The following is a 110,200-nucleotide window of genomic DNA, read 5'->3' as shown; positions in this document are numbered from 1 at the left end:
CCCGCGTCCGTCCCCGCCGCCGCCGCGCTCCCCGTGATCGCGAAGCCGCCGATCCGCAAGCTCGCCAAGGACCTCGACGTGAACCTCCTCGAGGTGCAGGCGACCGGCCTCGCCGGCGAGGTCACCCGCGACGACGTCATCCGGCACGCCTCGCAGGCCAGCGTCTTCCGCAACATCCAGACCCCGGAGTGGGGAGACTCGCGCGAGGAGCGCATCCCCGTCCGCGGCGTCCGCAAGGCCATCGCCGCGGCGATGTCGCACAGCGCGTTCACGGCCCCCCACGTCAGCGTCTTCGTCGACGTCGACGCGACCCGCACGATGGAGTTCGTCAAGCGCCTGAAGAACTCGCCCGACTTCGCCGGCGTCAAGGTGTCGCCGCTGCTGATCATGGCGAAGGCGATCATCTGGGCGGTGCGGAGGAACCCCACCGTCAACTCCGCGTGGACCGATTCCGAGATCATCGTCCGCCACTACGTGAACCTCGGGATCGCCGCCGCCACCCCGCGCGGCCTCATCGTGCCGAACGTCAAGGACGCCCAGTCGATGAGCCTCCTCGAGCTCGCCGGCGCCCTCGAGCAGCTCACGCTCGCCGCCCGTGACGGCAAGACCCAGCCCGCCGACATGCAGAACGGCACCATCACGATCTCGAACATCGGCGTCTTCGGCATGGACACCGGCACCCCGATCCTCAACCCCGGCGAGGTCGCGATCATCGCCCTCGGCACGATCAAGCAGAAGCCGTGGGTCGTCGACGGCGAGGTCCGCCCCCGCTTCGTCACCACCGTCGGCGGATCCTTCGACCACCGCGTCGTCGACGGCGACGTCGTCAGCCGCTTCGTCGCCGACGTCGCCAGCGTGCTGGAGGAGCCGGCGCTGCTGCTCGATTGAGCGCATTCCTCCTGCGTCGTCATCCGCTCCGCGGTCGGCTCTCGCAGGTGGGTGCGTATCGCAGAGCGGGTCGCGTACCGGTACGACGAATCGCTGGGACGCGATTCGCCGGTGACCTCGGCCGCGCTCGATCGAGCGGATTCCTCCTGCGTCGTCATCCGCTCCGCGGTCGGCTCTTCGGGGTGATTGCGTTCGGCAGAGCGGGTCGCGTCCCGGTACGACGAATCGCTGACACGCGATTCGCCGGTGACCTCGGCCTTGGGCGGTAGGCGCGGAGTCGGGGTGAGGCAGGCAGTCGCTGCGAGCGGGGTGCTCGGCCCCAGCATGCTGGTCGAGTAGCCCCGCAGGGGCGTATCGAGACCCGCCAGCTTCAGAAGATCAGGCTGCTGACCAGGCCTTCTGACGCTGGTGGATCTCGATACGCCCGCTTCGCGGGCTACTCGAACAGCAGGGAGGCAGGCAGGAAGGCGGGCCGGCTCATCGCGCGACGCGCGGGCAGTCAGGCGAGCGGTGGATCCGGCCGACGGTCAGTGTGCGCCGGGGCCGAACGAGTGCAGGGTGAGGTCTGTGCTCAGCAGCTCGCTCGCGAGGGCGCCGCGGACGCTCGTGCCCTGGGCGTCGAGCGGCGGGCTGATCACGGCCGCGCCGAGGCGGCCGGGGGCCGAGAGGACGACGGCTCCCGAGACGCTCGATTTCGCGGGGACGCCGACGGCGCGCATCCACCGGCCGGAGCCGTCGTAGACCCCGCAGGTCGCCATCACCGAGACGACGTCACGGGCGACTCCCGCGGGCACCACGCGCTCGCCCGTCAGCGGGTTCACGCCGCCGAGAGCGAGCGTCGCTCCCATCACCGCGAGCGCCTCCGCGTCGACCAGCACCGCGCACGCTCGGGCGTAGGCGGCGACCGCGTCGTCCGCGCCGAGGTGCAGGGTCCCCTCCGCCCGCATGAGGTGAGCCAGGGCGTGGTTGCGGTCGCCGAGCAGGTGCTCGTTGCAGGCGACGCTCTCGTCGACCTCGAGCGGCCGGCCGGCGAAAGCCGACAGTCCGTCGAGGATGCGGGCGCTGCGGCCGCGCTCGTCGCCTCCGTCGACCAGGGAGGCCGTCAGCAGGGCGCCCGCGTTGACCATCGGGTTCGGCGGGCGGCCGGTTCCGGTCTCGAGCTTCAGGGCGTCGAACGCCTCACCGGTCGGCTCGATGCCGACGCGGTCGAGCGCCTCGCCGTCGGTGTCGAGCAGGGCCAGGGCGAAGAGGAACGGCTTGACGGCCGACTGGATGCTGAAGGCGACGTCGGACCGAGCGGTCGTGCGCACCGTGCCGTCGGGGAGGGCCAGGGCGAGGGCGCAGAGATCCGGGTCGGCGGCGGCGAGCTCGGGGATGCTGTCGTCGACGACGCCACCGCTCTCCTCGAGCACCCGGCTCCGCAGCTCGTCGAGGTCGTAGGCGAGTGGGTCGGGGAGTGCGCTCATCACTCCACTCTGACAGGGGCGGCTGGGTACGGTTCAGCCGATGATCCGGCGCACCGCCTCCTCGACGACGGCGTCGTCGGCCGGCTGGTCGTCGAGCGCGCGGTGGATCGTCAGCCCCTCGGTCAGCGCGTCGATCATCCTCGCCGTCAGCGGATCGAAGTGCTGCTCGAGAGCGGCGCGGGAGCGCGCCATCCAGGTGTGTGTGATGACCCGGTACTCCGGCCGCCGTGCGGCGAGCGTGTAGAGCTCGTGGGTGAGCACGAGCTCGCGCCGGCTGCCGAAGATGTCGTGCACGACGACGTCGATCACGGCCTGGCGCGCCTCGGCGGGGGTGCCCGCGGCGTCCATCCGGCGTTTCGTCTGCGCAGCGACCGTGTCGGCGAAGCGCGTGAACGCCTCGTGCAGCAGATCGTCCATGCCGGCGAAGTGGTAGCTCATCGACCCGAGCGGCACGTCGGCCGCGGCGGCGACGCGACGGTGCGAGGTCCCGGCGACACCCTCCTCCGCGATCACGTCGAGGCAGGCGTCGATGATCCGGTCGCGCCGGTGCGGGTCGGTGCGCCGCGGTGCCCGGTCTGCGCTCACTCGGCGATGCTCCGCAGGACGCGGGCGGGGTTGCCCACGGCGACGACTCCGGCGGGGATGTCGCGCGTGACGACCGACCCCGCTCCGATGACGCTGTCGTCGCCGATGCTGACTCCGGGGCAGACGATGACCCCGCCGCCCAGCCAGACGTTGTCGCCGATCGTGATCGGCAGCGCCGCCTCGAGCTTGTCGCGGCGCGGGCCGGGTGCGACCGGGTGCGTCGGGGTCAGCAGCTGCACGTTCGGGCCGATCTGGCAGTCCTCGCCGATCGTGATCGCTGCGACGTCGAGGGCGGTGAGGTGGTAGTTGACGAAGGTGCGCGCGCCGATCGTGATGTTCTCGCCGTAGTCGACGAACAGCGGAGGCTTCACGAACGCGCCGTCGCCCAGCGACCCGATCAGCTCGTCGAGCAGCGGGCGGGCCGCGGCCTCGTCGTCGACGGCCGCGCGGTGGTAGGCATCGGCGAGCCGGACGGCGCGCTGGGCGAGGCGGGCGCTCTCGGGATCGTCGGCGATGTAGAGGTCACCGGCGAGCATGCGCTCGCGGTTGGTGCGGTCGTCTCCGGCGAAGTAGTCCATGCGCACGATCGTACACATCGCGTGTACGTTCGTACACATGACTGACCTCACGCCTCCGTCCCGCGAGGCCCGCCGCGCCCGCGGCGCCGTGGCCGCGCTGTTCCTCACGAACGGCGCGCTGTTCGCCAACCTCATCCCGCGCTTCCCCGAGATCAAAGCCGACCTCGGGCTCGACAACGCGGCGTACGGAGTCGCGATCGCGGCGTTCCCGGCCGGTGCGATCCTCGCGGGGCTCGCTGCCGCATCGCTGATCCGGCGGTTCGGGAGTGGGCGCACCACGGTCGCGGGCACGATCCTCACAGCGGCCGGGACCGTCGTCGCCGGGTTCTCGCCCACGCTCCTCGCCTTCGCGGCGGCCCTCCTCGTCGCCGGTGCCACCGACGCGATCGCCGATGTGGCGCAGAACACGCACGGGCTGCGGGTGCAGCGGCGCTTCGGCCGCTCGATCATCAACTCCTTCCACGCGATCTGGTCGATCGGCGCGGTGCTCGGCGGCTCGATGGCGGCGGGCGCCATCGCGCTGGGCGTCCCCCGCTCGACCCACCTCCTGATCTCGGGGGCGCTCTTCTCGGTGGTGTCGCTCGTGGCGCTGCGCTTCTGCCTCCCCGGGAAGGACGACGAGTCCGAGCCCGGCGCGGCGCCGGCCGTTCGCGGACGCGTCACGGCGCGGGTCGGCTTCGTGCTCGCGGCGCTCGTCGCCGTCGCCATCGCGGGCACGCTCGTCGAGGACGCGGCCTCGACCTGGGCGGCCGTCTACCTGAACGGCGACCTCGGCGCCACGGCGGCGGTCGCAGCCTACGGATTCGTCGCTCTCGTCGGTGCCCAGTTCGTCGGCCGGATCTTCGGCGACCGGCTGGTCGACCGCTTCGGGCAGCGCACGGTCGTGCGGGTCGGCGGCGCGATCACGGCGGTCGGGATGGGCGCGGCGCTGCTGTTCCCGTCCGTTCCCGGCACGATCCTCGGATTCGCAGCGGCCGGGTTCGGGCTCGCGACCACGGTGCCCGCCGCGATGCACGAGGCCGACGAGATCCCGGGACTGCGCGCGGGGACCGGGGTGACCCTGGTCTCGTGGCTGATGCGGCTCGGCTTCCTGCTGTCGCCTCCGATCGTGGGCCTGGTGGCCGACGGAGCGGGACTGCGGGTGGGGCTGCTGGTGGTGCCGATCGCGGGAGTCGTGGCCGTCGTGCTCGCGGGAGTGCTCAGTGCCCGTCGCCACGAGGGGAGCGCCTCGTGATCGCCGCGGTGCTCTGGGACATGGACGGGACGATCGTCGACTCGGAGCCCGCGTGGGTGCGGGCGCAGGGCCTGCTCGCAGCGCGGTTCGGCTGCACCTGGACGCCGGCCGATGCGCTCGCGCTGATCGGCAGCACGATGGAGCAGACCGTCAGCGCGCTGCAGGCGGCGGGCGTCGAGCTCGATGACGACGCGCTGACCGCGGTGCTCGAGGACGATGTCCTCGCAGACATGCGCAGCGGCCTCGTCTGGCGGCCGGGTGCGCGCGAGCTGATGCGCGAGGTCGACCGCGCGGGCATCCGTCAGGCGATCGTCACGACGTCGTCACGCCCGGTCGCGCAGGTCGTCGTCGAGGCGCTCGCCCCGGACGTGGTCCTCGCGACGGTCGTCACCGGGGACGATGTGACGCGGGGCAAACCCGACCCGGAGCCGTACCTCCTGGCGGCTGCGCGGCTCGGGGTCGACATCGCGCAGTGCGTGGCGATCGAGGACTCGCCGACGGGACTGGCCGCGGCCGTCGCCTCCGGAGCCGTCGCGATCGGGGTGCCGCACGACGCGCAGCTCGAGGAGGGCGGCGACCGGGCGATATGGCCGACTCTGGCGGGGCGCGGTATCGGAGATCTGCAGGAACTGGTGGCGTCGCGTCGCTGACGGCCGCGCAAGTAAGGCTGGATCCCTCGAATCGCCCGCGATCGGGAGGAATCGGCCACTCGGCCTTACTCATGAGGGAGGTGCCGGGCGCACGTCCTTCTCCGACGGAACTTCGGCTCGCAGAATCACGTTCGGCTCGCAGGAATCGAGGATTCTCACGAGCCGAACGTGATTCGACGAGCCGGAGGTGCGGCTAGGCCGTCAGCGCGACCGCCGTCCACGACACCGGGGGCAGGGCCAGCGTCAGCACGCCGTCGGTCAGCTCCGCGGAGGCGGGGCGCAGGCCGACGCGCTCCTGGTCGTCCTTCGTGTTCTTCGCGTAGGGGTCCTCGTCGAAGAGGGCCACCGCCTCCGCGACCGTCGAGACGCCGAGGCCGCTCACGTCGACCGAGACCTCGAGCGCCTCCGTGGTCGAGCGGTTGACCAGGAACACGGCGGCGCGGTCGTCGTCGAGCGTCGCGACGGCGTCGACCAGCGGCGCTTCGCCGTGCCGGGCGGTCGGGTAGGTGCCGACCTCGATGCGGGGCTCGAGCACGGCTCCGGAGGCGAGGCGCGCGGTCGTCGAGAACGGGAAGAACGTGGTCTGGCGCCACGCGGCGCCTCCGGGCTCGGTCATGATCGGCGCGATCACGTTGACGAGCTGCGCGAGCGATGCCGAGGTGACGCGGTCGGAGTTCTTCAGCAGGGTGATCATCAGGCTGCCCACGACGACCGCGTCCGCGACCGAGTAGACGTCCTCGAGCAGGCGCGGTGCGTACTCCCACTCGCGTGCGGTCTGGTCGCCCTCGGCGTCGGCCGTCTCCTTGGCCTGCCACTCCTCGAGGTACCAGACGTTCCACTCGTCGAACGAGAGCTTGATGTCCTTCGTCTTGCGCAGCTTGTGCTTCACGTGGTCGACGGTCGCGGCGACCGTGGTGATGAAGTACTCCATCTCGAGCGAGGAGGCGAGGAACGAGCCGAGGTCTCCGCCGTACTCCTGGTAGTAGGCGTGGCACGAGACGTACTCGACGTCGTCGTAGGTGTGCTCGAGGACGACGCGCTCCCACTCGCCGAAGGTCGGCATGCTCGACCCGGACGAGCCGCAGACGACCAGCTCGAGCGACGGATCGGCGATCTTCAGGGCCTTGGCCGTGCGGGAGGCGAGCTTGCCGTAGTCGTCGGCGTTCATGTGGCCGACCTGCCAGGGGCCGTCCATCTCGTTGCCGAGGCACCACATGCGGATGTCGTGCGGCTCCGCCGTGCCGTTGGCGATGCGCTGGTCCGCGAGGGCGGTGCCGGCGGACCCGTTCGCGTACTCGAGGACGTCGAGCGCCTCCATCACCCCGCGGGTGCCGAGGTTGACGGCGTACATGATCTCGCTGCCGGTCAGCTTCGCCCACTTGGCGAAGTCGTCGAGGCCGACCTCGTTGGTCTCGAGCGAGTGCCAGGCCAGGTCGCGGCGGCGGGGGCGCTCGGCGCGCGGGCCGACCCCGTCCTCCCAGCGGTAGCCCGAGACGAAGTTGCCGCCGGGGTAGCGGATCGTCGTCGAGCCGAGCTCCTTGACGAGGTCGACGACGTCGAGGCGGAAGCCGTCCTCGTTCGCGGTCGGGTGCCCGGGCTCGTAGATGCCGTCGTAGACGCAGCGGCCGAGGTGCTCGACGAACGAGCCGAAGAGGCGCGGGTTCACGGGAGCGACCACCGCGGCCGGGTCGAGGGTGATGCGCGCCGAGGCGGCGGCGCGGGGGGCGTCGGTCATGGGGAGCCTTCCGGAGCGTCTCTACAACGATGGAGACAACGTTGTAGAAACGATGATGGGGAGTCGCCCGGGGCGGTGTCAAGAGCGCCGAGGTGCTGTACTGGACGGCGTGGGATCGATCGACGCGTGCGCACTCCTCGCCGACCGGGTCGACGCGATCGCGTCGCGCGAGGCGCGGCCCCGGGCCTTCCTCCACGCGGTCGCGCTCGAGATCGCGGGCATCAGGGGCGGGCTGCTCGGCCCCGTCGACCTGGCCACCGGCGGTCGCAACCGGATCCGCGGCCGCGGGTTCGCCCCCGCCTACGACGACGACACCCGCGGCCAGGCGAGGCACTTCGCCGGAGTCGCCGGCGCGACGCTCTTCCTCGGCGGCGGGCTCGCGCACGTGTTCCTCCGCACGCTCGGCGGCGATCGCCCGGGCAGCGCCGACGACCGGCTGACGCGCCGCGCGATCGAGTGGAGCCGCCTCGTGCGCCGCGGCGAACTGCCGGTCGCGGACGCCGGCGACTGGATCCGCCGCGAGATCTGCGCCTGCGACTGACGTGCCGCCGGTCGACTCTTCGCCCTGGCCTCCGTGTCGCGACCGTCCTCCGGGGTCGGCGTCCCTCACGCTGGGGCGGACGAGAGGGGGCGCGATGGACGCGCGCGAGCACGAGGTCCGCCGGCGGATGGACCACCACGAGCTGTACACCGACTCCGGCGAGGGTCTCGAGGCGCTCGAGGAGGAGCGGCTCCGCGGCAAGGAGCTGGCCCACGCGTACAACGCGACCGGCCCCCGCGACGCCGAGGAGCGCCGGCGCCTGCTGCACGAGCTGTTCGAGGCGGTCGGCGAGGGCGCCTGGATCGAGCCTCCGCTGCACGTCGCCTACGGCAACCGCGTGCGCCTGGGCGATCACGTCTACGTGAACTTCGGCCTCACCCTGGTCGACGACGTCGAGGTCGTGATCGGCGATCGCGTGATGATCGCCCCGAACGTCACGATCAGCACGACGGGCCACCCCGTGCACCCGGAGCTCCGCGCGGACGGCACCCAGTTCTCGGCCCCGGTGATGATCGAGGACGACGTGTGGATCGGCGCGGGCGCGATCCTCCTGCCGGGCGTCGTGATCGGCGCGGGATCGGTCGTTGCCGCGGGGGCGGTCGTGACGGCGAGCGTGCCTCCGATGGTCGTCGTCGGCGGAGTGCCCGCGCGCGTGCTGCGCCCGATCGGCGAGGCGGACCGAGGCGCGTGGGAGTACCGGGTGCCGCGGACGCTCGCCTGAGCGGCGGTCAGCTCGAGGCCGTCGACTCGCGCTCCTGCACGGTGAACGCGGCCTCGTGCCGTCGGGGCGGAGCCGTCGCCGTGCCGTCGATGCGCGCCTGCAGCACGTCGACGGCGGTCTGCGCGATCTCGTCGCGACCGGGGGCGATGCTCGAGAGGCTGGGCACCGAGTAGGCCGACTCGTCGATGTCGTCGAAGCCCATCACGGCCACGTCGGCGGGCACGCGGAGGCCGGCGTCCTGCAGGGCGCGGATCGCGCCGAGGGCGAGTGTGTCGTTGAAGGCGAAGACGGCGTCGAACGCGACTCCGGAGGCGATGATCCGGCGCATCGCCGCCGCTCCGTTCGCGCGGTGCCACGGTCCGGAGGCGCCCACCAGCCGCTCGTCGAAGCCCACGCCGGCCGCCTCCAGGGCCTCGCGGTAGCCCTGCGTGCGCAGCGGGGCGGAGCCGACCTGCTCGCCCTCGTGAGCCCCCAGGGCGAGGATCCGCCGGCGCCCGGAGGCGAGGAGGTGCGCCGTCGCGGCGCGGGCCGCGGCCACGTTCTGCATCGTGACGTGATCGACGCGGTCGGTGAAGATGCGCTCGCCGAGCAGCACGAGCGGATAGTCGACGGCCAGCTCCGGCTCGTCGGCGCTGCCGAGGCCGAGCGGGCTGAAGAGCAGCCCGTCCGTCAGCTGACGGCGGGCGCTCGTGAGGACGCTGCGCTCGCGCGCGGGGTCGCCCTCGGTCTGCTCGATCAGGACGGTGAGCCCGCGCCGGTCGGCGGCGCGCATCACGCTGTCGGCCAGCTCGGCGAAGTAGGGGAGGCTCAGCTCGGGCAGGGCGAGCCCGATCACTCCTGTGCGCCCCCGACGGAGGCTGCGCGCCGAGAGATTGGGGCGGTAGCCCAGCTCGGCGATCGCCGCCTCGACGCGCGCCCGCGTCTCGGGGCGGATGTGCGGGTAGTCGTTGATGACGTTGGAGACCGTCTTGATCGACACCTCCGCCATGCGGGCGACGTCGCGCAGGGTGACCGCCACGTTCCTCCTCGGCCGGCTCGGATCGCCCCAACCTACAACGTTGTATCGCAGACAGCACATACCGTCACGACCGGGCGCTGCTCGCGATTTTGACAATCGTTATCAATAGCCGCTACCGTGTGGGCACCCCGACCGTCCGGCCTCGGACCTAGATTGGCTCCCCACCGTGAAGACCCGCACCCTCCCGCTCGCCGCCCTGCTCGGCGCCTCCGTCCTCGCCCTGACCGCGTGCTCCGGCACCGGTGCCGCGTCCGACGCCGCGACCGACGGGCTCGTGCAGATCGTCGCCTCGACCGACGTCTACGGCGACCTCGCCGCGAGCGTCGGCGGCGACCTCGTCGAGGTCACCAGCATCATCGACAGCCCCGACAAGGATCCGCACGAGTACGAGGCCACTGCGCGCGACCAGCTCGCGCTCTCCGGCGCCGCGCTCGTGATCGAGAACGGCGGCGGCTACGACCCGTTCATCGAGACCATGCTCGACGCCTCCTCCTCCGACGCGCCCGTGATCACCGCCACCGTCTCGGCCGGCCTCGAGGACGAGCACGACCACGAGCACGAGGGCGAGGAGGCCGATGCCGCCGACGACGGCCACGAGCACGCCGCGTTCAACGAGCACGTCTGGTACGACCTCGACGCGGTCCGCGACGTCGTCACCGTGATCGGCGACCAGCTCTCGAGCATCGACCCCGGCAACACCTCGACCTACACCGCGAATGTCGCGACCCTGAACGAGCAGATCGACGCCCTCGTCGAGCGGGAGGCGTCGCTGAAGGGCGCTCTCGGCGGCCGCTCGATCGCGATCACGGAGCCCGTCCCGCTCTACATGACCGACGCGCTGGGTCTCGTGAACGCGACTCCGGAGGCGTTCAGCGAGGCGGTCGAGGAGGGCACCGACGTGCCCGCGACCACGCTCCAGGACACCCTCGCCCTCTTCCCGGGCAGGGCCGTCGACGCCCTGGTCTACAACGAGCAGACCGAGAGCGCCCAGACCGACGCGCTGCTCGACGCCGCCGAGGCGGCCGGCGTCCCGGCCGTCGGCGTCACCGAGACGCTGCCCGACGACGCCGGCGGGTACGTCGGCTGGATGACCGCGAACCTCGACGCCATCGAGGGAGCCGTCTCGTCGTGACACAGGACGACCCGACCTCGGGGCCCGTCTCCTCGGAGGCGGGCCCTTCGGTGCTGCAGCTGCGCGGCGCCGGGCTCCGCTTCGGCGACCGCGAGCTGTGGAGCGGCGTCGACCTCGACGTGCAGGCGGGCGAGTTCGTCGCGGTGCTCGGGGCGAACGGCTCGGGCAAGACGAGCCTCCTGAAGGCGGTCCTCGGTCAGCAGGCCCTGAGCGAGGGTGAGCTGCGCGTCCTCGGTGCGCCCGTGCACCGCGGCAACCGCCGCATCGGATACATCCCCCAGCAGAAGCTCGCCGACGACGGCACGCCCCTGCGGGCCCGCGACCTCATCGGCCTCGGGATCGACGGCCACCGCTTCGGCCTGCCACTGCCCTCGCGCTTGCGGCGCGCCCGGGTCGACGCGCTGCTCGAGGCGGTCGGCGCGACCGGCTTCGGCGACGCCCCCATCGGCAGCCTGTCCGGAGGCGAGCAGCAGCGCGTCCGCGTCGGCCAGGCCCTCGCGGGCGATCCCGCGCTCCTGCTCTGCGACGAGCCGCTGATCGCGCTCGACCTCGCGCACCAGCGCGCGGTGAGCGAGCTGATCGACCGGCACCGCCGCGAGCGCGAGCTCGGCGTCCTCTTCGTCACGCACGACGTGAATCCGGTGCTCGGGATGGTCGACCGCGTGCTGTACCTCGCCGGCGGCAGGTTCCGCGTCGGGACCCCCGACGAAGTGCTGCGGTCGGAGGTGCTCAGCGAGCTCTACGACGCGCCCGTCGACGTCATCCGCGCCCGCGGCCGCGTGATCGTGGTCGGCGCCCCCGACCACAGCCACGCCCACGAGCACGAGCACGAGCAGAGGGAGGAGCGCGCATGACCGACGACGTCTGGTCGCAGATCTTCGACTTCTCGGACTACGGCGCGCTGCTCGCGCTGCTGATGAACTCGGTGATCGCCGGGGCCGTCCTCGGTGTCGTCGGCGGGCTCATCGGCGTCTTCGTGATGTCGCGCGACATGGCCTTCGCGGTGCACGGGATCAGCGAGCTGTCGTTCGCGGGTGCCTCCGCGGGGCTCCTGCTCGGCGTCGGAGTCGTGCAGGGCTCGATCATCGGCTCGCTCGTGGCGGCCCTGCTGATCGGGCTGCTCGGCGCGCGGGCGCGCGACCGCAATTCGATCATCGCCGTGCTGATGCCTTTCGGCCTGGGCCTCGGCATCCTCTGCCTCGCGCTCTACCCGGGCCGCAGCGCCAACAAGTTCGGCCTGCTGACCGGGCAGATCGTCGCCGTCGACGACCCGCAGCTCGGCTGGCTGATCGCGATCTCGATCGTGGTCGTCATCGGGCTCGCGCTGATCTGGCGCCCGCTGACCTTCGCGAGCGTCGACGCCGACGTCGCCGCGGCGCGCGGGATCCCGACGCGCGCGCTGTCGATCGCCTTCATGCTGCTGCTGGGCCTCGCGGTCGCCGTCTCGGTGCAGATCGTCGGCTCGCTGCTCGTGCTCGCGATCCTGGTCACTCCTGCCGCCGCGGCGCTGCGCCTCTCGGCGTCGCCGGTCGTGGTGCCGCTGCTCAGCGTCCTCTTCGCCGTCGGCGCGCTCGTCGGCGGCATCCTGCTGGCGCTCGGCGGCTCCGTGCCGATCAGCCCCTACGTGACGACGATCTCGTTCACGATCTACGTGGTCTGCCGGATCGTCGGACGCAAGGGCGTCCGACGATCCGCGCGTCTCAGGGTCGGCGCGTAGCGTGGGGCGGGTGGAGAAGAAGGACGGAACGCCGGTGGTCAAGCGCAACACGTGGCAGCGCGAGGCCGTGCGCGAGGCGCTGACCGGGCGCGACGACTTCGTGAGCGCGCAGGGGCTGCACAGCGCGCTGCACGCCTCCGGATCGCCGATCGGGCTCGCCACGGTCTACCGGGCGCTGTCGGACCTGGCCGGCGAGGGCGAGGCCGACTCGCTGCAGTCGCCCGAGGGCGAGAGCCTCTACCGGGCCTGCACGCCGGGCACGCACCACCACCACCTGATCTGCCGGCGCTGCGGGCTGACGGTCGAGATCGCGGCCGACGAGGTCGAGACGTGGGCCCGCTCCGTCGCGGCGCAGCACGGCTTCACCGAGGCGCACCACGTCGTCGACGTGTTCGGCTTGTGCGCCGACTGCACGCGCGCCCTGGCCTGACCGCCCTCTAGCCGACCGTCACGATCGGCGGGACGGAGCGGCGCGCCTGGCGGAGCCAGACGAAGAAGCCGGTCAGCGTGAACGCGCCGTAGAACACGTACATCAGCCCGGAGGCGTAGTAGCCGGCCGAGAACAGCAGCGGCACGCCGACCAGGTCGACCGCGACCCAGATCAGCCAGAACTCGACCCAGCCCTTCGCCATCCCGTAGGTGGCGAGCAGCGAGCCGACGAAGATCCACGCGTCGCTCCACACCGGCTCGTACGAGCCGAGGGCGCGGAACACCGGAGTGAGCACTGCCGTGCCGCCGATCATGCCCAGCACGAGCAGGCCCCGCGTGCGCCAGGAGGCCCACCGCGGCTCGATCGCGGCCGTCGCCGCCTCGGGTCGGTGGGTCCAGCGGTACCAGCCGTAGACGCTGACGATGATGAACATCACCTGCCGCCCGGCCTGGCCGAGCAGGTTCACGGGGTTCGGAGTGTCGAACAGTGCGCCCATGAACACGGTGAAGAGCAGCACGTTGCCGATCAGCCCGACCGGCCACGCCCAGACCTTCCGGCGCATACCGCCGAGCGCGCTGAGCAGGCCGAAGACGTTGCCGATCACCTCGCGCCAGAGGATCGTCTGGTCGCCGATGACGAGCTGCGCGTCGAACAGCCAGCGCACGATGTCCATGTGATCCCTTCGGGACGGTGTCGGTTGCCCCAACGATGGCGGAGTGCCGGGCATTCCGTGATCAGGCGCGGCCCTTGTTCACTTTTAGCGCGGAAAGGCAAACAAGGACTACCGTTGTTCACATGTCCGCCTGGCCCGCTCTCGACCACGAGTCGGTGCCGTGGACCTCGCAGCTCCGGCGCGACGATCTGACGCGACGGCAGTGGGACGCCAGCCGAGGCCCGTACACCGCCTCGATCCCGCCGCGGATCGCGGACGTGCCGGTGCAGATCAGCCCTGCCGTCGCGGCGGAGGCGGCCGACGCCTCCGCGCTGCTGACCCGCTTCGACGCAGAGCTCGGCGCGTCCGTCCTGCCGTTCGCCTCGATACTCCTGCGCAGCGAGTCGGCGTCCTCCTCGCAGATCGAGAACCTGACGAGCGGCGCACGGGCGATCGCCGAGACCGAGCTCGGTGAACGCGACACCGGCAACGCCGCCCTGATCGTCCGCAACGTGCGGGCGATGACGGCGGCGCTCGCGCTCACCGACGGCATCGACTCCGACGGCATCATCGCGATGCACGCGGCGCTGCTCTCGGGTCACGCCCCCGAGCTGACCGGCGCCTACCGCTCCCAGCAGGTGTGGATCGGCGGATCGAGCGTGAGCCCGCACCAGGCGGGTTTCGTCCCGCCGATCCCCGAGCGTGTCCCGGCGGCCATGGACGACCTGATCGAGTTCATCGCACGATCCGATGTGCCCGCGCTCGCTCACTCCGCGATCGCGCACGCGCAGTTCGAGACGATCCATCCGTTCCCCGACGGCAACGGACGCACCGGTCGAGCGCTCGTCCAGGCGATGCTCCGGACAGCCCGGCTCACGCGAACCGTCACCGTGCCGGTGTCGGCCGGGCTGCTCCATGACGTCGACGCCTACTACGCGGCGCTCGGTCGGTATCGAGAGGGCGACGTCGACGCGATGGTGCTGGCGTTCAGCGATGCCTCGGTCTTCGCGGTCCGCAGCGGACGGGAGCTCGCCGAGGACATCGAGGGGATCCGAGGCACCTGGCGGGACGCGCTCGCGGGGCTCCGGTCGGATCACTCGGCCAGGCGCGTCGCCGATCTCGCGCTCGAGCAGCCCGTCCTCTCGGGTCCCGTGGTCGGCTCGCGACTGGGCATCTCTGCTCCGGCTGCGTACCGAGCGCTGGATGCGCTCGTCGAGTGCGGGGTCCTGCGTCCGGCCGACTCGCACCGGCGCAATCGCATCTGGATCGCCGACCGGATGATCGCGGCGCTCGACGCCTTCGCCGAGCGGGCTGCGCGCAGGCGCATCGCCGGCGGAGAGCCGCGCCCGTAGGCTGGCCCGATGACCTCTCGGGTGCGCCTGCTGCTGGCGTCGTCGCATCCCGGGCCGACCGTCACCGTGACCGTGCTGGCGACCGTGATCGCCGTCGCCTCCGGCCACGCTCCCGGGATCGTGCTCCTCGTCGCGCTCGCCGTCGTCGCCGGGCAGCTGTCGATCGGCCTCGCGAACGACTGGATCGACGCCGACCGCGACCGGGCCGTGGGCCGCACCGACAAGCCGGTCGCGCTCGGGCGCATCAGCGTGGGCGAGGTGCGGGCGGCCGCCGTCGGCACCGCGGCGATCGCCGTCGTGCTCTCCCTCTTCCTCGGGCCGATCGCCGCTGCGGCGCACCTGGTGCTCGTCGGCGCGGGATGGGCCTACGACGCCGGGCTCAAGCGCACGGCCTTCTCGGTGGTGCCGTTCGTCGTCGCGTTCGGCCTGCTGCCGGTCGTCGCGGTCTCGGCGGGCGGCGACCAGCTGCCGGCCGCGTGGGCGATCGCGACCGGAGCGGTCTTCGGCGTCGCGATCCACTGCACGAACGTCCTGCCCGACCTCGTCGACGACGCGGCGACCGGCATCCGCGGGTTCCCGCACCGCCTCGGGCTCCGGCTGTCGGGCATCGTCGCGTTCGGCTCGCTCGTCATCGCGGCGGTGCTCGTGCTCGTCGGCCAGGTCGTCGGCGACGAGCCGGTGCGCGGCGGCGGAGTCGCCCTCGCGGTCGCCGGGACCGTGGTCGTGATCGTCCTCGCGGCCGTGGGCATCCGCCTGGTGCTGACGGGGCCGCCGAGCAGGACGCTGTTCCGGCTGGTGATCATCGCGTCGCTCGTGCTGGTGGTCGAGCTCGGCCTCTCGGGCGCACGCCTGGTGGCCTGAGAGCTCAGGACCAGCGCATCGCGTAGACGCGGGCGAGCAGATCCGCGGAGGGGAGCGCCAGCGCCGCCCGGAGCCCCGCCTCGCGACTCACGCGGGCGACGCCGCGAACCGGGCGCCCCAGCGCCATGTTCGCCTCCGCCTGGCGCGCCGCCCGGCGCGCGACGACCGTGCGGCGGCGGGCGAAGTCGGGCCACGGCCCGGCGGCACCACCGCGGACGGCGTCGGTGAGCAGGGGAGCGAGCTCGGCCGCGTCGAGCCAGCCGAGGTTCATGCCCTGGCCGCCGATCGGGCTGATCTCGTGGGCGGCGTCGCCGATCAGCACCACACGGCCGATCCCGATGCGGTCGGCGGTGCGGCGCCGGACGCCGAAGCCGCTGGTCATGGTGCAGGTCGCCGGATCCGGCTCGGCGCCGGTCCGCGAGCGCACGACGGCCGCGAGGGCCGCCGCTACCTGCGGATCCGCGCCCCCCGACGGATCCTCGAGCGGCTCGGCGCCCCGGAGCGCCACGTACCGGCGGCGCGCGCCCGGCAGCGGGAACGACTCCACGACGCCGTCGGGGCCGACGTCGACCAGGGCCGACGACTCCCGCGACGCCGGCTCCGGATCGGCGAAGTCGCCCATCACGTAGCGGTCGGCGTAGTCGCGGCCGCTGGTGCCGATCCCGAGCAGCTCCCGCACGGTGCTGCGCGCCCCGTCGGCGCCGACGACGAACGACGCGCGGATCGACACCGTCCCGCCGCCCTCCGAGGCGCCCGTGACGTCGACGTGGTCGCCGGAGCGCTGCAGGCCGGTGATCGCGACGCCGGTGCGCAGGGCGCCGGGGGAGGAGGCCCGCAGCCGGTCGCGCAGGATCGCCTCCGAGCGCGACTGGTCGAGCGTGACGACGTAGGGATGCGTGCTCGAGGCCCGCGCGAACGACAGCGTGCCGAGGGTGCGACCGCGGCTCCGGGCGACGCCCTCGCGCACGCGCACGCCCTCGGCGAGGATCGGATCCGCGGCACCCACGGCGGCCAGGGCGTCGAGCGACGGCGGGTGGATGCCGATCGCGCGCGACCCCGACGGCACGGCGGTCCGCTGCTCCCAGACCGTCACGTCGACGCCGTTCGCCGCGAGCAGGGCGCCGAGGAAGACCCCGACCGGTCCGCCGCCGACCACGAGCACGTCCGTCCGTGATGCCGTCATGGTCCCGAGCCTACGGAGCGGAGGCGGATCAGGACTCGGGTTGCGCTCGGCGCCACCAGCGTCGTCGAGTCGGCGGCGGAGGCGGGGCCGGGAGCGAGCGCGCCGCCCGCCGCTCGGACCATGCGGCCACCTCCGCCTCGACGTCGCGGAGCGCGGTCACGACGGGCGGTCCGCCGAGGAGCTGCCGACGCGCCTCGACGACGCGGCGGTTGAAGTCGACGAGCGCCGCGCGCACCTCGGACTCGCGGACGAGGCGGTCGAGCTCGCCGTCCAGCCGGCGGTCCTCGGCGCGGAGGAGGAACGCCGCGGGTCCGAGACCGGTGAGGTTCTCACGCTCGATCTTGCGGCGGATCCACCAGTCGGGATCGTGGCTCTCGCCGAGACCCTCGAGCGGCTTCCCCGCGCCGGGCAGCCCGTCGAACTCGCCGCGCCGGATCGCCTGCTGGATCGCGGTCTCGATGAAGGCCGCTCGTTCCTGGGCGTCCTCGGGGATCGACGGCGGGCGCTCCTCCTGCTCGGCCACCGCTGTCAGGCCTCCGCCGGGAAGCCCGGGAGCCCGTCGATGCTCCGCGCGTTGCGGGTCGCGCGGTACTCGGCCATGCCGTCCGGGCCCTTCTTCTCGGCCTGCAGGCGGAGGAGGTCGCGCTCGGCGGTCAGCTCCATCACCGGGACGCCCCAGCCGCACGCGTCGCTGATGCGGGTGAGTGCGACCGTGATGACGGCGCGGGTGCTGGGGTTCTCGGGGTGTTGCGCCACGACCTCGTCGAACTCGGGCGAGCCGGGCAGGTGGACGGAGCCGAGCCCGTGCAGCCGCACGATCCGCGGGCGGCTCCCGAAGGACGAGAACATCAGGCACACGCGCCCGTTCTCGCGGAGGTGCGCGATCGTCTCGACTCCGCTGCCGGTGTAGTCGACCCAGCCGACCCGGTGAGGCCCGAGGACCGAGAACGAGTCGAGGCCGCGCGGCGAGATGTTGACGTGACCCTCGGCTCCGAGCGGCGCGGTCGCGACGAACCACATCGGCTGCTCACGGATCCAGCTCGTCAGGTTCTCGTCGAGGGAGTCGAAGATCGCAGCCACCTCTCGAGGGTAGGACGTCGGAGTCGGCGAGCGGCAGTGTCAGGCCTGCGGCGGTGACTCGTCCCGCCGGCGGCCGAGCAGCAGGCCGGCGGAGAAGGCCAGCACGAGCGCTCCGAGCACCACGAGTGCTCCGGCGGTCGCGAGGCCGCGGGTGACGACGAAGGCGTCGGAGGGCGAGAACGTCGTCTCCGAGAGCGGCGCGTACGCGAACCAGCCGAAGCTGACGGCGCTCGGCGTCGTGACGCCGACGACCGCGCCGATCACGATGAGGGCGACGCCCGCCATCGGGAGGATCCAGTGCAGGAGCCGTCTCACGCGACGGCCTCGGGGACGGCGACTCGGCGCGCGCTGGTGAGCGGAGGGCGCCGGGAGCTCTGCACTCCGGCGATGAGGACGACTCCGAGGATCGCGATCATGAGCGGTTCGCCGAGCGAGAGCGCGGCCGTCGCGAGCGCGATGCCGGGAGTCGGCTCGTCGCGGGGCATCGTCTGCATCAGAGCGGAGCTCAGCGCGCCGAGGAGTAGGGCGCTGCCCGCGACGCGACGCCAGGTGCCGACGACGAGGCCGCTCGCGAGAGCGCCGATCGAGAGGGCGGCGATGCCGAGTGCCAGGAGCGCGGCGTCGGCCGCGACGGACGGGTCGAGGGCGAAGGGCAGCAGGCCGGAGTCGTGCGGCTGCCAGAGCCTCGCCGCCACCGCGAGCAGGATCCCGGACGGCACGCCCAGCCACCGCCAGACGCCTCCGCGACGGCTGACCGCGATGCCGACGAGGAGCCAGCCGAGCCCGGCGAGGGCGGTCAGAGCCAGAAGATCGAAGGCGGACGAGTCGGTGCGGAAGACGAGGGCGCCCCCCGCCGCCTGCACACGGTCGCCGCCGAACTCGACGGCGATCGCGAGCCCCCGGACGCCGCAGACGACGAGGATCAGCCCCGCGGCGGTCGTCAGCCGGTAGCCGCGACTCATGCGGGGAGGAACACCCCGGCCGCGCGGTCCTTCACCACCGAGCCGGCCGGCAGCACTCGGCCGCTCATCGCGATGTAGACCCCCGGCGGCAGCAGCTGGACGGCGGCGACGGCGGCGCCGAGGTTGAAGGCGGCGTCGCTGTCGCGCATCCGCGCGGGCTGCATCGCCCCGGTGAGGACGACCACGCGGTCGCGCACGGTCCCGATCGCCTCGGCCGACGCCGTCATGGTGTCGGTGCCGTGGGTGATCACGATGCGGTCCTCCTCAGCGCCGAGCACCCGCTCGCGCAGCAGCGCGCGGTCGGCGTCGTCGAGGTCGAGGCTGTCCTTCGCGAGGACCCGCTCGACGCGGAACTCGAGCGTCGACAGGACGGGCTCGAGCAGGCGCGGCGCGGTCGGCTCGCCGATCTCGAGCTCGCCCGCGAGCGAGTACTCCTTGTCGATCGTGCCGCCGGTGGTGAGGAGGAGGATGCGGTCTGTCACGCGCTCAGACTAGGACGAGCCTCGGACACCGGCGCGGGATCGCGCCTGCGGGCCGGCTGCCCGCTCCGAGCACGTTCGTGCGAAAACGCCCGGACGCCCGGGGCGCCTCCGCCGGGACCGCCACGATGGAAGCCATGTCGACTTCCGCGATCCCCGTCCTCCGCACCGGCGCCAAGGTGCTCCTCGGCTCCGCTCTCCTCTTCGCCGGGGTGAGCCACCTGACCCGGGCGAGGGAGGAGTTCCAGGCGCAGGTGCCCGAGTGGGTGCCGCTCGACAAGGACACCGTGGTGCTCGCCTCCGGAGTCGTCGAGATCGGCCTGGGCGCGTCGCTCGTGCTCGCGCGCCGCCGCGCCCCGCTGGCGGGAGCGGCCGCGGCGGCCTTCTTCACGGCGATCTTCCCGGGCAACATCTCGCAGTGGCTGACCCGCACGAGCGCCTTCGGCCTCGACACCGACCGCAAGCGCGCGGTCCGACTGCTGTTCCAGCCCGTGCTCGTGGCGTGGGCGCTGTGGTCGACGCGGCGGCCCCAGCGCTGATCCGCCGGGCGGGCGCTCAGGAGGCGGGGACGAGGTTCCAGCGGGCGGTCAGCAGCTCGAGCCCCCTGTCGAAGACCGCCGACCACGCCGTCTTGTCGTGGGCGCTGTCCGGGACCTCCATGTAGGTCGCGTCGATGCCCGCGGCCTTCGCGTCGGCGTAGAGCGTCTTGACGCCCGCGACGAACGAGGTGTCGTCCGCTCCCACTCCGAACAGGGCGAAGCTGTCGGCGTAGGGCGCGTTCTCCGCGAGGATGCTCGCAGGCTTGGCCGCCTCGTAGGCCGCCGCGCTGCCGCCGAAGCCCTCCTCGACGGTGGTCGCGTCGTCGCCGAGGGTCGGCGCGAGCTCTCCCGAGGCGACGATGATGTTGCCGAACAGCTGCGGGTAGCCCGCGCCGAGCTGGATCGCGCAGGTGCCGCCCTGCGAGAGGCCGCCGATCGCCCAGTCGCTCGCGTCGCTCTCGACCGGCAGGTGGCTGCGGATCCAGTTCGGCACGTCGACGGTGAGGTACGTCGCCGAGTTCCCCAGCGGGGAGTCGACGCACATCGGGTTCGCCGACGGGTCGCCGAGCTGATCGGGCGAGACCACGATCGGCGCGAGTCCGGCGTGCGCGGCGGCGTAGTCGTCGAGCGACTTCTGCAGGTTCTCGGTCGAGAGCGGATCGGAGGGGGAGCCCGGCTGCCCCGAGAGCATCACCATCACGGGCAGGAGCGGCGGGTCGTCGACGAGCGCGGCAGGGGGCAGGTAGACCACGGCGTCCCGGGCGGCGAACGTCGAGGTGGTGCCCGGGATGCTCACGGTCGAGACGGCGCCGACGGACGGCATCCCGGCGGGGGCGGTCCACTCCGCGAGACTGGGGTGGTCGCCGCTGGGGACGGCGATCGGATCGCTGATCGTCGGGTAGGGGCTGATGCCGAGCGCGCTGCGCACGGTCGGGTACTGCCCGAAGTCGATGTTCACGGTCATCGCCGCCGTCGCGATCACGAGCACGCCGACCCCGAGAGCGGCGACAGCCCGGCGCAGCCGCCGGGTGCCCAGCGCATGGAGCAGCACGACGGCGACCAGCAGCAGCCCGCCGAGACCGAGGCCGACCCAGACGCGGGTCACCGGGGTGAAGTCCACGCCGAACGGGCCGTCGGTGCCGTCGAGCAGGGCGGCGAGGGCGGCTCCGGCGAGGGTGCCGGTGACGAGGGCGGCGGCGGCGAGCACGAGGCGCCGGCGCCGGCCGTGGCGGTGGGCCCTGGCGAACGCGGTCGTCAGCAGGAGGAGGGAGAGCCCGGCGACCGCGTACACGCCGATCACGAGGGGGCCCGACACGAGGCTGAGCCCGAGGAGTGCGTTCATGCGTCGGTCCGGTCGTCGAGTCGTCGGAGCGCCGCGACCCGCGGCGACGGTCAGTCTCGTCCCGCTCTCTGGAGGAGATCTGGACGTTTCCTGGGGAGGATGCGGCGCACACTCCGCCGCTCAGCGCCATCCTCCTCCCCAGGCGCCGATTCTCCGACAGGCCCACAGACCCGGCGCAACCCCGCGCGCGGCCGCACCGGCCCGCCTAGCGTGGAAGAAGAAGACGCACCCTCACGAAGGAGCTCGACCCATGACGCAGAACCGCCGCCCCGCACCCCTTGGAGAGTCCGCATGAGCCGCGGTGTCGCGGTCGTCACCGGAGGCACGGCCGGTCTCGGCCGGGCGACGGTGCGCGAGCTCGCGTCGCGCGGGTGGGACGTCGCCGTGCTCGCACGCGGCGAGGACGGCCTCGCCGCCACGCTCGCCGAGATCGAGCAGGCCGGGCGGCGCGGGCTGGCGATCCCGACCGACGTCGCCGACCGCGAGGCCGTCGAGAGCGCGGCCGACCGCGTCGAGTCCGAGCTGGGCCCGATCGACCTGTGGGTGAACGACGCCATGGTCGGCGTCTTCGGCGAGTTCCTCTCGACCGAGCCCGCCGATTTCGAGCGCGCGGTGGCCGTCAACTTCTTCGGCTTCGTCAACGGCACGCGCGCCGCCCTGTCCCGGATGACGCCGCGCGACCGCGGCCACGTCATCCAGGTCGGCTCCGCGCTCGCGCACCGGGGCATCCCGCTCCAGGCCGCCTACTGCGCCTCCAAGTTCGGGGCACGCGGCTTCACCGAGTCGGTCACGGCCGAGCTCCTGCACTCCAAGAGCGCGGTCAGGCTGTCCGAGGTCGACATGCCGGCGCTCAACACGATCCAGTTCAACTGGGTCAAGTCGCAGCTGCCGCACCACCCGCAGCCGGTGCCGCCGATCTACGAGCCGGAGGTGGGGGCGATCGCGATCGCCGACGTCGCCGACAAGCCGCGCCGCCGCACCTGGGTCGGCGAGCCGACGGCCGGGACGATCCTCGGCGATCGCTTCGCCGGCGCGTTCATGGACTGGTTCCTCGCCCGCAGCGCCTTCGACGGCCAGCAGGCTCCCGACAAGAAGGAGCCGATGCTGCCCAACAACGTCTACGAGCCGGTCCCGGGCGACCACGGGGCGCGCGGGCTGTTCAGCGATCGCGCGCACACCATGACTCCGCAGATCTGGATGATCAGGCACCGCGCGATCAGCTACGCGGGCGCGGCCGTCGCCGTCGCCGCGGGCGCCGTCGGGGCCGTCGCGGCGCTGCGGAGGAAGTGAGCATGGTCGACGCCGTCGTGGTCGGAGCGGGGCCGAACGGGCTCGCCGCCGCCGTCACCCTCGCCAGGGCCGGGCTCTCGGTCACCGTGCTCGAGCGCAACGACACCATCGGCGGCGGTGCGCGCACGTCCGAGCTGACGCTGCCCGGGTTCCACCACGACGTCTGCTCGGCGGTGCACCCGATGGCGCTCGCCTCCGAGTTCTTCCGCCGCTTCGCGCTCGATCAGCGGATCGACCTCCGCGTCCCCGAGATCTCCTACGCGCACCCGCTCGACGACGGTCGGGCGGGCATCGCCTACCGCGACATCGAGCGGACGGCCGGGCGGCTCGGTCGCGACGGAGCGGCCTGGCGCTCGCTGATGGCTCCGCTCGCCGAGCGCGCCGATCGCGTCGCCGGCTTCACCAACGACGCACTGCTGCGCGTGCCGACCGACCCGGCGGTGATCCTCCGCTTCGGCCTGCGCGTGCTCGAGCAGGGGTCGCCGCTGTGGAACCTGCGCTTCAGCGAGGACGTGGCGCCGGCGATGCTCGCGGGCGTCGCGGCGCACGCGATCCGCCCGATGCCGAGCCTCTCGACGGCGGCGGCGGCCCTCGCGCTCGGCTCCTACGCGCACGCCCGCGGCTGGCCCGTGCCGATCGGAGGCAGCCAGGCCATCGTCGACGCGATGGCCGACGACCTCCGCGCCCACGGCGGCACGATCGAGACCGGGGTCGAGGTCACCTCGCTCGCGCAGCTGCCCTCGGCGAAGGCGGTGCTGCTCGATCTCACTCCCGACGCGCTGCTCGGCCTCGCGAGCGACCGGCTGCCGAGCGCCTACGCGAAGGCCCTCCGGCTGTTCCGCTACGGCAACGGAGTCGCGAAGGTCGACTTCGCGCTCGACGGACCGGTCCCGTGGACGAACCCCGAGGCCGCCCGGGCGGGCACGCTGCACGTCGGAGGCACGCGCGCCGAGATCGCCGCCGCCGAGCGCGACGTCGCCCAGGGCCGGCACAGCGAGAACCCCTACGTGCTCGTCGCGCAGCCCTCGCTCGCCGATCCGGGCCGGGCGCCCGCGGGCAAGCACGTCCTCTGGGCGTACACCCACGTGCCGCGGGACTCGCCGGCGCACCAGCGCGAGGCGATCACCGCGCAGATCGAGCGCTTCGCCCCCGGCTTCCGCGACCGGATCCTCGCCGCCTCCTCGATGACGGCGCGCGACATGCAGGCCTACAACCCCAACTACCTCGGGGGCGACATCGCCGCCGGGGCGGCCGGGGTCGCCCAGCTGATCTCGCGGCCCGTGCCCTCACCCGATCCGTGGCGCACCCCCGCGAAGGGCCTCTACCTCTGCTCGTCCTCGACCCCGCCCGGGCCGGGCGTGCACGGGATGGGCGGCTGGCACGCCGCCCGGAGCGCACTGCGTCACGAGTTCGGCATCCGGACGACGCCCGATCTGGCACCCTGAGGGAGGAGCACCCGCTCGCCGAGCGCAGTCGTCACGACCGTCTGCGCCGGGATCCTCACGACAAGGAGCCCGCGATGTCCCGCAACACCCGCGTCTTCCACTGCCCACCCGAGTACGTCTTCGCGGTCTTCGCGAACGGATGGCTCTTCCCCGGCTGGGTGGTGGGGTCGTCCAGGATGCGCGAGGTCGGCCGCGACTGGCCGCACGTCGGCTCGAAGCTGCACCACTCGTTCGGAGTCTGGCCGCTCGTCATCGACGACGAGACCACCGTGCTCGAGTGGGACCCGTCGCGCCGCTTCCTGATCCAGGCGGCCGGCTGGCCGATGGGCGAGGCGCGGGTGCTGCTCGAGGTCGAGGAGCACGCCCGCGGCTGCCGGGTGCGCATCCACGAGACCGCGGTGAAGGGGCCGGGGACGCTGATCCCCAAGCCGCTCCTGCACTCGTTCCTCTGGATCCGCAACATCGAGACCCTGAGGAGGCTCGCGCACATGGCCGAGGCGGGCGCCAACGGGCGCACCCTCGAGCCGGCCGCACTCGCCTCGCCGCGCGACCGCGAGGGAGTGCCGACGAAGAAGCGCGTCCTGCCCCGCCTGCTCGGCACGATCGCCTCGGTGGCGATCGGATCGCTCGCGTTCCGCGCGGCGATCGCCGCGGTCAGGCGCGCGCGCGACTAGCGCTCAGACGATCCGCTCGATGAGCCGCACGTGGTGCACCGCCACCCGGGTCGGCTCACCCGCGAAGGCGGCCTCGCGCTCGGGGGAGACCAGGTACACCGACTCGATCTCGGCGAACGCCGCGGCGTCGCCCGGGGCGCTGACGGCCCAGACGAACTCGTTCACCTCGCGGTCGGCGTAGGCGAACTCGATCCGGAATCCGTTCGCCTCCCGGGCCGGGACGATCTTCGCGCGGTACCAGGCGAGGAAGTCGTCCATCACCCCGTCCACCAGCTCGTAGCGGCGGAGTTGAATGGTCCGGGACTCGTCGTTGTCGCTCATGCGGTCGACGCTACCCGAGGCCCCCGCACACCCACCCACCAACGCCCGAGGAGGCACTCCCTGGATCCCCGCCGTCAACGCGCGATCGCCTTCCTCGTCGCGGGCTGCTTCTTCATGGAGAACCTCGACGCCACGATCGTCACCACCGCGGCCCCCGCGATCGGCGCCGACCTGGGCGTCGACTCCGCGGCCGTCGCCATCACCGTCACCGCGTTCCTCCTGACCGTCGCCGTCCTCATCCCCGCCTCGGGCTGGCTCAGCGAGCGCTTCGGGGTGCGCCGCGTCTTCACCCTCGCGATCGCGATCTTCACCGTCGCGTCGCTGCTCTGCGCGCTCAGCCCGACCCTGCCGCTGCTGGTGGCCGCGCGCGTGCTCCAGGGCGTCGGCGGGGCGCTGATGGTGCCGGTCGGCCGACTCGCGGTCCTGCGCGTGACTCCTCGGGAGGGGATCATCCGCGCCATCGCGATCCTCGTCTGGCCCGGTCTCGTCGCGCCGATCCTCGCGCCGTTCATCGGCGGTCTGCTGACCACCTACGCCTCCTGGCACTGGATCTTCCTGATCAACCTGCCGCTCGGCGTGGTCGCGTTCGTGATCGCGCGACGGATCATCCCGGCGACCGCCGAGGAGGCGCCGCCGCCGCTCGACGTCGTCGGCCTCGTGCTCGTCGCGATCGGCCTGGGCGCGCTGGTCGGCGCCTCCGGACTCGTCTCGGCCGACTCGATCGACCCGCTGGCGCTCGCCCTCGCGGTCGGAGGCGCAGCCGTCACCCTGGTCGCGGTCCGGCACCTGCTGCGCACGCCGCACCCGCTCGTGCGCCTCGACGCGTTCCGCTTCTCGACCTTCCGCGTCGCCAACGCCAGCGGATCGCTCTACCGCGCGACCATCAGCGCCGTGCCGTTCCTGCTGCCGCTGCTGTTCCAGGACGCCTTCGGCTGGGACGCGGTGCAGGCCGGGTCGGTGGTGCTGGCGCTGTTCGTCGGCAACCTCGCGATCAAGCCCGCGACGACGTGGCTGCTGCGCACCGCCGGGTTCCGCGCGGTGCTGGTCGTCTCGAACGTGGTCGGGGTCGCCTGCATGGCGGCGATGGCGTTCCTCACCACGGACGTCCCGATCGCGGCGATCGTCGCGCTTCTGGTGCTCAGCGGCGTCGCGCGGTCGGCGGGCTTCACCGCCTACAACACCGTCACCTTCGCCGAGGTCCCGCCCGAGGGGATGTCGGGCGCGAACACGCTGAGCGCGACGACGCAGCAGGTCGCCGCCGGCTTCGGAGTCGCCGCGGGCGGCATCGCGCTGGCCGTCGGGTCGGCCTTCGGCCCCGGCCTCGTGCCCTACCGGTTCGCGTTCCTGGCGATGGCCGCGCTCACCCTCGTGCCGCTGGTCGCCGCCGCCCGGCTGCCCCGTGACTCCGGGAGCGCTCTGACCGGGTGACCTGAGCGGATCAGAGGGCGCCCTGCGAAGGGGTGCCGGCGGGGATGGGGGCCAGTCGGACGATGCGCGGGGGCTCGGCCAGCAGGCCCTCGAGCGCCGCGTTCATCCGGGCGACGGGCTCGCCCGCGCCGTGGGTGTCGAGATCCTCGGCGGTGGTCCACTTCTCGATCATCACGACGGTGCCGTCGGGCGCGTGGTGGATCGAGTACAGCTCGCAGCCGGGCTCGGTGTGCACCTCGGCGATGCCGGCGCGGAGGGCGTCGACCATCCGGTCGAGGGCTCCCTCGGCGGGGGTGAAGACGACGTGGACGACGACGGGCTCGGTCATGGAGCTTCCTTCCAGAGGCGGTCCGCCCACCGTACCTCGAGGGGGTCAGCCCAGGCCCAGCGCTATCCCGTCGAGGATGTCGTGCGCGGTCGTCGTGACCGTGTCGAGCCCCGGAGACGCCGCCTGCGCCGCGCGCAGCACCTCGCCCCAGATCAGCGCCCCGGCCGCCAGCACGTCCTCGCGACCGCTCCGGACGTACGGCAGCGCCGCCGCCTCGGCGGGGGAGAGCGCGGCGAGCTCGTCGCAGGCGGCGAGCACCTCGGCGATCGGCAGGGTGGCCTCGAGCGCCGCACGGTCGTAGACCTCGAGACGGAGCACGTGCGCCGTGATCGTCAGCACGGTCGCCGCGACTCCGACGACGCTGCGGGCGGCAGCCAGGTCGACGGAGGAGGCGGCCAGCGCGGCCCGCACATCGCCGCGGATCGCCTCCCGCTCGGCCGCCGTCGGCGCGGCGGCCCGCCGGTGCCGCTCGGTCAGCCGGACGCTGCCGACGTCCATCGAGTGCGCCTGCTCGGGCGCTGCGCCGCCGAGGACCAGCTCGGTCGATCCGCCGCCGAGGTCGACGACGAGGACGGGCCGGGCGGAGTCGACGGCCGAGACGGCGCCGCGGAACGAGAGGGCCGCCTCCTCCTCGCCGCTGATCGTCTCGGGGCGGACCCCGATGATCTGCTCGACCTCGTCGAGGAACACGCCGCGGTCGGCGGCGTCGCGGGTCGCCGAGGTCGCGACGAAGCGGAGTCGCTCGGCGCCGGCCTCGCGCGCCAGCCCGGCGTACTCGCGGGTGACGGCGAGGGTGCGCTCGAGCGCCGCCGGGTCGAAGCGGCCGGTGCGGTCGACGCCGTGCCCGAGCCGCACGATCTCGGTGCGCCGCAGCACGTCGACGAGCGCACCGCCCTCGACGTCGGCGATCAGCAGGCGGAGGGAGTTCGTGCCGCAGTCGAACGCGGCGACGCGGGCGGGAGTGGGCATGAGCCCATTCAAGCGCCTGGCGACGGCGACGATAGATTGGCGGGACCGTCGTCGAAGGAGCACCCGTGCACGATCACCACGTCCGCGTCCACCGCAGCGACGAGGAGCTCCCGCGTCACGGGCAGCTCGCCCACGCGCTCGCCGAGGTCGCCGCCGATCCCGTCGAGGTCGATGCCGACGTCGCCGAGATGGTGGTCAACCGCGTCATCGACAACGCCGCCGTGGCCGTCGCCTCCCTGCTCCGCCGCCCCGTCGTGGCCGCCCGGTCGCAGGCCCTCGCGCACCCCGCCTCGATCGGCGGCGACGGCGCGAACGTGGTCGGAGTCGACCCCGCCCGCCGCGTCTCGCCCGAGTGGGCGGCGTGGGCCAACGGAGTCGCGGTGCGCGAGCTCGACTACCACGACACGTTCCTCGCGGCCGAGTACTCGCACCCCGGCGACAACATCCCGCCGCTGATCGCGGTCGCCCAGCACGCCGGAATCGGAGGCGCGCAGCTGCTGCGCGGCATCGTGACCGGCTACGAGGTCCAGGTCGACCTCGTCCGCGCGATCAGCCTGCACCGGCACAAGATCGACCACGTCGCGCACCTCGGCCCCTCGGCCGCCGCGGGCATCGGCACGATGCTGGGCCTCGACGTCGGGACGATCGAGCAGGCGATCGCCCAGGCGCTGCACACCACGACGGCGACGAGGCAGTCGCGCAAGGGCGAGATCTCGAGCTGGAAGGCGTACGCCCCCGCCTTCGCAGGCAAGGCGGCGATCGAGGCCGTCGACCGGGCGATGCGCGGCGAGACCAGCCCCTCGCCGATCTACGAGGGCGAGGACGGCGTGATCGCCTGGCTGCTCGACGGGCCAGAGGGCTCGTACGACGTGCCGCTGCCCGATGCGGGCGAGTCGAAGCGCGCGATCCTCGACACGTACACGAAGGAGCACTCGGCCGAGTACCAGGCGCAGGCGCTGATCGACCTCGCCCGCCGCCTGCACCACGCGCACCCCGAGGCGGCCGACCCCGAGCGCGTCGAGCGGATCGTCATCCACACGTCGCACCACACGCACTACGTGATCGGCTCGGGCGCGAACGACCCGCAGAAGTACGACCCCACCGCCTCGCGTGAGACGCTCGACCACTCGGTGCCCTACATCTTCACCGTGGCGCTGCAGGACGGCGCCTGGCACCACGAGCGCAGCTACGCGCCCGAGCGCGCCGCCCGCCCCGACACGGTCGCGCTCTGGCAGCGCACCACGACCGAGGAGGATGCGGAGTGGACGCGCCGCTACCACTCCGTCGACCCCGCCGAGAAGGCGTTCGGCGCGCGCGTCGAGATCGTGCTCACCGACGGCACGACGATCGTCGACGAGATCGCGGTGGCGGATGCGCACCCGCTGGGCGCCCACCCGTTCACGCGAGAGCAGTACATCGCGAAGTTCCGCACCCTCGCCGAGGGCGTCGTCGAGAGCGACGAGATCGAGCGCTTCCTCGCCCTCGCGCAGCGCCTGCCCGAGCTGACCGCGGAGGAGGTCGGGCGCCTCACGGTCGTCGCGGCCCCCGGCGTGCTCGCCTCGGTGGAGTCGCCGCGCGGGCTGTTCTAGCGGACGGCCCGCTCAGAGCAGCGCGTCGGTCAGGTGGTCGGGCGTGCCGAAGCGGTGCGCGGTGATCGAGACGGCCTGCTCGCGGACGAACGGGAGCAGCTCCAGGCGCCCGGACTCGGTCGCGGGACCGGCGTAGACCGCGAGGTCGGGGCGTCCCTCGGTGACCGCGGTGACGGAGGAGGCGGGAGCGCCGAGCAGGCGGACCCGGCCGGAGCCGTGGGCGCGCACCCGCGCCTCCCACGCGGCGGAGTCCTCGACGACGATGCTCTCCGCGACACCGCCGAGCGCCGCCGCGAGCTGCGGTGGCAGTGCCACCGATGTCGAGATCGCCACCCGTGCCGAGGCCGTCGCCGCCGCGGACGCGACCATGGCGAGCGATCCGAGCGAGCCCGGTGAGGCCAGCCGCACCAGCACCGCGGAGTCGTAAGGCCGGTGCCGGAAGACGTTGCGCTCGGCCGAGAGGCCGGTGACGTCGCTGCTCCTCGAGAAGTGCGCGTCCCACGCCGCCGCGATGCTGCTCGCGGCCCGTTCGACCGACCCCGCCTCCGCGACCGGCAGCTCGGCGCGAGCCGCCATGACGAGAGCGGCGGCGCGGGGGCTCGCGGGCGTCGTCGCCGCCGATGCCGCGGGAACCCACGAGCCCAGGGCGAGCAGGTAGTCGGGGCCGCCCGCCTTGGTGCCCGGGCCGACCGCCGACTTCTTCCAGCCGCCGAACGGCTGGCGCTCGACGATCGCGCCGGTGATGCCGCGGTTGACGTAGAGGTTGCCCGCCTCGGTCGTCTCGAGCCAGGTGCCGATCTCGGCCGGGTCGAGCGCGTGGAGACCGGAGGTGAGGCCGTAGTCGACGTCGTTCACGACCGCGATGGCGTCCTCCAGCGAGTCCGCGGTCATGATCCCGAGCACCGGTCCGAAGTACTCGGTGCGGTGGAACTCGGAGCCGCGGCGCACGCCGTCGCGGACGCCCGGGCTCCACAGCATCCCCGAGGCGTCGAGCCGGCGCGGCTCGAGCAGCCAGGTCTCGCCCGCGCCGAGCGTGGTCAGCCCGCGCAGCAGCTTGCCCGCGGCCGGCTCGATCACCGGACCCATCCGGGTGGCGGGGTCGGTCGGGGAGCCGACCGTGAGGGAGGCGACCGCGTCGAGCAGCTGCGCGCGGAACCGCTTCGAGCGAGCGACCGAGCCGACGAGCACGACGAGCGAGGCGGCCGAGCACTTCTGGCCGGCGTGGCCGAAGGCGCTCGAGACGACGTCCTTCACCGCGAGGTCGAGATCGGCCGACGGAGTGACGATGATCGCGTTCTTGCCGCTCGTCTCGGCGAGCAGCGGCAGATCGTGGCGGAAGGAGCGGAAGAGCTCTGCCGTCTCGTACGCGCCGGTGAGGATCACGCGATCGACGGAGGGGTGCGCGACCAGGTCGCGGCCGAGCTCCTCCTCGGGAAGGCGGAGCAGCAGCAGCGCCTCGCGCGGGACTCCGGCGGCCCACAGCGCCTCGGCGACGACCGCACCGCAGCGCGCGGTCGGCCCGGCGGGCTTGAGTACCACGGCCGAGCCGGCGGCCAGTGCGGCGAGCACGCCTCCGGCCGGGATCGCGACGGGGAAGTTCCACGGCGGAGCGACGAGCGTGAGCTCGGCGGGAGCGAACCGGGCGCCGTCGAGGTCCTCGAGCTCGCGGGCGCGCTCGGCGTAGTAGTGCGCGAAGTCGATCGCCTCCGACACCTCCGGGTCGCCCTGGTCGATCGTCTTGCCGGCCTCGGCCGCCATCACCTCGAGCAGGTCGGCGCGGCGCGCCTCGAGCTCGTCGCCGGCGCGGTGCAGGATGCGGGCGCGCTCGTCGGCGGGCACGGAGCCCCAGCCGGAGGCGCGGGTCGCGGCGATCCCCGCCTCCAGCTCGTCGCGGGTCGAGATCGTGGCCGCGGTGATCGCGTCGGCCCCGAGCCGCGACGACGGCACGCGCGCCAGGATCTGCGTCGCCCACTCCCGGTTCGCCGCGACGGACGGGTCGGTGTCGGGCGTGCTGCGGAAGTCCCCGAATCCCGGGCGCCCCGACGCGGCGAACCGGTCGGCGACCCGGTGCGCGGGTGGCACCGCCCCGTCGAGCGCGGTGACGGAGGCGCGGAACCGCGACTCCTCCCGCGCGAAGAGCGCCTCGTTCGACTCGAGCTCGAAGACGGCCGACATGAAGTTCTCGCTCGACGCCCCCTCCTCGAGCCGGCGGATGAGGTACGCGATCGCGACGTCGAACTCGGCCGGCGCGACCACCGGCGTGTAGAGCAGGAGCGACCCGACCGTGCGGCGCACCGCCTCCGCCTGGCCCTGCGCCATGCCGAGGAGCATCTCGTACTCGATGCCGTCGCGGACCCCGCGCTCGCCGGCGAGCAGCCACGAGTAGGCGACGTCGAAGAGGTTGTGCCCGGCGACGCCGAGGCGGACGTTGCGGATCCGCTCGGGGTGCAGCGCGTAGTCGACGACGCGCTTGTAGTGGGTGTCCGAGTCCTGCTTCGTGCTCCAGGTGGCGAGCGGCCAGCCGTGCACCGAGGCCTCGACCTGCTCCATCGGCAGGTTCGCGCCCTTGACCAGGCGCACCTTGATGCCGGCGCCGCCGCGGGCGCGACGGGCGGCGCTCCACTCCTGCAGGCGGATCATCGCCGCCAGCGCGTCGGGCAGGTAGGCCTGCAGCACGATGCCGGCCTCGAGGCTCGAGAACTCGGGGCGGTCGAGCAGGCGGGTGAAGACCGCGATCGTGAGGTCGAGGTCCTTGTACTCCTCCATGTCGAGGTTCACGAACTTCTGCGGCGACGCGGCCGCGGCCCGCGCGAACAGCGGAGCGAGCTCGTCGACGATGTCGTCGACCGCCGCGTCGAACGCCCACGGGTTGTGCGGGGCGACTGTCGAGGAGACCTTGATCGAGACGTAGTCGACATCGTCACGGGCGAGGAGGCGGTGGGTGCCCTCGAGGCGGCGCTGCGCCTCCGCCCGGCCGAGCACGGCCTCGCCGAGCAGGTTCATGTTGAGCCGCACGCCCTCGCGGCGGATCTTCGCGATCGCCGGGCCGAGCCGCGAGTCGGTCGCGTCGATGATGAGGTGGCCGACCATCCGCCGCAGCACGCGCCGCGCGATCGGCACGACCACGTCGGGCAGCAGCGGAGCCATCACGCCGCCGAGCGCGACGGCCCCGCGCATCGGGGCGGGGAGGAACGCGGGGACCCCGCCCGCGATCGAGCGGAGCGCCGCGGCGGCGACCCGCGTGTCCTCGGGCCGCACGACTCCGTCGACGAAGCCGACCGTGAAGTCGAGGCCGGACGGGTCCTTCAGCACTCCCGCGAGCTGCGTCCCGGAGGCGTCCACCGGGATCTGCGCGGCCTCGCGCAGCCAGCGGCGCACCAGGGCGACGCTCTCGTCGACCAGTCGCGGGTCGACGGAGTCGGGGGAGGGTCCGGTCGGGCGGGCGGGGGCGGCGAGGTCGGTCACGGGGATCTCCTTCAGGGGCGGTGACCTCAGTATTCGTCCGCTGTACCGTTGAGCAGAAGCGATCGTTCCTTACCGGTACCGGTCAGCTGAAGTGATCGATGGGAGTCTCCGATGCTCGACGTCCGCCGCCTCGTGCTGCTGCGCGAGGTCGCCATCCGCGGCACGCTCGCCGCCGCCGCCGAGGCCCTCGCCTACAGTCCCTCCGCGGTGTCGCAGCAGCTGAGCGTGCTCGAGCGCGAGACCGGCGTCGAGCTGCTGCGCAAGGTCGGGCGGCGGGTGCAGCTCACCCCGCAGGCCGAGATCCTGGTCGAGGCGGCGGGCGAGGTGCTGGCGCTGCTCGAGCGGGCGGAGGCGGCGCTCGCCGCGTCGGGCGAGTCGGTCACGGGCCGCGTCCGGGTCGCGGTCTTCCAGTCGGCCGCGCTCGCGCTGATGCCGGGCGCGCTGCGGGCGATCGCCGAGCGCGCGCCCGAGGTCCGGGTCGAGATGGTGCAGCGCGAACCGGAGGGGGCGCTGCACGAGACGTCGTGGGCGCGCGAGTTCGACCTCGTCGTCGCCGAGCAGTACCCCGGCCACTCGGTGTCGTGGCTGCCGGGCCTGGTGCGCGCCGACCTCACGACCGACGCGATCCGCCTCGCGGTGCGCCGCGACTCCGCAGCGCTCTCGTTGGGCGACGTGCGCGACGCCGCCTGGGTGATGGAGCCGCGCGGCACCGCCAGCCGCCACTTCGCCGAGCAGCTCTGCCGCGTCGCCGGCTTCGAGCCCGACGTGCGCTTCGAGACCGCCGACCTGCAGGCGCAGATCCGCCTCGTCGCCTCCGGCAACGCCGTCGCGCTGATGCCCGACCTGGTCTGGGCCGGCGAGACCCCCGACTGCCGCCTGCTCGACCTGCCGGGCCTGCCCCGCCGCACGATCTTCACCGCGCAGCGGGAGGCGGGACTGGCGTCGCCGGCGGTGCGGACGTTCCGCGAGTGCCTGGCCGATGTCGCCGACGCGCACGCCTCGGCCTGACCAGTCAGGCGCTCGCCGCCTCCGGCGCCGGGATCGCCGCGAGCAGCGCCCGCGTGTACGGGTGCTGCGGGTCGTCGAAGATCTGCGCCGGGGTCCCCGACTCGACGATGCGGCCCTTCTGCATGACGTGCACGGTGTGCGAGATCATCCGCACCACCGCGAGGTCGTGGCTGATGAAGAGGTAGCTCACCCCGAGCTCGCGCTGCAGGTCGGCGAGCAGCGCGAGGATCTGCTCCTGCACGAGGACGTCGAGGGCCGAGACCGCCTCGTCGAGCACGACCAGCTCGGGCGAGAGCGCGAGGGCGCGGGCGATCGCGACGCGCTGCAGCTGCCCGCCCGAGAGCTGGCGGGGCAGCTTCGCGGCGGTCTCGGGAGGCAGTGCGACCTGCTCGAGGAGCTCCTCCACGCGCGCCCGCCTCGTCGACGGGTCTCCGATGCGGTGCAGGAGGAGCGGCTCCTCGATGGAGCGGAAGACCGTGTACCGCGCGTCGAACGAGCTGTACGGGTTCTGGAAGACCGGCTGCACGTGGCGCCGGAAGTCGGTCAGGTCGGCGCCGCGGAGGTGCGCGACGTTCCGCCCGCGGAACTCGATCGCGCCGGTCGTCGGCTCCTCGAGCCGCAGCACCAGCTTCGCGGTCGTCGACTTGCCCGACCCCGACTCGCCGACGACGGCCACCGTCCGCCCGCGCGGGATGTCGAACGACGACGACTCGACGGCGGTGAAGGGCTTCGCGCGGCCGAGGCCCGAGCGCACCGGGTACTGCTTGCCGACCTCGCGGAGGGTGACGAGGGGCGCCTCCGTCTCCCGAGGAGCCTCCGCCACGAGCCGCTCCGAGGTCAGGTTCGGCGCCGCGGCCAGCAGCCGCTGCGTGTACTCGTGTGCCGGGTGGCGGAGGATCTGCGCCGCGTCGCCCTGCTCGACGACCTCGCCGCGGAACAGCACGAGCACGCGGTCGGCGCGCTCGGCCGCGAGCGCGAGGTCGTGGGTGATCAGGATGACGGCCGTCCCCATCCCGGCGGTCAGCTGCTCGAGCTGATCGAGGATGCCGCGCTGCACGGTGACGTCGAGCGCGCTGGTCGGCTCGTCGGCGATGAGCAGGCGCGGCCGGCAGGCGAGGCCGATCGCGATGAGCACGCGCTGGCGCATGCCGCCCGAGAGCTCGTGCGGGTACTGGCGCGCCCGCCGCTCGGGCTCGGGGATGCCGACCATCTCGAGCAGCTCGATCACGCGGGCCCGCGTCTCGGCGCGACCCGCCCGGCCGTGCACGAGCAGTGCCTCGCCGATCTGCGCCCCGATCCGCTGGAGGGGGTTCAGGTTCGACATCGGATCCTGCGGGACGAGACCGATGCCCGCCCCGCGCAGGGCGGTCATCCGCTTCTCGGTCGCCTGCGCCAGATCCTCGCCCTCGAACAGGATCGAGCCCGAGGCGATCCGGCCGTTCTCGGGGAGGAGGCGGTTGATGCTCGCTGCCGTCGTCGACTTGCCCGAGCCCGACTCGCCCACGATCGCGATCGTCTCGCCGGCGTGCAGATCGAGGTCGAGGTGGCGCACGGCCTCGATCTCGCCCGCCGGCGTGCCGAAGGCGATCGTCACATCCCGCAGCGAGAGGAGCGGCTCGGCCACTACAGGGCCTCGGCGGTCTCGAGCTCCCACGACGACTCGATCTCGGCGAGGTCGACGACCTCGCCGAACGACCAGGCGATGCCGAACAGGGCGTAGTGGTTGCGCTCGGCCGTGAACTCGGCGACCGCGTCGCGCACCACGTAGGTGCCGTAGTCGCGCTGGCCGGCGTCGCGGGCGGTCGACTCGACGCAGATGTTGGTCGTCACTCCGCAGATCACGACGTTGCGGATGCCCATGCCGTTCAGCACGGGCTCGAGGCGGGTGCCGTAGAAGGCGCTCGGGCGCGACTTGTCGATCACGATCTCGTCGGGCCGGGCCTCGAGCTCGGGGATCAGCTCGATCTCGTCTGTGCCGGCGCCGAGCGAGTTCGACGCGATCCGCTCGGCCGCCTTCGCTCCCCGGACGGGGCCGAAGTCGACCATGCCGGGCATGTAGACGTAGCGGGTGAAGATCACCGGCACTCCCGCGGCGCGGGCGGCCTTGACCAGGCGCACGGTGCCGGGGATGGCGTCGCGCAGTGGCGTGACGTCGATGCCCGAGCGGCCGAGCGAGTCGTCGTTGTCGAAGAAGGCGCGCTGCATGTCGACGACGATGAGGGCGGTGCTCTCGCGGGGGATGGTGGTCATGTGATTACTCCTGATCAGACGTGGTTTCTCAGTTGAAGACGATCATGCCGTCGGGTCGCGGGGTCCAGTCCAGGCCCTGCGCGACTCCGTACGTGTAGGTGTCGGTGAACAGCGGCGCGTAGTAGGTGTTCTCGTCGACCAGCGCCGAGATCTGCGCGAAGTCGTCGGCGCGGGCGGTCTCGTCGGCCTCACCGGTCTCGTCGGCGAGCAGCTGGTCGATCGCCGGGTCGGAGCTGTAGCCCTGGCCGCCGGTCTTCAGCAGCATCGTGAGCGGCAGGTCCGCGTCCATCACCGACGGCGCGAACGCGTAGAGGTAGAGGCCGGGCAGCGCGGCCGAGAACCAGTTGCCGCTGAAGGTGTTCGCCTCCTGGCCGTCGAGCTCGATCGTCAGGCCGACGTCCTCGAGCTGGCTCGCGATCGCCTGCGCGATCTGGTCGATCTGCGGGAGCCCCGCGGTCGGGTACGAGAGCGTGATCGGGCTGCCGTCGTAGCCGGAGGCGGCGATGAGCTCGCGGGCGGCGTCGGCGTCGGTCTCGGTCGCGGGCAGCGACTCGTCGTAGCCGAACGAGACGGGGGCGATGAGCTGCGCGGTCGGAGTGACGGACCCGTTGAGCAGGTCGTCGCTGATCGCGTCGCGGTCGATCGCCAGGTCGACGGCCTCGCGGACCTCGGGGTCCGAGAGCCACGGCGCGGTCGCGTTGAAGCCGGTGTAGAGCACCCGGTTCGACTCCTGCTCGACGACGTCGACGGTGCCGGAGCCCTCGACCGCGGCGACGTTCGAGGGGCCGAGGAGGGCCAGGTCGAGATCGCCCGACTGCACCGAGTTGGCGCGGGTCGTCTCGTCGGGGACGGGCTGGAAGACGACCTCCTGGTACGCGCCCGCCTCACCCCAGTAGTCGTCGTTGCGCTCGAGGGTGATCGAGTCGCCGTTCACCCACGAGGCCACGGAGTAGGGGCCCGAGCCGACCGGCGCCTTCGCGAACGCGTCGGCGCCCTCGGCCTCGTAGACGGCCTTCGGCACGATCGGCACCAGGGTCACCTGGCGGTCGAAGGGCGCGAACGGTGTGTTGAGGGTGAAGGTGACCTCGTTCTCGCCGGTCACGGCGACTGTGTCGATGGCGGTCATGTAGCCACCGAGGTTCGAGGCGGGGTCGGCCATCGCGGTCTCGTAGGTGAAGACGACGTCCTCCGGGGTGACGGGGCTGCCGTCCTGCCAGGTCGCGTCGTCGCGCAGGGTGAAGACCCAGCTCGTGAGGGAGTCGTCGTGGGTCCACTCCGTCGCCAGGCGCGGCGAGACGGTGCCGTCGGCGTCGACCTGGGCGAGCTGGTCGAACACGTTGTAGAAGATGTTCAGAGCCGGCAGCTGGGTGTCGTAGAGCGGATCGAGCGACGACGGCTCACCGGTGAGGGCGACGGTGATCGACTCGGTGTCGGTGGCCGAGGCGGAGCCGTCGTCGAAGCTCGCGCAGCCGCCGAGGGCGAGGGCGGCGGCGCCGACGAGAGCGACGGCGGCGAGCGTGCGTCGGGGGTGTGCAGGGGTCACGGGAGGGGCCTTTCGGGTGGGGGAGGGGGTCACGGGCGCGGGCGGGCGCCCTGCGAGGCGAACTGGACGCCTCCGATGACGAACAGGATCATCAGGGCGGGCAGGAGGGTGAGCGCGGGATCGGTCTGGAGGTACTTCTGGCCCTCGTTGATCATCAGACCGAGGCTCGGAGTGGGCGGCTGGATGCCGAGGCCGAGGAAGCTCAGCGACGACTCGATGGTGATGACCACTCCGATCTCGAACGCGGCGAGGATCAGCACCTGGGGGAGGACGTTGGGCAGCAGGTGCTTGCGGACGATCCACCAGCCCCCGCCCCCCGCGGCCGTGACGGCGCTGACGAAGTCGCGCTCGCGCAGCGACACCGCGAGCGAGCGGGTGACCCGGCCGTAGCCGACCCAGTTGGTGAGACCGAGCAGGGTCACGAGCAGCAGCGGGCTCGAGCCGAGCGCCGCGACGAGCACGATCAGCAGGAGCACGACCGGGATGGCGAGCTGCACGTCACCGACGGCCATCAGGACGCTGTCGAGGCGGCCGCGCCGCCAGCCCGCCACGAGTCCGATGCTCAGCCCGACCAGTGCGCTGATCGCGACCGCGCCGAACGCGACGAGCAGCGACACCCGAGTGGCGACGGCGAGGCGGCTGAGGGTGTCGCGCCCGAGCGCGTCCGTGCCGAGCAGGTGCGCGGGGTCGGTGAACGCCGGGGCGCGACTGCCCGCCAGATCCTGGGAGTAGGGGTCGAAGCCCGGGAGGAACGGCACGACGACCACGACCAGCGCGACGATCGAGAGCATCACGACGGCGATCGCCACCGAGGGCCCCGGGAGCCGAGCGGCCGCGAGCTGCCAGCGCGTGCGCGTCCGGATCGTCTCGGTGGTCACGACAGTCTCACTCTCGGGTCGAGGACCGCGTAGAGCAGATCCACGACCAGGTTGATGACGATGAACAGCAGGGCGATGACGACGACTCCGGCCTGCACGATCGGGTAGTCGCGCTGGGTCACGCCCTGCACGATCAGGCGCCCGAGGCCGGGCCAGTTGAAGACGGTCTCGAGCACCACGAGCCCACCGACGAGGACGCCGAGGTTGATGCCCGCGACGGTGATGATCGGCAGCAGCGCGTTCGGCAGCAGATGCCGGATCACGATCCGCCCGTTCGAGACGCCCTTGGCGCGGGCCGTGCGCACGAAGTCGAGCGAGCGCGTCTCGTCGAAGGAGGCGTTGAAGAGGCGGAGGTAGAGCGCCACCTCGAACGTCGCGATCGTGATCACCGGGATCACGTAGCTCGCGTAGGAGGTGCGGCCGAGCGCGGGCAGGAGGCCGAGGCCGACCGAGAAGACCAGGATCATCAGGATCCCGAACAGGTACGGCGGGACGGCCTGCCGGAGGGTGGCGGCCCAGAGCATCACGGTGCGGAGGCGGCGGTCGCCGGTCACCTCGGCCAGGACGGCGAGGCTCGTGGCGAGGACGAAGCCGATCACGAACGAGGTGATCGCGAGCTCGAGGGTCGCGGGCAGCCGGTCGAGCACGAGGGCGAGCGCGGGCTGCCCCTGCCGGATCGACTCTCCGAGATCGCCGCGGAGGATGTCGGCGAGGAACGCGCCGTACTGCACGATCAGCGGGCGGTCGAGCCCGAGGGCCTGGCGGACGTCGGCGACGTCCTGCGCGGTGGCCTGGTCGGGGAGCATCAGGCGGACGGGATCGCCGGTCATCCGGGCGAGCACGAACGCGAAGGTGAGCACGGCGAGCAGCGTCAGGACCGCCCTGACGGCGCGCCGGCCGAGGAATCGCAGCACGGCCGTCACCTCCTCTCGTGGGCCGGGACGGGTGCCCGGTCGATGAGTCAGGAGCGTAGGAGCCGCGGTGACGCCCGCTGATTGCGGCGGCGTGAAGCTTGGATTGCGCAGCCCTCGATCGCCGCCGTGGCGCGGATCGGGGCGGTGTCCGCCACTCGGCGCGCGTGTCGGCGGAGATCCAGATGCGGCCGCTCCCCCCCTGCTGGTCGAGTACGCCCGCTGCGCGGGCTGCGGGCTCGATCAGCGAGGATGGGCGGAGGCGGCGGAATCGGGAGGCGGATTCGTGAGTGGGGGTCGCGCAGGAGGCGAATCCGGGGCGGGAAGCGCGTGATCACGCGGATCCGCGGCCCTCGCGAACGGCGCGAGAGCGCCTCCGCCCGACCGTCGTGGATCCCGCCACCGGCGCAATCCGGATTCAACATTCGACTGTCAGGATCGTGCCCGACCCCGCCGTGCTCTTCTGACCGAAAGGACTTCTGCGCCATGAGTCTCGAGACCTACTCGCCCGATCCGCAGCTGCTCCGCCAGGCCTTCTCGCACTTCCCGTCCGGAGTCGCCGCCTTCGCCGCGGAGGTCGACGGGAACCTCGAGGGGATGGTCGCCTCCTCCTTCTCGGTCGGCGTCTCGATGGACCCGCCGCTGGTGATGTTCGCCATCCAGAACTCGTCGACCACGTGGCCGGTGCTGCGCGCGGCGGGTCGTCTCGGCGTCTCGGTGATGGGAGCCGGCCACGACGGCGCGGCGCGGCAGCTCGCCTCCCGCAACAAGGCCGGCCGCTTCGAGGGCCTCGAGATCGAGAAGAGCGAGGCGGGCGCCGTCTTCGTGCACGGGTCGCCGCTCTGGCTCGAGTGCTCGATCTTCCAGGAGATCCCGGCGGGCGACCACCACGTGGTGCTGCTGCAGGTCACGGCCCTGCACAACGACGAGACGATCGAGCCGCTCGTGTTCCACGGCTCGGCGTTCCGCCACCTCCGCTCGGTCGCCTGAGCCCGAGGGCCGGCGGTCAGCCGGTGCTCACGTGCACCGTCTCGCCCTCGAGGACGAACCGGAGCGCGCTGCCCTCCGAGAAGGCGTCGCGCAGCTCGTCGGGCTGCGCGGCGGTGACGATCAGCTGCGCCACTGCGGGGAACGGGCCGGCGGTGCAGCCGCTGTACGACACTCCGCTGTAGGCGAGCCCGCCGTACGCGTCGCCGTCCGACGTGGCCGACTGCAGGACGTAGATGCACGAGCCGCCGTCCTCGCCGCTCGGCTGCTTCAGGACCCTGAGCCCGTGGAAGTCCTCGGAGACCAGGGAGTCGGCCAGGCCGCTGTTCACCCAGCCCGGGACGTCGCCGCTGTTCGTCAGCGTCAGGGTCGCCACCTCCCGCCCCGGCGGGCCCGAGCGATCGGCCACCCAGGCGGTGACGCCGGCGGTCGCTCCGGCGGCGAGCAGCGCGCTGGCGAGGATCGAGGCGGTCCAGAGCAGGGCGATCCGCCGGCGGGGTGCAGGAGGGGGAGCGGAGTCGGCCTCCGGTACTCCGCTCTCCTCCGGCGGTGATGCAGCGGGCTCCTGTCCAGCCGGCCGCTCCTCGTCCGGGCGCTCGCCCGCCTCGAGAGCGCGGAGGCGGGCGAGGGCCTCGGGATCCCGGTCGATGTCGGGGGCTCGGCCGTAGGCCCGCCGTCTCAGCTCGGCGAGCTCGTCCGGTCGCGGTTGGTCCATGCTCCGGATTCTGACAGCGGCGCCACCCGTTGTGGTGCGGGTGGCAGCAGTCCCGAACGCGGAGAACCACCTAAGATCGCCCCGCGCACTGAGAGGACCCGCCGTGCCCTTCGCCGACCAGCTGATCGACTCCGGAACCGCCGACGACCTCGCCGCCGCCGTGGCGCTGGTGTCGCCGCCCGGTGCTCCCGCGCTGGCGGCTGCCGGCGCCCGCCTCGCCGGCCTCGCGCTCCGGGAGCGCGCCGACCTGCTGCGCGACGCCCTGCTCGCGGACGTCCCCGGGAGCTACGCGGATCTGGCGTCGGTCGTCCGCGCGGCGCGCTCGGCGACTCCGACCTTCCGCGGCTGGATGATCTGGCCGGTCACCGCGGCGGTGGCGAGCAGGGGCGTCGCCGACGACTCCTTCGACGACGCGCTGGCGCTGCTGGCGGAGCTGACCGGCCTCCTCACCTCCGAGTTCGCGATCCGCACCCTCCTCCGCCACGACCTCGACCGCGCGCTCGGCACGATCGCGACCTGGACGGCCTCGAGCGACGAGCACGTGCGCCGCCTCGCCTCGGAGGGCACTCGCCCGTACCTGCCGTGGTCGGTGCGCGTCCCCGAGCTGACGGGCCGGCCCGGTGTCACCGTGCCGATCCTCGACGGCCTGTACCGCGACGAGTCCGAGTACGTCCGCCGCTCGGTCGCCAACCACCTCAACGACCTCAGCCGCGACGCCCCCGAGCTCGTCACCGCGACGGCCGCGCGCTGGCTCGCGGACCCCGACGAGCACACGGCGCGGGTCGTGCGCCACGGCCTGCGCACGCTCGTCAAGCGCGGCGACCCGGGTGCGCTCGCTCTGCTGGGGTTCGCCTCCGCGGGCGACGCGCTCGAGATCGACGGACCGCACCTCGACCGCACCGTCGTCGCGATGGGCGAGTCGGTCGAGTTCCGCGCGAGCCTCCGCAACACCGGCGTCGCCGACCTGCGGCTGGCCGTCGACTACGTCGTGCACCACCGCAAGGCCAGCGGCGGCCAGACCTCGAAGACCTTCAAGCTGACGACCGCCAGCGTGCGTCCGGGGGAGATGCTCGAGGTGCGGCGCGCGCACTCGTTCCGGGCGATCACCACGCGCCGCTACTACGCCGGCCTGCACGCGATCGCCCTGCAGATCAACGGCGTCGAGACGGAGCGCGCGGTCTTCGAGCTCGTGGGGGCGTGACGCACCGGGCTTTCGCGACGCGCGCCTCCCGTCAGCGCAGGTCGCGCAGCCGCACCGCCGGCAGCAGCGCCAGCGCCGCGAGCGCCACCCCGGCGGCGACGGCGGACAGCGCGAACACCAGGGGCAGCCCGAGCGAGTACGACTCCGCCTCCGACGCGCCCTCCCGTGTCAGCACCGAGAGCCGGGCCGACAGTGCCGCGCCGTAGCCGACGAGGCCGACGGTGCCGCCGAGGGTGAAGAAGAACACGATCGCCGCGCTCACCGAGCCGGTGCGGCCGAGCGGAGCGACGGTCTGCGCGGCGAGCACCAGGTTCTGCAGGGTCATGCCCAGACCGGCGGCCAGCAGCAGCGCGCCTCCCAGCGCCAACGGGAGGGGAGCGAACGGCGCCAGGGCGAGCGCCGCGTTCCCGAGGAGCATCGCCGACGCGGCCAGCAGCAGCACTCCCTTGAGACGGCCGGTCCGGGTGATGCGGCGGCCGGCGGTCCAGGAGGCGACGACCGCGCCGAGCGCCATCGGCGCGAGCAGCAGGCCGGCCGGGGCGGGGTCGATGCCGAGGCCGATCTGCAGGTACTGCGTGACGAAGACCGACCCTCCGAACAGGGTGGAGCCGAGCAGCAGGGCGGCCGACGCGCAGACGAGCGTCACCCGGCCGCCGAGGAGCCGCAACGGGATGATCGGCGCGGCGACCCGCAGCTCGACGATCACGAGGGCGATCAGGGCCGCGGCGCCGAACGCGCCGAAGCCGACCAGGGCGACTCCGAACGAGCCCTCGCCCAGCAGCGTCAGCGCGATCAGCGAGGCGGGGATCCCGGTCGCGATCAGCAGGGCACCCGCGTAGTCGGTCCGGCCGCCGCGCGGCGATACCGGGAGGCGCACGTGCAGGGAGGCCGTCAGCACCGCGAACGAGGCGACGGCGAGGGGCAGCGCCACGACGAAGCACCAGCGCCAGCCGAGGGTCTGCACGACCAGGCCGCCGACGATGGGGCCGAGGATCGTCGCCGAGGTCTGCAGCGCCTGCAGCGATCCGTTGACGCGGCCGCGCTCGCGCAGCGGCACGAGCAGGGCGACGGCGGCCATCGAGACGGCGGCGGTGCCTCCGAGGCCGATGCCCTGCAGCGCCCGCGCCGTCAGCAGCACGGCCGTCGACGGGGCGAGCGCGGCGAGCAGCGAACCCGCGATGAAGACCGCGATCGCGCTCTGCAGGATCCGCTTCGGCGCGACCAGGTCGGCGAGGCGACCCCAGAGCGGAGTCGTCGCGGTGTTGCCGAGGATCGTGGCGGCCACCAGCCAGGTCGAGAGGCCGGCGGCTCCCTCGAGGGAGCGCATCACGGTGGGGATGCTGGTCGCGACGATCGTCGCCGAGAGGCCGGCGACGAACTGGGCGATCATCAGGCCCGCGAGCGGCGCGCGCACCTCGCGCGCCAGGGCCGGTGCGGCGACTCCCGCGGTCACGACCCCAGGCCGGCGCCCGCGAGGACGGCCGCGGTGAACTCGCGAGGAGCCCTGGCGGGGAACTGGCCGCTCACCGGCATCTCGACGACGCGGGTGCCGGGCATGTCGGTGAACTCGATCGGGATGTCGAGGGTCATCCGCGCCCACGGCGGGCGCAGCACGGTCAGCTCGACGCCTGCCTCGACGAGCGCGAGGTTGTCGGCCCAGGTCGTCGCGCGGCCGCGGAACACCGCGGGGTAGATCGAGTTGTAGCGCTCGAGGTTGCCGAGGGTGTCGGCGACGCAGCCGATCAGCGCGCGCGGATCGTCGGTGCCGTAGAGGCCGATGTTCTTCTGCCACAGGTACTGCAGCACGGCGCCGTCGGCCGTGACGGGCAGCTCCGGCGCCCAGTTCTCGGCCCAGTACTCGGTCGACTCCTCGTCGGGCTCCTCGAGGGCGTAGAGCACGGCGCGCCGCACGCGGCCGGTGCCGAGGAGCGACACCGCCAGCGCCGTCGCGAGCGAGCTGCCGGTCTTCATGCCGACGGGCACGAACTCGTCCACGCCGAGCGCGTCGAGCGCCTGCACGAGGATCCGCGCGTACTCGGCGAGCGGCTGATCGGCGGGCGCCGAGTCGCTCTGGCCGAAGCCGGGGGTGTCGAACGCGATCGTCGTCGCGTGCGTGCCGAGCGCCTCCAGGACCGGCTCGTAGACGGCGGAGGTGCGGGGCGACTCGTGCAGCAGCACGAGCGCCGGAGTGCCGGTGCCGCTCCTCCGGTAGTGGATCTGACCCCAGTCGGTGTCGACGTATCCGCGCATGGTGGCTCTCCTATCGGTCAGAACTCGAGCAGGTTGTCGCGCAGCTGGTCGAACGAGTACTCGCGGCGCGTGAGTCCGCGGCGCTGCAGCTCGGGCACCAGTCCGTCGCAGATCTCGGCGATGAAGCGGCGGGTGACGCCGCTGGTCGAGATGAGGAAGCCGTCTCCGCCGGCGACGCGCATCATCTCCTCGAGCTGATCGGCGACCGTCTCGGGAGTGCCGGCGATGACCGGGCCGTTGCCGACTCCGCGCGAGACCACGGCCTCGCGGAGCGTCTTCGTGGCGTTGCGCGTGACGAAGTCGCTGAGCTGCTGCGTGCCGTTCGTCTGCAGCTCGAGGGAGCCGAGCGGCACGTCGAGCGGGACCTGCGCGAAGTCGATGTCGGTCGACTTCGCCATCGCGGCGAGGTGCACCTCGATGTTCTCGGCGATGTCGTCGCGGCGCAGGCGCACGCGCTCCTCCGCCTCGGCCTGCGTGGATCCGACGATCGGGCCCACTCCGAAGAGCACCTTGATGTCGTCGGGGTCGCGGCCGAACGAGATCGCCGCCGCGCGGACCTTGTCGCGGTAGGCCTTCATCGACTCGGCCGTGGCGTGGATGGCGACGATGGTGTCGGCGTACTTCGCGGCGAACGCGATGCCGCGGGGCGAGCCTCCGGCCTGCGAGATCACCGGGCGGCCCTGCGGCAGCGGCCCCGTGTTGAGCGGGCCGCGGCTGGAGTAGTGGCTGCCGCGGTAGTCGGCCCGGCGCACCTTCGTGTGATCGGCCCAGTAGCCGGTGTCGGAGTCGGCGACCACGGCGCCCGGCTGCCAGGTGTCCCAGAGTGCGATCGACGCCTTCAGGAAGTCCTCGGCGACGTCGTAGCGCGAGTCGTGCTCGTCCATGCCGTCGAAGCCGTAGTTCTGCAGCGCGCGGTCGGAGGTGCCGGTGACGACGTTCACGCCCATCCGGCCCTTCGAGACCTGGTCGATCGACGCGGTGAGGCGCGCCAGCATGTACGGGTGGTAGGCGAAGGTGCCCGCCGTCGCGATGATCCCGAGCCGCTCCGTCGCCTGCGCCAGGAGGGTCGCGGTGACCATCGGATCCTGCCGCGGGGTCTGGAACGCGTGCTTGAGGTAGAGCTCCATCGAGTCGCCGTAGCGGTCGCCGACGAAGGTGTTGTCCTCGATCAGCACGTAGTCGAAGCGCGCCCGCTCCATCGCCCGCGCGAGGTCGACGAAGATCTCGGCCTGCTGCCACTGCGTGCCGATCGCGCCCGAGAACTCCTGACCCCAGGCGGGCACCGAGGTGCCGTTGAGGAACCAGCCGAGGTGGAACGGGGCGACCATCAGAACGCCGCCAGGTTCGCCTTGAAGGTGGGCTCGTCGTAGGAGGAGCGGATCAGGCCGCGGCGGCGGAGCGCGGGGGCGAGCCCGCTCGCGATCTCGTCGATGTAGCGGCGCGAGTGCGTGCGCACCGGCTCGCCGCGGACGAGGAAGCCGTCCCCTCCGACGAAGTCCACGACCTCCTCCATCTGCTCGGCGACGGAGTCGGGCGTGCCGACCAGCTTCACCGACTCGGACGACTGGCCCATCAGCGCCTCGCGGATCGTCTTGCCGGCGGCCCGCTTCTTGAACGATGCGAGCCCCGACTGGTGGCCGTTGGTCGTGACGTCGTCGGGCAGCGGCTGATCGAGGTCGAACTGCTTGAAGTCGACCTCGGTGGTGATCGACATGATGCCGAGGACCGTCTCGATCTGGTCCTGCGTGAGCTCGTAGCGGCGGCGCGCGAGCTCCTCGGCGTCGGCCTGCGTCTCGCCGAGCACCGGCTGGATGATGTACATCACCTTCACGTCGTCGGGGTTGCGGCCGTGGGCGGCGGCACGGGCGCGGATGTCGTCGCGGTACTCCTTCATCCCCTCCACTCCGCTGGGCTGCGAGAGCAGCACGTTGGAGTGCTTGGCCGCGAAGTCGCGACCGGCGGGGGAGCCGCCCGCCTGGCAGAGCACGGGGTGCCCCTGCGGGCCGGCGGGCAGGTTGAGCGGGCCGCGGACCTTGAAGTACTTCCCCTCGTGGTGGATGGGGTGCACCTTCGTGTGATCGGCGAGGACGCCGGTCTCGCGGTCGGCGACGATCGCGCCGGGCTCCCACGAGTCCCAGAGCGCCTTCACGACGGTGACGTACTCCTCGGCCATCGCGTAGCGCTCGTCGTGGGGGAGCAGGTGGTCGAGACCGTAGTTCTGCCCTGCGAGATCCTCGGAGGAGGTGACGATGTTCCAGCCGACCCGGCCCTTCGTCAGGTGGTCCATCGTGGCCATGGTGCGGGCGAGGATGAACGGCGGGTAGAAGCTGGTCGACATCGTCGCGATGAAGCCCATCTTGGAGGTGTGCTGCGCGAGCACCGGCAGCAGCGGCACGGGGTCGCCCTTGGGCGAGTGCAGCCCGTGCTTGAGGTCGTTCTCGGTCGTGCCGCCGTAGGTGTCGGAGACGAGAGTCGAGTCCTCGAACATCATGAAGTCGAAGCCGGCCCGCTCGAGCTGACGCGCCATGTCGATGTAGTAGTCGCCGTTCAGCCAGGTCGTCGGAGTGTCGGCCGCCCACGGACTCTTCCACGCGGGGGTCTTGAACGGGGTGAACCAGGCGAGATGGAACGGGGTGACCATGGGATCGGGCTCCTTCGGAAGTGTCGCGTGCCTGCGGCGGTGCCGGTGCCGCTGATCTGGAGGCCATTCCACAGGGCGCAGATTTCGCCGGGACCGCGGCGGGGTGCCGATCTGATTGCGCAGTGCCCGGGCGGGGGGATCGGGAGAGGATCGGGCGCTGACCGGGGGTTCTGCGGATCGGCGCGCGGGAATTCGCCGGGAGGCGGGTGCCGCCCGCGCGGGTCGCGTCGGCGCTCGCCGCGGTATCCGCCGGGCGGATCCGGTCGGAGCGCGTCGAGTCGCGGCCGCGAGCGAGGAGGCGCTGGGCGCGTCAGAACGGCGGTGGTGTCCCGGTGGAGCGGGGCGGCTGCGGTGAGGGTGCGAAGAGCGGATGCTCGCGGAAGGCGGGCCGGGCGGGTGCGGGCGGGAGGAGTGCGGGTGGTCGGGTGGTGACGTGGCGTCCGGTGGGGGTGGTCCAGTCGGCGGTGCCGTCGGCGTGGAGGCGGTAGGTCCAGCGGTCGCCGTGGCGGACGTGGTGGTGGGCGGTGCAGAGGCTGAGGAGGTTGTCGAGGGAGGTGTCGCCTCCGTTGCGCCATTCGAGGGTGTGGTCGGCTTCGGCGGTGGAGGCGGGGCGGGTGCAGCCGGGGAAGCGGCAGGTCCGGTCGCGCAGCTGCAGGTGGAGGCGCATCCGCGGGGGTGGGACGCGGTGGGTGCGGCCGACGGAGACGACGGCGCCGGTCTCGGGATCGGTGAGGACGCGGGTGAGGGTCGCCGCGACCCCGACGAGGTGGCGGGCGGTGTCGGCGGGGATGAGGCCGTAGCCGTCGAGATCGGCGGGCGCGTCGTCGACGCCGGCGGCGGTGCTCGCTGCCAGGGTCAGCCGCACCTCGGGGCGCACACCCGGAACGAAGGTCGGCGGCGCCTCGGTCCCGTCGCTGATCGGTGTCGTGCCGGCGACGTCGCCGTCGCAGAGCAGATCGGCGAGCGCGTCGGCGCGCAGCTGCGCGAGGGTCCGCTCGTCACCCTGAGCGGTATGAGCACCGCGAGCGACGTCGCCGTCGCTGTCGCGGAGCGTGCGGGCGATGCGGTCGAGGCGGCTGTACGCCGCGAGCGCGGCGGCTGCCGGAAGCAGGGCGCTGAGCGTGGCCATTCCGTCGATCTCGGGGGTGAGCCACACTCCGCGGTCCTGCTTCGCGCGCGTGTGCCGCTCGGCGAGCGGCTCGGTGTGCAGCTCGTCGCGGAGCCTGTCGAGCGCGCGGCGCAGCTGGGTCGGAGTCCTCGAGAGGGCGAGCTCGGTGGCGCGCTCGTCGAACTCGGCGAGCGACTCCTTCGGCAGCGACGCGGCGACCGAGCAGATCACCTCGCCCGCCCGCCACCGGATCCGGGCCGCTGCGAGCGCGGCGCGGGTGAGCGGCAGGTCCTCGACCAGCAGGTGGGCGCGCTCGAGCTCGCGCGACAGCTCCCACTCGGACACCCCTGATCCGTTGGCGAGCTCGGCGCGGAGCGAGCGCTCGACGAGGGTGTTCGACTCGCTGCTCGACAGGCCACCGCGGGCGAAGGAGAGGGGGATCGCGAGTGCCCGGTGGTAGACGTCGTACAGCCGTTCGGCGGATGCGAGGAAGTGCATCGACGCGTTGCGCGCGAGCCGGCCGACGTCGTCGGCGCCCTCGCGGATCGCGTCGAGTGACGCCTCCGCGGGTCTGGTCGGTGCTGCAACTGCCATACGGATATTGAAGCAGGGAGGACCGACATCGGAGCGGGCGCAGGGCCCGAACGGGACGACTCGCGGGGCGGGAGGGGCTGTGGAGGAGGCTTCGGGGGCGGGATGGCGGACGTTGCTAGGGAGGTGGGTCTCGATACGCCGCCTGCGGCGGCTACTCGACCAGCAGGGATGGCGGCGGGCGGAGGGCGGCGGGCGTCGGGGAGGCGTGGGCTCGTGGGCTCGGGCTCACGGGCGGGCCCCGTCCCTCGCTGATCGAGTAGCCGCGGCACGCGGCGTATCGAGATCCACCAGCTTCAGAAGGCGAGGTTCGAAGTCTCGTCCGCGGGCGGAGATGGGTCTCGATACGCCGCCTGCGGCGGCTACTCGACCAGCATGGATTGCGGTGGGCGGTGGGCGGTGGGCGGTGGGCGGTGGGCGTCGGGGAGGCGTGGGCTCATGGGCTCACGGGCGGGCCCCGTCCCTCGCTGATCGAGTAGCCGCGGCACGCGGCGTATCGAGATCCACCAGCTTCAGAAGGGCGGATTGGAAGCCTGATCCGCTGGCGGAGATGGGTCTCGATACGCCGCCTGCGGCGGCTACTCGACCAGCATGGAGGGCGGCGTGCGGCGGGGAGACAGCAGGGAGGGCGCGCTGGTCGCCCTCACGGCGCGGGAGGAGGACGCGGCGAGGCCGGCCGTCGCGGCGAGGTACGCGACCTGCAGGGCGGTCCGGGGGGCGAGCGTCTGCGACCACTCGAGGGGACCGCCCGAGTGAGCGAGGGTGTCGTTGGCGGGGGACGTCGCGACGAGCAGGGCCGAGAGGCCGGTCGCGGCCCAGGGGGTGAGGCGTGACGAGAGCATCGCTGTGGCACCGGCGAGCTCGAGCACTCCGGTGGCCGAGACGAGGAGCTCCGGCGCGGCCAGCCGCTCCGGCACCATCGCGATCATCTGCTCGCGTCTGCCGACGAAGTGACTGACGCCCGTGACGGCGAACATCGCTCCGACAGCGACGCGGAGGGAGGCGGCGACTCGCGGCCGCCGGTCGGGTGCGCGCAGGGCGGTCGCGCCGAGGGCGCTGCAGAAGGAGGCGGACAGGACGACGAGGGGGACCGCGGGGTACCGCGTGCCCCCGCCCGATCACACCGCCGCGGCCGCCTGCTCCCTCGACCAGGCCGCCGCCGCCGCGAGCTCCTCGGGGTCGACCGGCGCGGCGGCCCCGCCACCGGGCTGCGCCGCCAGCCACTCCTCGGTCGCCACCGGCACCGGGTGCTTGTAGTCGCTCGTGACGGTCGTGTACAGCGAGCCGCCGAGGCGCGCGACCGGGCGGTACTTCGCGATGTCGATGCGCCCGCTCGGGTCGAGGATCCCGTCGTCGGCGTGCACCGCGAGCACCTGGCCGAAGACCACGTTCGCGTCGTACACCTCGGTCTCGCGCAGCAGCACGCACTCGAGCGCCACCTTCGCCATCGCCAGGCGCTTCGGCCGGACCCTGGTCGAGTCGACGACCTCGAGACCGAGTAGCGCGGCCTCGTCGACCGACGGCGGGGTGATCGCCGCCGTCGCCGTCTCCACCTCGGCCTGTCCGTCGGTGACCAGGTTCACCACGAACTCGCCGGTCTCGCGGATGTTGTCGTGCGAGTCCTTCTCTCCGGTGAACGAGATCATCAGCGTCGGCGGATCCATCGTGACCAGGGTGAAGTACGAGAACGGGGCGAGGTTGCCCACTCCGCTCGCGCTCTCGGTGCCGACCCAGGCGATGGGTCGCGGCACGACCGCGTTCTTCACCATCCAGATGAAGTCGTGCGCCGCTCCGGTGTCGTCGGCGAGGTACATGCGTGCTCCTTCCTTCTCGATCTCTCGGCTACTGCCAGCTCGCCTCGCGCCAGTCGACGTGGCCGTCGGCGCGCGGCGTCCAGTCGAGGCCGGGGGCCACTCCGTAGGTCGCGACCGTGTAGTCGATGTTCGCGAGGTGCGTGCGCTCGGCGTTCAGCGCCCAGATCTCGGCGATCACGTCGTTGCGGGCGTCGGTGTCGACCGTGGCGTTGGCCTCGACGATCAGGGCGTCGACGTCGGGGTCGGAGAAGATCGCGTAGCCGGTGGGGCCGTAGAGGTAGTTCAGGGTGGTCGAGGCGTCCATCATCGACGGCGAGAACTGGGTGATGTACATGCCCGGGTGCGACTTCGACGAGGTCAGCAGCACGTAGGAGGAGTACTCCACACCCTCGAGCTCGACGGTGATGCCCACCTCGGCGAGCTGCGAGGCGATCGCCTGGGCGACCTCGGCCGAGTTCGGCACGTTGCCGCCGGTCGGGTACTGGAAGGGGATCGCGCTGCCGTCGTAGCCGGAGGACTCGACCAGCTCGGCGGCCGCGTCGGGGTCGTAGGCGAGGTCGGGCAGCTCTGCGTCGAAGCCGTTGACGTTCGGGGCGACGGAGGAGGCGTTCGCGACGGTCGCGTAGCCGTCGTGGATCGTCTCGATGATGGTCTCGCGGTCGATCGCCATGCTGATGGCGTTGCGCAGGTCGGCGTCGGCGAGCGGGCCGCCGGAGGTCTCGTTGAAGCCGACGTAGATCAGCTGGTTCGACTGGCCCTCGGCGACGGTGTAGCCGGAGCCGTCGACGGAGGCGACCTGAGCGGGGGTGATCGCGGTGAGGTCGATGTCACCCGACAGCAGCCCGTTCAGGCGCGCGTCCGGGTCGGCGATCGGCTCGACGGTCACGTTCGCGATCGAGGGCTCGCCGCCCCAGTAGTCGGGGTTCGCGGCGAGCTCGGTCGAGACGCCGGGGGTCCAGCTCTCGAAGGTGTACGGGCCGGAGCCGATGGGCGCCTTCGCGAAGCCGTCGGAGCCGACCTCGGTGTAGTACGCCTCGGGGACGATCGAGATGTAGTACGCGCGGCGGGTGAAGACCGAGTCGCCTGCCGTGAGCTGGAAGGTGATCTCGGTGTCGCTGGTCACCTCCATGCTCGCGATGTTGTTCGTGTAGATCTTGTTCAGCGAGTCGGGCGAGTCGATGACCGCCTGGAAGCTGAAGCGCACGTCCTCGGCGGTGACGGGCGTGCCATCGGTGAAGGTCGCGTCGTCGCGGAGGGTGAAGGTCCAGGTCTTCGCGTCGTCGCTCGCGGTCCACTCCGTCGCGAGGCGCGGCTGGAGCTCGCCGTCTCCGTCGACCGTCGTCAGCTGGTCGTAGACCGCGTGGAAGATGTTGGTGCTGTAGAGCCCGTTGTCGATCACGGGATCGGCGTTGGCCAGGTCGCTCGGCTGGGCGACGACGATCGAGTCCCTCGACCCGCCTCCCTCGCTCGAGGAGGCCTCGCCGCTGCACGCGGTGAGGAGGAGGGCGACCGCGGCGGCGGAGGCCACGGCGGCGGAGTGCCGGGTGCGTCGGAGCATGGGGGAGTGCCTTTCGTCGAGGGCCGGGCGCGCGGGAGCGGAGCCGGCCGGCGCGGGAGAGCGCGGGAGGAGCGGGAAGGCGGTGCTGTGGAGCGGGTCAGGCGGCGGCGGGGAGGGTGCGCCGGCGGCGGGTGGGGTCGGGGACGGGAGCGGAGGCGAGGAGGGAGCGGGTGTACTCGTGCTGCGGAGCGTCGAACACGGAGGCGGTCGGCCCGGTCTCGACGAAGACCCCGCGGTGCATGACCGCGACGTCGTCGGCGAGGGCCCTGACGACCGAGAGGTCGTGCGAGACGAAGAGGTAGGCGAGCCCGAGCTCGGACTGCAGCTCGGTGAGCAGCGCCATCACCTGCGCCTGGATCGACACGTCGAGGGCCGAGGTCGGCTCGTCGAGCACGAGCACGTCGGGCTTCAGCGCGAGCGCGCGGGCGATGCCGATCCGCTGCCGCTGGCCGCCCGAGAAGTCGGCGGGGCGGCGTTTCGCCGACTCGCGGGCGAGCCCGACCTGCTCGAGCACCTCGGCCACGCGGGCGGCGGAGTAGCGGCCGTTGATGCGCAGCGGCTCGGCCACGATCTCGTGCACCGTCAGGCGCGGATCCAGCGACGAGTACGGATCCTGGAACACCGCCTGGATCGACGAGCGCAGCGGCCGGCGGGCCCGGTCGCTCAGCTCGGAGACCTCGGTGCCGCGGTAGCTCACCGATCCGGCGGTCGGCTTCTGCATCCCGAGGATCGTGCGGACCAGCGTCGACTTGCCGCAGCCCGACTCTCCGACGAGCCCGAGCGTGCGGCCCGCCTCGAGGCGCAACGAGACGCCGTCCACGGCGCGGAACGGCTCGGCCGCCCGGCCCCAGGCGCCGCGCTGCGGGAAGTGCACGCTGACCTCCGACACCTCGACGACGGGCTCGGCGTGCGGGTGCGAGACCGAGGTGACGACCGGCGCGACGGCCCGCGCCTCCGTGCCCGTCACCGGCAGGATGCTCGCCAGGAGCCGCTTCGTGTAGTCGTCCTGCGGGTCGCGGAAGACGTCGATCGCGGTACCGCTCTCGACGATCCGCCCCTGGTGCATCACCAGCACGCGGTCGGCGTTCTCGGCGACGAGGCCCAGATCGTGGGTGACCAGCACCAGGGAGGAGCGGAGGCGCTCGCGCACCTCCTGGAGCACGCGCATCACCTGCGCCTGCACCGTGACGTCGAGCGCCGTGGTCGGCTCGTCGGCGATCAGCATCCCCGGCTCGTGCGCGATCGCCATGGCGATCATCACCCGCTGGCGCTGACCGCCCGAGAGCTCGTGCGGGTAGGCGCGGAGCCGGCGCTCGGGATCGGGCAGGTGCACGAGCTCGAGCAGCCGCAGCGACTCCGCGCGCACCTCGGCCTTCGAGAGGCCCTTCCGGTGCAGCGTGATCATCTCGGCGATCTGGGTGCCGATGCGCATCACCGGGTTCAGCGAGGTCATCGGGTCCTGGAAGATCATCGAGAGCGAGCCGCCGCGGATCGAGCGGAGCGTCGCCTCGTCGACCGCGCGCAGGTCGACTCCGCCGAGCAGGATCTCGCCGCTCGTCACCCGCACCCCGCGGGGCAGGAGGCCCATGGTCGAGAGCATCGTCATCGACTTGCCCGAGCCCGACTCGCCGACGATCGCGACGACCTCTCCGGGCATCACGTCGAAGCCGATGCCGTCGACGAGGTGCACGGGCGCGTCCTTCGGGCCCGCCTCGATGACGAGGTCGCGGACGCTGAGGACGGGGACTGCTTCTTCGGGGGGCATGCGCTACTCCGCCTTCTGCGACTGGACGCCGGTGAGGCGCTGGCTCATGAACTGGAGCCCGGCGACGAGCATGAAGAGCATCAGGCCGGGGAGGATCGTGATCATCGGGCTGTCGCGGAGGTAGGTCTGACCCTCCTCGATCATCCCGCCCCAGCTGGGGGTGGGCGCCTGGATGCCGAGGCCGAGGAACGACAGCGCCGCCTCGAGCAGCACGATCACACCGAGGTCGAACGGCACGAGCACCGCGAGCGCGGGGATCACGTTGGGCACGAGGTGCTTGCGCAGGATCCAGCCGTGGGTCGCTCCGTGCGTCTTCGGCGCCCAGATGAACTCGCGCTCGCGGAGCGACCAGGCGGTCGCCCGGGCGACGCGGGCGTAGCCGACCCAGTTGGCGACTCCGATCACCACGATCAGCGTCAGCACGCTCGGGCCGATCGCCGAGACGATGGCGATCAGCAGCAGCATGATCGGGATCGCGAGCTGGATGTCGGACAGCGCCGAGATGACGGTGTCGAGCCGCCCGCCGAAGTAGCCGGCGATGAGGCCGAGCGTCACGCCGATCAGCAGGTTGAGCGCCACCGCCGGCACCGCGATCGACAGCGACACCCGGCCCGCGACGGCGAGGCGCGAGAGCATGTCGCGGCCGAGCGCGTCGGTGCCGAGCAGGTGCGCCGGGTCGGCGAGCGGCAGCAGGAAGCGCCCGCGCAGATCCTGGGTGTCGGGGTCGAAGAACGGCAGCAGCGGCACGAGCACGATCGTGAGGACCACGAGGGCGACGAGCGCGGTGGCGACGTAGAACGACGCGCTCAGCGGAGTCTGCGACGAGCCGGGCTGCGGGCGGCGGAACAGCCACCGGACCCGCTGGATCGCGAGCGCCTGCGTCGAGGTGCGGGCGGAGGCGGGGGTCGGCACCGCGATCGGCTCGCGCACGTCGGTGGTGGCGGGCTGCGGAGGGACGCGGGGGCTCACTGGAGTCTCACTCTCGGGTCGAGGGCGGCGTAGAGGAGGTCGACGACGACGTTGACGAGCACGAAGAACACGGCGATGACGAGGATCGCCGACTGCACGACGGTGTAGTCGCGGGCCGAGATCGACTGCATGAGCAGCTGCCCGACTCCGGGCCAGTTGAAGACCAGCTCGACGACGACGGTGCCGCCCAGCAGGGCGCCGAGATTGAGGCCCGCGACCGTGATCACCGGGAGCAGCGCGTTCGGGAGCATGTGCCGCAGGATGACGATGCTGCGCCGCTGCCCCTTCGCGTAGGCGGTGCGCACGTAGTCCATCCGGTACTGATCGGCGAAGCCGGTGTCGAGCAGGCGGATGTAGAGCGCGAGCTCGAGGGTCGCGATCGTCACCGCGGGCAGGACGATCGACAGCGGCGAGTTGTTGCCGAGCGCGGGGAGGACCCCGAGGCTCACCGCGAAGACCATCACCAGCAGGATCCCGAACCAGAACGACGGGATCGCCTGGCGGGCACTGGCGAACCAGAGCACCGCGTTCCGCAGCCGCGACGAGTCCGACAGCTGCAGGATCAGCACGACCGCGAACGCCAGCACGAGGCCGAGCACGAAGCTCGTCAGGGCCAGCTGGAGGGTCGCGGGCATCCGCTGCAGCACGAGCTCGAGCGAGGGCGTGCCCTGGCGCAGCGAGTCGCCGAAGTCACCGGTGAAGGCCCGCGCGAGGAATCCCGTGTACTGGAAGAGAAGGGGCTGGTCGAAGCCGAGGCTCGCCGAGAGGCGCGCGATGTCCTCCTGCGACGCCTCTGGCCCGAGCAGGAGCGCCGCCGGGTTCCCCGAGAGGCGCACGAGGAAGAACGCGACGGTCACGACTCCGAAGACCGTGACGAGGCCCTGGACGAGCCGTCGTGTGACGAAGCGGACCATGATCGCTCTCCTCGTGCTGGGGGTGCGCGCAGGAGCGCGACCGGTGCTGTCGGGACGTGATCAGTACAGCCGGTGGGTATTTCGGGAGGGGGTCGTCGCCGTCAACACCTGATTGCGCATCGCGTCATCGACGCGGAAAAGGGCGCTGACCTGGCTCTTCGAGTGCCGTGGCCGTCAATTCGCCGGTGCGGTGTCGGCGGCGCGCTGTGCGACGGGAGGGGCGGTGAAGCGCATCGCCTCCACATCCGGGTCCTCGGCCCAGAGCGCGACGCGATCACCGCGGTAGTGGCCGTAGGCGAGGATCTGCGGCACGCCGGCCGCGTCGCGGACGAGGGTCTCGCGGGTGAGGATCGCGGCGCCCTCCTTGAGGCCGAGGATCCGCGCCGTGCGCTCGTCGGCGTTGACCGCCTCGACCGTGGCCTCGACCTGGTTGCCGGGGGCCGCGCGGACCGAGTCGATGAAGGGGAGCGGATCCGGACGCGCACCGGGCGGCGTCGTGCCCGCGATCGGGTGGTAGCCGACGATGATCCCCGCGGGGACGCCCTCGATCGTCACGAGCTGCTCGGCCATCACGACGCGGTCGCCGTCGAGCTCGAGGCGCTCGCGGATGTGGCGGTGGGCGATCACCTCGCTGACGTCGGTGACCTCGCACGTCATCTCGAGACCGCCCGGGTGCTGCACCGAGTCGGAGCCCAGCACCCAGCCGCTCGTGGGCAGGAGGGAGAGGAGGGGGAGCTCCCAGATGCTGCCGACGACGTTGGTGCCGATGCGCTGCCGGCGGCGGATGAGTCCCTCCGAGCCGAGCTGCTGCAGGGCGCTGCGGATGGAGTTGCGGCTCATCATCATCGACATGACGAGGTCGTGCTCCTCGACCAGGTCCTTCTCGGTGATCAGACCGCGGCGGATGCTGGCGCGCAGCAGGGCGTGGGCGCGGCGGGGGCTGCTCTGCAGGAGCTCGCGGATGCGGCGCTGGCTGCCCTCGCGGGCGCGGCCGAGGGCCTCCGCGAGCTCGAAGTCGTCGTCCATCGTGTGCCTCCTCGGGGGGCGGTCGGCCCCGAATACCCACCGTAGGTGGGCTTCTGAGGCCCTGATCGCGTGTCGCGTAAACCCTGGGTTACAGCCGCCCGCGTCAGCTCTCGGGTGCGCGCTCCGACCGCACGGCCGACTGGAGCTCCTGCGTGCTCGGGTAGGCCCAGCGGAGGTAGTCGAGCGGGAGGCGGCTGCGCTCGGCGACGCTCTCGTGGGTCGCCTCGCCGTCGATCGAGCCGGCGAGGGCGGCGAGCCGCTCGGCGGTGCGGCGGCCGGCGGACTCCGCGTCGCGGGGGCGGCGCGCGCCGACGGGGTGCCTGCGCCCGCGGTGCTCGGGACCTGCGGCGTCGGGCCGGGACTCCTCGCGGGCCCAGGTGCGCGTCGCGGCGACGTCGCGCTGCAGCTGCTCGACGAGCGCCTCGGCCCCGCGGTAGCGCCGCTGCGGGCGCAGCTTCGCGTGCAGCTCGACGGTGATCGCGTGTCCGTACAGGTCACCCGCGAAGTCGAGGAGGTGCGCCTCGAGGAGGCGGACGCCGTCGCGGCCGTAGAAGCTCGCGCGGCGGCCGATCGAGACGGCGGCGAGGTGCTCGGAGCCGTCGGTCGCGTCGATCACCGTGCCGGCGTACACGCCGTCCGAGACGCCGCCGTCGGCGAGCGGCAGGTTGGCCGTCGGGAAGCCGAGGAGGCGGCCGCGCTGGTCGCCGGGGACGACGACTCCGCTGATGGCGGTCGGGGTGCTGCTCTCGCGGGTCATGCGGTCTCCTCGGCGTGGTGTGAGCCCAGTCAACCCGCCTCGCGTTTCGCCGTGATGACCGGCGTCGCACCGTCGTATTGCGCCGCCCCGCACCGCGGTGCCGCCTCGCCCCGACCCGCATTCCGCCTCCCCCTCGAGCGTCGGTTCCGGTGGGCGCGCGAGGATGGGGGCATGGACGACTTCGCTTCCGCGGCTCCGCGCCCGCCCGTCGCTCACCGGATCGGCGCCCGCATGAGCACCGTCCTGCTGCGCGGCGCGCGCGCGGTCGACGCGCGGACGGACGCCCGCGACGCCTGGATCCTCCTCGACGGCGAGCGCATCGGCGCGGTCGGCTCGGGGCCCGGCGCCCCGGCGGCCGATCTCGTCGTCGACGCGGGGGAGGCGACGCTCGTCCCCGGCTTCATCGACCTGCACGGCCACGGCGGCGCGCACGGATCGTTCGACGACGGACCCGATGAGATCGCCGCCGCCCTCGCTCTGCACCGCCGGCACGGCACCACCCGCTCGGTGCTCAGCCTCGTCGCGAACCCGCTCCCCGCCCTGGAGCGCTCGCTCGCCACCATCCGCGCGGCGATGACCCGCGATCCGCTGATCCTCGGCGCGCACCTCGAGGGTCCGTTCCTCTCGCCCGGCAACCACGGCGCCCACGATCCGCAGAGCCTCCTCGCGCCGACACTCGAGCACGTCGCGGCCCTGCTCGCGAGCGGGGACGGGGTGCTCCGCCAGATCACGGTGGCGCCCGAGCTCGAGGGCGGGCTCGACGCGATCCGGCGCATCGTCGACGGAGGCGTCGTGGCCGCCGTCGGCCACACCGGCGCGTCGTACGCGCTCACCCGCGAGGCGTTCGCGGCGGGAGCGACGGTGCTCACGCACGCCTTCAACGCCATGCCCGGCATCCACCACCGCGAGCCGGGCCCGGTCGTCGCGGCCGCGGAGGACGAGCGGATCACGCTCGAGCTCATCCTCGACGGCGTCCACGTGGCGCCTCCCGTCGCGCGGACCCTCTTCGGGGCCGCCCCCGGCCGGGTCGCGCTGATCACCGACGCGATGGCCGCCGCGGGATCCGCCGACGGCGCCTACCGCCTCGGCTCCCTCGCCGTGAGCGTCGTCGACGGCGTCGCGCGGATCGAGGGGACCGGCACGATCGCCGGCTCGACGCTCACCCAGGACGCGGCGCTCCGGATCGCGATCGAGCAGGTCGGCCTCGGCCGGCAGGAGGCGGTCGCCGCCCTCACCGAGACTCCGGCCAGGGCGCTCGGCCTCGACGACCGCCTCGGCCGCCTCGCGCCGGGCTTCGCGGCCGACGTCGTGGCGATCGCGCCCGACCACTCGGTCGTGCAGGTCTGGGCGGCGGGCGAGCGGCTGGTCTGAGGGCGGGGTCGCTCAGCGGTGCAGGCACGGCCGCCTCCGCACTACCCCCCTGACAGCGGAGACGCCCGGGCGTACCGTCGCGGGATGTCGAAGTCGAGCACGAAGTCGAGCACGCACGTGCACCGCATCCGCAAGACGCTCTACGAGGCCGAGCTCGAGCGCCTGCAGATCGAGCTGGTCACCATGCAGCGCTGGGTCATCGAGACCGGCGCCCGTGTCGTCGTCGTCTTCGAGGGCCGCGACGCCGCGGGCAAGGGCGGGGCGATCAAGCGGATCATGCAGTACCTCAACCCGCGGGCGGCGCGCGTGGTCGCGCTGCCGACGCCGAGCGAGCGCGAGAAGGGCCAGTGGTACTTCCAGCGCTACCTCGAGCGCCTGCCGACCACCGGCGAGATCGTGCTGATGGACCGCTCCTGGTACAACCGCGCCGGGGTCGAGCGGGTGATGGGCTACTGCACGCCCGAGCAGTACCGGCTGTTCCTGCGTCAGGCTCCCGTGGTCGAGCGGATGCTCGTCGAGGACGGCATCATCCTGATCAAGTACTGGTTCTCGGTGTCCGACGACGTGCAGGAGGAGCGCTTCCGCTCGCGCCTGGAGGATCCGATGCGGCGCTGGAAGCTCTCGGACACCGACCTGCAGTCGATCACCCGCTGGGAGGACTACTCGCGGGCCAAGGACGAGATGTTCGAGGCGACCGACCACGCCGACGCCCCCTGGTGGACCATCCCGAGCGACGACAAGCGCTCCTCGCGGCTGAACGCGATCACGCACCTGCTCTCGCAGATCCCCTACGAGCACCGCGACCCCGAGCCGATCGAGATCCCGCCCCGCCCGACCGCCGACACCTACGAGCGCCCGGCGCGCGACCGGTTCCGCACCGTGCCGGACCACGCGCACACCCTGAGCTAGGAGTCCCGGCAGCCCACGGATCCATCCGTCGCCGACGACCCGTCCGAGTCCGCGACACGGGGCTTCTCCGACGGATCGATCAGCGAGGGGCGGGCCGCCCCTACTCGACGCGCCCGTCCCTCCGCCAGCGTCAATGCGGGGCTTTGCCCCGCCGCCCCCGAGCGGGCACTGTCGTCCCTGAGCCCCTCACCTCACGGGAGACGCATGGACGACGAGACACTGCTCGCGGCGCTGCACCGCGGCCGCCCGGGCACGATCGCCGAGGCGTCGGTGCTGACCGACCTCGACACGGTCGACCTGCGCGCGGCCGTCGCCCGCCTCCGCGAGCGGGGCCTCGTGCGCGGCGAGGGAGACGCGCTCGTCTACATCCCTCCCGCGGAGTGGGCGTCGGAGGCGATCGCCCGGCACACCGAGGCCGCGCGAGCTGTCACCCGCGGGTCGATGGACGGCATCGAGCGCATCATCGCGGAGCTGCCGTCGCTGCTCGGCGCGTGGGCGGTCGGCGAGTCCTCCGCCGATCTGGTGCCGACCCTCCTGCGGCACGGGACCCACGCCTCCGAGGACCTCTGGTTCGATCTCGTCCGCCGCGACTCCGGAACGCTCGACGCCGTCCTCCCCGACGTCCAGCGGTTCCTCGACCCGCCCACCGAGCGCGCCCAGCGCTTCGGGCAGGCTCTCGTGGCGAAGGACCGGGTGCGCGTCATCATCCCGGCCGGGTCGATCAGCGATCCGCGCGTGCTCGCCCGCGTCGACGCCTACCAGCGGGCCGGAGTGCAGTACCGGCTCCTCGAGACACCGCCGTGCTGGCTCTGGGTCGACGGGGAGCACCTCGCCGTGCCGTTCCAGTGGGGCGAGCCCCGGCCGACGAGCGTCCTGGGCGTCCAGCACCATGCGCTCGCAGGGCTGGTCAGCGCGTACTTCGAGGAGCTGTGGCGGCAGGCGACTCCGATCGACGCCGTCGAGCAGCCCTGGACCCCGCTGCTCCGCCTCATGCGGACGGGAATCACCCTCGAGACGGCCTCGAACCGCCTCGGCATCAATCCCCGCACCGGCCGCAGGCGCGTCGCCGCCGCCATGGAGCACCACGGCGTCTCGACCCTGTTCGCGCTAGGTGCGGCGTGGGCGGCCGACGGGACAGCGCCCGGCCGTGCCGATCAGCCGAAGAGTGTTCGGGTCACTCCGGGAGACCGGTAGGAACCGACCGGGCGCGATCCAGTGTCCTGAATCGACATCGCCCGCGGCAAGCGCCGCTTGCGGACACGTCCTGAAGCGGACGCCGCGGCGGACGCGTAGCAGTGCTGTGCGGACGCCGAGCGGGCGCGACCTCACAGGTGCAGCAGGCTCCAGTCGATGATCACGGCGAGCGCCGTGTAGAGGGCGGCGACCGCTCCGATCGCCTTCCCGGCCCGATCCAGGTCGTCCTGCGGGTTCGGCCGCACGTCCGCGATCACGCGCAGCACCGCCCCGAGCACGGCGATCACCGTGATGGCGAGGATCCACACCTTGAGCGCGAAGTGCGCGTCGGCCGCCATCAGCGTCAGCGATCCCACCGGGATGAGCACCGCGAAGATCGACACCAGCACCAGGAGGCACCCGCGGCGTGTGAGGTCGGTCGGCCCGAAGGAGCCCCCGCGCAGCCATTCGCCGAGCCGGAGCCGCGCGGTCGCGGGCCGCTCCTGCGCGGTCTCGGTCACCGACACGGGGCGAGGGCGACGGGCGGGGACTCGGGTATCACGGCGACTCCTGGGCTCTGTGAACCCCTGATTGTCCCGATCCGACTTCCGCGCGGCAAGATCCGCTTGAGGACACGTCCGGAAGCGGACGCGTCGTTCACCGCGAGTTCGCCCCGTCGAGGCCCTTCGGGGGCGAGGCTGGTGTCATGTCGACGAAGCTGTGGCTCACCCTCGGCGCCGTGGTCGCGGCCGGCCTCGGTGTCGGAGCGCTGGTCGTGTTCTCGTGGGCGATCGACGAGACCCACTTCGACCGGCCCGACGAGGGCTTCGACCGTCTCACCGCGCAGGTCGAGGCCGTGCCGAGCGCGACGGTCGACGGGAGCGAGCGCTGGGTCGAGGTGTCCTCCTTCGTCACGCCGACGTCGTGGATCGGGCTCACCGTCGAGGAGGCGGGCCTGGCTGATCTGCTCGACGTGGCCTGCACGACCGCGTACCCCGACCCGGTCACCTGGTCCGTCCGCGTTCGGACCGACGGCGGGAGCACGGTCTCGGTGCACAGCCCCGCGCAGGGCGCCCGCGCGTCCGCCGGCTGCCCCGACTTCGGACTCGACGTCGAGGGCGTCCTCGACGTGGTCGACAGCACGATGCGCGGAGTCGAGCTGCAGGCGGCGATCCGGGAGGACGGCCGCCTCGCGCTCGTCGCGCTCGAGGAGCCCTCGGGAGGCGTCCGCACGCTCCTGCCGCTCGTCGCCCGCGCCGAGGATCTGCGCGACGCGGCGGGGCTCGACGCGACCCGCCTCGTCGAGGTCAACTCCGCCACTCTCATCCTCGTGGTCGAGCCGGGGGAGCAGGAGCGCTACGGCACCGTGCTCGACCGCCTCGTCGAGGACCACGGCGTCACCAGCTTCTGGGCCGACGGCGGCGGCACCCCGATCGACGGCGTCGACAAGGTGCAGATCGTCGCGCCCGACGCCGAGCACGACGCGATCGAGGAGGCCCTCCGCGACTCCGACCTGCACGTCGCCGACCTGCCGGTGCGCTTCCTGCCGCTGGAGCCCTGACGGGCGCGGGGGAGCGAGCATGCTGCTCGAGCCCGCAGCGCAGGAAGGCATGCTGCTCGAGCCCGCAGTCCAGAAGAGCATGCTGGTCGAGTAGCCCCGCAGGGGCGTATCGAGACCCACGACCGTCAGCAGACAGGTCTCGTGACCCGGCGTTCTGACGCCGGTGGATCTCGATACGCCCGCTGCGCGGGCTACTCGATCAGCAGGGAGGGACCTCAGGCAAGAGGTCACTCCGATCAGCGAGGAAGGGCCGCAGGCAGGAGGTCACTCCGATGGGCGAGGAAGGGCCACCTGCGCTCTTGCCACTGCGATCAGCGAGGCGGGGCCGCGCGCGGGCAGGCCACTCCGATCGGGTCGCGAGCGGGTGCTCCGCGCTCAGGGGATGAGCCGCCGGTCGCGGAGGTCCTGGAAGATCCGCAGGAACATCGCCTCGGTGTCGACGTACTCGTGGAAGCCCGCCCGCCGCGACTTCGACGTGTCGGCGATGACGTCGTAGTCCCAGCCGAAGACGAAGTCGCCGAACGGCCACGAGGACACGTCGGAGTACGGGGTCGGGACGAGCCCGTACCGGCGGGTCATCTCCTCCCACAGCGGCCCCTTGTCGGCCATCGCCTCGGTCAGGCTCATCGGCAGCGGAGGGGCGGTGTCGAGGTCGAAGAACCTCGCGAGGGCGGGCCACATCGCCGACCAGCGGAACAGGTCGCCGTTGGTGATGTTGTAGGCCTGGTTCGCGGACTCGGGAGTCGTGGCCGCCCAGGTGATCGCCTTCGAGAGCAGGTCGGCGTCGGTCATCTCGATCAGTGAGGTGTACGCGCCGGGGGTGCCCGGGAAGCGCAGCGGGACACCGAGCTCCTTGCTGATCGACGCGTAGATCGCGATGACCAGGGCGAGGTTCATCGGGTTGCCGAGCCCGACTCCGGCGACCACCGAGGGGCGCAGCGCCGACCACGACCAGGTGGCGCCCGCCTGGCGGCGCTCGAGGAACCGCTGCTGGTCGACATTGAACTCGGGAGGCATGTGCGGCGGATCGTCCTCCTTCGCCGGCGTCGCGAAGGGCCCGAGGTGGGCGCCGTAGACCTTGTACCCCTGCAGCAGGCCGATGTGCTCGAGCTGCGGGGCGACGGGCTCGATCGCGTCGACGACGTTCGTCAGCATCGCGACGTTCGGCTCGACGAGCTCGGCCCAGGTCGGCCGGTCCTGGTAGGCGGCGTAGAAGACGTGGGTCACCTCCGTCAGATCCCGCAGAGCCTCCGCCGTCGCCGCGCGGTCGAGCAGGTCGACCGACCGGTGCCGGACGGCTCCCGCGTCGACTCCGCCGCGGCGGGAGAGCCCGATGACGCGCCAGCCGCCCTCCCGCTCGAGGTGCTCGACCAGGTTGCCCCCGATCACTCCGCGTGCCCCGACCACCAGTGCTGTCCGCTCGGTCATTCCGCCTCCATCGTTGAATCGTGATTTACCGATCTAAGGAGTAGCACAGCATCGGTTAATCGCGATACTCCGATATGCTCGAACGGTGACGGAGTGGACGGACGAGCAGATGGTGGCGGCCTTCAAGGCCCTCGGCCACCCGACCCGGCTCGCGATCCTCGGCTGGCTCGGCGAGCCCGGGACGTTCCCGCCGCAGGACCGGCCTGCCGAGGAGGTCGGTGTCTGCCTGAAGCACATCCAGGCCCGGGCCGAGGTCTCGCAGTCGACGGCCTCGCAGTTCATGGCGACCCTGCAGCGGGCCGGCCTCGTGACCTGCACGCGGATCGGCCAGTGGTCGCACTACCGCCGCAACGAGGAGGCCCTCGCCTCGCTCGGGCACGGGCTCGTCACGCGCGTCTGACCGCTCCGGATCCCACGCGGTCCGATCCGATCGGCGCCCCTGCCGCCGCAGCCGCCGCGGGGCTACCATCCGAGGGCGCGGGCGCACCGGGGCGCCTCCGACGGACGAGGAGAGCGACCGTGTCGATCATCGTGACTGTTCCCGAATCGGAGGCGGCGGGGCCGGTGGCCGAGCTCTACGCCGACGACGTGGACGCCCAGGGGTACGTGGCGGCTCACACGAAGGTCCTGGGCCTGAACCCCGGTGCCCTCCTCGCCTGGAACGAGCTGAGCCGGGCGATCACCGTGCAGATGGACCGGCGTCGCTACGAGCTCGTGACCCTCGCCGCCGCCCGCGGGGCGCGATCGGCGCACTGCCTGCTCGCCCACGGTCGCGTCGCGTCGCGCTACCTCTCGGAGGAGCAGCTGATCCGCCTCGCGCGGGGCGACCTCCGCGGCGCCGGTCTCACTCCGGCCGAGGTGGCGATGATGGAGTTCGCGGAGCGGGTCAGCCGGGACGCCGCCGACATGACGGAGGCGGACGGCCTCCGGCTGCGCGAGGCCGGCTTCACCGACCGCGAGATCGTCGACATCGCGCTGGCCGCCGCGGCCCGCAACTTCTACAGCCGGGCGGTGCAGGCGCTCGCCGTCGAGGTCGAGCCGCCCGCCGACGTGAGCGCCGAGCTGCGGGCGGCCCTCGTCGACGGGCTGTAGCTCACGCCGCGGGCGCGAGACCGAGCTGCTTCAGGATGCCGAGCTCGTCGCTGCTGCCCCAGCGCTCGGCGAGCCTGCCGTCGACGAAGCTGCTGATCTGCATGCCGCGGATCGAGATGGCCCTGCCGGTCGGCTCGAAGCCCTGGAACACGCCGGTGTGCGTGCCGGTGAGCGTGTAGGCGAAGGCGACGCTGTCCTCGTCGGCGACGAGCTTCTCGACCGCGAGCGCCATGTCGGGGAACGCGGTGCGCAGCTCGCCGAAGAAGGCGGCGTACCCCTCGGGCCCCGCGGCCTGGCCGGGCGCCGGGTCGTGGTCGACCGAATCGGGCGCGACGAGCTCGTCGAACGCGGCGAAGTCTCCGGCGTTGACCGCCTCGCCGAACGCCTGCTGGGATGCGATGTTCTTCTCGCGACTCATGTGCTGTCACCTGTTCTGCACCCGTGGGGTGCCTCGTCGGACGGTGCCGATCGCAGGCGACGGTACGCAGTGCCCCCGCATCGGCACAGGCCCTTGTGCGCTCGCACTCCTCCGCTCGATCGCCACCGGCGGACTCCCAGCGAGGTGCACCGGCGGACGTCAGAGGAGGTCGAGCCCGCCCCAGTCGAGGATCACCGCGAGCGCCGTGAAGAGGGCGGCGACCGCTCCGATCAGCTTGCCGGCCCGGTCGAGATCGCCCCGGGGCGTCGGCCGTGCATCGGCGACGACGCGCAGCGCCGCCCCGACGAGGGCGACCACCGTGACGGCGAGCACCGACACCTTGAGCGCGAGGTGCACCTCGACCGACATCAGCGTCAGGCCGACGACCGGGACGACGACGAGGACGACCGAGACGAGGACCAGCAGCACGCCGCGGCGGGACAGCTCGGTCGGACCGAACGCGCCCCCACGGAGCCAGGCGCGCAGACCGACTCGCGCGCTCGTGTCGGTGGCGGGCGAGTCGGAGGCGCTGCGCGAGTCGGAGGTGCCGGGCGGGATGGTGGTCAACGGCGTCGCTCCTGTCAGCGCACGCGCCTGCGACCCGAGGTCGCGGAGCACGTGCCACCCAGAGTCTCGCGACGCTCGCGCCGGCAGGCAAGAGCCGCTTCCGGACAGGTCCTGAAGCGGACGCCGCGTCAGCCCCGGGCGGCCTTCACGTACGCGACGACCGCGTTCGCGTGCCCGTGGCCCATCCCGTGCTCGGACTTGAGCCACGCCACGACCTGCATGTGCGGGACCTCGTCGAGCTTCGCGTTCGCGAGGTCGAGCCACTCCTGGATCGGTCGCCCGTACGTGCTCTCGATGCTCGCGAAGTACGACGCGGGCCCCTTCGGCTTCGATCCATCGGCGGGCGGCTCGGGGGCGAGGACTCGTGCGCTCATGCGGTCACCGTAGCGCCGGCTGCGGCGTCACCGCGCCCCCAGGACCGCGGCCAGCACGACGTCGAGCGCTCGCCGCTGACGGTCGGGCGTCCACGAGTCGGCGTCACCGGCGGCGAGGGTCGAGATACCCTCCACCGCGGAGGCGAGGGCTGCGGCTCGGTCCGGAGCGTCCGGTCGCGGGCCGTCGATCGCCTCGAGCAGCCCCTCGAGGCGCTCGACGAACGCTCGGTTGTGGACGGCGTGGCGCTCGGCGAGGATCGGGTCGCTGAGCGCGGCCGAGAGGAATCCGATCCACGCCCGCGCCTCGGCGAGCCCCGCGGGGTCGGTGGGAAGTGCCGCAGAGGCGACGGCACGCAGAGCGGCCTCCGGATCGAGGTCGTCGGTCGTCAGCGCGTCGAACCGGAGACGAGTGCGCTCGTGGAGGACGTCGCGGGCGTGCAGGAGCAGCGCTCGCTTGTCGCGGAACGTGTGCAGGACGAGGCCGGTCGTGCAGTCGGCGCGCTCCGCGACGGCTCGGAGGGTCAGTCCGACGGCTCCGCGTTCGGCGAGCGTCGCGAAGACCGCCTCCGACAGCTTCTCCTGGATCGCCGTCTCGTCGCGTGCTCTCGCCATGCAGAGAAGCGTAACGCCTGTTACCGTAACGCTTGTTATCGGCAAGCACGGACCCATTCCCCGGAGGGCGACCATGACCTGGCAGATCACACCCGTGCCGTTCGACCACCCCGACGCGGAGTGGCTGCGCGGCGAGCAGCGCCGTGAGCTGGATGCGCGCTACGGCAGCGACGACCACGAGCCGGGCACCGTCCCCTCGGCGGGCGACGTGCCGGTCTTCCTCCTCGCCACGACGCCGGAGGGGAGGCCCGTCGGCTGCGGGGGTCTGCGCCCGCTCCCCGATGAGGTCGTCGGCCCCGGCGGCATCGAGATCAAGCGGATGTACGTCGTCCCCGGGATGCGCGGGACCGGCCTCGCGGTCGCTGTGCTACGGGCACTGGAGTCGAGCGCACGGCAGCTCGGCGCCGAGCGTCTGGTCCTCGAGACCGGCACCCGGCAGCCCGACGCCATCCGGTTCTACGAGCGCGAGGGCTACGAGAGCATCCCGCTGTTCGGGTCGTACGTCGATTCGGCCGAGTCGCTCTGCTTCGCGCGCAGCCTCCTCGCCGGCTGACGCGCGGCGGGGTCAGCCGCGGATCAGGCCCAGGTCCAGGACGCGAGGACGGACTCAGCGAGGTCCTGGCGGGCGTCGTCGTCGACGGTCGGGCTGAACGAGAACGTCACGACGTAGTTCTGGTCGTCCTGGGTGAGGTAGTACTGCTCGATGCTGTACGACGCGCCCTGGGCGGTCAGCGCGCCGCTCAGGTGGGCCGACTCCGTGCCGGCGACCTGGACGCGGTCCTCGACCTCGACGTCGGTCGCGCCGGCGCCGGTGAGCTCGTCCACTCCGGTCGACTCGATCTGCTCGGCGGTGACGGCTCCGGCGGGGCTCAGGACGACGTTCACGTTGTCCGAGAAGCCGTCGGTGTCGGTCAGGTCGGCGGCGAGGGTGTCCGCGCCGATCGAGGAGGGGTCGGTGTCGGGGATGTCCCAGCCGTCCGGGACGGCGTAGGTGTAGCCGTCGCCGGTGATCTCCACTCCGGCGGCCGGGGCCGCCTCGAGCTCCTCGACGTCCGAGCCGCTGCCCGCGGAGGTGCAGCCGGTCAGGAGGAGGGCGAGGGCGGCGGTGGCACCGAGGCGCAGGGATCGAGACATGCCTCCACAGTAAACCCACAGCTGCTCGCCCATCGGGGCGGGGGTGCCGCTCCGAAGGAGTACGGGAACCAGCGAGAGGAGAAGCAGTGGTCTTCAGCAATCGACGATGGCACGTCACCACGATCATCGCGCGCGTCCGCGCCTCGACATCGATCGGAGCCGCCGGCCTCGACGCCGCGGCTCGCGCCACCTGGAAGCTCGAGGTGCTCCGGATCGCCGACGGAGTCGACGCGGGCCGGATCAGCAACAACGAGGCGGTGCTCGCCTTCACGCGCATCGCGGAGTTCGCCGAGACGGGCCCGCGGGGCTCGCTCGGCCCGGCGATGGGCGCGTAGCGCGAGCGCGGCACCACCGCGTCCGACGACGCTCCGCTACAGGATCGAGTAGACCGTGTGGAAGACGGCGGCGGCCAGCGCCGTGACCGCGAGGGCGGCGAGCACCGTGAGGGGCCGGGGGCGCCTCCGGATCACCGCGAGCACCAGGAAGCCCGTGCCGAGGACGATCTGCAGCCACCAGTAGACCGAGCCCGTGGTGTCGGCGACGGCGCCGAGCGCCCAGATCCCCTCGCCGATCAGCACGCCCGAGAGCGGGGCGACCGCGAGCACCCGCCACGGAGTCGTCCCGTGCAGGGTGAGGGCGGCGGCGGCCCCCAGGATCGGCCCGGCCGGCACCGCGAGCAGCCAGAAGACGTCCGTGAACGGGGGCGAGTAGCCGAAGCCGCGCGCGCCGGTGACGAGGTCGTAGCCCTCGAGCAGCGCCCAGAACGCCAGCAGCCCGAGCAGGGCGGCCGGTACCGGGCGTGCCCGGCCGAGCCGCACCAGAGCGAACACGAGCATCGACCAGCCGCCCGAGGAGTTGGCGAACGACGTCAAGGAGGACGGCAGCCAGGTCTGCAGGAAGCTGGTCAGCGCGCCGAGGACGAGCCCTCCGACGAGGGCGACGGCGAGGGGACGCAGCAGGGTGGAGCGGGCGGCGGGAGCAGGGGGCATGGGTCGATCCTGCGATGGAGCGCGCCGCGGCGGATCAGGGAGAACCCTGATCTCCACCCCCGTGATGGTCACCCCCGCTCGGGAGCGAGAAATCCTCGCAGCACTAGGGCAGACTCGGGCCTGCTTCTCGCCCTGCTCCATCGACCCCGAGGACTCCGATGGACAGCGCCACTCCGTTCGGCGCGTGGGCGCGCGCACGGTGGGCCGATCTCGGTGCGTCGCCGCCCGGGCGACGGGTCCCGGGCAGCGTGACGGTGTTCGTCGCGGTGGTCGTCCTCGGCGCTCTCGCGTCGGTCGTCTCCGTCTCGTCGGGCGCGGGGATCGCCTATCGCGACGAGCAGCTGCACCTCAGCATCGCCCGGCGCCTCTTCGACAGCGCGTCTCCCGGGTTCCAGCAGCTGGGCACTGTCTGGCTCCCGGTGCCCCACCTGATCCTCGCTCCGTTCGTGATCGACTTCGAGTGGTGGGTCAGCGGAGCCGGCGCCGCGATCGTCGGGACCCTCTGCCTCGGGCTCTCCGCCTCCGCCCTCTACCGCATCGCCGCGCGGATGCGCTCCGGGCGCACGGCCCGCCTCGCGACGGTCGCGGCCTTCGTCAGCAGCCCCGCCGTGCTCTACGTGTTCACGACTCCACTCACCGAGCCGGTGCTGATCGCGGGCCTGCTCGGCTGCGTCGCCGGGCTCGCCCGCTGGGTCACGGCCCGCCGCCGGCACTCGATCGGCGAGACGGCGGTCTTCTGCGGGATCCCGCTCGCGATCGCGGTGATGTCGCGCTACGAGGGCTGGGCGCTGCTCGCGGGCGGGGCGGTGCTCGTGGCCGTGGTGTCCTTCCGCCGCGACCGCCGGATCGGCGCGGCGGTCGCGTCGGCATTCGGGCTGGCCCTCCCGTCCCTGGCGGCGATCGCGTGGTGGCTGGCCTACAACACGGCGATCTACGGCAATCCGCTCGAGTTCGCGAACGGCCCCTTCTCGGCGGCCGAGCTGCAGCGGGGCATCACGGAGGCGGGCCTCGTCACCACCGCGGGCGACCCGGGCATCGCGGTGTACGTCTACGTCTGGAGCATCGTCCAGGCCTACGGCCCGGCGAGCGTCGTGCTGGCCGCTCTGGGCGCGGCGGCGCTCGCCGTGCGCGACGGGCTCTCGGACCGCTTCCTCCTGCTCGCCCTGACCGGGGTGCCCGCGCTGTTCTCTCTCGTCAGCCTGGCCGCGGGGCAGTCGGTCATCTACAGCGACCACACCCTGCCGACGGGCTGGTGGAACACCCGCTACGCCCTGGTCGCCGGACTCGTCACCTCGGTCATGATCGGCTACCTGGTGCAGACGGTCATCGAGGCGCGGAGCCGCGTCGCCGGGCGGGCGTTCCGCGCCGTGGTCGGTGCCGCGGTGCTCGCCGGACTCACCGGCCAATCGGTGTGGATGCTGGGGGAGCCCGAGCGGGTCGCGGTGCTCGCCGAAGCCGCCGACCAGCGCGTCGCGTTCGCCGACCTCCGCCGCTCCTTCACCTGGCTCGGCCGGCAGTACGAGGGCGGCGGGATCCTCGTGGACGAGAGCCAGAACCCCTTCGTCCTCGACCTCCGCCTCCCCCTCGTCGAGCTCGTCGACTACGCGGCGGGCGAGGCCTTCGTCCGCGCGCAGGAGGACCCGGCGGGCGCCGTCGAGTGGATCCTCCTGAACGAGGACAACGAGGCGGACACGATCACGAGGGTCCTCTCGCGGCACCCCGAGAGGCTCGACCGGTTCGCGCTCGTCCACTCCGACGGGCCCTACCGCATCTACCGGAGGTGGTGACGGGCCGGGCGCCGCGGGGGTGTTCACTGGAGCGATGACCGATCGCGCCGACCACATCGCCGACTTCGCCGAGTTCCTCACGGCCTCCCCCTCCTCGTACCACGCCGCGGCAGAGACGGCGCGGCGGCTCGGGGCCGCCGGATTCGCGGGAGTGGACGAGACGCAGGCGTGGCCCACCGCACCCGGTCGCTACGTCGTGGTCCGCGACGGAGCCGTCATCGCCTGGCACCTGCCGGCGGAGGCCGACGCGCTGACGCCGTTCCGCATCCTGGGCGCGCACACCGACTCGCCGGGCTTCAAGGTCAAGCCGAAGGCGACGATCGGCTCGAAGGGCTGGCTGCAGGCCGGCGTCGAGATCTACGGCGGTCCGCTGCTCAACTCGTGGCTCGACCGCGAGCTCGAGCTGGCCGGCCGCCTCGTGACGCGCGACGGTGCGGAGCTGCTCGTGCGCACGGGCCCGTTCCTGCGCATCCCCCAGCTCGCCGTCCACCTCGACCGCGAGGTGAACGACGGCCTGACGCTCGACCGGCAGAAGCACACCGTCCCGGTGCTCGGCGTGGGCGACGCCGCGGACGTCGACCTGCTCGGTCTGCTGGCCGCCCGGGCCGGGCTCGACGACGCCTCGGACGTCGTCGGCTACGACCTCGTCACCGCCGACACGCAGCCGCCCCGACGCTTCGGCCTCGACGACGCGCTCTTCGCCGCCGGCCGCATGGACGACCTCAGCTCCGTGCACGCCGGTCTCGTCGCGCTGCTCGCCGCGAGCTCCGGGCCGCAGCCGGCGTCGGGCCACATCAGCGTGCTCGCCGCGTTCGACCACGAAGAGCTCGGCTCGGCGACCCGCTCCGGCGCGAGCGGCCCGTTCCTCGAGGACGTGCTGAACCGGATCGGCGCGGCGCTCGGGGCCGGCGTCGACGAGCGCGCCCGGGCGATCGCCGGGTCGTGGTGCCTCTCGGCGGACGCGGGGCACTCGGTGCACCCGAACTACCCCGAGAAGCACGACCCGGTGAACCAGCCGGTGGCGGGCGGGGGTCCGCTGCTCAAGATCAACGCCTCGCAGCGCTACGCGACCGATGCGCGGGGCGCGGCGCTCTGGGCCGGCCTCTGCGCCCGGGCCGGCGTCGAGTACCAGGAGTTCGTCTCGAACAACACCGTCCCGTGCGGCTCGACGATCGGGCCGCTCACCGCGACCCGGCTCGGGATCGCGACCGTCGACGTGGGCGTGCCGCTGCTCTCGATGCACTCCGCGCGCGAGCTCGCGCACGTCGACGACCTGGTCGCGCTGGCGACGGTGATCGAGGAGTTCTTCCGCCCGACGGAGTGACTCCGGGGTCGACTGGTGAGGGAGGAGTCGGTGCGGCTCGCCTTCCATGCTGGTCGAGTAGCCCCGCAGGGGCGTATCGAGACCCGGCAACTTCAGGAGATCGGCCTTCTGACCTGGACTTCTGACGAGGTGGATCTCGATACGCCTGCTGCGCGGGCTACTCGATCAGCGAGCTTGCAGCCACACCCGTGGGGTGACTTCTCCTTGGAGACCGACCAGCGTCAGCAGAGCGGTCGTCAGATCCGCACTTCTGACGCTGGTTGTTCTCGATACGCCGGCTCCGCGGGCTGCGGGCTCGATCAGCGAGGAAGCGGCGGTGGCCCGGTTCGCGCGCGAACTGCCCCTCCTCCAGCGGCGGATGCCCGAGGTGACGGGACGCGTGCCGGTCTGCCCGGTAGGCCGTGACCGCCGACTCGTCGTCCGTCGTGAGAGGGCGCAGGCGGAGCCGCCGCGTGACGAGATCGACCGGGGCTCCCATGCATTCAGGCCAGGGTGGGGATCGCTCGTCATCCCGCGCGCACCGAGAGGTTCTCGCCGAGCTGCGTCCAGTCGTCTCCTGTGGCGTCCTCGGGAACCGCGCCGTCCGGGTGGATGCGCACGGTCCACTCGTTCTGCTTCGACACCGTGTCTCCGCAGCCGCTCTCCAATCCGTCGTCGGAGTGGACGACGACGCAGTGACTCCCGCTGTCGATCCCGCTCGCCACGTAGACGTCGAGTCCGTCGACCGTTCCGGCGTAGCGGACCGTCTCCGGATCGAGCCCTTCGCCGACCCTGCCGAGGAAGGGGAGGACGTCCCGCTGCTCCTGAACGCGGTCGTAGTCGGAGAACGTGGTCGCGTTCTGCTCGACGCAGCCGGCGAGCAGTGGGAGCACCGCCACGACTGTGGCGATCCTCGCTGTCGTGCGCCTCTGACTCCACGCTTCACGATGCACAGCGGCCCCCCGTCGCTCCGGCTCACTCTACGACTCCGACGAGAAGCGACCTCCTGCGCTCGGCCCGCGCCCTGCTGATCGGGCCCGCCGCCAGCGCAACGGGCGCACTGCTCGCGGATCGATCCGGCGAAGATGCTCCGTCTCAGTGCGCTGCACGGTGCGTCTGTGACGGATCGATCGGCCGGGGTCGGTGGGAGCGCGCAAGCCTGCTGGTCGAGTAGCCGCCCGAGGCGGCGTCTCGAGCGGCGAGGCCGCGTTGCGCCATTCGAGTATCGAGACCCGCCAGCTTCAGCAGATCGGGCTTCTGATCGGGACTTCTGGCGCTGGTGGATCTCGATACGCCCGCTGCGCGGGCTACTCGATCAGCAGGCAGGGACCACACGCAGGAAGCGACTCGATCAGCGAAGGACGACTCCACTGGCTGGAGCAGAGCGACCCGCGCGAGCTCGCTGGTCGAGCCCGCAGCCGCCGGAGGCGGCGTATCGAGACCCGGCTCTCGGCGTCCGGGCCGAGCGGCTCAGTTCGCCTTGAGGGCCTCGCGGAGGCTGACGCGCGAGCCCATCCGGAGCAGCGAATTCGTGTAGATCGTGCTCGCGACGGCCATCACGGCCGCGGTCGCGACGACGAGGAGGGCGAGCGAGACGAGCGGCTCCCACCACTCCGCCTCGCCGAAGAACAGCCTGACGGGCATCGCGACCGGGGCGCTGAACGGGATGTACGACAGGATCCCCATGACGAGCGGGTTGTCGCCGAAGAAGACGACTCCGAAGTACGGGACCATCACGAGCATCATCGCGGGCGTCATCACCGCGCCGGTGTCCTCCTGCCGCGACACGAGGGCAGCGCCGGCGGCGAAGACGCTCGCGACCAGCACGAACCCGAAGACGAAGAAGACGACGAACCAGATCAGCGGCGCCGAGAGCAGATCGAGCAGCTCGGTCTGGCCGGTGATCGCGAGACCGAGCGCCGACGCGGCCGCGATGGCGGCGGCGGTGCCCACTCCGATCACCGAGTTGCCGAGGATCTTGCCGGCCAGCAGCGCGCGAGCGGGGACCGCGGCGAGCAGGATCTCGACGATGCGCGACTGCTTCTCCTGGACGGTGTTCTGCATGATGGTCGCGCCCGAGCCGATCACCGCGATCATGAAGACCAGCCCGAAGGCGAGGCCGATCAGGGCGCGCAGGCCCGAGGGGGTCTCGGAGGGGTCGAGGAGCTCGACCTCGGGGCTGACCGAGAGGGCCGAGACGAGGTCGTCCGGCGCCTCGTCGAGGGCGATCAGCGAGAAGCCGATCGCGGAGTCGTCGGGGACGAGCGCCGCGTCGACCGATCCGGAGCGGACCAGCTCCTCGGCCTCTCCGCGGGTCGCGACGTCGGTGACGTCGAGGGCGTCGGAGTCGCCGACCGCGGCGGGCACCGACCCGACGACGGCCACCGGGGTCGCCTCGACCGCGCGGTTCCCCAGCACGCTCGAGAGCACGATCCCGCCGATGACCAGCGCGAGCGTGATCACCGTCGAGATGAGGAACGCCTTCGAGCGGACCTGCGACAGGATCTCGCGCTCGGCGACCAGCAGGGTCGCGCCCCAGGTGCCCAGGCGGGCGTCGTCGTTCGTCGTTCTGCCGGTGCTCATCGCGCCACCGCCACCTTCTCCTCGGCGCCCGAGGGCGCAGCCACCACGATGTCCCGGAAGATCTCGCCGAGGGTCGGCCGCACCGGCCGGAACGACGACACCGTTCCCCGCTCGACCGCCGCGCGGAGCACGACGTCGGCGGCCGCCGAGTCGGCGTGGAACAGCGCGCTCGTGCCGGCGAGCTCCACGACCTCGACGCCCGGCACTCCGCGGATCCAGCCCGCGTCGCCGGTCATCTCGAGCGACCAGCGGTCGCTCGAGTACTGCTCGCGCAGATCCTCCCGAGAGCCCGCCGCCTTCACCTGGCCGCCGGCGATGATCACGAGGTCATCGCACAGGCGCTCGACCACGTCGAGCTGGTGGGAGGAGAACAGCACGGGGATGCCCCGCGCGGCGTGCTCGGCGATCACCGCGACGACCTCGTCGACGGCGAGCGGGTCGAGCCCCGAGAAGGGCTCGTCCATGACGAGCACGTCGGGGTCGTGCACGAGCGCCGCGGCCACCTGCACGCGCTGCTGGTTGCCGAGCGAGAGGGCCTCGAGCTTGTCGCGTCGGCGCTCGATGAGGCCGAGGCGCTCGAGCAGGTCGTCGGCGCGCTGGACGGCCGTCGCCTTCTCGATGCCGTGCAGCCGCGCGAGGTAGGCCAGCTGCTCGCCGATCTCCATCTTCGGGTAGAGGCCCCGTTCCTCCGGCATGTAGCCGAAGCCGTGCAGCGCGGCCTGGCCGACGGGCGAGCCGTCGAGCGTCACAGTGCCGGAGTCGGGGCGCAGGACCCCCAGGATCATCCGCATCGTCGTGGTCTTGCCCGCGCCGTTGCCGCCGACGAAGCCGGTGAGGCGCCCCCGGCCCACGTCGAAGCTGACGTCGTCGACGGCGCGATGGGCTCCGTAGCTGCGACTGATGTTGTGCACGCTGAGCATGCGACCTCCTCGGGCCTGGGCGATGCCTCCACGCTACGAGCGGGCCGTGCCGAGCGCTTCCGGCCCGGGGGTGACGCCGCTCCTCCGCCTCCGGGCGGAGTCCGCGGCGAGAGGAGGAGTCAGTCGACCAGACCGGACCGGTAGGCGTAGGCGACGGCCTGCACCCGGTCGCGCAGCGCGAGCTTCAGCAGCACGTTCGAGACGTGGGTCTTCACCGTCGCGCGGCCGACGAGGAGCTGCTCGGCGATCTCGTCGTTCGAGAGCCCCTGCGCCATCAGCCGAAGCACCTCGGCCTCGCGCCGGGTCAGCTGCTCGGGCACGGCGCCCGGCGGCAGAGCGGAGGTGCGGCCCCGGTCGCGGGCGACGGCGCGCTCGATGACCGCGCGGGTCAGCTCGGGCGCGAGCAGCGCCTCCCCGGCCGCGATCGCGCGCACGCCGTAGACCAGGTTCTCGGGAGGCGAGTTCTTCAGCAGGAATCCGCTCGCACCGGCGTCGAGGGCCTCGAGCAGGTAGTCCTCGCGCTCGAAGGTCGTGAGCACGAGCACCCGGGCGGTCTCCTCCGGATCGGCGAGCAGCCGGCGGGTCGCCTCGAGTCCGCCGATGCCCGGCATCTCGACGTCCATGCAGACCACGTCGGGGCGGGCCATCGCCACGACCTCGAGCGCCTCCTCGCCGCTGGAGGCCTCGCCCACGACCTCGATGCCGGGCTGCGCCGAGAGGATGGTGCTGATGCCCTGCCGCATCAGCGCGTGGTCGTCGACGAGGACGACCCGGACGGCGCGCTCGTCGCTCATACCCGGACCCCCAGCGGCACGGTGACCCGGACGACCCAGCCGGAGCCCGCGCGCGGCGCCGCCTCGAAGGCGCCGTCGAGGGTCGCGGCGCGCTCGCGCATGCCGAGCAGGCCGAGGCCGCCGCTGCGCTGACGCGGACCGGGGCGGCCGAGCCCGTCGTCGGCCACCTCGAGCTCGACGGAATCCTCGTCGTAGCGCACGTGCACGCTCGCGCGGGTGCCCGGGCCGGCGTGCTTGAGGACGTTGGTCAGCGACTCCTGGGCGATGCGGTAGAGGTTGAGCCCCACTGTCGCCGGCACCTCGAACGGCTCGCCGACCCGCTCGAGCGAGACCCGGAGGCCCGCCGCGACGGCGTCCTCGACCAGCGCGTCGAGCGCGTCGAGGTCGAGGGAGGCGGTGACCGGTCCGAGGGCCGACTCCTCGTCGCGGAGGGTGCCGAGCAGCTGGTACAGCTCGCTGACGGCCGCCCGCGACGAGTCCTCGAGGGCCACGAGCTGCCCGCGCGCCCGGTCGGGGTCGGTGCCGAGCAGGGTCCTCGCCGCCGCGGCCTGGACCCCCATCAGCGAGACGTGGTGGGCGACCGCGTCGTGCAGCTCGCGCGCGATGCGCAGGCGCTCGATCGTGATCGCCTGGCGGGCGACCTTCGACTGCTCGTCCTCGAGCTGCTGCGTGCGGAAGTCGGTCAGCGCCCGCTGGCGCGCCGACGACCAGGCGTGCTCGCCGAACCACCAGGCTCCGGCGAAGTAGAGGACGTTGACCAGGACCTGCTGGAGCATGTACGCGGCGACCGGGGTCAGCGCGCCGATCCCCTCGCCGTCGAAGTCGAGATCCTGGGTGCTCGCGCGGAAGAAGGTGATCATCAGCCAGATCCCCATCGCGGTGACGAGCAGCCCGCGCGCCCAGGTCGCCCGCGACCGGTTCGGGTCCCACGCCCCGACGCTGTAGAGCGCCATGAAGAGGGCGATATTGGTGATGGTCACCTCGGGGACCCGCAGCTCCCCGGCGAGGACGAACGCGGCGCTCGTGACGGCGAGCGCGGCCACGGGCTGCACGCGGCGGAACGCGAGCGGGAGCGTCACGAGGGCGAGGAGGCCGATGCTCGGCAGCGGCTCGGCCGGATCCGGCCACATCCCGATCGCGCGGCCGAGCACGAGCGAGAGGATCGACGCGCCGAAGAGGACGGCGGCGGTCGCGGCGTCGACCTTCCGCTGGTCCGCCGTCACCGGCGACCGCTGCCACGCGCGCGAATCCGGGTCGACTGTCATCTCCCTTTCAATCTAACGGCGGAGGAGCGACACCGTGTCTAGTCGTAGGGCACCAGGTCCCGCTCGTGGGAGCCGGAGCCTCGGGCGCCGTGTCGCGGACGACCGAGTCCGGATCCGTCGACGGAGTGATCCGCCCGCCGTGCAGCACGAGGACGTGCTCGCGGCCGCGGGCCTCGCCGATCGCCCGGAGCACGTCGGCCACGGCGGTGGCGCTCCTGGTCTCGAGCGCCGCCCGCGCCGCACCGTCGAGCACCATCGCGCGTCCGCTCCCGTCGCGGGGACGGAGGAGGAGCGCCCCGCCTTCGGCCTCGGTCACGACGAACGCCGACGCGAGCGCCTCTCGAAGGGTCATCCGAGGACGCTACCGCGGGCGCACTCCGCGGCGACTCTCAGTCGGTCGGCTTCATCCAGAACGGCGAGTAGTGGTAGCCGTCGAGGTTGTCGAACTGCCGCTGGTACATGAAGGGGTAGTCGTCGGTGTCGCCGATCCGCCCGCCGGCGGCGCCCGCGCGCTCGGTCAGCTCGTCGACCGCCTCGCGGCTGCCGAGGTCGAACGAGACAGTGACCTTCGAGGGGGTGCCGGGCACGCCGATCAGATCCTCGGTGCCGCCGACGCTCGCGTACATCTCGCGGCTGCTGAGCATGACGTACTGGTCGGGCGCGATCGCGAAGCACGACGTGTTCTCGCTCGACATCTCGGCATCGAGGGTCCAGCCGAGGGCGGTGTAGAAGGCGGTCGCGCGCTCGACGCTCTCGACCGGGCAGCTGATGAAGAGGCTCATGCGGCCCACCCTCGCAAGAAGCCGGCGTGACGACAAGGGCTGCGGGGCGCGACAGCGCCGAAGCCGCTTCGCGTCTCAGTGGTGAGGGAAAAGAGGGCGCCCCTCGCCCTTGCATGCTGATCGAGTAGCCCCGCAGGGGCGTATCGAGACCCACCAGCTTCAGCAGAGAAGGCTCAAGTCCTGGTCTTCTGATGGACGTGGATCTCGATACGCCCGCTGCGCGGGCTACTCGATCAGCGAGGGAGGGGCAATGCCTGTGAGGTGGTCTCTCTGTGGTGGGGGAGAAGGGATTCTGGCAGCGAGCATGCTGGTCGAGTAGCCCCGCAGGGGCGTATCGAGACCGACCAGCTTCAGCAGTTCGGGCCTTCGAGCTGGACTTCTGACGATGGTGGATCTCGATACGCCGCGTGCCGCGGCTACTCGATCAGCGAGGGAAGGGCCTCACGCGGAGGGTGATTTCTTGCGGGCTCGATCAGCGAGGACGGGACCACACGCAGGAGGACGCTACGGGGCGGCGCTCGCCGACCACGCGATCTCGAGGTCGCAGCTCCCGCCGGGCGGCAGCGCGGTCAGCGGCCCCAGCACCTCCAGCTCGACGAGGTGTGCCGTCGGGTGCAGGCCCTCGAGCGAGTCGATCGGCGCGTCCGTCGGCCGCTGCAGCCACACCTCCACCTTCGAGCCGCCGTCGGGCCACTCGCCCTCGGCCGCGGGCTCGGTCGCGAGGCGGAGGGAGGCGCCGGACGACTCGCGGTACTGCACGGATCCCGAGGCCCGCGGGTAGCCGCGCTTGGCGACTCCGGTGCCGAGCGGGAGGACGACGTCGCGCCCCTCGAGAGACGACGACACCGCGCCCTCGTACGAGCCGAGGTCGAGCTCGACCGGCTCCCCTTCGTGCGGCACGACGACGCCTCCGCCGGGCGCGGTCGCGACCTGGCACACCTCCCAGATCGCCCACCTCCGCTCGGTCGCGGACACGTTCTCGAACGTCACGCGCTCGCCGAACGACGAGCCGACCGCCGGGATGGTGAAGCGCCGCGTCACCCGGAGGCCCGACCGCGGATCGTCCGGGCTCGTCAGCACCACCTCGACCGACGACTCATCGACGGTCCACTCCGACGCCCACGCGCCCGAGTCGAGCACGGGATCCGGGGGCCCCGCCCACTCGTCCGGCCCCGACCAGCCCTGCGGTGCGGGCCAGGTCTTCGAGCCGCCGAGGTTCGCCCAGGTCGACATCCCGCCGGTCCCGGCCGGCCACTCGGCGACGGGCGCGACCGGGGTCAGAGCGGAGGAGACCAGCTCGGGGTTCTGCCAGAGCAGCTCGTGCCCGCCGACGACGAGCGAGAGGAGGCGCCCCCCGCAGGTCGGCGCGAACACCAGCTCCAGGTCGGGCGTGCTGACGGCGAGCAGCGGCAGGTCGCCTCCGCGCGACTCGACGATCACGACGGCTCGCGCAGCGCCGAGCGCAGGTCGGCGACGACACGGCGCAGCTGCGCCACCTCGGCATCGCGGAGCCGCTGCGGATCGGAGTGGAACAGCAGCATCGTCGGCAGCGAGGTGGCGAAGTAGTCGACCTCGCCGGGCGTGGCGGCGAGCTCGTCGACGAAGGCCTCGAAGCGGTCGAGGGTCTCGGCGGCGGCCCGCCCGTCGCCGAGGCGGGCGAGCGCGAGGATCGCCGCGGCGCTCCGCTCGGTGAAGGGCTGGGCGGCCATGCCCGCGAAGTCGCGGGTCGCGCGCGACGCCTCCGCCCAGGCTTCTCGCGCGCCCGCCGCGTCGCCGCAGGCTGCCAGCGCGTCGCCGAGCGCGAGGTGCAGCTCGGCGGTGGTCGCGAGGGGGTGCCTGGCCTCTCCGAGGGTCGGCGGAGGCGTCAGCGCGGCCAGCACGGCGGACCGAGCGGTCTCGGGGTCCGCAGCCGAGCGCACCGCCGCGAGGCACGCGTCGTCCCAGGCACCGAGCACCTGGCCCTCGCCGCCCTCCCACGGCTGGAAGCGGCGCGACGTCAGCGCCCGCAACGCCTCCTCGTGCCGCCCGACGGCCGTGAGCAGTCGCGCCGAGACGACGCTGAGGTCGTCGCGCTCCTCGACCAGGGCGGGCCGCGCCTCGAGCGTCGCGAGCCGCGAGGCCGCGCTCTCGCCGCGGCGCTCGGCCAGCTGGTCGGCCTCGAAGAGCAGGCGGGCGTCGTCGGGCAGGCGCCGTCGGGCGGAGGCGTAGTACCGCGCCGCGAGGTCCGGGTCGTGCAGCACGTTGTACGCGGCGACGCCGAGGTTCCGCTCGACGAGCGCCGCGAGTGAGTCGTCGAGGTCGCCGTCGAGCGCCGACCGCCAGGCGCCGATCGCCTCGGCGCCCCGGCCGCGGTCGTAGCGCCAGCTGCCGAGCAGCGACCAGGCGAGACCGTCGTGCGGGTCGAGCCGCACCGCCTCCTCGAGCACCGCGATGTCGTCGAGTCGGGAGGGGAGGCAGTGGGTGGCGTCGCTGCGGGCGGCGCGGGCGCGCGCCTCCCGGGCCGCCGACGCCTGCCCGCGGCGGGCGAGCAGGGAGGCGCGGTGGTATCCGATCAGCGGGCCGACGTTCACCTGGCCGAGTGCGGTCGTCGCGCTCTCGGCGAGGGCGAGCACCTCGAGGGCCTCGTCGTCCCAGCCCGCCGACGCGTACTCGAGGGCGACGTCGAGCAGCGTCGGAGCGTCCGTGGTAAGCGTCTCGCCGGCCAGGTGCCGCGCCCACTGGTCGAGCGGATCGAGCGCCAGGGTCTCGGCGAGCAGGCGCTCGGCGTCCGCCGTGCGGCCGAGGGCACGGAGGGCGAGCACCAGCAGATCGCGCGCCTGGAGGTTCTCGACGTCGTGCCGGAGCACGGTGCGCAGCAGCTCTTCGGCGTGCGCGGGGTCGGAGAGGCGGGCGAGGGCGAGCGAGGCAGGGGCGACCCACGCCGAGTTCCAGGCGGATTTCGCGAACGCCTCCGCCGCCTCCGTCGCGCGCCCGACTCGCGCCAGGGTGAGGCCCAGGCGGTAGAGCGCCTCGCCGTCGGCGGGGTTGGGTGCCCAGGCGAGCTGGCGCGCGAGGGCCCCGCGTAGGTGGGCGAGCGCCTCCTCGTAGCGGGCGGCCCCGTGCCGGCGGGCGGCGAGCGCCACGTTGCTGCGCACGTCCGAGGGGTCGCGGCGCAGCGCCTCCTCCCAGTACGTCTCGGGTGAGCGCGTGGCGTGGCGGTACTGCTCGAGGTACTGCCCGATCAGGAACAGCTCCTCGACGGTGCCGACCTCGGCGGGCGGGGGCGGTGCGACGGCCGGGGCGGGCGCGTCCTCGCGCGGCTCGGAGCGCTCGAGGGCGGATCCGCGGAGCGCAACGAGCAGGTGGCCCTCGTGGCGCACCTCCACCACGAGGTCGGCGAGCCTCAGGCCGGGTCGCGCTGGAAGATCCACGACGACGGGCGAGCCGGGCTCGGCGTCGTGCACCGAGCGCTCGCCGCCCACCACGATCTCGAGACCGGCGCGGACGGCCGTCACCGCGACTCCGATGCGCAGCACCGACTCGTCGACGAGGTCGAGGCGGACGGCCGCGTCGCGCGTCGCCTGCTGTGCCGGCCCGATCTCGGTGATCGGGTACCAGTACTGGCTGAAGGCCTTGGTCTCGCCGGGCGCGAGGAACGAGAAGTCGGGCTGGTTGTCGGTGTAGACGCCGGCCATCAGCTCGACGTAGGGCCCGTCGCCGTCGGTGAGGTTCGCGTCCCAGGCGTGGCCGAAGGGGGCGTCGCCCCAGGTCCACTGCTTCTTGCCGGGCGAGATCGCGCGATCGGCCCAGTGCACGAAGCCGGCGCGGCGCCCGTGGTCGTACCCGCCGAAGAAGGCGTCGGCCGTCTTCGTCACCATGTACGAGGTGGGCACGGGGATGTTGCGGTACCAGTCGAGCCGGTCGGCGTCCGGATGCTCCGCGTCGACCCGGGCGGGGTAGTCGACTCCGTAGTACTCGCCCTCGACCCGGGGGAACGAGACCACCGCGCGCTTGGCGTGATCGGCCACGTGCTCGACGTCGGTGGGGAAGAAGGACTGGTAGTCGTCGTTCACCGCCGCCGCGACGTTCGCCCACCAGAGGAAGGTCTGCGTCTCGTCGCTGCGGTTGAACAGCCGCACGCGCGCCTCGATCAGCGACGAGTCGGGGCGGAGCCGGATGCCGTGCATCCCCTTCATCCGCGCGAACGGGTCGTGGTCGGAGCACCAGACCGTCACGGCGCCGTCGTCCTCGTGCTCGATCGACACGTCGGTCGGCAGGAACGTCGCGGGCCGGTGGTGCTGCGGCCAGTTGAACTCGATCCCGCCCGAGATCCACGGGCCGGCGAGCCCGACCAGCGCCGGCTTGATCACGTTGTTGCGGTAGAAGACGTCGTAGTCGGCCGTCTTGTCGTACGCGATGTGGAGGCGCCCGCCGAGCTGGGGCAGCACGACCAGCCGCAGCCAGCGGTTCTCGAGGTGCACCGCGTCCCAGGCGTGCGGCGACTTCTCGGCGGCGATCCGCTCGTGGAACGGCAGGGGGAACACCCGCCCCGACGAGCCCTGGTAGACGCGGGAGTCGAGGAACGCGGGATAGCGGTCCGGCTCGCCCGGCAGGTAGGTGTCGATCAGCAGCGGCTCCGTCCAGGCCGCGACACCCGCGCCTGACTGGTCGGCGGGGACGGGAGGGAGGATCAGAGTCGACTCGGCGGTGAGCATGGCCTCAGCGTAGGAACGGCCCGCAGGCGCTGGAACGACCGATCCGGCGGCGTCCCTGGACGGAACGACGACCGTGCACCAGGCTGGCGTGATGGCGATCGAGGAGGGCTTCCCCGGGCAGCGGCTGCTGGTGATGCCTCGTCCGCGGGTGAGGGCCGCCCTCGCCGGCCCCGGCGCCTCCCCCCTCGTGGTCACCGACGCCGGCTACTTCCCGGAGGCGCGCGCCCACGCGAGGGCGAGGGCCGAGGGCATCGCGGAGTGCATCATCCTGGTCTGCACCCGCGGTGCCGGCTGGTGCGAGGTCGGCGGAGTCCGGCACCCCGTGCGGGCCGGTCAGGTCGTGATCCTGCCGCCGGGCACCCCGCACTCCTACGGCGCCGACACCGCTGCGCCCTGGACACTCTGGTGGCTGCACGTCGTCGGCCGCGACCTCGCCGAGTTCCTCCGTGTCGCCGGAGTGATCGCCGCGGCGCCGGTCCGCGATCTCTCCGACACCTTCCGCATCGTCGCCCTCGTCGAAGAGGTCGTTCAGGCCATGGAACGCGACCTGACGTTCGCGAGCACGCTCGCCGCCTCCGGAGCCGCCTGGCACCTGATGGCCCTGCTCTGCTCCGAGCGCACGGCCGGAGCGCCGCGGGTCTCGGCGATCGACCAGGCGATCGAGTACCTCCGCCAGCACGTCACCGACCAGGTCTCGATCGGCGATCTCGCGCGGACGGCGCGGTTGAGCCCCTCGCACTTCGCCGCCCGGTTCCGCCAGGAGACCGGGACCTCGCCGCTGAAGTACCAGACGCAGCTGCGCATGGCGCGGGCGCGCGCACTCCTCGACACCACCGACCTGCCCGTCGCGCAGATCGCCGCGCGGGTCGGCTACGCGGATCCGTTCTACTTCGCGCGGCAGTTCACCGCCGTGCACGGGGTTCCGCCGATCCGGTACCGGCGGGAGGGGAAGGGGTGAACGTCAGCGCGGTTCGGTGAAGATCGCATTGCACTCGAGCTGCAGGGCGACGTCGTCCCACATCGGGTGCTGCGGCGCCGCGTTCGAGCAGACGATCGACCCTCGGGCGCCGACCCGGCGCGACTCCCGCATGGCGAGGCGGCAGTACTCGGCGCCGATCGGGCCCTCCTCGAAGCGGCCCTCGATCGGCGTGTAGCCGACCCAGCCCTCGCCGAAGACGAGCGGGATGCCGCGCATGGCCGCGTGATCGGCCGCGACGGCGATCCAGGTCTTCAGCGTCGCCTCCATCTCGAGCTGGTGCCGGCCGTAGTGCTCGTAGAGGAACCGGTCGATCTGCTCGGCGTCGCCCCAGTCGTGCGCGTAGATCTCGCCCTTGCCGACGATGGTCGCGGTCAGCTTCCACTGCGACTCCGGCGGCAGCATCCACTCCGCGATCGGAGGCGCCCCCTCGAGCAGGAAGGTCTCTGCTGCCTTCTGCTGCTCGAACTCCTCGATCGGCCGCCGCAGCGCGAAGTCGCGGATGAAGTCGTCGAGCACCCCGTAGATGTAGGGGTGCACGACGAGGACGTCGGAGTTCCACGGGATCCCGCGCATGCCGCCGACGGGCACGTGCGCGTAGTTGACCGAGCACGGGACGCCGGGAGCGAGCCCGTGGAAGCGATTGATCCCGCGGGTCAGCCGCGGGCGCAGGGCGAGGGTCGCCTCGTCGAGGTTCTCGTACTCGAGGCCCTCGGTGAGGTGCCCGGCCTGCACCTCGTTGTGCAGCTCGACGAAGGCGACCCGGTCGTCGAGGTCGTTCTGTTTCAGGAACGCGATCAGCCCCGCGTGCGCCTCGGCGAGCCGCTCGGCGCGCTCCTCCGGCGGCACGGCCATCAGCGCGTCGAACCACGCGCGGTCCTCGGCGAAGGCGGAGGACTGCTGGTACTCCCAGGACGAGACGATGACGAACACGTCGTGCCGCTTCGCCGCCTCGAACAGCGCGAGGAGGTGCTGCCGCGCGTCGATGACGGTCGGCTGCTTGACGTCGTACCAGCGCACCCGCTGCGCGTACTCGCCGCCGAGCGGGCCGAGCTTCAGCGCGCCGGTGTCGATGTCGGTGCCGAACAGCAGGAACGGCATCGCGCAGATGCGGATCGTGTTGTATCCGCGCTCGACCGCGCCCGCGAAGGCCGCGTCGAGGTCTTCGAACGGCTCTCCCGGGCCGCTGCGCACGTACCAGGAGAAGTCCCAGAGCGTGATCGTCATCTTCGCCGGCACGAGCGGGCCGAGGGGGACGGGACGGGTGGGGGACGAGTACTCGTCGATGAGCATGGGGTCGAGCGTACGGAGGGGGCGGGGGCGGGGACATGGTCGATGTGGCGGAGTTGCTGGAGGATACGACGGCGCGCTGGGCTTCCAGCTGGTGCATGCGGTGATGACTATGCGTCCACCGTCGTCGACTCAGGCCGTTTTAAGCGGGGCCGTTGCGCACGGCGCCCTGCTTGCTATCGGTCCACTACATCGGGACGGGGTGTGCGTATTTGCGCACCGGCATGGCGCGGGGACGGCCGGCGGTACTGCGTTGATGGCGCCGAAGGGACTGCTGCAGGTTCGGTTGGCCTTACGAGCGCTGTAGGAGGACGTGCGTAATGGCTCCGTGCGGGGCGCTAGCGTGGATTTCTAGACACGGGACGTAGCGGGGTCGGAAATCGTTGCCTCCTTGCGCACTGTCGTCCCACTCGTAGCTGCGGACGCGGAGGGTGTTGCTGAGGCGTCCGAGGAGCACGGCGATCGGAAAGGGTACCCGTAGTAAAAGATCCACGGGTGCGTTGGCCTGCTCAGCGGAGAACTGCCGAATAATAGCGGCCGCTTCAGCGGCAATTTTGCCCGCTGTGGCCGGGTCGAGCAGGCCCGGCGCGATGCCTCGAATTGTCGTTGAGGCGACGACGGTTGGCGGCTTCTCATTAAGGTATCTGTCCCACGCCGCGTCGCTTCGCGTGGGCAACAAGTCAACGTAGACCGCAACGCGCGGGCGTTCATCACTGCCGGCAGCACGATCGTAATAATTCTTGTCAACTTCTAGGCTCGGCGTCGAAGGAATGACGGCTTCGGTCGTGCTGGTCCAGCGATCGTTGCGTTGGTCGACAATTTCAAGCTGTCCAACTCGGGAGGAAGGGAGGGCTGCGCCAAGAGCGAAGGCGACGGAGAGGTGAGCTCCCCCAGCAACTTGGACAGTCTGTGCGCCGGTTCGGGTAACGGCGTCGGGCAGTAACCCGAGAGTGCGTTTCAGGTCATCAAGCGCCTGCGGGTCGGGAAGGCGCTCGTGCTGAGATGGGCGGACACGGATGTCGAGCTGCGCGCCGGTTCGGTCGTAAACCTGGCCGATGTTGCGGGTCTGGATCGTAAGGCTTAGCACCGCTCCTGCGTCAGCGACCAATTGTCGATGCTCGGCCATTCGGTGCCACAAGGCGCCTTTGACGAGTTCGTCAAGACCTTCGGGAGTAGCAGCCGATTGGTCGACGCCTTGCAGTTCTCTCCTCGGCCGGCCGAGGAGGCGATCCGGGGCGCTGTAGTCGACGGAGGCCGCTCCAGGCATCAACACGTCGTTGGCGATGAGCAGTTGGAACCGTGAATCTCCCTGATCGAGTCGAATCAGATCGGGTGCCTCGATGCCGCGCACCACGTCGCTGTGCGTGATGTCTGGCGTGATGATGAGCACGGCGCCGGACAGGCCATCGGCGATCGCGTCCTCGAGTCGATCAGCGGTGTCCCCCGGGGGCAGGTCGTCCTTGTCTCTCCAGACTGGGATTCCAGCTGCGCGAAGTCGCCATGCCAGCAACGCCACTATCGGTGTCCCGTCGGACTGCCGGTAGGACAAGAACAATGGCCCGGTAGCGTCAAACACGGTTGTCTTTCGCACGCTGATCCTCCTGATTCGACGAACTCGTGTGCTTCCAAAGCTGGCAGCTACGCCAATCGTCCGCGATACCGGCGATACGGACGCCGCCCGCGCTCGGAATCTTGTTGGTGATCATTCTGACTCCTTCGGGGCCTGGTCGCCTTGCGTCGTATCGAATGTTTAGAGCTCTTGGGGTAGCTCGCCTGTGAGGCGGAGCTCGCATGAGCGAGGTGTCACCACAACGATTCGGCGGATGTCGAGGATATATCCGTGAAGAGTGTTCCGGACGACAACGAGCGTGGGGTTTGATGTCCGAGGGTGCTTGATCGAGTACATGGCGAGAGTTGCGAGGTCGGTTGGGCTGGGCCCGACGTCGGCGGGGTGACTGTGCCAGTCGCCGAGATAGCCAAGTCTGGAGTCTGCTCGTCGGGCAGCATGCACGCTGGATTGGGTAGTACCGAACGGGATTTTGTAGTGGTGGCGGCCTCGGTCGTTGGTCGCAATCTCGATGGTGCAAGTGGCCCAGGGGTGGCCGCCGTCGGTCTGGACACCGACGAGGATGCCACCTGTCTCGTTGGGATGTGCTTCGGCCGCTGCTGTGATCATTGAAGCTTGGGCGGATTCTGAGAGCAGAAGGATCGGGCCGGCGGCGTTGCGGGTCATTCGGTCGAGCCCGTGTTGTGGTCGTGGCTCCCAGTCGTGTCGAACGGAGCGGCCATTGGCTGGAAGACCAGAATGCGTTCGTCTGTGCGGTTGCGGCGGCCGGTGAGTAAGTCGATGGCGGCGAGCGCGATATCGGCAGCGGTCGCGAGGACGGCGGTTGGTGAAGCGTTGTTCACCGGTGCTGTGCAGCCCAGTTCAAGGAATCCGGCGCTTGGTTCGCGCGGGTCTTCCGGCGGAATGCTGTGGTAGGTCGGGTCGCTGGGGCGCGCTGCGATGAGCGTGTCGCCGTCGGCCTGGCGTTGTACCCGCGCGATGGCTCCCTGATGGAAGAGTGCTCCAGTGATAAGTGATGTATGGGTGCGTCGGCAGATCTCGGCGACGGCTGCGGTGAACGGGAGCGTGCCAGTGCAGTCGATGATCAAGTCAAACCCTTCGACGTTCGAGATGAGCTCGGAGGGGGAGTAGGGCAGGTTGTCGATCATCGGTTCGACGGTGGTCCAAGGAGCGTGCTCGCCAATCTTGACGGCCATGGCGATGGCCTTGTTATATCCAACGCCGAATCTGTCGCTAGCGTGGCGAACGAGGTTAGCCGTCTTGAGGTTATCGCTGTCATGGAGGCGAATGAGTCCGACTCCGCTGGCGGCGAGACTGAGCGCGACGTGTCCTCCGACGGATCCGGCACCGGCGATGAGGATTCGCCTGTCGGTGAGGGCGGAGGCGTTTGGCCCCGCACGTCGGTGTCGGGCGGCGATGTCGTTCGGGGTCGCGGCAATCGCTGATGCTTCAAGCAAGTCCCCGGTGCCCGCAAATACGACCACGACCGCGTCGTGGTCTCGGCCGTGGCGGGGCCAGGCGAGGACGGCGAAGTCATAGCCGCCGCTTGCCTCAGGGAGGGCTGTGTTCGTCCTCGCGACGAGCCCCTCGTCGAGGTCTCGAGTCTGCCTGTTGGTAAGCGCGGCACGGAAGTCGGTGAAGTTCCGGGGCGGCCGATCGATGTGTCGTCGAAGATAGAACGCTCCTCGGAGGAATGGCTCATCGGGCTCGGAGCCGATTGATGGGGGACGCTCGATCATGAGGGTACGGTCGCCTCGTGTGGTGGCGACAAGGGGAGCGCAGTAGCCGTTGCTGCCTGCTTGTACGAGGTCACCGAAGGGCAGTTCGGCCTGGTAATGCGTGGTTTTGCCAAAGAGGAGGTAGGCGTCGAGGGCACGGTCCTCGACGCGGAAGCCACGCTGACCTGTCTGCGCCCATTCATCAACGCGCTGCCAGAGAGTCTGGAGATCGCGGCCAGTGATCTGAGCGGGGTCGTCCTCAGCCCACAGGCAGATCACGCCATGGGCAGCGTGCTCAGTTGTCAGCCCAGGAATTGATACATGGGCGTAGCGGAGTGGCCAGCCCTGAAGGAACTGAATCCGCATGCGGGTTGCGTTGGTGAGGGGCTGCAAGCTTTCGCGGAGCGGGCCAGTCCACTTGGCCTGAGCAGTGCCCCGCACCGGGGAGAACCCTTCGTTGATGAGACCTGAGCAAAACCGTTCGAACGCAGCATCGTCGTAGGTTTCCACGAGCCACTCACGTATTACGTCGAGTAGCCCACGGTGGGCTCGCGAACCCACGCGGATCGTTGCTGCCGACTGCGCCGACAGCGGTGACTTTGCCGACTGGGAACCCGTTTGCGTCACATCCGTCCGGGAGCGGGAGGACCTGACCACGATCGTTGCTTCCGAGGATATCTCGCCACGTCTTCGCTGCACGACATCGTTCCGAGTCGAGCGCTTGGCGAGCCTGCTCGGCGAGTCGGTTTAGCCCGTCGGCAGCAGCCGTCCACTCCCAGGAGTCGAGCTCGGGCTTCATCGGCGTACTAAGCACCGGGTCGAGGAGGCCCTCATCAGCGCACTTCTCGAAGCGCGTGGCGACCTGTTCCATGGTGGAGGTCAGCAGTTCGGCCCAGGTGGCGCCGGTAACAAGTTGATCCTTCCAGGAATAGTAGACAGCGACCTCGGTGAACAGGCCGCCGGGGCGCTGCTTGCCGAAGTGGACGTGGCGCACCTGGCGTAGGAGCCGGACGACCGGCCGGTAGGCGTTAGCGGTTCCTATGGTCGGAGTCCATGTCGCGACGGCGAGTGAATTGGTGTCATCCGCGAACTCGACCGGATTGGTTTTGATCCAGCGCTTCTCCTCGCTGTTCCACAGGTCTCGGTCGCGGTTCGGGATTCCCCAGTTTTTGCCCCACGGTACGGCGGGGACGGCATCAATTGAGAAGGAGTTGTCGCTCAGATCGTCGTCGGGATCCGGGAAGTCGATCTTGAGGGATCTGGCCTGGCGTGTGACGCGGCCGCCGCCGTCGCGATCCTTCAGACCGTACCTTGCGATGAGAACGCGCTCGACTGCGTTGTAGACCTTCTCGGGGTCGTGGCGGACAGAGAGGTTCGTGAGGCGGAGGAAGATGTCGACGTCTTTGCCGGGGTATCGGGCGGTCTGACGGGCGTAAGAGCCAATCAGAATGGAGTCGATGCCCCACGAACCCAGTTCTGGGTCCGCTTCGAGCAGCGCGCGGACTTCGGTGTGCGCTGCGATGGCACGGCCGCGCTTGACGCCACTAATGGTGACATTGCGGATTGCCTGGTCGAACTCGGTGTCTAACGTCTCCATTGGTTCCATCCTCTGACCCAGTTCATTCGGTGCCACTGACCGTACGCCGCACCACCGACAATCCCAATAGTTGCTTCCGACCGGAGCCAGAATGGCGACATTTTTCCCGCTACTGAACCTGAGGATATTTCGGAAGGAGATGACTGTGTCCGGCTCGCCGCCGACCGAAGGGCGCAGCCCCCGCCGCCGGAATGGCGCCCAAGATGCCAGGAATCCAATGTTTGCTGGTTCGCCGATCAAGGTGCGCGCGCCTTAAGGCGCACAATGTCGCGCCGAGCATTCACGAGCCGGCGTCCGCGCCCCTGCTCTTACTCGAGCAGCTTCGCCGCCGTCGCGACCTCCCGGATGAGCGCCCGTATCTACTTTGGTACCGCGGGAATCTCCTCCGGTGTGACCCCGGTGCTGGGCAGCCAGACGAGGTTCACCTGCAGGGCCGGGTCGATGTCCGGGTAGTCGCTGCGGTTGTGGCAGCGGCGGCTCTCCCTGGGCTCGAGTGCCGCTTCCAGTGTGGCGCGCGCTGCCGTGGCCGACTTGAGGTCGAAGACGTGCGCGAAGTCCTGGTAGCCGGCGATGTCGGGGTGGATGCCGATGTCGGCGATGCATGCCTCGATGGCGTCGAGTTCGGCGAGTCCGGTGAGCAGCCCGGCCTCTTCGCGGACGACTTCGGCGTGCTCGGTCATGGTGTTGCGGATCGCGCGCTGGAGGGCACGGACGTTCTCTTCGCCGTCGGCGGCGAGGAGGTCGGCGATCTCGCCGCGAGCGATCTGCACCGAGGCGGCCGAGCGGATCTGCGCCGTCAGGGAGGCGGAGTAGTCCGCGGCGGCCTGGCCGACGATGCGGCCGAAGACGAGCAGCTCGATCAGCGAGTAGCCGCCGAGGCGGCCGAGGCTAGGTCGCCGGCAGAAGCGGGTTCGGCGCATGGGTAGCGACGGCGGTAGGTCGACAGCACCGTAGGTAGCAGCGCGTTCCCTCCGCGCGCTGTCGCGATCACGGAGTGGGCGAGAATGGCGTTGTCGCGCCGGGGGGTCGCGGCAGTCACGGCGAGCACGCTGCCGCGATCGCCCTCCACACGCGCTGACCCAGCGCCCGGTCGTATCGATCGAGCACTCGCCAAGACGGATGCTCGTCATCGGAGAGGTACGGGAGAACGCGTCGCAGGTGCAATCGGTCCTTCCGGGTCAGCGAGTCCAGCGCCAGAGCACGAGGATTGCCTGCTGCTGCTGCCAGGACGGCCAGATCGTCGAGGTGGCGGTGGGGGTCGCGTGAGTCGGTGGCGTATGCCGCCGACTTGGCGATGATCGCTCCGAGTTCGTCCGGCACGTCGATGGTCGCGGAGTCACCGCCCGAGCTGAGCCTGTAGACGTCGCGGCGCAGCAACGCCTGTGCGGCGCCGGGTGAGCGCAGCAATGGTCGGAGCTGCCACCGCGTTCGTGTTCGCACATCTCGGGCGACCATGACGTCCACGACGTCGCGCTCCTTGCGGGCGAACCGGTGCAACGGCGTGCCGTGTGAAGGGTCGCGGGCTGAGAATCCGAGCGAGGTGAGCGGACCCGCGACATCGCGGACGGTGTTCGACCTGATGTCGAGCAGTACATCGACGTCGCTCGTCGGTCGAGTGGCCTCGACTCCGGCGCGAAGGGCGTGCAGGTGGACCATCAAGCCTCCGGCCAGCACCCAGCTCCCCGGCGGGGTCGCCGCCGACAGTTCGAAGACGAGCGGCCACGGCGAGTCCCGCGGCACGTCGACTACGTGCGATCTGCCAGCCATGAGCTCCTCAATCGCTCGACCGCGTCCAGCCCTGCCGTGCGCACTCGGGCCTGATCGTCGCGTGCCGCGTCGATGGCGATCAATGCTCGGGGCGTCTCGGGCCAGGGGAAGATCTCGTCGTCGAACCGGTGCAGCACGACCCGGCCGTTCTCGTCATCAGGGACGAGCATGGCGTGGTCGACGAGTTCGTCGTAGGTCATGCCTCTCGGGTAGCCGTGGGTCTGCTTGGCCTGCCCGACCAGCGCTTCGCCCGCGTGAGCGCCGAGACGCGCGATAGCGCTCTCGCCGGTCAGATGCAGGTGCTCGGCCGCGAGCTCCGGCCGTCGAGTTGCGAATCGTTCGATGCGGACCGACCGCGAGACCGCAGTGACGAGCTGCTCGGTGGTTCGCCGCCGGATGAGCGCCTCCTGCCGCGACGTCAGCCGGGATCCGTCCGAGAGCGCCGTGACCAGAGCTCTCGCGGTCACAGCGGAGACAGGCCTGCCCGGAGCGTGGCTCAGGTGCTCGCGCTCGTCCACCGCGGCGGCCGAGACCAGCCAGCTGCGGTGAACCTTCTCGCCTGCGAGCTGCCCGGTCGTCAGCATGTCGACGACGCGACGGGGAGACACGCCGAGGCGCCTGGCCGCTTCGTCGGTCGTCACGAACCCTTGCATGTATAAACCATCCCTCGACGGAATAATAATGCACAAAATCTGGCGCCTGTAGTTGTGACGATTCTTTCGGCGCGAAGCGCCCTCCGGCCACCACTCCTCATATCCAGCGTCTGACAACCCCCTGTCGCCTCCGGCCGCCCGGCGGTGCGCTTGAGCATGCGTGAAATGAGATTCGTGAAGCTCGTCAGCCGCCTCGAAGACGCGGCCACCCTCGACCCGCTCGTCGGACAAGTCCGGAAGGTGGTCAACGCCGTCATCCGCCCCCAGCCCGTGCGGGACGTGCTGCACGGGGTCCCGGTCGGGCACCCCGTGCATCCGCTGCTCGTCCTCGTCCCCGCGGGGGCGTGGCTCTCGGCGGCGGTCCTCGACCTGCTGCCGGGCAACGAGCGGGCGGCGCGCACCCTCATCGGCGTGGGAGTGGTCAGTGCCCTGCCGACCGCTGCCGCCGGCTACACCGACTGGTCGGAGCTGCACGAGCAGCAGATGCGCGTCGGACTCGTGCACGCGGGGGCGAACGCGATCGCGACGGCTCTCTACGCGGCGTCCTTCGTGCAGCGCGGGCGGGGGCACGGCGCGAGCGGGAAGGTTCTGAGCATGCTCGGGCTCGCCGTCGTCTCGGGCGGCGGGTACCTCGGCGGTCACCTGAGCTACCGGCAGGCGGCGGGAGTGAACCACGCGGAGGACGTCCCGCATCGCTTCCCGACCGGCTGGCAGCTGCTGGGGCCGCTGGACGACCTGCCGCAGAACGAGCTCGTCAAGAAGGTCGTCGCCGAGACGCCGCTGGTCGCGCTGCGCCGCGGCGATCGGGTGGATGTGCTGTCGAACGTCTGCAGCCACCTCTCGGGACCCCTGGACGAGGGTGAGCTCGAGAGCGCCGGTGGTGAGGCCTGCGTCACGTGCCCGTGGCACTCGAGCGTCTTCTCGCTCGAGACGGGCGAGGTGCTGCGTGGGCCCGCCACCGCTCCGCAGCCCCGGTTCGAGACGCGCGTCACCGACGGGCAGGTGGAGGTGCTGCTGCCGAACGCGGGATGACGGGGACAGCAGCATCGGTGCACCCCTTCGAGGAGGCGAGCGCGGCGCACCGGGAGGCGGAGCGCAGGCACCCGTCGGGAAGCCGTCCCCCGAACCCGGCACGGTGACCGGCCTAGGGTGGAGGGCCATGGACGAGACGACGCCCCCGGAACCCCGTCCGCGCGCGACCGAACCGGACCCCGAGCCGCAGGCGCCCCGCGCCGTCCCTCCGCTCGGCGCCGACTCGGCACTGCGCGCCATCCGCGACGTGGCGGCCGGCGCCGACCCGGCCGCCGAGGCGCTCGCGCTGTCGAACGACTACACGGACCGCCATCTCGAGCGTCTCCGTGCGTGGTGGAGTCGCCGCCGCGGACGGGGCGACTTGGACGCCTCCTGAGGAGGAGCCGCGAGCCTCGCGGGGTGAATCAGGGGGTGAAGTCGAGCGGCTGAGCCGGAGCCGGCGGGCTGCCTCTGCCTGGATACGAGGAGGGCGCAATCAGGCGCCTTCACCGTCTCAGAACAGGACCTTCATGCCCCAGGACTCCCGCCACCTGTCCCGCCGCACCGTCGCCACCGGCGCGGCGTGGACCATCCCCGCCATCGCCGTCGCGGCCGCGGCTCCCATGGCCGCCGCGTCGGGGACGCAGCCGCCCGAGCCCGACCTCTACAACTTCGCCGCGCAGGGCGGCGGTGCCCTGCCGGGCCAGAAGATCAACGCCTACGTCCGCATCCGCAACCGCTCCACCAACCTCGCGGTCCAGGGTCAGGCGGGCATCGTGTTCTTCGGCGCGACGACCGGCTTCGAGCTGCGCGATCTCTCCGGGAACGTCGTCACCTCCCTCCCCGGCACCGCCACCGACGCCTCCGGACGCTCCTTCCCGAGCCAGGGCGGCGTCTACGTGAAGGACGACACGGTGGAGGGGACCCTCGGCAGCCTGAGCGCCTCGTGGACCAGCCCGGCGCCCGAGAGCCGCCTCTACTCGACGGACTCGCTCGACCTCGAAGCGCTGTAGTCCGAACGGTTCCTCGTCCTCTGCGACGAGGTCCCGGATCCAGCGACGGCGGACCCGGACCGCCGTCGCTGGATCCCGCCTCCTCCCACGCCCGCGAGCGATCGCCAGGGAATATCGTGTCCCGAGAGCGTGAGGACCCGACCTCACCGCTGCTTCCGGAGTCCCGCCATGACTGTCACGTCCCCCGCTTCCGCGCGCCCGTCCGCCGCCTCGGTCGGGCGGCCCCGCCTCCTCGGGCGCCTGGCCTCCGCGCGCGGACTCGTCCTCCTGCGAGGCGTCCGCGGGAGCGGCCGCACCACCCTCGCCGCCGCCTGGATCGCCCGGAGGCGCGCGGACGGATCGACGACGGCCTGGATCGACGGGCGCCCTCGCTTCGCGCGCGAGCAGGACCTCGCGGCGGCTCTGGCGGAAGCACTGCGGCTGCACCCCCGCGGGGAGGGGCTCGACGCCCTCGCCGGCGTGCTGCTCGAGCGCGAGGGGCGGGTCGACGTCGTCCTCGACGACGCCGACGTCTACATCAGCGAGCCCCTGGTCCACTCCCTCGGCTCTCTCGCGACGCGGGTACCGGGGCTGACCGTCCTCGTCATCGGCCGCCGACCCGGGCCGACCGGCGCGGCGGCTCTGGACCTCCCCAGTCGCGAGCTGCACGCGAGCGTCGACGAGCTCGGCGGGATCCTCCGCTCCCTCTCTCTGGATCTCGCCGCGGACGAGATCGCGCAGCTCCACGGGTGGTTCGGCGGCTGGCTCGTCCCCTCGCTCGCGGCGGCGCGGGCCTGGTCGGCGTCGCTCGGCGTGGGCCACCCGGCGGCCCTCGCGCGGAGGACCGCACGCGAGGCGGGGACGGCCACGGCGCTCGAGAACGCCGACTCCGCAGCGGGGGAGCGGCTGCTCGGCTCGCTCTGGCTGTGGCGGCTGGCGGGCGAGGAGCTGACTCCCGAGACCGCCGCCGCGGCCTGGGATCACCCGCAGCCCATGCCGACGATCCTCGCCCTCGAAGCGGAGGGGGCGATCGACGTCGTCGACGGGCCGCGCCCGCTCTGGCAGCTCGCGATCAGCGAGGTGCTCGCCGAGGCGCTCTCCGCCCGCTTCGAGGCCGAGCACGCACCGCGCATCCTCGCCGCCCACCGCCGCCTCTCCGATCTCGCGCTGACGGAGGACCGCGGCGCCGACGCGATCCGGCACGCGTCGCTCTCGCAGGACTGGGAGCACACGGCGGCGCTGCTGAACGAGCACTGGGCGCCGGTGCTCGCCTCCCACAAGAGCGTCCTCCGCGAGGCGCTGCGCGCACTCCCGCAGGAGTTCCTCGACCGGTACCCGCGGTGGTCGCAGGCCAGGGCGTACGTCGAGCACATGCCGGTCGCCGGCACGGCGCGACCGGTGCAGTTCACCGCCCCTCGCCACGACGCGACCGACCTGATGGACGTCCTCGCAACGACGACCGCCCGGCTCGCGGCGGACCGCTCCGCCGGCCGCCTGCTCCCGGCGCGCACCGCCGTCGCCGACCTCGCCGAGATCCTCGCGGAGGCGAGCCCGGAGCGCCTGGAGCCCCTCCTCCCCGCGATCCCCGAGCTGCGCACGCAGTGGGCGCGGACCTACTTCTTCAGCGGTGCGCTGACGCTCGCCCGGGCCGAGTACGCGACGACCTACGACGAGGCTCTGACCCACGGCAACCTCCGCATCGCCGTCGCGGCCGCCGGATCGCTCGCCCTTCTGTGCGCGCTCTCCGGCCGCACCGACAGGGCCGAGACCTGGCTGCAGCGGATCCCCGAGTACCCCTCCAGCGACGCCCCCGACACGGTCCACGCCGTCGGGCACCTCGCCCGCGCCGTCGTCGCGCTCAACACGCTCGACCTCGCGACCGCCGAGAGGATCCTGCGCGAGGAGGCGCACATCACCGACGCCTCCGAGTATGCGGCGCTGCAGGCCGCGCTGCAGGCGCTCGCCGCGGGGTGGAGCGGTCATCCGGTCGCCGCGCTGCACACGCTCCGGTCCGAGCGCGCCGCCGCCGGCTCCCGGTGGGGCGCGGGGCTGAACGCGGTCGTCCTCGCCGACACCGAGTCGACCCTCCTCATCCTCGCCGGCCGCTACAACGACGCCGCTCGCGCCCTCGACGTCGAGCTCGACGACGACACCCTGCAGGAGGTCCTCCTCGTCGGCCGCGCCCGCACCGGGCTCGCCGCAGGCCACCCCGACGCCGCCGAGACCGAGAGCCGCGCCGCGCTCGAGCGCCCGGTCCTCACCGCCCGCTCGGCGATCACCGCCCACCTCGTCCTCGCCGGTGCTCTCCACGCGGCCGGCGACCGCGACTCCGCCGACGCGAGCGCCCGGACCGCCGTCGCCCTGGCCGCGCAGTACCGGCTGCCCGCGGCGCTCGCGGCCCTCGCGCTCCCCGATCTCGAGGTGCTCGGCGACGCCGTCCCCGAGGAGGTCGCGGCCCGCCTGCGCGCGTTGACCCTGCCGCGCAAGGCGGAGCGGCCGCTGCCTCCGCTCACCCCGCGCGAGCGGGAGATCCTCGGCCAGCTGATCGGCGGCCTCACCGTGGCGGGCATGGCCGACGCCGCGTTCGTCAGCCGCAACACCGTCAAGGCGCAGATCCGCGTGCTCTACCGGAAGCTCGACGTCCACTCCCGCCGGGAGGCGGTCGAGCGTGCTCGCGACGCGGGGCTGGTCAGCGGATAGCAGCGTCGGGGTGGATCCAGGAGACGCGCCGGATCGCGAGAGCACCATCATGCTCCTCGAAGTCCGCCGCCATCTGCGAGGTGCAATTGCAGTCGAATGGACAATTGGCATGTGCGGGAGTTCAGAGCGGTCAGCGCTGACATGACGCGATGGCGAGCAGCCCAAAGGTGAAGTCGGTAGAGACAACTTCTCCATCGACGCGGATCGAGCAAGTGACGAATCGGGAGTCGGCTTGGTTCTGAGCGGGGAGTGTAGCGAGCAGTGGTGGCGGCTGCCAGCGGAGGAATCGGCCCCGACTTAGGCCGGTGGATGTCGCTCAATGGCTGTGGTTGAGTTGGGTTGTCCTCGTCCACCTTCGGGGCATACAGTTTAGGACAGTCCTGACACAGTTCGAGATAACCGTGATCTGAACGACGCAGTCGGGATGACTGGGGAGCGTCGATGCCGGAGTTCAACGCAACACCCTCTCTGGCGGCGCTGGAACGCACCAACTGGCGAGTCCGTCTCGCGGGAAACCAAGACTTCGTAGAACTTTGGGGCACCTTCAACGAGTTGGCTCAGACCAGCGCTGATTTAGAAGATCTTGAAGCGGCCTCTGCGTGTGCCGTGCTGGCAGGCGTCAGTTCTCTAATTCCTGACGAAGAGCAGATGCATGAACCCTACCTGGCCATGATTCGGATGGGTGGTAGGCGGTCGTTCCTGCCTGACGATCTAAGTGAGCTTGACCTCCAATTTCTGGCTGACCTTCTATCGGACCTGCCAGATAATAAGCTCGCCGCGAGAGTCGGTGACATGTTGTGGATTCGGCGATTTGGCTCCTCTCCGTATCAGTTTGCAAGAACCGCAGTCGACCGTTGGATCCAGCTGCCAGTCGACGCGGACTCGTGGTACGGGGATGGTCGGGAGAACTGGCCACGATATTTACTACTGGCGCGCCAGCTCCGCCTTTCAGATAAGCTCGACGTGGCGCGAGGTCGGCTCGAGGAAGCGTTCGAAATTGCCGACGGGTCAATGGCGATGGATCTTGCGAACCTTCTCGCTAAGTGCGGTGTGGATGACGATGTCGATCGTCGAAGAATTGCCAGCCGATTGGCGCAGTTGGCTCAATCGGACGAGCGACCAATCATCGCCCGTGACCTACATCGGGCCGCTGCACATTGGTATAGTTCTATTCAAGATTCTGAATCCGCGAGTAGACAGCTTCTAGCCGTTGTTCAAAGTTGGATCTCAGAAGCGGAGCAACGAGCGGGAGATAGTGCGGCAGTTGCGAATTCGCTGTATGAGTCCGCGTTGCAAGACTATCGAATGATCTCCGTCTCAGAACGAAGGCGGCTGAATGTGTCGGATCTGGGGAACGATTTAGTTTCTCGAATCCGCTCGAGCGGCATCACGATGCTGGACCAGATGTCGTCATTTACATCGGAGGCAATCGATCTGACTGCTGAGGCTGCGGCGGTACAGGACCACATAGCGGGTCAGGCTGTGGTGGACGCAACGGCACGTTTCGTGTCGCTTGTCCCTTATCTCTCTGAGCAGGACGAGCGCGCTGCAGCGGAGCGACAGCTTTCGGACTCCGCAATACTCGGGCTGCTCCCAGTTCGTCATCTTGCAAACGACGGGAGAATAGTCCATACGTCTGGTCCCGATGAGCCAGGGCCGTGGGGTTACCCATCGGACGTATGGAATGCAATGCTTCAGCGGTATGAGATTCACCTCCAGTATTACACCAAGGGCCGCATACTTCCGGCGCTTGAAGTTCTGGCTAATGAACATAGGCTCCGGATTCGGGATTTCCTGGCAGTAGCCGAAGGTTCCGCAATCGTTCCGCCCGACCGGAGTCGAACCGTTGCTCGTGCCCTAGCCGCTGGCTTCAACTACGATTTCACCGCGGCACTTTATATGCTTGTGCCACAGCTCGAGAACATTATTCGGCATGTCTTGCAAGATTGTGGCTTGTCAACGGTAACGATCTCCGAAGGTGTTCATCAGGAAATTGGATTGAGTAGTCTTCTCGAGCGTCCGCAGCTGATCGAAGTGCTCGGAGCGGATCACGTCTACGAGATGCGAGCACTCTTCGGTGGCCCAACCGGCGCTAATCTGAGGAACGAGGTCGCGCACGGACTTCTGTCAGACGGTGGCGCGTCGAGTGTCAATTCTGCGTACGCCTGGTGGTTTTTCTTGCGACTGATCTATACGCCGTATTGGAACCGACTTCACCCGGAGACTGATTGAACTTCTGACCCCGATGGGGCGCTTGAGTGAAATGGGATTCAATCAGGCAAATAGCTAGCGATAGCTAGAAGCGAGCGGGTGGTTCGCCACCACAGCGGCCCGCTCAGAGGTGCGGCGCCACCCGCTCGTCGAAGTCCGCCGCGACCCGCGCAGCCACGGCCGCGTACTCCGTGTCCCACACCGCCTGGTTGAAGATCTCGACCTCGATGTCGCCGGTGTAGCCGGTGGCGGCCACCGCCTCCGTCAGCACCGTGAAGTCGATGACGCCGTCGCCGACGTAGTGGCGCGACAGCAGCACGTCGGCGGCGAGCGGGGTGGCCCAGTCGCAGACCTGGTAGCTGGCGATGCGGCCCTCGGCGCCGGCGCGGGCGATCTGGGGGAGCACCTCCGGGTCCCACCAGACGTGGAAGGTGTCGACGACGACTCCGACGGCAGCGGGGTCGAAGGGGGCGGCGAGGTCGAGGGCCTGCTTCAGGGTCGAGACGACGGCGCGGTCGGAGGCGTACATCGGGTGCAGGGGCTCGATCGCGAGCTGCACGCCCGCGGCGAGGGCGGCGGGGGCGAGCTCGGCGAGCGCGTCCTGCACTCGGGAGCGCGCGCCGACGAGGTCGCGCGAGCCGGCGGGCAGGCCGCCGGCGACGAGCACGAGCGCGGGGGCGCCGAGGGCGGCGGTCTCGTCGATCGCCCGGAGGTTCTCGGCGAGTGCGGCCCGGCGCTCGGGGCCCTCGACGGGGGTGAAGAAGCCGCCGCGGCAGAGCGACGAGACCCGCAGGCCGCTGTCGGCGACGAGGCGCACCGACTCCGCCAACCCGGCCTCGGCCACGGGCTCGCGCCACAGGCCGATCGAGGAGCAGCCGGCGGCGGCGGTCACGTCGAGCGCGGTCGCGAGGGGGGCGTACTTGATGGTCGCCTGGTTCAGCGAGAGGCGCGGATGCGTCACACCAGCACCGTCCTCAGCGCGTCGACGCCGCTCAGCGACAGGAGCTGGGTCCAGCGGGCCGCCGCGAGGGCCGGGCGCTCGAGGGCGCCCGCTTCGGCAGCGAGCCGCACGATCTCGGACAGGTGCGGGAGCGAGCGCGCGGAGTGCAGGCCGCCGACCATCGAGAACGCCTGCTGGTGGCCGTTGAGCCACGAGAGGAACGCGACTCCGGTCTTGTAGTACTGCGTGGGCGCGGCGAAGATCTGGCGCGAGAGGGCCTCGGTCGGGCCGAGGATCCGGCGGTACGACTCCGCGTCGCCCGCGTCGAGGGCCTGGACCGCGGCGGAGGCGTTCGGCGCCACCGCGGCGAAAGCGCCCAGCAGGGCGTCGGAGTGGCGGGTGACGCCGTCAGCATCCGTGCCGCCCTCGATGAGGCGCACGTAGTTGAAGTCGTCGCCGGTGTAGAGCGTCGCCTCGCGGGGGAGGCGGGCGCGGACGGCGATCTCGGACTCCGCGTTCAGCAGCGACATCTTGATGCCGCTGACCGAGGCCAGGTTGTCCTCGATGATCCGGACGACGGTGTCGGAGGCGGTCGGCACGTCCGACGAGCCGAAGTAGCCGGCGAGCACCGAGTCGAACGCCTCGCCGAGCCAGTGCAGCACGACGGGGCGCGAGGCGCGCGCGAGCACGGCGGCGTAGACGCGCTCGTAGTCGGCGGCCGACGACGCGGCGCGGGCGAGGTGCCTGCTCGCCATCATGACCACTCCGGCGCCCGCGTCCTCGGCGAACTCGAGCTGCTCGACGTACGCGTCGATGACGCGCTCGAGCGGGACGACGTCGTCGGTCAGCTGGTCGGTGTTGACGCCGACGACGACGGAGGCCTTCACCGACGCGGCCTCGGCGGCGCTGCGGCGGATGAGCTCCTGCGTCGCGGTCCAGTCCATGCCCATGTTGCGCTGGGCGGTGTCCATCGCGTCCGCGACTCCGAGGCCCCACGACCAGACGTGGTGCCGGAAGGCGAGGGTCGCGTCCCAGTCGACCTGCGCGGGGTGCCCGGGGACGTTCTCGCCGTGCACGAGCGGAACGACGTGCGCGGCGGCGTACGCGACCCGGGAGGCGAGCGGGGAGCGGGGGCGGACGAAGGCCGGAGCGTCGCCGACGTCGAGCGGAGTCAGCGTGCCGTCGGGAGACAGCAGGGTGACGTCGGTCACTTCACGACCTCGACGGAGGCCAGCGCCTCGGCGTCGGCGGCCGCGTCGAGCGCGGCGACGTCGATGCGGCGGCCCTCGCGGGAGGACTCGAGGCCCAGCTCGGCGAGGCGGACGCCGCGGGCGCCGGCGAAGAAGTCGTACTCGTGCGGGGCGTCCTCGACCACGTGGCGGATGAACTGCTCCCACTGGGTCTTGAAGCCGTTCTCGAAGACGTCGTTGACGGGCAGCTCCTGCCAGTCCTGCGAGTAGTCGTGCTTCTCGGGGAGGTCGGGGTTCCAGGTGGGCTTGGGTGTGGCGACGCGCGGCTGCACCTTGGCGCCGAAGAGGCCGACGACGGCCGAGCCGAGGGTGCCGTCGACCTGGAACTCGACGAGCTCGGGGCGGTCGACGCGCACGGCCCAGGAGGAGTTGAGCTGCACGGTGATGCCGCCGGCGACGTCGAAGATCGCGTAGGCCGCGTCGTCCGCGGTCGCGGTGTAGGGCTCGCCCTGCTCGTCGACGCGGGTGTCGATGTGCGTGGTCGCCTTGGCGTAGACGCCCTCGATGGGGCCGAAGAGGTTCTCGAGCACGTAGTTCCAGTGCGGGAACATGTCGACGATGATGCCGCCGCCGTCCTCGCTGCGGTAGTTCCAGCTGGGACGCTGCGCGTCCTGCCAGTCGCCCTCGAACACCCAGTAGCCGAACTCGCCGCGGACGCTGAGGATGCGGCCGAAGAAGCCGGAGTCGATCAGGCGCTTGAGCTTCTGCAGGCCGGGCAGGTAGAGCTTGTCGTGCACGACGCCGTTCTTGATGCCGGCCGCCTTCGCCGCCTCCGCGATCTCGAGCGCCTCGGCGTACGACTCCGCGGTGGGCTTCTCGGTGTAGATGTCCTTGCCTGCCGCGATGGCCTTCTTGATCGCGGGCACGCGGGCCTTGGTGACCAGGAAGTCGGCGTAGATCGGCCACGCGGGGTCGGCGAGGGCGGCGTCGAGGTCGGTGGTCCAGTGCTTCAGGCCGTGCTTGGCGGCGAGCTCGGCGAGCTTGGCCTCGGAGCGGCCGACGAGCAGCGGCTCGACCTGCACGCGGGTGCCGTCCGAGAGCAGGACGCCGCCCTGCTCGCGGATGGCGAGGATCGAGCGGACGAGGTGCTGGCGGTAGCCCATGCGGCCCGAGACGCCGTTCATGATGATGCCGATGGTGCGGGGCGTGGTCGACTCTGACACGGTGAGCCCTTTCGATGGGAGCTGGAAAGCGTTTACCGCATCGTATGCGAGCCACGGGCGGTGGGCAACCGTTTTCCTGCGCGGTGCGGAGGCGGCGGCGACCTTCGGCTCGTCAGAACGCATTCGGCTGGGGGAATCGCGGGATTCCGCGAGCCGAACGTGTTTCTGCGAGCCCAAGGTGCCTCCGTTGTCACGTTGGGCTCGTCAGAACGCGTTCGGCTCGCGGGAATCGCGGGAATCCGCGAGCCGAACGTGTTTCTGCGAGCCGGAGGTCGACGCCCGGAAGGGCGGGTCGCGTCAGCGCCCCGGTGTGCTCTCGCGCACGACGACGGCGGTCGGCAGCACGACGGAGGAGTCGCCGTCGGCGTCGTCGTCGAGCGCCATCGCGATGGCGCAGCTCCCGATCTCGGTGAGGGGCACGGCCACCGTCGTGATCGCGGGGCTCACGTCCCGCAGGGTCGGGATGTCGTCGAAGCCCGCGACTCCGATGCCGGTGCCCGGCTCGACGCCGCGCGATCGCAGCGCGGAGGAGGCGCCGATCGCCATGACGTCGTTGACGGCGAAGACCAGGTCGATGTCGTCGGCGTGCTCGTCGAGCAGCCGGAGGGTCGCTGCGTGCCCGCCGTCGCGGGTGAAGGCCGTCTCGACGACGAGCGCCGGATCCAGGGTCACGCCGTGCGCGGCGAGGCCGTCGGTGAAGCCCTGCACGCGGTCGGCCGAGGTGAGCAGGGTCGCCGGTCCGTGCACGATCGCGAAGCGGCGGTAGCCGAGCGCGACGAGCTCGACGGCGAGAGCCTGTGCGCCCGCCCGGTTGTCGAGCTGGACGGTCGGGAAGGGCAGCGCGCGCTGGCTCAGCATGACCACCCGGCCGCCGGAGCGCTCGAAGGCCTCGAGCTCGGCGACGAGCGCGTCGCGGGAGGACTCGTCGTCGAAGCGGCTGCCCGCGAGCAGCATCACGCGCGGCCGGCCGCCGCGGAGGGTGCGCACCAGCTCGAGCTCGCGGAGCGGGTCGCGGCGCGTGACTCCGATCGTCACGACGAGACCGGCGGCCTCGGCCGCGGCGAGCACCCCGGAGGCGATGCTCGAGAAGTAGGGGTCGGCGATGTCGCTGACCAGCAGGGCGACCGTCGAGGTCGTGCCCTTGGCCACGGCCTGGGCCGACAGGTTTGTCGAGTAGCCGAGCTTGGCGGCCGCGGCGACCACGCGGGCGCGGTAGGCGTCGTTGACCTTGCGGGCGCTGCCGTTGAGCGCGCGGGAGGCGGTGGCGAGCGACACTCCGGACTCGCGGGCTACGTCGTGCAGGGTCACGGCCGCGGTGCGATCCTTCGGTGCCATCGATCACTCCTCGGCGGGCTGCGTGCCCGCTCAACGGTCGTCATTCTGTCACTCCGCCGTACCGTGGGGGAAAGCGCTAGCCCTTCGCCGCGCCGGACAAAACTCCCGGTGCGGGCTGTTATTCGACAGGTGTCCGCGAAAGGCGGACGGCGACCGCCGCGAAGACCGTGCAGCCGAGGGCCGGCACGACGAGCGGCGCGAGCTGCCAGGTGACGACGACGGCGAGCAGCACGGCCACCAGCACGGCGCCCGAGCCGCGGAGGTCGCGGACCGAGCGAGCGGCGGACTCCTTCAGCAGGGGCACCCAGCGGGAGTCGGGCTGCCAGGCGGCGGAGGCCGTGAGCAGCACCACGAGTCCGGCCGCGAGGGCCGCCGCGCAGACCGCGCCGACGGCCGCCGCTCCCGGCAGCGTCCCGCCCGCGACCAGCGCGAGATCGAGCGCCAATGCGGCGGAGGCGAGGACCAGCCCGACCCCGATCGGGAGCGAGCGGACCAGGCCGGTGCGCGCCTCCGCCAGCGCCGTCGCGAGCGTCGACGGCTCGTCGAGCACGAAGCGGCGGAGGTGGCGCGCGCCGACCGCGAGAGCCAGCGGCAGGGTGACCAGCGGCAGTGCGAGCACCGTCACCAGCACTCCGGTGAACATCACCTCGGCGAACAGGGCGAACTTGTTCGCGGCCCCCGGCCAGCGCAGCGCGGTGCCGTCGGCGGCGGCCGCCCGGGCGTCCCGGGCGGCCCGGCGAGAGCGCGACGAGCTCATCCCTTGAGACCCTGCGTGGCGACTCCGTCGACCAGGAAGCGCTGGAAGATGATGAAGAAGATCAGCACCGGCAGCAGCGCGAGCACCGACACCGCGATGGTCGCGCCGTAGTCGGAGGCGGAGGTCTGGTCGTTGTAGACGCGCAGCGCCAGCGGCAGCGGCTGCTTGTCGGGGGTGTTCAGGTAGAGCAGCGGGCCGAGGAAGTCGTTCCAGCTCCAGATGAAGGCGAAGATCGACGAGGTGATCAGGGCCGGGCGGATCAGCGGGATCGTGATCGAGCCGAAGATCCGCAGGTGGCCGGCTCCGTCGATCCGGGCGGCCTCGTCGAGCTCGCGGGGCAGGTTGCGGATGAACTGCACCATCAGGAAGACGAAGAACGCCTCGGTCGCGAGGAACTTTCCGATCAGCAGCGGCCAGTAGGTGTCCATCATCCCGAGGGTGCGGAAGATCGTGTACTGCGGGATGAGCAGCACGTGCATCGGCAGCAGGAGCGTGCCGATCATCAGGGCGAAGTAGAGCGGACGACCGCGGAAGTCGAGCCGCGCGAAGGCGTAGGCCGCCATCGACGACGAGATGACGACTCCGATGACCGAGCCGATCGCCAGCACGGTGGAGTTGAGGAAGAACTGCCAGAGCGGCACGCCGCCGACTCCCGCGAAGACCTTCACGAAGTTGTCGATCGTCGGGTTCTGCGGCAGGAGGCCGGTCTGGCCGCCGAACTCGCTGTTGGGCTTGAACGCCGCGGCGCCCATCCAGACCAGCGGGTAGAGGACGATCGCGGTGAGCACGATCATCGCCGCGATCCAGACGATCGTCCCGGTCTTGGGGCGCTTGCGCCCGCCGCGACGGGTCGGGGCCGGCTCGGTCAGCGCCTGCGTGTCGGCCGAGGGGAGCGTGGTGTCGAAGGTCGTCATTTGGTGTCTCCCGAGTAGTGCACCCAGCTCTTCTGAGTCTTGAAGAGGACGAAGGCGAGGAGTCCGACGAACAGCAGCAGGACCCAGGCCATCGCCGAGGCGTAGCCCATCTGGTTGTTCGTGAAGGCACGGGTGTAGAGGTACACCGTGTAGAAGTTGGTCGCTCCGGCGGGGCCGCCGGTGCCGTTGCCGATGATGTACGCCGAGGCGAAGACCTGGAAGGCGTTGATCATCTCGAGCAGCAGGTTGAAGAAGATGACCGGCGAGAGCATCGGGAGCGTGACGCTGCGGAACTTGCGCCAGGGTCCGGCGCCGTCCATCATCGCCGCCTCGTAGAGCTCGGCCGGGACCTGCTTGAGGCCGGCGAGGAAGATCACCATCGGGGCGCCGAACTGCCACACCGCCAGGATGATCATCATCGGCAGGATGAGGGCGGGAACGCCCACCCAGCCGCCGATCTGGATGCCGAAGATCTGGAGTCCGGAGTCGACGGGGCCGTCGGTCGAGAACATCGCGCGCCAGACGATGGCGATGCTGACGCTCGCGCCGATCAGCGACGGTGCGTAGAACGCGGAGCGGAAGAAGCCGGTGCCCTTGGCGCTGTAGTTGAGCAGCATCGCGACGACCAGGGCGGCGGCGAGCTTGACCGGCGTCCCGATGAAGACGTAGGCGAGGGTCAGCTGCACCGACTGGATGAACTTCGGGTCGCCCAGGAGGCGCTCGAAGTTGGCCAGCCCCACCCACTCGGGCGAGGTGAAGAGGTTGTAGTCGGTGAACGCGAAGTAGAGGGACATCAGCATCGGGCCGAGCGTGAGCCCGACGAAGCCGATGAGCCACGGCGAGAGGAACACGTAGCCGGCCAGGGTGTCCCGCTTGGGGCGTCGCCGCGCTTCCCCACCGGCCGGACGAGGAGTGCTCGTCCGGCCGGCGGTGGGCGCGACGCGACCGTCTGCGGCGGTGCCGCTCGGGGTCGACGTCGTCGTCATGAGATGCCTTTCCTGGCCTGGGGGATCGATCAGTTGTCGAGCGTGACAGCGGTCTCGTCGAAGAACTGCTGCACAGCCTCGTCGACGCTCACGGCACCGAGGCCGAGGCTCGTGCCGAGGTCGAGGAAGTTGGCCTCGATGGCGCCGTAGCCGGCGACCGGAGCGGCCGGGGCCTCGCCGATGCGGTCCTCGACCGAGTCGAGGTAGTCGGCGACCTGCTTGTCCGGGCCCTCGAGGTTCGCACCCGCGAGCTGCTCGGAGGAGGCGGGGATGCCGAGGGTGGCGCCGAAGATCTCGCCGACCTCGGGGCTGTTGATCAGGAAGTCGAGGAACGTCGCGGCGGCCTCGGGGTGCTCGGTGGCCGAGGAGATCGCCTGCATCAGGCCGACCTTCTGGTAGAGGTCCTGCGAGCCCTCGTCCGCGGTGGGAGGAGCGGTCATCACGATCTCGGAGGCGCCGCTGTCGCCGATGTAGCCGCCGAGGAAGTTGCTCCAGCTCATCTCGCTGGTCGCGATGCCGGCGCCGAAGCCCGACTTGGGCAGCAGCTCCTGGAGGCGCGCGGCCGGCACGCCGGTCGTGGTGCGCATCTCGTCGCCCTGCTCCCAGAACGACGCGAGGTCGTCCTCGGTGAAGGCGAGCTCGCCGTCCTCGGTGAACAGCTCCTTGCCCTCGGCGCGCAGCTGCAGCTCGAAGTTCTGGATGCGGCCGGTGTAGTCGGTGCCTCCGTAGACGGCGCCGCCGGTCTTGGCGGTGACGTCGGCGACGTAGGCCGCGTAGTCGTCCCAGCTGCCGCCGCCGGGGTAGGGCTCGAGGCCGTTGGCCGTCAGGAGGTCCTGGTTCTGGAAGATCGCCCAGGCGCTGTAGCCGGTGGGGATCGCGTAGGTGGCGCCGTCGAGCTCGCCGGTCGCGAGGAGGTCCTCGGAGATGGTGCTCTCGTCGACCGCGCCGCCGAAGTACTCGGACAGGTCGCCGAGCAGGCCGTTGTCGCCGTACTGGCGGAGGTAGGTGTAGTCGAACTGCATCACGTCGGGCAGTCCGCCACCGGCGGCCTCGGTCTGGCGCTTCTCCCAGTACCCGCCGTAGTCGGTGAACGTGGAGTTGATCGTGATGTTCGGGTTCTCCTCCTCGAACAGCGCGATGGCCTGGTCGTAGCGGGCGGCCCGGTCGTCGTTGCCCCAGAACGTGTAGTTCAGGGTGATCTCTTCGTCGGGGTCGAGCGTGGCCGAGGCCCCGGAGCCTCCGCCGGAGCAGGCGGTCAGTCCGAGTGCTGCAGCGGCCATGAGGGCCACTCCTGCGACGCGGGTGCTGTGTGTGCGGAACATCTTCGTCCTTTCGAGAACATCATTGTTTCGAACCCCCGACGTCTCGATGAAACGTTTCGGGAAAGCGTTTGCCCTAAAGTACGTCGCGAGTATCCGCGCGTCAAGCCGCGATCGCACGGCGGGTCGGGAGGCTGTGCGATCCCAGGCCCGGCGACTCAGTCGGAGGAGCAGACGAGGACGCCGTCGACCACGCTCAGCACGGCCGAGCGGACGTGCGATCGGCGCTGTGACGCAGTCGCCGGCATGTCGGCGAGCTCGCTGCCGCCCCACTCCGGATGCGTGAAGTACACGATGAGCGCCCGCTCGCCGCCGAGCTCGACGACATCGGCGTGCCGGCCCGAGACGGCCCGGCCCTCGACCTGCTCGGGGCGCATCAGGATCAGGCCGTCGTCGGCGCTCTGCCGTCGCCAGCCGGCGGTGCCGTCGGGGGAGCGGTGCACGGCGAGTCCGCGCCACTCGTCCACGACCATCCAGAACCACCCGCCGAGGCGGAACACCTTCGGCCCCTCGTGCGGGCGCCCGCCGATCGCGACGCCCTCGACACGCCAGGAGGCGGGATCGGCGGGGTCGTCGCTGACGGCGACCCCGGTGGTGGAGTCGCGGTGCTCGTCCTTGAACCAGAGCCGGTGCCGGCCGTCCCCGGTGCGGGCGACGGCGGCGTCGATCACGCGATCGGAGCCGAGGTCGATCTCGCCGCGCAGGCGCCAGTGGACGAGGTCGTCGCTGTCGAACTGCGCGATGGCGGCGCGGCCGGTCCAGTCGCCGGGGATGCCGTCGATCCGGGTCACGTACATCCGCCAGCGGTCGCCGATCCTGACGACGTCGGGCGCCCAGAGGGTCGCGCGCTCGGCGGTGAGGCCCTCGTCGAGCCCGTGGACGGTGCCGCGATAGCGCCAGGTCGCGCCGCCGTCGCTCGAGGCGGCCATGCCGATCCGGCTGCCGTGCACCCACTCGACGCCGGGCAGATCGAGCGACGCACGGCGCTGGGTGTAGAGCAGCAGCCACTCGCCCCGGACGGTGTCGGCGACCAGCACCGGGTCGGTCGGGCCGTCGAAGACGGGGTCGCGGTAGGGCTCGGCGAAGGCGTCCTCGCGCAGCGGCAGCGGTGCCGTCACCGCAGGACCGCCGCGATCCGCTCGGCTTCGAGGGCGCCGTCGGCCAGCAGCACGCGCCAGCCCCAGGCAGCGGGGCCGTCGAGGGGCCACTCGTCGTGGAAGAACGGGGCGGCGCAGAGCATCGGCGTCGGCTCGGTGCGCACGAACCAGGGCGACGGAGTGACGGGGTTCGTCGCGGAGGCGGCGATCGCGACGGTCGCGGTGCCGGTCGCGAGGGCCAGCCACGGGGCGGACGCACCCCGGGCCGCCTCCGCCGTCGTCTCGCCGGTGGGCGAGAGCACTCGCGCCTGCGCGAAGTCCGGCGCCAGGCGGAGGAACAGCCCGCCGTAGCCCGCGTCGGCGCGGCCGGCGGTGGTCGGCGATCCGAAGCGCAGGCCCGGCACCCCGGGGGTCCACTCGCTCGCGATGTCCAGCACCGCGACTCCCGCCGCGGGCAGGCTCACCTCGTGGCGCCGCCGCTCGCGCAGCAGCAGCCGGCCGTCGGCGGCGAACCAGCCGAGGTCGAGCGCCGATCCGCTCTGCCCGAGGAGGCGCTGCGAGCCGTTGTTGTCGAGCTGACGGTAGCCCTCGCCGGTGACCCAGGTGACACCGCCCCAGAGGTTCGCGTCCGGAGCCTCGTCGCCGACGCGGAGGTTCGCGA

General features: G+C 71.7%; 107 protein-coding genes and 1 pseudogene (1 of these 108 running past the window's edge). 36 read left to right on the top strand and 72 right to left on the bottom strand.

The annotated features are described in order from the left end of the window. Positions 1 to 888 (top strand): dihydrolipoamide acetyltransferase family protein (locus GRS92_RS03350; RefSeq protein WP_204162349.1); only part of this gene is annotated, 888 nt, incomplete at its 5' end. A 527-nt stretch (positions 889 to 1,415) separates the two neighbouring features. Here the strand turns inward: GRS92_RS03350 and glsA are convergent. From glsA to GRS92_RS03335, 3 genes are read right to left on the bottom strand one after another with little or no spacing between them, the layout of a single operon-like run. Next, positions 1,416 to 2,354, bottom strand: a complete 939-nt coding sequence (gene glsA / locus GRS92_RS03345) for a glutaminase A (RefSeq protein ID WP_159853203.1) — start codon at positions 2,352 to 2,354, stop codon at positions 1,416 to 1,418. A 33-nt stretch (positions 2,355 to 2,387) separates the two neighbouring features. Then, positions 2,388 to 2,939, bottom strand: a complete 552-nt coding sequence (locus GRS92_RS03340; protein WP_159853201.1) for a TetR/AcrR family transcriptional regulator — start codon at positions 2,937 to 2,939, stop codon at positions 2,388 to 2,390. Next, positions 2,936 to 3,523: a sugar O-acetyltransferase gene (locus GRS92_RS03335; RefSeq protein WP_159853315.1), complete on the bottom strand. Its 588-nt coding sequence runs from the start codon at positions 3,521 to 3,523 to the stop codon at positions 2,936 to 2,938. The genes GRS92_RS03340 and GRS92_RS03335 overlap by 4 nt, the downstream gene beginning before the upstream one ends. Positions 3,524 to 3,554: 31 nt before the next feature. Between GRS92_RS03335 and GRS92_RS03330 the strand changes: the two genes are divergently transcribed. Then, the gene (locus tag GRS92_RS03330) at positions 3,555 to 4,751 is read left to right on the top strand and encodes an MFS transporter (protein ID WP_159853199.1); all 1,197 of its coding nucleotides are present in this window, start codon (positions 3,555 to 3,557) and stop codon (positions 4,749 to 4,751) included. After that, the gene (locus GRS92_RS03325; protein WP_235021787.1) at positions 4,748 to 5,401 is read left to right on the top strand and encodes an HAD family hydrolase; all 654 of its coding nucleotides are present in this window, start codon (positions 4,748 to 4,750) and stop codon (positions 5,399 to 5,401) included. Before GRS92_RS03330 ends, GRS92_RS03325 begins: the two co-directional genes overlap by 4 nt. Positions 5,402 to 5,594: 193 nt before the next feature. Here GRS92_RS03325 and arfA read toward each other — a convergent pair whose 3' ends face one another. Further along, complete coding sequence (gene arfA, locus GRS92_RS03320) at positions 5,595 to 7,136, bottom strand: arabinosylfuranosidase ArfA (RefSeq protein WP_159853197.1); 1,542 nt, start codon at positions 7,134 to 7,136, stop codon at positions 5,595 to 5,597. Between the two features lie 109 nt (positions 7,137 to 7,245). Here arfA and GRS92_RS03315 point away from each other — a divergent pair, with 109 nt between their 5' ends. Together GRS92_RS03315 and GRS92_RS03310 are read left to right on the top strand one after the other, a co-directional pair. Further along, on the top strand, positions 7,246 to 7,677 hold the full coding sequence (locus GRS92_RS03315) for a hypothetical protein (RefSeq protein WP_159853195.1): 432 nt from the start codon (positions 7,246 to 7,248) through the stop codon (positions 7,675 to 7,677). Positions 7,678 to 7,771: 94 nt separating this feature from the next. Then, the gene (locus tag GRS92_RS03310; protein ID WP_159853193.1) at positions 7,772 to 8,398 is read left to right on the top strand and encodes a sugar O-acetyltransferase; all 627 of its coding nucleotides are present in this window, start codon (positions 7,772 to 7,774) and stop codon (positions 8,396 to 8,398) included. Between the two features lie 7 nt (positions 8,399 to 8,405). On the opposite strand, the gene GRS92_RS03305 is transcribed toward GRS92_RS03310, so the two are convergent. Continuing rightward, positions 8,406 to 9,416 carry a LacI family DNA-binding transcriptional regulator gene (locus GRS92_RS03305; protein WP_159853191.1) on the bottom strand — a complete coding sequence of 337 codons (1,011 nt, stop codon included), beginning with the start codon at positions 9,414 to 9,416 and terminating at the stop codon, positions 8,406 to 8,408. A 166-nt stretch (positions 9,417 to 9,582) separates the two neighbouring features. On the opposite strand from GRS92_RS03305, the gene GRS92_RS03300 reads away from it, so the two are divergent. From GRS92_RS03300 to GRS92_RS03285, 4 genes are read left to right on the top strand one after another with little or no spacing between them, the layout of a single operon-like run. Then, a complete protein-coding gene (locus GRS92_RS03300) occupies positions 9,583 to 10,548 on the top strand; it encodes a metal ABC transporter substrate-binding protein (RefSeq protein WP_159853189.1) in 966 nt (321 codons plus the stop codon). After that, on the top strand, positions 10,545 to 11,402 hold the full coding sequence (locus GRS92_RS03295) for a metal ABC transporter ATP-binding protein (protein ID WP_204162348.1): 858 nt from the start codon (positions 10,545 to 10,547) through the stop codon (positions 11,400 to 11,402). Before GRS92_RS03300 ends, GRS92_RS03295 begins: the two co-directional genes overlap by 4 nt. Continuing rightward, entirely contained in the window at positions 11,399 to 12,265 is an 867-nt protein-coding gene (locus GRS92_RS03290; protein ID WP_159853187.1) for a metal ABC transporter permease, read from the top strand. The genes GRS92_RS03295 and GRS92_RS03290 overlap by 4 nt, the downstream gene beginning before the upstream one ends. 34 nt (positions 12,266 to 12,299) lie before the next feature. Beyond that, on the top strand, positions 12,300 to 12,695 hold the full coding sequence (locus GRS92_RS03285; protein WP_159853309.1) for a Fur family transcriptional regulator: 396 nt from the start codon (positions 12,300 to 12,302) through the stop codon (positions 12,693 to 12,695). Between the two features lie 7 nt (positions 12,696 to 12,702). Here the strand turns inward: GRS92_RS03285 and pnuC are convergent, their stop codons facing one another. Further along, complete coding sequence (gene pnuC / locus GRS92_RS03280; protein ID WP_159853185.1) at positions 12,703 to 13,368, bottom strand: nicotinamide riboside transporter PnuC; 666 nt, start codon at positions 13,366 to 13,368, stop codon at positions 12,703 to 12,705. Positions 13,369 to 13,490: 122 nt separating this feature from the next. On the opposite strand from pnuC, the gene GRS92_RS03275 reads away from it, so the two are divergent. Continuing rightward, positions 13,491 to 14,699: a Fic family protein gene (locus GRS92_RS03275; protein WP_159853183.1), complete on the top strand. Its 1,209-nt coding sequence runs from the start codon at positions 13,491 to 13,493 to the stop codon at positions 14,697 to 14,699. A 9-nt stretch (positions 14,700 to 14,708) separates the two neighbouring features. Next, entirely contained in the window at positions 14,709 to 15,560 is an 852-nt protein-coding gene (locus GRS92_RS03270) for a UbiA family prenyltransferase (protein WP_159853181.1), read from the top strand. 4 nt (positions 15,561 to 15,564) lie between these two features. On the opposite strand, the gene GRS92_RS03265 is transcribed toward GRS92_RS03270, so the two are convergent. Genes GRS92_RS03265 through GRS92_RS03240 form a run of 6 tightly spaced genes read right to left on the bottom strand, consistent with a single transcriptional unit; the run spans position 15,565 to position 19,267 of the window. Further along, positions 15,565 to 16,743 carry an FAD-dependent oxidoreductase gene (locus tag GRS92_RS03265; protein ID WP_159853179.1) on the bottom strand — a complete coding sequence of 393 codons (1,179 nt, stop codon included), beginning with the start codon at positions 16,741 to 16,743 and terminating at the stop codon, positions 15,565 to 15,567. Between the two features lie 28 nt (positions 16,744 to 16,771). Next, positions 16,772 to 17,275 carry a J-domain-containing protein gene (locus tag GRS92_RS03260; RefSeq protein WP_159853307.1) on the bottom strand — a complete coding sequence of 168 codons (504 nt, stop codon included), beginning with the start codon at positions 17,273 to 17,275 and terminating at the stop codon, positions 16,772 to 16,774. Continuing rightward, entirely contained in the window at positions 17,272 to 17,823 is a 552-nt protein-coding gene (locus tag GRS92_RS03255) for a pyridoxamine 5'-phosphate oxidase family protein (protein ID WP_159853177.1), read from the bottom strand. The genes GRS92_RS03260 and GRS92_RS03255 overlap by 4 nt, the downstream gene beginning before the upstream one ends. A 39-nt stretch (positions 17,824 to 17,862) precedes the next feature. Further along, the gene (locus GRS92_RS03250; protein ID WP_159853175.1) at positions 17,863 to 18,138 is read right to left on the bottom strand and encodes a hypothetical protein; all 276 of its coding nucleotides are present in this window, start codon (positions 18,136 to 18,138) and stop codon (positions 17,863 to 17,865) included. After that, the gene (locus GRS92_RS03245) at positions 18,135 to 18,785 is read right to left on the bottom strand and encodes a hypothetical protein (protein WP_159853173.1); all 651 of its coding nucleotides are present in this window, start codon (positions 18,783 to 18,785) and stop codon (positions 18,135 to 18,137) included. Before GRS92_RS03245 ends, GRS92_RS03250 begins: the two co-directional genes overlap by 4 nt. After that, positions 18,782 to 19,267 carry an asparaginase domain-containing protein gene (locus tag GRS92_RS03240; RefSeq protein ID WP_159853171.1) on the bottom strand — a complete coding sequence of 162 codons (486 nt, stop codon included), beginning with the start codon at positions 19,265 to 19,267 and terminating at the stop codon, positions 18,782 to 18,784. Before GRS92_RS03240 ends, GRS92_RS03245 begins: the two co-directional genes overlap by 4 nt. Before the next feature lie 134 nt (positions 19,268 to 19,401). Here GRS92_RS03240 and GRS92_RS03235 point away from each other — a divergent pair, with 134 nt between their 5' ends. Continuing rightward, positions 19,402 to 19,803, top strand: a complete 402-nt coding sequence (locus GRS92_RS03235) for a DoxX family protein (RefSeq protein WP_204162004.1) — start codon at positions 19,402 to 19,404, stop codon at positions 19,801 to 19,803. Positions 19,804 to 19,819: 16 nt separating this feature from the next. On the opposite strand, the gene GRS92_RS19105 is transcribed toward GRS92_RS03235, so the two are convergent. Continuing rightward, positions 19,820 to 21,145: an alpha/beta hydrolase gene (locus tag GRS92_RS19105; RefSeq protein WP_159853169.1), complete on the bottom strand. Its 1,326-nt coding sequence runs from the start codon at positions 21,143 to 21,145 to the stop codon at positions 19,820 to 19,822. 291 nt (positions 21,146 to 21,436) lie between these two features. On the opposite strand from GRS92_RS19105, the gene GRS92_RS03225 reads away from it, so the two are divergent. From GRS92_RS03225 to GRS92_RS03215, 3 genes are all read left to right on the top strand, one after another. Continuing rightward, complete coding sequence (locus GRS92_RS03225) at positions 21,437 to 22,435, top strand: SDR family oxidoreductase (protein WP_159853168.1); 999 nt, start codon at positions 21,437 to 21,439, stop codon at positions 22,433 to 22,435. A 2-nt stretch (positions 22,436 to 22,437) separates the two neighbouring features. Beyond that, positions 22,438 to 23,880 carry a phytoene desaturase family protein gene (locus GRS92_RS03220; RefSeq protein ID WP_159853167.1) on the top strand — a complete coding sequence of 481 codons (1,443 nt, stop codon included), beginning with the start codon at positions 22,438 to 22,440 and terminating at the stop codon, positions 23,878 to 23,880. A gap of 74 nt (positions 23,881 to 23,954) precedes the next feature. Further along, the gene (locus tag GRS92_RS03215) at positions 23,955 to 24,554 is read left to right on the top strand and encodes an SRPBCC family protein (RefSeq protein WP_235021785.1); all 600 of its coding nucleotides are present in this window, start codon (positions 23,955 to 23,957) and stop codon (positions 24,552 to 24,554) included. A gap of 3 nt (positions 24,555 to 24,557) precedes the next feature. On the opposite strand, the gene GRS92_RS03210 is transcribed toward GRS92_RS03215, so the two are convergent. After that, entirely contained in the window at positions 24,558 to 24,875 is a 318-nt protein-coding gene (locus tag GRS92_RS03210; RefSeq protein WP_159853166.1) for a hypothetical protein, read from the bottom strand. On the opposite strand from GRS92_RS03210, the gene GRS92_RS03205 reads away from it, so the two are divergent. Further along, complete coding sequence (locus GRS92_RS03205; RefSeq protein WP_442966216.1) at positions 24,843 to 26,303, top strand: MFS transporter; 1,461 nt, start codon at positions 24,843 to 24,845, stop codon at positions 26,301 to 26,303. The genes GRS92_RS03210 and GRS92_RS03205 overlap by 33 nt on opposite strands. A gap of 10 nt (positions 26,304 to 26,313) precedes the next feature. Here the strand turns inward: GRS92_RS03205 and GRS92_RS03200 are convergent, their stop codons facing one another. Both GRS92_RS03200 and GRS92_RS03195 read right to left on the bottom strand, forming a co-directional pair. After that, complete coding sequence (locus GRS92_RS03200; protein ID WP_159853164.1) at positions 26,314 to 26,631, bottom strand: putative quinol monooxygenase; 318 nt, start codon at positions 26,629 to 26,631, stop codon at positions 26,314 to 26,316. Between the two features lie 45 nt (positions 26,632 to 26,676). Further along, positions 26,677 to 27,600, bottom strand: a complete 924-nt coding sequence (locus GRS92_RS03195) for a Ppx/GppA phosphatase family protein (protein ID WP_159853163.1) — start codon at positions 27,598 to 27,600, stop codon at positions 26,677 to 26,679. A gap of 65 nt (positions 27,601 to 27,665) precedes the next feature. Between GRS92_RS03195 and GRS92_RS03190 the strand changes: the two genes are divergently transcribed. Continuing rightward, a complete protein-coding gene (locus GRS92_RS03190) occupies positions 27,666 to 29,189 on the top strand; it encodes an MmgE/PrpD family protein (RefSeq protein WP_159853162.1) in 1,524 nt (507 codons plus the stop codon). A 12-nt stretch (positions 29,190 to 29,201) separates the two neighbouring features. Here the strand turns inward: GRS92_RS03190 and GRS92_RS03185 are convergent, their stop codons facing one another. Continuing rightward, the gene (locus tag GRS92_RS03185; RefSeq protein ID WP_159853160.1) at positions 29,202 to 32,654 is read right to left on the bottom strand and encodes a bifunctional proline dehydrogenase/L-glutamate gamma-semialdehyde dehydrogenase; all 3,453 of its coding nucleotides are present in this window, start codon (positions 32,652 to 32,654) and stop codon (positions 29,202 to 29,204) included. A 111-nt stretch (positions 32,655 to 32,765) separates the two neighbouring features. Between GRS92_RS03185 and GRS92_RS03180 the strand changes: the two genes are divergently transcribed. Continuing rightward, on the top strand, positions 32,766 to 33,662 hold the full coding sequence (locus GRS92_RS03180) for a LysR substrate-binding domain-containing protein (protein ID WP_159853158.1): 897 nt from the start codon (positions 32,766 to 32,768) through the stop codon (positions 33,660 to 33,662). 4 nt (positions 33,663 to 33,666) lie between these two features. On the opposite strand, the gene GRS92_RS03175 is transcribed toward GRS92_RS03180, so the two are convergent. Genes GRS92_RS03175 through GRS92_RS03155 form a run of 5 tightly spaced genes read right to left on the bottom strand, consistent with a single transcriptional unit; the run spans position 33,667 to position 39,247 of the window. Beyond that, positions 33,667 to 35,286 carry an ABC transporter ATP-binding protein gene (locus GRS92_RS03175; RefSeq protein ID WP_159853156.1) on the bottom strand — a complete coding sequence of 540 codons (1,620 nt, stop codon included), beginning with the start codon at positions 35,284 to 35,286 and terminating at the stop codon, positions 33,667 to 33,669. Then, positions 35,286 to 35,912: a cysteine hydrolase family protein gene (locus GRS92_RS03170; protein WP_159853154.1), complete on the bottom strand. Its 627-nt coding sequence runs from the start codon at positions 35,910 to 35,912 to the stop codon at positions 35,286 to 35,288. Before GRS92_RS03170 ends, GRS92_RS03175 begins: the two co-directional genes overlap by 1 nt. Positions 35,913 to 35,940: 28 nt before the next feature. Next, positions 35,941 to 37,455 (bottom strand): ABC transporter substrate-binding protein, encoded by a 1,515-nt coding sequence (locus GRS92_RS03165; RefSeq protein ID WP_159853152.1) that lies wholly within the window; start codon positions 37,453 to 37,455, stop codon positions 35,941 to 35,943. Positions 37,456 to 37,484: 29 nt separating this feature from the next. Beyond that, entirely contained in the window at positions 37,485 to 38,333 is an 849-nt protein-coding gene (locus GRS92_RS03160; protein WP_159853150.1) for an ABC transporter permease, read from the bottom strand. Further along, a complete protein-coding gene (locus tag GRS92_RS03155; protein ID WP_159853148.1) occupies positions 38,330 to 39,247 on the bottom strand; it encodes an ABC transporter permease in 918 nt (305 codons plus the stop codon). The genes GRS92_RS03160 and GRS92_RS03155 overlap by 4 nt, the downstream gene beginning before the upstream one ends. Before the next feature lie 483 nt (positions 39,248 to 39,730). On the opposite strand from GRS92_RS03155, the gene GRS92_RS03150 reads away from it, so the two are divergent. Then, positions 39,731 to 40,234 carry a flavin reductase family protein gene (locus GRS92_RS03150; RefSeq protein ID WP_159853146.1) on the top strand — a complete coding sequence of 168 codons (504 nt, stop codon included), beginning with the start codon at positions 39,731 to 39,733 and terminating at the stop codon, positions 40,232 to 40,234. 16 nt (positions 40,235 to 40,250) lie between these two features. Here GRS92_RS03150 and GRS92_RS03145 read toward each other — a convergent pair whose 3' ends face one another. Then, a complete protein-coding gene (locus GRS92_RS03145) occupies positions 40,251 to 40,946 on the bottom strand; it encodes a hypothetical protein (RefSeq protein WP_159853144.1) in 696 nt (231 codons plus the stop codon). A gap of 103 nt (positions 40,947 to 41,049) precedes the next feature. On the opposite strand from GRS92_RS03145, the gene GRS92_RS03140 reads away from it, so the two are divergent. Continuing rightward, a complete protein-coding gene (locus GRS92_RS03140) occupies positions 41,050 to 42,147 on the top strand; it encodes a DNA alkylation repair protein (protein ID WP_159853142.1) in 1,098 nt (365 codons plus the stop codon). A gap of 31 nt (positions 42,148 to 42,178) precedes the next feature. On the opposite strand, the gene GRS92_RS03135 is transcribed toward GRS92_RS03140, so the two are convergent. From GRS92_RS03135 to GRS92_RS03070, 13 genes are all read right to left on the bottom strand, one after another. Beyond that, on the bottom strand, positions 42,179 to 43,600 hold the full coding sequence (locus tag GRS92_RS03135) for an MFS transporter (RefSeq protein WP_159853140.1): 1,422 nt from the start codon (positions 43,598 to 43,600) through the stop codon (positions 42,179 to 42,181). Continuing rightward, positions 43,597 to 44,397 carry an alpha/beta fold hydrolase gene (locus GRS92_RS03130; RefSeq protein ID WP_159853138.1) on the bottom strand — a complete coding sequence of 267 codons (801 nt, stop codon included), beginning with the start codon at positions 44,395 to 44,397 and terminating at the stop codon, positions 43,597 to 43,599. Before GRS92_RS03130 ends, GRS92_RS03135 begins: the two co-directional genes overlap by 4 nt. A 17-nt stretch (positions 44,398 to 44,414) precedes the next feature. Further along, positions 44,415 to 45,725, bottom strand: a complete 1,311-nt coding sequence (locus GRS92_RS03125) for an NtaA/DmoA family FMN-dependent monooxygenase (RefSeq protein ID WP_159853136.1) — start codon at positions 45,723 to 45,725, stop codon at positions 44,415 to 44,417. Then, complete coding sequence (locus GRS92_RS03120) at positions 45,725 to 47,038, bottom strand: NtaA/DmoA family FMN-dependent monooxygenase (protein ID WP_159853134.1); 1,314 nt, start codon at positions 47,036 to 47,038, stop codon at positions 45,725 to 45,727. Before GRS92_RS03120 ends, GRS92_RS03125 begins: the two co-directional genes overlap by 1 nt. A 310-nt stretch (positions 47,039 to 47,348) precedes the next feature. After that, the gene (locus GRS92_RS03115; protein ID WP_159853132.1) at positions 47,349 to 48,740 is read right to left on the bottom strand and encodes an HNH endonuclease signature motif containing protein; all 1,392 of its coding nucleotides are present in this window, start codon (positions 48,738 to 48,740) and stop codon (positions 47,349 to 47,351) included. A 575-nt stretch (positions 48,741 to 49,315) separates the two neighbouring features. Beyond that, positions 49,316 to 49,774 carry a DoxX family protein gene (locus GRS92_RS03110; protein WP_268817134.1) on the bottom strand — a complete coding sequence of 153 codons (459 nt, stop codon included), beginning with the start codon at positions 49,772 to 49,774 and terminating at the stop codon, positions 49,316 to 49,318. Between the two features lie 81 nt (positions 49,775 to 49,855). Next, positions 49,856 to 50,551, bottom strand: a complete 696-nt coding sequence (locus GRS92_RS03105) for a flavin reductase family protein (protein ID WP_159853128.1) — start codon at positions 50,549 to 50,551, stop codon at positions 49,856 to 49,858. Positions 50,552 to 50,579: 28 nt separating this feature from the next. Then, positions 50,580 to 52,109 carry an ABC transporter substrate-binding protein gene (locus tag GRS92_RS03100; protein ID WP_159853125.1) on the bottom strand — a complete coding sequence of 510 codons (1,530 nt, stop codon included), beginning with the start codon at positions 52,107 to 52,109 and terminating at the stop codon, positions 50,580 to 50,582. A gap of 97 nt (positions 52,110 to 52,206) precedes the next feature. Continuing rightward, positions 52,207 to 53,874: an ABC transporter ATP-binding protein gene (locus GRS92_RS03095; protein ID WP_159853123.1), complete on the bottom strand. Its 1,668-nt coding sequence runs from the start codon at positions 53,872 to 53,874 to the stop codon at positions 52,207 to 52,209. Between the two features lie 3 nt (positions 53,875 to 53,877). Then, positions 53,878 to 54,843, bottom strand: coding sequence for an ABC transporter permease (locus tag GRS92_RS03090; RefSeq protein WP_204162002.1), 966 nt, complete (start codon positions 54,841 to 54,843; stop codon positions 53,878 to 53,880). After that, a complete protein-coding gene (locus tag GRS92_RS03080; protein ID WP_159853117.1) occupies positions 54,840 to 55,757 on the bottom strand; it encodes an ABC transporter permease in 918 nt (305 codons plus the stop codon). Before GRS92_RS03080 ends, GRS92_RS03090 begins: the two co-directional genes overlap by 4 nt. A 174-nt stretch (positions 55,758 to 55,931) precedes the next feature. Further along, positions 55,932 to 56,783 carry a GntR family transcriptional regulator gene (locus GRS92_RS03075; protein WP_159853115.1) on the bottom strand — a complete coding sequence of 284 codons (852 nt, stop codon included), beginning with the start codon at positions 56,781 to 56,783 and terminating at the stop codon, positions 55,932 to 55,934. Between the two features lie 103 nt (positions 56,784 to 56,886). Further along, positions 56,887 to 57,540, bottom strand: coding sequence for a riboflavin kinase (locus GRS92_RS03070; protein ID WP_159853113.1), 654 nt, complete (start codon positions 57,538 to 57,540; stop codon positions 56,887 to 56,889). A gap of 231 nt (positions 57,541 to 57,771) precedes the next feature. On the opposite strand from GRS92_RS03070, the gene GRS92_RS03065 reads away from it, so the two are divergent. The 3 genes from GRS92_RS03065 to GRS92_RS03055 all read left to right on the top strand — a co-directional run bounded on the left by GRS92_RS03065 (position 57,772) and on the right by GRS92_RS03055 (position 61,014). Further along, the gene (locus GRS92_RS03065) at positions 57,772 to 58,911 is read left to right on the top strand and encodes an N-acetylglucosamine-6-phosphate deacetylase (protein WP_159853303.1); all 1,140 of its coding nucleotides are present in this window, start codon (positions 57,772 to 57,774) and stop codon (positions 58,909 to 58,911) included. 84 nt (positions 58,912 to 58,995) lie between these two features. Further along, the gene (gene ppk2 / locus GRS92_RS03060) at positions 58,996 to 59,820 is read left to right on the top strand and encodes a polyphosphate kinase 2 (RefSeq protein ID WP_159853111.1); all 825 of its coding nucleotides are present in this window, start codon (positions 58,996 to 58,998) and stop codon (positions 59,818 to 59,820) included. Between the two features lie 204 nt (positions 59,821 to 60,024). Further along, on the top strand, positions 60,025 to 61,014 hold the full coding sequence (locus tag GRS92_RS03055) for a hypothetical protein (RefSeq protein ID WP_159853109.1): 990 nt from the start codon (positions 60,025 to 60,027) through the stop codon (positions 61,012 to 61,014). Between the two features lie 131 nt (positions 61,015 to 61,145). Here the strand turns inward: GRS92_RS03055 and GRS92_RS03050 are convergent, their stop codons facing one another. After that, positions 61,146 to 61,520: a hypothetical protein gene (locus GRS92_RS03050; protein ID WP_159853107.1), complete on the bottom strand. Its 375-nt coding sequence runs from the start codon at positions 61,518 to 61,520 to the stop codon at positions 61,146 to 61,148. 179 nt (positions 61,521 to 61,699) lie between these two features. Here GRS92_RS03050 and GRS92_RS03045 point away from each other — a divergent pair, with 179 nt between their 5' ends. Then, positions 61,700 to 62,554, top strand: coding sequence for a hypothetical protein (locus GRS92_RS03045; RefSeq protein WP_159853106.1), 855 nt, complete (start codon positions 61,700 to 61,702; stop codon positions 62,552 to 62,554). 375 nt (positions 62,555 to 62,929) lie between these two features. On the opposite strand, the gene GRS92_RS03040 is transcribed toward GRS92_RS03045, so the two are convergent. Then, positions 62,930 to 63,982, bottom strand: coding sequence for an SDR family oxidoreductase (locus GRS92_RS03040; protein ID WP_159853104.1), 1,053 nt, complete (start codon positions 63,980 to 63,982; stop codon positions 62,930 to 62,932). A gap of 85 nt (positions 63,983 to 64,067) precedes the next feature. Here GRS92_RS03040 and GRS92_RS03035 point away from each other — a divergent pair, with 85 nt between their 5' ends. Then, a complete protein-coding gene (locus GRS92_RS03035) occupies positions 64,068 to 64,382 on the top strand; it encodes an ArsR/SmtB family transcription factor (RefSeq protein WP_235021782.1) in 315 nt (104 codons plus the stop codon). A 119-nt stretch (positions 64,383 to 64,501) separates the two neighbouring features. Further along, positions 64,502 to 65,074, top strand: coding sequence for a carboxymuconolactone decarboxylase family protein (locus tag GRS92_RS03030; protein ID WP_159853102.1), 573 nt, complete (start codon positions 64,502 to 64,504; stop codon positions 65,072 to 65,074). Between the two features lies 1 nt (position 65,075). Here the strand turns inward: GRS92_RS03030 and GRS92_RS03025 are convergent, their stop codons facing one another. From GRS92_RS03025 to GRS92_RS03010, 4 genes are all read right to left on the bottom strand, one after another. After that, a complete protein-coding gene (locus GRS92_RS03025; protein WP_159853100.1) occupies positions 65,076 to 65,492 on the bottom strand; it encodes an ester cyclase in 417 nt (138 codons plus the stop codon). A 159-nt stretch (positions 65,493 to 65,651) separates the two neighbouring features. Then, on the bottom strand, positions 65,652 to 66,059 hold the full coding sequence (locus GRS92_RS03020) for a hypothetical protein (protein ID WP_159853098.1): 408 nt from the start codon (positions 66,057 to 66,059) through the stop codon (positions 65,652 to 65,654). A gap of 128 nt (positions 66,060 to 66,187) precedes the next feature. Next, positions 66,188 to 66,433, bottom strand: coding sequence for a DUF4287 domain-containing protein (locus GRS92_RS03015; RefSeq protein WP_159853096.1), 246 nt, complete (start codon positions 66,431 to 66,433; stop codon positions 66,188 to 66,190). Between the two features lie 27 nt (positions 66,434 to 66,460). Beyond that, entirely contained in the window at positions 66,461 to 67,045 is a 585-nt protein-coding gene (locus GRS92_RS03010; RefSeq protein ID WP_159853094.1) for a TetR/AcrR family transcriptional regulator, read from the bottom strand. Between the two features lie 73 nt (positions 67,046 to 67,118). Between GRS92_RS03010 and GRS92_RS03005 the strand changes: the two genes are divergently transcribed. After that, on the top strand, positions 67,119 to 67,598 hold the full coding sequence (locus tag GRS92_RS03005) for a GNAT family N-acetyltransferase (RefSeq protein ID WP_159853092.1): 480 nt from the start codon (positions 67,119 to 67,121) through the stop codon (positions 67,596 to 67,598). Between the two features lie 23 nt (positions 67,599 to 67,621). Here the strand turns inward: GRS92_RS03005 and GRS92_RS03000 are convergent, their stop codons facing one another. Then, the gene (locus GRS92_RS03000; protein WP_159853090.1) at positions 67,622 to 68,179 is read right to left on the bottom strand and encodes a hypothetical protein; all 558 of its coding nucleotides are present in this window, start codon (positions 68,177 to 68,179) and stop codon (positions 67,622 to 67,624) included. Between the two features lie 86 nt (positions 68,180 to 68,265). Between GRS92_RS03000 and GRS92_RS02995 the strand changes: the two genes are divergently transcribed. Next, positions 68,266 to 68,514, top strand: coding sequence for a hypothetical protein (locus GRS92_RS02995; RefSeq protein WP_159853089.1), 249 nt, complete (start codon positions 68,266 to 68,268; stop codon positions 68,512 to 68,514). A 36-nt stretch (positions 68,515 to 68,550) separates the two neighbouring features. On the opposite strand, the gene GRS92_RS02990 is transcribed toward GRS92_RS02995, so the two are convergent. Further along, the gene (locus GRS92_RS02990) at positions 68,551 to 69,168 is read right to left on the bottom strand and encodes a DUF6518 family protein (RefSeq protein ID WP_159853088.1); all 618 of its coding nucleotides are present in this window, start codon (positions 69,166 to 69,168) and stop codon (positions 68,551 to 68,553) included. 158 nt (positions 69,169 to 69,326) lie between these two features. Between GRS92_RS02990 and GRS92_RS02985 the strand changes: the two genes are divergently transcribed. Then, entirely contained in the window at positions 69,327 to 70,955 is a 1,629-nt protein-coding gene (locus GRS92_RS02985; protein ID WP_159853087.1) for a hypothetical protein, read from the top strand. 34 nt (positions 70,956 to 70,989) lie between these two features. Beyond that, a complete protein-coding gene (locus tag GRS92_RS02980) occupies positions 70,990 to 72,279 on the top strand; it encodes a M18 family aminopeptidase (RefSeq protein ID WP_159853086.1) in 1,290 nt (429 codons plus the stop codon). Positions 72,280 to 72,785: 506 nt separating this feature from the next. On the opposite strand, the gene GRS92_RS02975 is transcribed toward GRS92_RS02980, so the two are convergent. The 9 genes from GRS92_RS02975 to GRS92_RS02935 all read right to left on the bottom strand — a co-directional run bounded on the left by GRS92_RS02975 (position 72,786) and on the right by GRS92_RS02935 (position 83,296). After that, complete coding sequence (locus GRS92_RS02975) at positions 72,786 to 73,157, bottom strand: hypothetical protein (RefSeq protein ID WP_159853085.1); 372 nt, start codon at positions 73,155 to 73,157, stop codon at positions 72,786 to 72,788. Between the two features lie 571 nt (positions 73,158 to 73,728). Next, positions 73,729 to 74,841, bottom strand: a complete 1,113-nt coding sequence (locus GRS92_RS02970) for an ABC transporter permease (protein ID WP_159853084.1) — start codon at positions 74,839 to 74,841, stop codon at positions 73,729 to 73,731. Then, complete coding sequence (locus GRS92_RS02965; RefSeq protein WP_159853083.1) at positions 74,838 to 75,761, bottom strand: ABC transporter ATP-binding protein; 924 nt, start codon at positions 75,759 to 75,761, stop codon at positions 74,838 to 74,840. Before GRS92_RS02965 ends, GRS92_RS02970 begins: the two co-directional genes overlap by 4 nt. A 119-nt stretch (positions 75,762 to 75,880) precedes the next feature. Continuing rightward, positions 75,881 to 76,555, bottom strand: a complete 675-nt coding sequence (locus GRS92_RS02960; protein WP_159853082.1) for a response regulator — start codon at positions 76,553 to 76,555, stop codon at positions 75,881 to 75,883. Continuing rightward, positions 76,552 to 77,820, bottom strand: coding sequence for a sensor histidine kinase (locus GRS92_RS02955; protein WP_159853080.1), 1,269 nt, complete (start codon positions 77,818 to 77,820; stop codon positions 76,552 to 76,554). The genes GRS92_RS02960 and GRS92_RS02955 overlap by 4 nt, the downstream gene beginning before the upstream one ends. A gap of 7 nt (positions 77,821 to 77,827) precedes the next feature. Continuing rightward, the gene (locus tag GRS92_RS02950) at positions 77,828 to 78,172 is read right to left on the bottom strand and encodes a hypothetical protein (protein ID WP_159853078.1); all 345 of its coding nucleotides are present in this window, start codon (positions 78,170 to 78,172) and stop codon (positions 77,828 to 77,830) included. 37 nt (positions 78,173 to 78,209) lie between these two features. Further along, a complete protein-coding gene (locus GRS92_RS02945; protein ID WP_159853076.1) occupies positions 78,210 to 78,602 on the bottom strand; it encodes a VOC family protein in 393 nt (130 codons plus the stop codon). Positions 78,603 to 79,106: 504 nt separating this feature from the next. After that, positions 79,107 to 80,042 (bottom strand): DUF4380 domain-containing protein, encoded by a 936-nt coding sequence (locus GRS92_RS02940; protein WP_159853074.1) that lies wholly within the window; start codon positions 80,040 to 80,042, stop codon positions 79,107 to 79,109. Then, positions 80,039 to 83,296 (bottom strand): DUF5107 domain-containing protein, encoded by a 3,258-nt coding sequence (locus GRS92_RS02935; protein ID WP_159853072.1) that lies wholly within the window; start codon positions 83,294 to 83,296, stop codon positions 80,039 to 80,041. The genes GRS92_RS02940 and GRS92_RS02935 overlap by 4 nt, the downstream gene beginning before the upstream one ends. Before the next feature lie 91 nt (positions 83,297 to 83,387). Between GRS92_RS02935 and GRS92_RS02930 the strand changes: the two genes are divergently transcribed. Further along, positions 83,388 to 84,254 carry an AraC family transcriptional regulator gene (locus tag GRS92_RS02930; protein WP_159853070.1) on the top strand — a complete coding sequence of 289 codons (867 nt, stop codon included), beginning with the start codon at positions 83,388 to 83,390 and terminating at the stop codon, positions 84,252 to 84,254. Between the two features lie 3 nt (positions 84,255 to 84,257). Here the strand turns inward: GRS92_RS02930 and GRS92_RS02925 are convergent, their stop codons facing one another. From GRS92_RS02925 to GRS92_RS02885, 9 genes and pseudogenes are all read right to left on the bottom strand, one after another. Next, entirely contained in the window at positions 84,258 to 85,565 is a 1,308-nt protein-coding gene (locus GRS92_RS02925; protein ID WP_159853068.1) for a cellulase-like family protein, read from the bottom strand. Positions 85,566 to 85,854: 289 nt separating this feature from the next. Next, positions 85,855 to 87,153: an SAVED domain-containing protein gene (locus tag GRS92_RS02920; RefSeq protein ID WP_159853065.1), complete on the bottom strand. Its 1,299-nt coding sequence runs from the start codon at positions 87,151 to 87,153 to the stop codon at positions 85,855 to 85,857. Next, positions 87,131 to 87,268, bottom strand: coding sequence for a hypothetical protein (locus tag GRS92_RS02915; RefSeq protein ID WP_159853063.1), 138 nt, complete (start codon positions 87,266 to 87,268; stop codon positions 87,131 to 87,133). The genes GRS92_RS02920 and GRS92_RS02915 overlap by 23 nt, the downstream gene beginning before the upstream one ends. Before the next feature lie 44 nt (positions 87,269 to 87,312). After that, complete coding sequence (locus GRS92_RS19205; protein WP_159853061.1) at positions 87,313 to 87,795, bottom strand: Mov34/MPN/PAD-1 family protein; 483 nt, start codon at positions 87,793 to 87,795, stop codon at positions 87,313 to 87,315. After that, entirely contained in the window at positions 87,792 to 89,357 is a 1,566-nt protein-coding gene (locus GRS92_RS02905) for a ThiF family adenylyltransferase (RefSeq protein WP_159853060.1), read from the bottom strand. The genes GRS92_RS19205 and GRS92_RS02905 overlap by 4 nt, the downstream gene beginning before the upstream one ends. 7 nt (positions 89,358 to 89,364) lie before the next feature. Beyond that, positions 89,365 to 90,444, bottom strand: coding sequence for a nucleotidyltransferase domain-containing protein (locus GRS92_RS02900; protein WP_159853059.1), 1,080 nt, complete (start codon positions 90,442 to 90,444; stop codon positions 89,365 to 89,367). 359 nt (positions 90,445 to 90,803) lie between these two features. Further along, positions 90,804 to 91,325, bottom strand: a pseudogene (locus GRS92_RS02895) (succinate dehydrogenase); the annotation flags it as partial. Positions 91,326 to 91,479: 154 nt separating this feature from the next. Continuing rightward, complete coding sequence (locus GRS92_RS02890; protein WP_159853057.1) at positions 91,480 to 92,100, bottom strand: hypothetical protein; 621 nt, start codon at positions 92,098 to 92,100, stop codon at positions 91,480 to 91,482. Between the two features lie 89 nt (positions 92,101 to 92,189). Further along, positions 92,190 to 92,981, bottom strand: coding sequence for a helix-turn-helix domain-containing protein (locus tag GRS92_RS02885; RefSeq protein ID WP_159853056.1), 792 nt, complete (start codon positions 92,979 to 92,981; stop codon positions 92,190 to 92,192). A gap of 39 nt (positions 92,982 to 93,020) precedes the next feature. On the opposite strand from GRS92_RS02885, the gene GRS92_RS02880 reads away from it, so the two are divergent. The 5 genes from GRS92_RS02880 to GRS92_RS02860 all read left to right on the top strand — a co-directional run bounded on the left by GRS92_RS02880 (position 93,021) and on the right by GRS92_RS02860 (position 99,799). Beyond that, positions 93,021 to 93,896, top strand: a complete 876-nt coding sequence (locus GRS92_RS02880; protein ID WP_159853055.1) for a Rieske 2Fe-2S domain-containing protein — start codon at positions 93,021 to 93,023, stop codon at positions 93,894 to 93,896. 127 nt (positions 93,897 to 94,023) lie between these two features. Further along, entirely contained in the window at positions 94,024 to 94,272 is a 249-nt protein-coding gene (locus GRS92_RS02875; RefSeq protein WP_159853054.1) for a hypothetical protein, read from the top strand. A gap of 133 nt (positions 94,273 to 94,405) precedes the next feature. Next, positions 94,406 to 94,888 (top strand): hypothetical protein, encoded by a 483-nt coding sequence (locus tag GRS92_RS02870; protein ID WP_159853053.1) that lies wholly within the window; start codon positions 94,406 to 94,408, stop codon positions 94,886 to 94,888. 168 nt (positions 94,889 to 95,056) lie between these two features. After that, positions 95,057 to 97,567 carry a LuxR C-terminal-related transcriptional regulator gene (locus tag GRS92_RS02865; protein WP_159853052.1) on the top strand — a complete coding sequence of 837 codons (2,511 nt, stop codon included), beginning with the start codon at positions 95,057 to 95,059 and terminating at the stop codon, positions 97,565 to 97,567. Positions 97,568 to 98,008: 441 nt separating this feature from the next. After that, the gene (locus GRS92_RS02860; RefSeq protein ID WP_159853050.1) at positions 98,009 to 99,799 is read left to right on the top strand and encodes a DUF4209 domain-containing protein; all 1,791 of its coding nucleotides are present in this window, start codon (positions 98,009 to 98,011) and stop codon (positions 99,797 to 99,799) included. Between the two features lie 103 nt (positions 99,800 to 99,902). On the opposite strand, the gene GRS92_RS02855 is transcribed toward GRS92_RS02860, so the two are convergent. The 10 genes from GRS92_RS02855 to GRS92_RS02810 all read right to left on the bottom strand — a co-directional run. Beyond that, on the bottom strand, positions 99,903 to 100,739 hold the full coding sequence (locus GRS92_RS02855; protein ID WP_159853048.1) for a sugar phosphate isomerase/epimerase family protein: 837 nt from the start codon (positions 100,737 to 100,739) through the stop codon (positions 99,903 to 99,905). Then, positions 100,736 to 101,929, bottom strand: coding sequence for a dihydrodipicolinate synthase family protein (locus GRS92_RS02850; protein ID WP_159853046.1), 1,194 nt, complete (start codon positions 101,927 to 101,929; stop codon positions 100,736 to 100,738). Before GRS92_RS02850 ends, GRS92_RS02855 begins: the two co-directional genes overlap by 4 nt. Further along, entirely contained in the window at positions 101,926 to 103,092 is a 1,167-nt protein-coding gene (locus GRS92_RS02845; protein WP_159853301.1) for a Gfo/Idh/MocA family protein, read from the bottom strand. Before GRS92_RS02845 ends, GRS92_RS02850 begins: the two co-directional genes overlap by 4 nt. Before the next feature lie 336 nt (positions 103,093 to 103,428). Next, entirely contained in the window at positions 103,429 to 104,466 is a 1,038-nt protein-coding gene (locus tag GRS92_RS02840; RefSeq protein ID WP_159853045.1) for a LacI family DNA-binding transcriptional regulator, read from the bottom strand. Between the two features lie 118 nt (positions 104,467 to 104,584). After that, positions 104,585 to 105,223 (bottom strand): hypothetical protein, encoded by a 639-nt coding sequence (locus GRS92_RS02835; protein ID WP_159853044.1) that lies wholly within the window; start codon positions 105,221 to 105,223, stop codon positions 104,585 to 104,587. Next, positions 105,220 to 106,137, bottom strand: coding sequence for a carbohydrate ABC transporter permease (locus GRS92_RS02830; RefSeq protein ID WP_159853043.1), 918 nt, complete (start codon positions 106,135 to 106,137; stop codon positions 105,220 to 105,222). The genes GRS92_RS02835 and GRS92_RS02830 overlap by 4 nt, the downstream gene beginning before the upstream one ends. After that, a complete protein-coding gene (locus GRS92_RS02825; RefSeq protein ID WP_159853042.1) occupies positions 106,134 to 107,123 on the bottom strand; it encodes a carbohydrate ABC transporter permease in 990 nt (329 codons plus the stop codon). Before GRS92_RS02825 ends, GRS92_RS02830 begins: the two co-directional genes overlap by 4 nt. Positions 107,124 to 107,152: 29 nt before the next feature. Further along, the gene (locus GRS92_RS02820) at positions 107,153 to 108,445 is read right to left on the bottom strand and encodes an ABC transporter substrate-binding protein (RefSeq protein ID WP_159853041.1); all 1,293 of its coding nucleotides are present in this window, start codon (positions 108,443 to 108,445) and stop codon (positions 107,153 to 107,155) included. A 155-nt stretch (positions 108,446 to 108,600) separates the two neighbouring features. Next, positions 108,601 to 109,560, bottom strand: a complete 960-nt coding sequence (locus GRS92_RS02815; RefSeq protein ID WP_235021781.1) for a family 43 glycosylhydrolase — start codon at positions 109,558 to 109,560, stop codon at positions 108,601 to 108,603. Continuing rightward, positions 109,557 to 110,200, bottom strand: partial view of a DUF6807 family protein gene (locus GRS92_RS02810; protein WP_159853040.1) — the 3' portion only. Its footprint extends 166 nt past the window's final position; only the last 644 of its 810 coding nucleotides appear in the window; its start codon lies off the right edge, out of view — the gene reads right to left on this strand; its stop codon occupies positions 109,557 to 109,559. The genes GRS92_RS02815 and GRS92_RS02810 overlap by 4 nt, the downstream gene beginning before the upstream one ends.

Source organism: Rathayibacter sp. VKM Ac-2754 (assembly GCF_009807095.1).
GTDB lineage: Bacteria > Actinomycetota > Actinomycetes > Actinomycetales > Microbacteriaceae > Rathayibacter.
The sequence above is the reverse complement of the archived record's forward strand: the minus strand, read 5'-3'. Positions and strand labels throughout refer to the sequence as shown.

Coding starts and splice junctions, on each gene's coding strand:
- glsA (WP_159853203.1), bottom strand. CDS start 2,354: ATGAGCGCACTCCCCGACCCACTCGCCTACGACCTCGACGAGCTGCGG.
- GRS92_RS03330 (WP_159853199.1), top strand. CDS start 3,555: ATGACTGACCTCACGCCTCCGTCCCGCGAGGCCCGCCGCGCCCGCGGC.
- arfA (WP_159853197.1), bottom strand. CDS start 7,136: ATGACCGACGCCCCCCGCGCCGCCGCCTCGGCGCGCATCACCCTCGAC.
- GRS92_RS03310 (WP_159853193.1), top strand. CDS start 7,772: ATGGACGCGCGCGAGCACGAGGTCCGCCGGCGGATGGACCACCACGAG.
- GRS92_RS03290 (WP_159853187.1), top strand. CDS start 11,399: ATGACCGACGACGTCTGGTCGCAGATCTTCGACTTCTCGGACTACGGC.
- pnuC (WP_159853185.1), bottom strand. CDS start 13,368: ATGGACATCGTGCGCTGGCTGTTCGACGCGCAGCTCGTCATCGGCGAC.
- GRS92_RS03275 (WP_159853183.1), top strand. CDS start 13,491: ATGTCCGCCTGGCCCGCTCTCGACCACGAGTCGGTGCCGTGGACCTCG.
- GRS92_RS03270 (WP_159853181.1), top strand. CDS start 14,709: ATGACCTCTCGGGTGCGCCTGCTGCTGGCGTCGTCGCATCCCGGGCCG.
- GRS92_RS03265 (WP_159853179.1), bottom strand. CDS start 16,743: ATGACGGCATCACGGACGGACGTGCTCGTGGTCGGCGGCGGACCGGTC.
- GRS92_RS03245 (WP_159853173.1), bottom strand. CDS start 18,785: ATGAGTCGCGGCTACCGGCTGACGACCGCCGCGGGGCTGATCCTCGTC.
- GRS92_RS03235 (WP_204162004.1), top strand. CDS start 19,402: ATGTCGACTTCCGCGATCCCCGTCCTCCGCACCGGCGCCAAGGTGCTC.
- GRS92_RS19105 (WP_159853169.1), bottom strand. CDS start 21,145: ATGAACGCACTCCTCGGGCTCAGCCTCGTGTCGGGCCCCCTCGTGATC.
- GRS92_RS03225 (WP_159853168.1), top strand. CDS start 21,437: ATGAGCCGCGGTGTCGCGGTCGTCACCGGAGGCACGGCCGGTCTCGGC.
- GRS92_RS03220 (WP_159853167.1), top strand. CDS start 22,438: ATGGTCGACGCCGTCGTGGTCGGAGCGGGGCCGAACGGGCTCGCCGCC.
- GRS92_RS03215 (WP_235021785.1), top strand. CDS start 23,955: ATGTCCCGCAACACCCGCGTCTTCCACTGCCCACCCGAGTACGTCTTC.
- GRS92_RS03210 (WP_159853166.1), bottom strand. CDS start 24,875: ATGAGCGACAACGACGAGTCCCGGACCATTCAACTCCGCCGCTACGAG.
- GRS92_RS03200 (WP_159853164.1), bottom strand. CDS start 26,631: ATGACCGAGCCCGTCGTCGTCCACGTCGTCTTCACCCCCGCCGAGGGA.
- GRS92_RS03195 (WP_159853163.1), bottom strand. CDS start 27,600: ATGCCCACTCCCGCCCGCGTCGCCGCGTTCGACTGCGGCACGAACTCC.
- GRS92_RS03180 (WP_159853158.1), top strand. CDS start 32,766: ATGCTCGACGTCCGCCGCCTCGTGCTGCTGCGCGAGGTCGCCATCCGC.
- GRS92_RS03170 (WP_159853154.1), bottom strand. CDS start 35,912: ATGACCACCATCCCCCGCGAGAGCACCGCCCTCATCGTCGTCGACATG.
- GRS92_RS03150 (WP_159853146.1), top strand. CDS start 39,731: ATGAGTCTCGAGACCTACTCGCCCGATCCGCAGCTGCTCCGCCAGGCC.
- GRS92_RS03145 (WP_159853144.1), bottom strand. CDS start 40,946: ATGGACCAACCGCGACCGGACGAGCTCGCCGAGCTGAGACGGCGGGCC.
- GRS92_RS03130 (WP_159853138.1), bottom strand. CDS start 44,397: ATGCGCGGATACGTCGACACCGACTGGGGTCAGATCCACTACCGGAGG.
- GRS92_RS03125 (WP_159853136.1), bottom strand. CDS start 45,725: ATGGTCGCCCCGTTCCACCTCGGCTGGTTCCTCAACGGCACCTCGGTG.
- GRS92_RS03120 (WP_159853134.1), bottom strand. CDS start 47,038: ATGGTCACCCCGTTCCATCTCGCCTGGTTCACCCCGTTCAAGACCCCC.
- GRS92_RS03115 (WP_159853132.1), bottom strand. CDS start 48,740: ATGGCAGTTGCAGCACCGACCAGACCCGCGGAGGCGTCACTCGACGCG.
- GRS92_RS03105 (WP_159853128.1), bottom strand. CDS start 50,551: ATGTACCTCGCCGACGACACCGGAGCGGCGCACGACTTCATCTGGATG.
- GRS92_RS03100 (WP_159853125.1), bottom strand. CDS start 52,109: ATGCTCCGACGCACCCGGCACTCCGCCGCCGTGGCCTCCGCCGCCGCG.
- GRS92_RS03095 (WP_159853123.1), bottom strand. CDS start 53,874: ATGCCCCCCGAAGAAGCAGTCCCCGTCCTCAGCGTCCGCGACCTCGTC.
- GRS92_RS03080 (WP_159853117.1), bottom strand. CDS start 55,757: ATGGTCCGCTTCGTCACACGACGGCTCGTCCAGGGCCTCGTCACGGTC.
- GRS92_RS03075 (WP_159853115.1), bottom strand. CDS start 56,783: ATGGACGACGACTTCGAGCTCGCGGAGGCCCTCGGCCGCGCCCGCGAG.
- GRS92_RS03070 (WP_159853113.1), bottom strand. CDS start 57,540: ATGACCCGCGAGAGCAGCACCCCGACCGCCATCAGCGGAGTCGTCGTC.
- GRS92_RS03065 (WP_159853303.1), top strand. CDS start 57,772: ATGAGCACCGTCCTGCTGCGCGGCGCGCGCGCGGTCGACGCGCGGACG.
- ppk2 (WP_159853111.1), top strand. CDS start 58,996: ATGTCGAAGTCGAGCACGAAGTCGAGCACGCACGTGCACCGCATCCGC.
- GRS92_RS03055 (WP_159853109.1), top strand. CDS start 60,025: ATGGACGACGAGACACTGCTCGCGGCGCTGCACCGCGGCCGCCCGGGC.
- GRS92_RS03045 (WP_159853106.1), top strand. CDS start 61,700: ATGTCGACGAAGCTGTGGCTCACCCTCGGCGCCGTGGTCGCGGCCGGC.
- GRS92_RS03040 (WP_159853104.1), bottom strand. CDS start 63,982: ATGACCGAGCGGACAGCACTGGTGGTCGGGGCACGCGGAGTGATCGGG.
- GRS92_RS03025 (WP_159853100.1), bottom strand. CDS start 65,492: ATGAGTCGCGAGAAGAACATCGCATCCCAGCAGGCGTTCGGCGAGGCG.
- GRS92_RS03015 (WP_159853096.1), bottom strand. CDS start 66,433: ATGAGCGCACGAGTCCTCGCCCCCGAGCCGCCCGCCGATGGATCGAAG.
- GRS92_RS03010 (WP_159853094.1), bottom strand. CDS start 67,045: ATGGCGAGAGCACGCGACGAGACGGCGATCCAGGAGAAGCTGTCGGAG.
- GRS92_RS03005 (WP_159853092.1), top strand. CDS start 67,119: ATGACCTGGCAGATCACACCCGTGCCGTTCGACCACCCCGACGCGGAG.
- GRS92_RS03000 (WP_159853090.1), bottom strand. CDS start 68,179: ATGTCTCGATCCCTGCGCCTCGGTGCCACCGCCGCCCTCGCCCTCCTC.
- GRS92_RS02990 (WP_159853088.1), bottom strand. CDS start 69,168: ATGCCCCCTGCTCCCGCCGCCCGCTCCACCCTGCTGCGTCCCCTCGCC.
- GRS92_RS02985 (WP_159853087.1), top strand. CDS start 69,327: ATGGACAGCGCCACTCCGTTCGGCGCGTGGGCGCGCGCACGGTGGGCC.
- GRS92_RS02980 (WP_159853086.1), top strand. CDS start 70,990: ATGACCGATCGCGCCGACCACATCGCCGACTTCGCCGAGTTCCTCACG.
- GRS92_RS02970 (WP_159853084.1), bottom strand. CDS start 74,841: ATGAGCACCGGCAGAACGACGAACGACGACGCCCGCCTGGGCACCTGG.
- GRS92_RS02965 (WP_159853083.1), bottom strand. CDS start 75,761: ATGCTCAGCGTGCACAACATCAGTCGCAGCTACGGAGCCCATCGCGCC.
- GRS92_RS02960 (WP_159853082.1), bottom strand. CDS start 76,555: ATGAGCGACGAGCGCGCCGTCCGGGTCGTCCTCGTCGACGACCACGCG.
- GRS92_RS02955 (WP_159853080.1), bottom strand. CDS start 77,820: ATGACAGTCGACCCGGATTCGCGCGCGTGGCAGCGGTCGCCGGTGACG.
- GRS92_RS02950 (WP_159853078.1), bottom strand. CDS start 78,172: ATGACCCTTCGAGAGGCGCTCGCGTCGGCGTTCGTCGTGACCGAGGCC.
- GRS92_RS02945 (WP_159853076.1), bottom strand. CDS start 78,602: ATGAGCCTCTTCATCAGCTGCCCGGTCGAGAGCGTCGAGCGCGCGACC.
- GRS92_RS02935 (WP_159853072.1), bottom strand. CDS start 83,296: ATGCTCACCGCCGAGTCGACTCTGATCCTCCCTCCCGTCCCCGCCGAC.
- GRS92_RS02930 (WP_159853070.1), top strand. CDS start 83,388: ATGGCGATCGAGGAGGGCTTCCCCGGGCAGCGGCTGCTGGTGATGCCT.
- GRS92_RS02925 (WP_159853068.1), bottom strand. CDS start 85,565: ATGCTCATCGACGAGTACTCGTCCCCCACCCGTCCCGTCCCCCTCGGC.
- GRS92_RS02915 (WP_159853063.1), bottom strand. CDS start 87,268: ATGATCACCAACAAGATTCCGAGCGCGGGCGGCGTCCGTATCGCCGGT.
- GRS92_RS19205 (WP_159853061.1), bottom strand. CDS start 87,795: ATGACCCGCAACGCCGCCGGCCCGATCCTTCTGCTCTCAGAATCCGCC.
- GRS92_RS02900 (WP_159853059.1), bottom strand. CDS start 90,444: ATGGAGACGTTAGACACCGAGTTCGACCAGGCAATCCGCAATGTCACC.
- GRS92_RS02890 (WP_159853057.1), bottom strand. CDS start 92,100: ATGGTCCACCTGCACGCCCTTCGCGCCGGAGTCGAGGCCACTCGACCG.
- GRS92_RS02880 (WP_159853055.1), top strand. CDS start 93,021: ATGCGTGAAATGAGATTCGTGAAGCTCGTCAGCCGCCTCGAAGACGCG.
- GRS92_RS02875 (WP_159853054.1), top strand. CDS start 94,024: ATGGACGAGACGACGCCCCCGGAACCCCGTCCGCGCGCGACCGAACCG.
- GRS92_RS02870 (WP_159853053.1), top strand. CDS start 94,406: ATGCCCCAGGACTCCCGCCACCTGTCCCGCCGCACCGTCGCCACCGGC.
- GRS92_RS02865 (WP_159853052.1), top strand. CDS start 95,057: ATGACTGTCACGTCCCCCGCTTCCGCGCGCCCGTCCGCCGCCTCGGTC.
- GRS92_RS02860 (WP_159853050.1), top strand. CDS start 98,009: ATGCCGGAGTTCAACGCAACACCCTCTCTGGCGGCGCTGGAACGCACC.
- GRS92_RS02845 (WP_159853301.1), bottom strand. CDS start 103,092: ATGAACGGCGTCTCGGGCCGCATGGGCTACCGCCAGCACCTCGTCCGC.
- GRS92_RS02840 (WP_159853045.1), bottom strand. CDS start 104,466: ATGGCACCGAAGGATCGCACCGCGGCCGTGACCCTGCACGACGTAGCC.
- GRS92_RS02835 (WP_159853044.1), bottom strand. CDS start 105,223: ATGAGCTCGTCGCGCTCTCGCCGGGCCGCCCGGGACGCCCGGGCGGCC.
- GRS92_RS02830 (WP_159853043.1), bottom strand. CDS start 106,137: ATGACGACCTTCGACACCACGCTCCCCTCGGCCGACACGCAGGCGCTG.
- GRS92_RS02825 (WP_159853042.1), bottom strand. CDS start 107,123: ATGACGACGACGTCGACCCCGAGCGGCACCGCCGCAGACGGTCGCGTC.
- GRS92_RS02820 (WP_159853041.1), bottom strand. CDS start 108,445: ATGTTCCGCACACACAGCACCCGCGTCGCAGGAGTGGCCCTCATGGCC.